Source organism: Reyranella sp., assembly GCF_965279465.1.
Taxonomy (GTDB): domain Bacteria; phylum Pseudomonadota; class Alphaproteobacteria; order Reyranellales; family Reyranellaceae; genus Reyranella.
Genome location: NZ_OZ257242.1, coordinates 4696300 through 4808971, shown reverse-complemented (window position 1 = coordinate 4808971; position 112672 = coordinate 4696300). Strand labels below are relative to the sequence as shown.

The window sequence follows — 112672 nt, the reverse complement described above, 5'->3', positions numbered from 1 at the left end:
CAGCTCTCGGCGAGGCCGGGAATCGGCTCGAGCCTGGACTTGAGGTTGCGGTCGATCAGGGTCTCGAAGATCGACTGCTGCACGCGTTCACCGACATTCGAACGCTCACGCACGACCTCGAGGGAAGCGCTCGTCGCCACCTGCTGGACCGCGATCGTGATGGTCGGCCGATTGTCGGCCTGGGCAATGGCGAAGCGCGGCAAGACAAGCCCGCCGGCGGCGAGGCCAGCTCCCGCGATGAAGCGGCGACGGTCGACGTAACGCATGTGCACTCCTGTCCTGCGCGGTTCCCGCACGACTATGGAGCACGATTGTTACAGCTTCGATCAGGCCATCCACACCCGCCAGGCCTCGCTGGCGAGAACGAGATCAGCCATTCGGCGATAGCCGCCGGCGCCGGGATGCGCGCCGTCGCCTGCTCGCGCCTCGTCGAGCCAAGTCGGCGTTGCCACAAGCCCGTCGAACACCGACAGGAAGGGCACGCCGAGCCCCGCGCAGAGCGGCCGGTACGCCAGGTCGAGCGCCCGGCTGCGGCTGCGGATTGCCTCGTCGGGCATCGGCACGGTGCCGATCATGAAGATCGGCCAGCGCGCCCTCGCCTCGGACAGTATCGCTTCGGCGTGGCCCAGCGTCGCCTCGGGCACGATCTCCTGCGCGGCATCGTTCACGCCGAAGGAAAAGACCACCCTGCCCTCGAACTCCGCCGGCAGGCGACGTTCGACCTCCGCTCGCCACGTCGCTCTGATCTGGTCGGAACGGTCGCGGCGGACGCCGAGATTGTAGCCGGTCAGCTCGCTGCGCCGCTTGCGCTCGTCCTGCAGCACCCTGCCGACCCAGCCGAGGTGCTGCGGGTCTCCCGTCCCGTTGGTCATGCTGTCGCCCACGAAGCAGATTCTCATGGCTATCACTCCGCGCCACGCTCGTTCCTCCCTGCGCGTAGCACGGGGAAGAAGATGAAGTCAGAAAGCCGGGACCGGCGCTTGGGGCACGCCCTTCCAGAAATCCGGATCGTGGCCGAAGAAGAGCGTCGCGCCGCCCTTCTCCAGCGCCTCCAGCCGATCGAGCGAAGCCAGCATCTGCTCGCGGTCGTAGACGAAGCGCGGCAGCCGGCGCTCACGCAGCGTGCGGCAGAAATAGCAGGCGTCGCCGGTCAGCACGACCTCGCCCTTGGCAGTGCGCACCTTGAGCGACTGGTGGCCCGGCGTGTGGCCCCAGGTCGGGATACAGACGACACTGCCGTCGCCGAACAGGTCGTGCTCGCCATCGACCTGCTTGACCGGATGGCCATGGTCGAAGTCGGCCTTGAAGAAGCCGACCTTGGCGGCGGTCTCGGGATCCTGCGCCGCCTCCCACTCGCGCTTCTGCACGACCATCGTGGCGTTGGGCACGAGCTCATTGCCGCCGGCGTGGTCGAAATGCAGGTGCGAGTTGACGATGAAGTCGACCTTGCCAGGGTCGCGGTCGATCGACTCCAGGCGCGACTTCACGTCGTCGTCGGCGCCGTACTGCTCGAAGCCGAAGATGCGCGCGACGCGCTCGCCGAGCCGGCCGGCGGCATCCGTGCGGCATTGCGGATGGATGCCGGTGTCGAACACCGCCCGCCCCTTGGGATGCTCGATCAGGTAAGACGGAATGGGCAACGCCACCCGCCCGTCTTCCCCCTCGATCATGTCCTTGAGCCGGCCGACCAGGCGGCCGCATGTCATGGCGTAGAGCTTCACGGTCATGCGGGAACCGTACAAGGACCGGCGACGTTTGGACAGATCGTGAAAGCAATCACCGTCATTCCGGGAACCCGAGGTTCGATGAGACTCGAGGACCGCCCCGAGCCTGCGCCGGACTCGGGTACCCTGCTCGTGCAAGCGCTCGCCCTGGGCGTCTGCGGCACCGACCGCGAGATCGTGGCGGGCGCCTACGGCTGGGCGCCGCCGGGCGGCAAGCGGCTCATTCTCGGTCACGAATCGCTCGGCCGCGTGCTGGATGCGCCGCCCGGATGCGCTTTGTCTGCCGGCGAGCTGGTTGTCGGCATCGTAAGGCGGCGTGATCCGATCCCCTGCGTGGCGTGTGCAGCCGGCGAGTGGGACATGTGCCGCAACGGCCTCTACACGGAACGCGGCATTAAGGGCCACGATGGTTATGGCGCCGAGCGTTTCCGCCTCGAGCCCGAATACGCGGTGAAGATCGATCCGGCGCTCGAGCTCTGCGGCGTGCTGCTCGAGCCAGCGACCATCGTTGCGAAAGCATGGGACCATATCGACCGCATCGGCCATCGTACGAGAAGCTGGTCGCCGCGCACGGTTCTGGTTACCGGCGCGGGGCCCGTCGGCCTGCTGGCGGCGCTCATGGCAAGGCAGCGCGGCCACGAGATCCATGTGCTCGACCGCGCCGAGACGGGACCGAAGCCGGAGCTGGTGCGCGAACTTGGCGGCACCTATCACGCCCATGACCTGCCGGACAGCCTGCGCCCGGACATCGCACTTGAATGCACCGGTGCCGTGCCGCTGATCGTCGATGTCCTGAAGCGCGCGGCGATCGACGGCATCGTCTGCCTGACCGGCGTGTCCGGCAGCCGCCCGCCCCTGCCCTTCGACTTCGGCCAGTTCAATCGCGACGTCGTGCTGGGCAACATCGTCGTTTTCGGTACAGTCAACGCCAACAGGACGCACTACGAGATGGGCGCCACCGCTCTTGCGCAGGCCAATCGCACCTGGCTGGCGAAGATGATCCGCCGTCGCGTGCCTCTGGCGCGTTGGCAGGAGGCGTTCGAGAATCGCCCCGACGACATCAAGGTAATCCTGCAATTCTCCGAGGAGGCAACGTGATCACGCCGATCGAGGACTACGGGATGATCGGCGACTGCAAGACGGCGGCCCTGGTCGGCAAGGATGGCTCGATCGACTGGCTGTGCTGGCCGCGATTCGATTCCGATGCCTGCTTCGCCAAGTTGCTCGGCGGCCAGAGCAACGGCTTCTGGTTGATCTCGCCGCACGAAGAGATCAGGGCGACACGCCGCCGCTATCGCAAGGACACGCTGATCCTCGAGACGACGTTCGAGACCGAGGGGGGAACGGCGACCGTCATCGACTTCATGCTGCCGCGCGGTGCCTCCTCCGACCTTCTGCGCATCGTGCGCTGCGATGCGGGCGAGGTCGCGATGTGCATGGAGCTGGTGCTGCGCTTCGGCTATGGCACCACGACGCCGTGGGTGACGCGAATGAAGGACGGCACACTGCGCGCGATTGCCGGGCCGGACATGGTCGTGATGCGCACTCCGGCAACCATACGCGGCGAGAACTTCAAGACGGTGGCTCAGTTCACCCTGGCCGAGGGCCGGACCATGCCCTTCGTGCTGAGCTATGGTCCGTCGTATCTCGAGGTTCCCGCGCCAATCGATCCGCAGGACGCACTCGAGCAATGCGAGGCATTCTGGATCGACTGGACGACGCACACCAATACCGACGGCCCCTACTCCGACGCGATCGAGCGTTCGCTGATCACGCTCAAGGGGCTCACCTACCTGCCCAGCGGCGGCATCGTGGCAGCACCGACGACCTCGTTGCCCGAGCAATTCGGCGGCGAGCGCAACTGGGATTACCGCCTGTGCTGGCTGCGCGACGCGACGCTCACCCTGCTCGCGCTGATGGATGCCGGCGTCTACGATGAAGCTGCGGCGTGGCGCGACTGGCTGCAGCGCGCCGTCGCCGGCTCGCCGGACGAGACGCAGATCATGTACGGGCTGTTGGGCGAGCGGCGCCTCACCGAATGGGAGGTCGCCTGGCTGCCCGGCTACGCCGATTCCAAGCCGGTGCGGGTTGGCAACGCCGCACACGAACAGTTCCAGCTCGACGTCTACGGCGAGGTGATGGACGCGTTCGAGCAGTCACGCAAGGGCGGGCTGTCCGCGACCGAACCTGGCTGGGAGATGCAGCGCGCCCTCGTCGAACACGTGGCCCGCGTCTGGGACCAGCCCGACAACGGCATATGGGAGACGCGCGGGCCAAAGCAGCACTTCGTCTATTCTAAGGTAATGGCATGGGTATGCTTCGATCGTGCCATCAAGGCCGTAGAGATCCACGGCCTCGATGGCCCCTGCGATAAATGGCGCAAGATCGGTGACAGGATCCACGCTGAAGTCTGCGACAAGGGCTTCGACCCCAAGGGCAATACATTCCGCGCCGCTTACGGCACCACGCAACTCGACGCCAGCCTGCTGCTGCTGGCGCAGACCGGGTTCGTGAGGCCCGACGATCCGCGCTTCATCGGTACGGTCGAAGCCATCGAGAAGTCGCTGATGTTCGATGGATACGTGATGCGCTACAATACCCACGCCACAAATGACGGATTGCCGCCGGGCGAGGGCGCGTTCCTGGCCTGCAGCTTCTGGCTGGCCGACGCCTATATCTCGATCGGACGGCGCGACGATGCGAGCGCGCTGTTCAATCGCCTGCTTGCGATCCGGAACGACCTCGGTCTCCTCGCCGAGGAATACGACCCGCGCCAGAGGCGCCAGCAGGGCAATTTCCCGCAGGCGTTCAGCCACGTGGCGCTCATCAACACCGCCTTCAACCTGACGCGCATCGACAAGCCTCAGGAGCAGCGAGCCGACGGCGTCGTCGACGCCCACCAAGGCGACGCCAACAAGGTAACCTCGCCCGGCGGGATCAAGCGTCCAGTAGCTTCTTCAAGGTCTCGTTGACGGCCTTTGGGTTGGCCTTGCCGCCGGTCGACTTCATCACCTGGCCGACGAACCAGCCGAACATCGTCGGCTTGGCCTTGTAGGCGGCGACCTTGTCCGGGTTGGCCTCGATCACCGCCTTCGCCGCCGCCTCGATGGCGCCGGTGTCGGTGACCTGCTTCAGGCCGCGCTCCTCGACCAGTACAGCCGGATCCTTGCCGGTCTCCTCCATGGCGACGAACAGGTCCTTGGCCATGCGGCCGGAAAGCGTGCCGTCGGCCTGCAGGTCGAGCAGCTTGCCGAGATGCTCCGCCTTGATCGGCGATTCGGCGATCGTGGCGCCGCGCCGGTTCAGCATGGCGAAGAAATCGCCCGTGACGAGCTTCACCGCTTCCTTCGCGTCACGGCCCTTGGCCACCGTGTCGAAGAACGCCGCCGTCTCCTTCTCCGCCACCAGCACGCCCGCGTCGTACGGCGTGAGGCCATACTCCTTGATGAATCGCGCTTTCCGGGCGTCCGGCAGCTCCGGCAAGGTGGCCTTGATGCCGTCGACGAACGCCTGGGTCAGCACCAGCGGCAGCAGGTCGGGATCGGGGAAGTAGCGGTAATCGTGCGCATCCTCCTTGGACCGCAGCGAGCGCGTCTCGTTGCGGCCCGGATCGTAGAGCCGGGTCTCCTGCGTGATCTTCCCGCCGCCCTCGATCACCTCGATCTGGCGACGCGCCTCGACCTCGATCGCCTGCTTCACGAAGCGGATCGAGTTCACGTTCTTGATCTCGCAGCGCGTGCCCAGATCGCCACCCGGCTTGCGCACCGAGACGTTGACGTCGCAGCGCATCGAGCCCTCGTCCATGTTGCCGTCGCAGGTGCCGAGATAGCGCACGATCGAGCGCAGCTTGGTCAGGTAGGCCGCCGCCTCGTCAGCGTTGCGCATGTCGGGCCGGCTGACGATCTCCATCAGCGCCACGCCCGAGCGGTTCAGGTCGACGTAGGTCTGCGACGGATGCTGGTCGTGCAGGCTCTTGCCCGCGTCCTGCTCGAGATGCAGCCGCTCGATGCCGATCTTCTTGGTCGCGCCGCCTTCGAGGTCGATCTCGACCGCGCCCTCGCCCACGATCGGGTCCTTGTACTGGGAGATCTGGTAGCCCTGCGGCAGATCGGCGTAGAAGTAGTTCTTGCGGTCGAACAGCGAACGCAGGTTGATCTTGGCGTTCAGCCCGAGCCCGGTCCGCACCGCCTGCTCGACGCAGCGCGCGTTGATCACCGGCAGCATGCCGGGCATGGCGGCGTCGACCAGCGACACCTGGGTATTGGGATCGGCGCCGAACGTTGTCGGAGCGCCGGAGAAGAGCTTGGCATCGGAGATCACCTGGGCATGGACTTCCAGCCCGAGGACGACCTCCCAATCGCCGGTTTCGCCTTTGATCAGTGACATGGCCGCTAGATAGCGCCCCTACCGGGGTGGCGTCCACACCGTCAGGAATTGCTGCACGACAGAGGCGGACCTCGGCGGTCGGCCGGCGGCCGCCCAAGACCGGCTCTGGGCCGAGGACATCGAGGCGGCGCGGCAGGAGCTGATCGGACGCGGCGTCGGCCGTGGATTTTGATATGTGTCGTCGCGCCGTTTAGACTGATGCGCATGCAAAAAATCGCGATCTACTTTCCAGCGCGGCAGCTCGCGGCACTGCACGCCGCAGCCGCACGCTCGGACAGAAGTGTCTCGGACATCGTCCGCGAGGCGATCCGCAAGCATGTCCCCGAGTCACGGGCGCAGGGGCCCGTCGCTCTATGGAATGGCAGATCGAAGCGCACTTCCATCGACCACGACAGTGTCCATGATGGGGCTTGATGCCTCGCGCTGACGTTCTTTCTGCCATGATTGCTATGATAATGGCTTCAGCCAACAAAAAGAGTTCTGGGAGGCTTACCGCATGTTCGTACTCAACCGTCGTTCCCTGATCGCCGGGCTCGCCGCCGTGCCCGCCGTCGCCCGCGCACAGGGCGCCGCCGACTGGCCGAAGGGGCAGATCAAGATCATCGTGCCCTTCCCGCCCGGCGGCTCAACCGATCCGGTGGCACGCATCATCCAGGCCAAGCTGATCGAGCTGACCGGCTGGAACATCATCATCGACAACAAGCCCGGTGGCACCGGCGCGGTCGGCTCGGCAATCGCCGCGAAGTCGGCGCCCGACGGCCAGACCTGGATGATCACCTTCGACAGCCACATCCTCAATCCGGCGTTCGCGCCGAACCTGCCGTACAAGGACTCCGATCTCACGAACGTCATGGAGATCGGCCAGACGCCGCAGGCGATCATGGCCCATCCCGACCGGCCCTATAAGACCTTCGCCGATGCCGTTGCCGATGCGAAGAAGCGGCCCGGCAAGGTCAATGTCGGCGTGCTCGGCGCCAGCCAGGCGCTCGTGCTGATGACGCTGATCAAGAAGGAGAACGACGTCGACCTCAACCTGATCCCCTACAAGGGCGGCGGTCCGCTCAACCAGGACATCCTGGCGGGCGTCACCGACGTGGCGATCGGCAGCCTCACCTCGTCCAGCCCGCACATCGTTGCGAAGAAGGTCCGCGCGATCGGCGTGACCGGCACCAAGCGGACCCCTGCCCTGCCCGACACCCCGACCCTGATCGAGCAGGGCGTGAAGGGCTTCCCGTCCTATTCGTGGTGGGGGGTCTACGCGCCCGCCGGCACGCCCCGGCCGATCATCGACAGGATGCACGCCGAGATTGCCAAGGCGGTGCGCTCGCCCGACGTGACGCAGAAGTTCGTCGAGGTGTTCAACATGGAAATCCTGACCACCACGCCCGAGGAGTTCGCCGCCTATCAGAAGAGCGAGCAGGAGCGCTGGTTCAAGGTCATCAAGGATAACGACATCAAGGGAGACTGATCATGCGCCGCCGCACCCTGCTGGCGGGCAGCGCCGCCGCCCTGGCCGCTCCGTCCATGGTTCGCGCGCAAGGCACGTCCGACTGGCCGAAAGGTCCGCTGCGCATCGTGGTGCCCTTCCCGCCCGGCGGCACGACCGATCCGGTCGCCCGCATCCTTGCCGCCAAGATGAGCGAAAACACCGGCTGGCAGGCCGTGATCGACAACAAGCCCGGGGCTGCCGGCGCGCTCGGTGCAGCGATCGTGGCCAAGGCGGCGCCGGACGGCCAGACCTGGATGGTGACCTTCGACAGCCACATCCTCAGCCCGGCCTTCACGCCCAATCTGACCTACAAGGACTCCGACCTCCTGAACGTCATGCTGGTCGGCCGCGCGCCGCTCGCCGTCGCCTGCCATCCCGACCGGCCCTACAAGACCATGGCCGACGTCGTGGCCGACGCGAAGCAGCGGCCGGGCAAGATAAGCGTCGGCCTGCTCTCGGCGAGCGGCGCGCTGCTGCTCACCGTCTACCTGCAGAAGGCCAATGGCTTCGCGCTCAACCAGATCTACTACAAGGGCGGCGGCCCGACCGTGCAGGACGCGCTGGCCGGCGTCACCGATCTCACCGTGACGACACTGGGCGCGCTGAAGCCCCACTTCCGGGCCGGCAAGTTGCGGCCGCTTGGCACAACCGGCGACAAGCGCGTCCCCAGCCTGCCCGACACGCCCACCCTCGCCGAGCAGGGCCTCAAGACCTATCCGACCTATTCCTGGTGGGGTGTCTACGCCCCGGCCGGCACGCCGGCGCCGATCGTCGAGCGCATGACCGTCGAGCTTGCCAGGGCAGTGCGCGCGCCCGACGTCGCCGAGAAGTTCGGCGAGCAGATCGACATGGAGATCCTGGCCAGCACCCCGGCCGAGTTCGCCTCCTTCCAGAAGGCCGAACAGGAGCGCTGGTTCAAGGTCATCCAGGACAACAGCATCAAGGCCGACTAGCCCGGCATCGACGGCTCAATCGAGACCGGCCTTGCCGGTTGCCCAATAGGCCTTGGCGACGATGCGCGTCGCGGGGATGGCCCGGCGTTTCAGTCCCTGCTGGAGCCGTTGAATAGTGGAAGCTTTTCCGGTCAGCACGAAGGTTGAGCCGGCCGTCACGGAGGCCGGGAGCGCCGCTTCCATCCCCTCGAGGTGCGCGTCGCTCTTTGTCCTGCCGAAAAGAATCGCATCATCGAGTCCGAGATGCGTCGCGACGCGGCGGCTGGCCTCGACATCATCGACCTCGAAGCGGCACGCGACTGGCCCCGCCCGAACCTGGTGCAGGAGCGCGTGCGCGAGTCCGATCGAGGTTTCATCGCCGAAGACGGCAAGCCGGCCTGCTGCGTCGCTCACATCCAGCGAGTGGCGCGGTCCGAAGATGTCGCACTCTGCGCCAGGCTCGAGGCCGCGAACCCATGCGCTTCCCGGTCCCTCACCGTGCGCGTAGCCGAGGATGCGGGTGCGGCCGGCAACCGGATCCCATTCGATCGGCGTGTAGGTTCGCGCGACGAACGCCGAGCCCATGGCTATCTGTATCTTCTGTCCGGGCGTCCAGGCGACGCCCGCGAGCGCCGAACCTTCCAGCGTGATCAGTCGGAACCGATCGGCAATCGTCTCGCAGGCGGCAACGCGCACCTGTCGCATGAACAGGCGCACCAGGGCCCTTCCCAGCCGGCCGGGTGTCTTTGTCGCCGGACGTGCCGCCGGTCCCATCGCGAGCATCACGCGGTCCTCACGGTGAATTCGTTGCCACGACCTTCGTCGACGGGAAGCGGCTGCGAGAGGTACCCGTTCGCAGGATTGCGGACATAATCCAGATATCCGGGATCGAAGGCGTTCTCCCCAAGAACCACTGCTCCAGGCTTCAACCGGGGTTCGACCAGCTTGAGCACCGGAAGGTAGAGCGCGAACGCGCCGTCGATCAGCAGCAGCTGCACGTCACCGCCAACATCCTGGAGCGTATCGAGCGCGTCGCCTTCGCGGATATCCACCAGATCGGCAAGGCCTGCCGTATCGAGGTTGGCGCGCGCCCGGGCCACCTTGGTGGGCTCGAGCTCCGTGCCGATGAGGCGGCCGCCACCGTTGTCCCGGAGCGCGGCGGCGAGATATATCGTCGAGATTCCCATCGATGTGCCGAACTCGACGATCCGGGTCGCCTTGCAGGCGCGCGCAATAGAATAGAGGAAGCAGCCATAGGCCCGCGAAACAGCGAGGAAGTTGTCGGCGCGGTCGCGATAGATCGTCCGATAGTCGGCCCGTTCCTCGGCGAGCTTCTCGGCGATCACCTGCTCCAGTGTCGTGCCGGACGCCTCGATGTCCGCCTTGACCTCGCTCATGTAGTCCCGATCGGCCGCCTCGGCGCCCCGGTGGAGGTTGTCCAACACCCGGGCGAGACGCCCGCTGCTCAATGAATTCACGAGGATTCCTTCCTGATGGCGCAAGCCGTAGAGGCTCGACTGGTCCGCATCGATTGGATAAAGGAAGCCTGTTGTGGCGTCATTCCGAAGTCTGGACAGAATATTATTCAATCCGGCCAAGCTCGATACCTTGTCGGAAGGCGGATCATGCCCATCCTGAGCGATCCTTCAGACTGGATTGATCCCGACGAGGTGCCCCGTCCGGTCGTGACTTTCGGCGCGGCGATGGCCGAGGTTGGCAAGATCGAATTGGACCTCCACCGGCACATGAAGGGTCAGGTCCTGTTTGTGCAGCGCGGCGCACTCAGCTGCGAGGTTGCGGGTGGGCTATGGATCGTGCCGCCCGGCAGCGCCGTATGGATACCCGGCGGGGCGCTCCATGCCATCAAGGCGACGGGTGTGCTCGAAGGCTTTGCCGCCTTCATCGACTCCGCTGTCAGCCGGGGCCTTCCGGAGGTCTGCTGCGCCGTTTCGGTGGCACCACTGCTGCGCGAGCTCCTGATCAGGTCCGCGCACCTGCCCGCCCTCTATGACGAAGGCGGCGCGAACTCGCGCCTTGTGGGGGTGCTTCTCGACGAGATCGCGGCGGCGCAGGTCGAGGACCTTCATCTGCCGATGCCGAACGATCCGCGCCTCCGCAGGATCGTCGATCTGATGATGGAATCGCCGGCAGATCGGGGAACGTTGGACGTTTGGGCGAAGCGGGCAGGTTTGAGCGAGCGGACCTTGTCCCGAATGATCAGCCGGGAGACCGGCATGAGTTTCGGCCGCTGGCGCCAGCAGCTCGGCGTCATGCTTGCCGTGAAGTGGCTGGCGGGCGGCGCTTCGATCCAACAGGTCGCTTCCGACCTGGGCTACGAGAGCGTGCCGAGCTTCGTGACGATGTTTCGGAGGGCGCTCGGGACGTCGCCGGGTCGCTACATGGCGGAGCGACACTCCGGGCGGCATTAGATCGAACGTCATCCCTTTGGCCGCTTCGCTGCGACCCGACACGCTGCTGCCAGCCCTTCCCGCGCCCAGGCGGCGAACTCGTCGAGCAGACGCTTCGGCAGGCGCCAGAAGGCGAGATCTATCGTAGCGCCCCTCTTTCGTGGCCGAGCGGCGGCGCGGACGATCCGCGACAACAGCCTCAGGGCGGGCTGATCCCGCCGTCCATTGAATGACCTCGGGTACCGGGCGGCCTGGCCGATCAGGCCGCTCGTGGTCCCCGCACCAGCCTGCCCGGCAGCGCGCCGGTTGCCTCGCCGTCGCGATAGGTCACGGCGCCGGCCACGACCGTCGCGCGGTAACCGGTCGCCTTCTGCAGCAGGCGCTTCCCGCCAGCCGGAAGGTCCCACTTCATCACCGGCGCCTCGACCCGCAGATTGTCGAAGTCGATGATGTTGAGGTCGGCCTTGTAGCCGGCGGCGATCTTGCCGCGATCGTTCAGCCCGACCGCACGGGCATTGTCGAGCGTATGGCGCTTGACCAGCCACGACACGTCGAGGCGGCCTTCCTTGCGGTCGCGGCCCCAATGGGCGAGCAGCGACGTCGGGAACGAGCCGTCCGAAATGATGCCGACATGCGCGCCGCCGTCGCCCAGCCCGATCAGCGTGTGCGGGCTCTGCATCATCTCGCTGCAGCAATCGAGATTGTAGGCGGCGAAGTTGGCGAACGGCGCGAAGATGAAGTTCTTGCCCTCGCCTTCGATCAGGTAGTCGTACACGACCTCGCGCGGGTCGCGGTTCTCGCGCCGCGCCTGGGCGCCGAGCGAGCTGTCCTGCGCCGGCTCGTAGTTCGGCGGATCGCCGAGCGGGAACATGCGGTCGTAGTCGGTGAGGCGCGCGGCCATGTCGGAGCGCAGCGGCTCGTGGCTTTCCGCCAGCAGCCTCGCCCGGAACGACGGATCGCGCATGATCGCCAGGCGCTCGGCGACGCTCTTGCCCGCGATCGCCTTGTAGGAGGCGCACATCGAGAACGGGGTGCGGCTCGCCTGCAGGCCCTGCAGCACGCCGATCGGGCGCGGCGCCACCTGCGCCTTTGCCGAATGGCCCTTGGCCGCCAGCCCTTCGACCAGGCCGAGCAGGCGCCGCCAGCCGTCCGGCCGGCGATGGGCCTGGGCCAGCGACACGGAGAACGGCCGGCCGCTCGCGGTGAGCAGGCGGTCGATCATCTCGAATTCGCTCTCGGGGCTCGGCGTATTGAAGTCGGAGATGAACTCGATCACGCCCGTCCCGGCATCCTTCATGCCGAGCGCGATGCCCAGCAGCTCGGCCTCGGAGGCGCGCAGCGACGGCGTCGGGTCGCCCTTCACGGTGCGATGGTTGAGGGTCCGCGAGGTCGAGAAGCCGATCGCGCCGGCACGCATCGCCTCGGCGGTCAGCACACGCATCCGCGCGACCTCCTCCGGCGTCGCCTCTTCCAGCCTGGCCGCGCGCTCGCCCATCACGAAAACGCGCAGCGCGCCGTGCGGCAGCTGCGCGCCGAGATCCATGTCGCGCGGCCGTGCGTCGAGCGCGTCGAGATATTGGCCAAACGACTCCCACGACCAGTTCAGCCCTTCGTCGAGCGCGGCGCCGGGAATGTCCTCGACGCCTTCCATCAGCTCGATCAGGCGCTGGCGGTCCTCGATCTTCACCGGCGCGAAGCCGACGCCGCAGTTGCCCATCACCGCCGTGGTGACGCCGTGCCAGCTCGAGGGTTGCAGATGCGAATCCCAGGTCGCCTGGCCGTCATAGTGGGTATGGATGTCGACGAAGCCCGGCGTGACCAGCAGGCCCTTCGCCGGGATTTCCTCGGCGCCCTTGCCCGAGACCGTACCAACCGCGACGATCTTGCCGCCCTTGATTGCGACATCCGCCTCGCGCGTGCCGGTTCCGGTGCCGTCGGCCACCGTGCCGCCGCGTACGACCAGATCGTAGTCCGCCATGGGGTCCCTCCTCAGGTTTACACATAGTAGCGCAGTCCGACGCCGCGCGGCACCGTCGGGGCTCGCTGGGCGAACCATTGTTCGCCTTCGCGGGCAACTGATGGGCGATAGCGTCGTGATGCTTCCCGTACGCCCCGCTTCGTCCCTTGGGGGATGCTCAAGCGGCCTGGCCAGGAGCCGATCACCCTCGAGGAGATGGACGACGCGATCGTGGCCGGGGCCAGTGAACGCTATGCCCGCAGCGAGCGGGGCTGATCGGCCTCGATACGAGCATCTCACACGGCGCAACTACAGCGCGGCCCCCGGCTTCTCGCCCATATTACGTTGTCGACCGGCCTTGAAGCGCGCGGTTTCCTTGCCTAACATTTGTTCAAATACGACAGGGAGGAACGTTGTGATCAACGGACACCGAGTCGAGACGCGTAACACCGCCCACTTCCGCCATGACTACGGCAGCGAGCAGCCTGACCTGCGGCGGCTCTACGAGCAGGCCAAGATCGACCAATGGAATGCCGCCCGCGACATCGCCTGGTCCGTGCCGCTCGACGGCGACGGCGGGCTGATCGCCGACGATCTGGTCGACCTCCACGGCACGCGCTTCTGGGACGGCATGTCCGAGCCCGACCGGATCGAGCTCAACCGCAGGGTCACGCGCTGGCGGCTATCGACCCTGGTGCAGGGCGAGCACGGCGCCATGCTGCTGTGCAGCCAGCTGGTGAACTGCGTCGAGGGCCAGGACGCCAAGCTCTTCCAGTCAACGCAGGTCGCCGACGAGGCACGCCACAACGAGGTGCTGCAGCGCTATCTCGACCTCCGGCTCGACGGCGAGACCTATCCGCTCGGCGGCAACGTGAAGGAGATCTTCGACACGCTGCTCGGCACCTCGTCCTGGTACCTCAAGACGATCGGCCTGCAACTCGTCGCCGAGACCTTCGCCGTGTCGCTCTTCCGCATGCTGGCGGAATCCTCCAAGGACGCGGTGCTGCGCGAGGTCTGCCGGCGCATCCTGCAGGACGAGGCACGCCACATGGGCTTCGCCATGCTGTCGCTGCCGGCGATGGTCGCGCAGGCGACCGAGGCCGAGCACCGCGAGATGGAGGACTTCGCCGTCTGGGCGCTCAGCCGCACGCTGGCCGGCACCTTCCCGCTCGCCGTCTACCAGGAGATCGGCATGAGCAAGGCCGAGCTCGACGAGCTGAAGCAGTTCCGCCGCGAGCGCGCCGCGGGCGGCGACGAGACCGCCTTCCGCAAGTACTTCCGCCGCGACCTGCACGACGGTCTGGTCCGCAACCTGCGCAAGGTCGGCCTGATCACCGACCGCATCGCGCCGAGCCTGCAATCGTTCGGGCTCAAGCTCGCGGCCTGAGCGGTTCGCGGCGCGAGCGAGTCGCTCCGGTCCGTCCTCGAGAAGCCTTGGGGCCTGCAACGAAATCGTCGCTGCAGTTCACGATGCCGCCTGTTCGAGGAACATCGTCCCGTTTGCGTTCCAGGCCCTTAGTCCAGGACGATGTTGTTGGCGCGCACGACCTTGCCCCACTTGACGACTTCGTCATGGACATAGCGAGCGAATTGCCCGCTGCTCTCGCCGCCCGTTTCAGCGCCCTGACGTAACCAGGCTTCCTTCATTTCCGGCGCTTCGAAGACGCGGGCCACCTCGGCCTGGATGCGTCCAACGATCTCGCGCGGCGTGCCGGCTGGTGCCCATAGCCCGTACCAGGAGAGCGACTCGAAGTCCGGCAAGCCGGCTTCGGCCATAGTCGGGATGTCGGGGAAGGTCGGCGAGCGTCTGGCGGCGGCCAGAGCGAGCGGACGGAACCTGCCGCTCTGCAGATAGGGCGCAGCGCTGCCAAGGCCCTCGAAGATGACGCTGATCTCACCTGCCATCAGTGCGGCATTGGCCGGACCCGATCCCTTGTAGGGAACATGAACCATCGCGGCACCGGTCATGGCATTGAATATCTCGCCGGCCAGATGGCGGGACGTGCCGATGCCCGACGACCCATAGTTCACCTTGTCGGGATTTGCCCGGCAGTAGGCGATGAAAGCGCGAAGGTCCGCCACCGGGAGGCTGGGGCTCATCACCAGCACGTCCGGGACGTAGGCGATGCCGGTGATCGGCATCAGGTCGCGCTCGATATCGTAGGGCAACGCCCTGTAGACGTTCGCCGCGACCGTATGATGGACGGCCCCGAACAACAGCGTGTAACCGTCCGGCGCCGCCCGGGCGACCATGGCGGCGCCGATCGTGCCGGCAGCGCCCGCCCGATTGTCGATCACGACCTGTTGGCCAAGCTGCGTCGCAAGCTTGGCAGCGAACGGCCGGGCGAAGGTGTCGGAACCACCCCCTGGCGGGAAAGGCACGATCAGCTGGATCGTCCTGGTGGGCCACGATTGGGCTTGGGCCTGGGCTGAGGTGCCGCCGACTGTCGACAGGGCGGCGGCCGCAACCACGAGAGTGCGGCGAGAGAAGGCGCGAACGACTGCCATGATGTCATCTCCGTGGGTGCGACCCCGGCATGCCGAAGCACGGCCGTCCGAGTCGTACGGGCGCGGGATGACCGTTTCGTGAAGAACGCCGGGGCTAGTAACCCAGAGGGCGTTGGGCGAAAGCCGCGGCCTTCTCGAGCGCCGCCGCCGCCTTCAGCATCGTCTCCTCGTCGAAGGCGCGGCCGATCAGCTGCAGGCCGAGCGGCAGGCCGTCCTTGTCGAGGCCGGCCGGCACGGAGATGCCGGGCAGGCCCGCCATCGAGGCGGGAATGGTGAACATGTCGTTGAGATACATGGTCACCGGATCGTCCATCTTCTCGCCGGCGGCGAACGCCGCCGTTGGCGCGGTCGGGGTCAGCAGCACATCGCACTTTTCGAACGCCTGCTTGAAGTCGCGGGCGATCAGCGCGCGGATCTGCTGCGCCTTCTTGTAGTAGGCATCGTAGTAGCCGGCCGACAGCACGTAGGTGCCGATCATCACACGGCGGCGCACTTCCTTGCCGAAGCCCGCGGCGCGCGTGTTCTCGTACATCTCGGTCAGATCCTTGCCCGGCACGCGCAGCCCGTAGCGCACGCCGTCGTAGCGCGCGAGGTTCGACGAGCACTCGGCCGGCGCCACGATGTAATAGGCCGGCAGCGCGTACTTTGTGTGCGGCAGCGAAACCTCGACCGTGGTGGCGCCCGCGGCTTTCAGCATCTCGATGCCCTGCTCCCACAGCGCCACGATCTCGGGCGAGGTGCCGTCGACGCGATACTCCTTGGGAATGCCGACCCGCAGCCCCTTGATGTCGGGATTGCGCGCCGCGGCGGCGAAATCCGGCACGGGCAGCGGCGCCGAGGTCGAGTCCTTCGGATCGTGGCCGGACATCGCCTGCAGCAGGATTGCCGAATCCTCGACGGTGCGCGCGAACGGCCCGGGCTGGTCGAGCGAGCTGGCAAAGGCCACCACGCCCCAGCGCGAGCAGCGGCCGTAGGTCGGCTTCAGCCCGACGATGCCGCAGAACGCGGCGGGCTGGCGGATCGATCCGCCGGTGTCGGTCCCGGTGCTGCCCGGCACCATGAAGGCCGCGACCGCAGCCGCCGAGCCGCCGGACGAGCCGCCCGGCACCAGCTTGCGGTTGTCGCCGTGGCGCTTCCAGGGATTCTCGACGCCGCCGAAGTGGCTGGTCATGTTCGACGAGCCCATGGCGAACTCGTCGAGGTTGGTCTTGCCGACCATCACCGCGCCCGCCTTCCACAGGTTCGTCGTCACCGTGCTCTCATACTGGGGCACGAAGCCCTTCAGGATATTCGACGCAGCGGTGGTCTGCACGCCCTCGGTGCAGAACAGGTCCTTGATCGCGAGCGGCACGCCTTCGAGCAGCCCCGCCTCGCCTTTCGCGCGGCGCGCATCAGAGGCTCGCGCCATGTCGCGCGCCTTGTCCGGCGTCTCGGTGATGAAGGCATTGAGTGCGCGATGCTCGTCGAGCTTCTTCAGGTGCGCGTCGGCGACCTCGACGGCGCTGGCGTCCTTCTTCGCCAGCGCCAGCGACAGCTGGGCGAGCGTGAGATCGGTGAGAGCGGCCATGGCTTACTCCACCACCTTCGGCACGGTGAAGAAGCCGCCGGCATTCCTGTCGGTCGGGTCGATATAGACGGCGCCGCCCGGCGCGTTGGCCAGGACCTTCTCGGCGATGCCGCCGTCGGTCACCTTGTCCTCGCGCATCGGCAGGGTGACGTCTGACACGCTGGCCAGCGGCTCGACGTTGGCGGTATCCACCTCGTTCAGTTGCTCGATCCAGGCAAGAATCCCCGACAGCTCGCCGGCCAGCGGCGCGAGCTCCTCCTCAGGCACCTTCAGACGGGCGAGCCGCGCAATGCGCGCCACCGTGTCCTTGTCGAGCGACATCCCACCTCCGGAAAACAGCGGATTCGCGCGGTTGGTAGCCGGTTTATCCCAAACGGGCAACCGGCTCCGGTGGCCCGCGCAGATCAGTGGGCAAAGCCGAGCCGGTGAAGTCGTGGCCACAGGCGGCGCTTCGGTCGCATCTGTGGGGCGGGGGAACGCATGAAGGCCGCGGCGCGCCCCGTGACTCTCTCTGCTTCCGCCCAATCCAGCACGAGCCTCCATTGGCCAGCCCACGCGTCTCCAGTCTCCACTCTCCTGGCGCCCAGGGCACGAGCGACTTGCTTCGCGTCCGCCTCCAATTCGAACGCGGCCCGGACACACGCATTGCCCCGGCAGAGCGAGAAGTTGCCTTTCAACCCCATGGATCTGATGAAGTTCGGCAACGAATCCAGCCAGCCCTCCGGTGCTCCCGCAACAAGTTGAGTCTCGATCAGAAACGGGCGGCCGTGACACTCACGAAAAGCGTCCCAACCCATCAGTGGCATTGCAGTTCTCCCACAGCATGTGTCGGATCATGCCTGCCGTCCGATTGAGCCAGTTCTTCCGGGTCATTGATTATTTGTCACCATTGCGCAGCGCACTGCCCCGGCGCCGCACGTCACCGAGAGCGAGCATCGTCGACGAGCCACCGCCAGGAAGGTCCCCGCTCAGGTCTGCCGTTGCGTCTTACCGCCCGTTACACGGAGATTGCGCAGTGCCAAGTTGGCCACCTTGCGCACGGCAGGATTTCTTGCCCGTGCGGCTGCCTCCAGGCACGCCACCGCCCCCTGGCGCAAGCGAGGAGTGGAGGAGTGCAAACCGATCATCTCCAGCTCTCTCACCGCCTTCCATGCAGCCCTGCGATCGACGGCATTGCCGAGTGCGCGCACGGCACGGCATGCAGCCCAATATCGCCAAGTCTCGTCGCACAGCATTCTTTGGAACCCTCAATGGATCCAGGATTACCGAGCGTCGTCGTGGTTTATTCCATTTCGGACAGAGAGCTTTTGTCTCTCCATGCCACACGCCGGATGCTGCGCAGGGATTCGCGGAGCGGCATCATGTGTCCTGCCGTAGCAGGTCGCGCAGGGTGCGGCCCTTGTACGCCGTGCGCATCAGGCCGCGGCGCTGGAGTTCGGGCACGACGAGGTCGACGAACTCCTCGATCGCACCGGGACAGTAGATCGGCGACAGCATGAAGCCGTCGCCGCCGGCGATGTGCAGGAAGGCCTCCATCTGATCGGCAACGGAGGTCGGCGTGCCGACGAATTGCGGCAGGCCGACACTCTGGCCGTGACGCTGGGCCACTTCCCGCAGTGTCATCGATTCGCCCGACGGCTTGCGGAAGCGGGTCTTCAGCCGCTGCAGCTCAGGCTCCGTCCGATCGGCCATCGGCGCATCGAGATCGATCTTCGACAAATCGTAGTCGGCGTGAGCCGACAGGATCGCCATGCCGCCCTCGAGCGGCACCAGCCTGTTGTGCTCGTCCTGCTTCTCGCGCGCCTCGGCTTCGCTCGAGCCGATGACCGGCTGGGCACCGAACAGGATCCTGCACTCCTCCGGCGCGCGGCCGAGCCCGGCCATGCGGCCCTTGATGGTGTCGAAGTAGCGTTTGGCGTCCTCCGGGCGCGGCTGGATGGCGAAGATCGCGTCGGCGTACTTCGCCGCGAAGTCGATGCCCTTGGGCGACGTGCCGGCCTGCAGGATCGCGGGCCCGTCCTGCGGCGAGCGCACTACGTTGAGCGGTCCGCGCGACTTGAAGAACGGCCCCGCATGCTCGATGCGATGGACCTTGGCCGCATCGGCGAACACGGCACCGCTGCGGTCCATCACCACGGCGTCCTCGTCCCAGCTCGACCACAGCTTGCGGCAGACCTCGATGAACTCGTGGGCGCGGTCGTAGCGCAGGTCGGCGGGCGGACGGTCGACGCCGAAATTGGCGTCCTGGTTGTGATTGATCGAGGTCACCACGTTCCACCCTGCCCGCCCCTCCGTGAGATGGTCGAGCGTGGCCCACAGCCGCGCGGCATAGAACGGATGATGCTGGCTGACCGAGAAGGTCGAGGCCACGCCGATATGGCTCGTCGCCGCCGCCATATAGGAGAGCAGCGGGATCGGGTCATGCTCCGGCGCCTGGGCGGCGTAGCGCAACGCGGGCTCGAGCGAGTGGCGGTAGGTGTCGGAGATGTAGTTGAGGTCGGCGAAGAAAACCATGTCGAACATCCCGCGCTCGCAGACCCGCGCGATGTGCTGATAGAGCGCCGGGCGGCTCCAGTCGTAACCGGCGTCCGCGGTCTTCGGGTGCCGCCACATGGCGAGGCTGTGATAGGTCGGCCCGTGAACGAGGAACTGCGCGAGATGCATCTTCCGGGGCATGGCTTGGCCTGTCAGTCGGCCGTCGGCGACGGCATCGGAGCGGTCCGGCGCGCGGCGACCGCCTCGATCTCGGTCCGCACCTCGGGCCGGCTGGCGAGCATCCGGTCGAAGTCCCGGCGATGGAGCATCAGCAGATGGCAGTAGCCGTCGGAGATCACGTCGGCATTGCGCGGCCGGTTGTCCAGCAGCCCCTGCTCGCCGAAGAAATCTCCTTCCTTGAGTATGATCCGGCTGCCCTGCCTCACCACCGTCACATCGCCGGCGGCGATGAAGTACATGGCATTGGGCGGCCCACCTGCGGCGATGATCTTCTCCTCCGGCAGGGCCACCACCGGCCGCAGCCTGTTGGCAACCTCGGCAACCGCTTCCCTGTCGAGCGTGGCGAACAGCGGCACGCGCGCGATCATCGCCGCCAGCTCGAGGCCGAGATGGAGCGGCGGCCGGTCGGCGATGGCATCACGGCGCGCGTTGAGCTGCTGGCGAAGGTCGGCGTAGACCTCGCGGCCGATGATCGATTCGCGCAGCCGACGGGCATATTCGGCGGCCTCGAAGCGGATCGCGGCGCGCTCGAGCTGGCGGTCGCGAATCGCCTCGGCATAGCCGGAATACTGCAATGTAAGCGCATGCAGCGAATGGTCGACCAGCTCGCGGCGGTCGTGGATCACCTCGCTCAGCCGCGCCTCGGCATCGCTGCCGAGAAGGTCGGCGATCGAATTCCGGTTGAACGCCTCCAGCTGGGGCAATACATCGAGCTGGACCATGAGCATCTCGAAGCGGTCGGCCAGCCGCTCGGTCAGCACGCGCTCGATGCCGAACCGGCGCTGCAGCCAGAGCCCGAACCGGAAGGCGCGGTCCGGCAAGGCGAAGTCGCGGATCGTTTGCTGATAGCCCTCGGCGCCGCGGTCGCGCACCGCGTCGACCAGCCGGCCGGCACGCGCCATCAGGCGGGCCACCATGCGGCGCGACAGGGTCTGCTGCTCGAACTGATCGAGATAGAGCTCGCGCTCCTTGGTGCAGAGCGTCACGAGCCCGACGGTCAGGCGCTCGTCCAGATCGAGCGCCAGCTCGGGCGGCGGCGCCTCGATCGCGGCATCGCCAGCCGAGATCGGATCGACGTCGATGCCTTCGACCCGGACATTGTGCTCCCGGATGATCTGCTGCATTTGATGCGCCACGTTGATGCGCGACAGCGCCAGCACGCGGTCGCGCAGCGCCAGCTCCAGGCGTGTCAGCTTGTTGAGGCCCAGCACACGCATGACCACGCCGAGCGTGGTGGCGTTCACGAACAGGGTGAACAGCACGAACAGCGTGGCCAGCACGGCGGCAAACTCGCGCACGTTGCCCGGCAGCCGGGGATCGCTCGCCGCGACCATCGCGAGGACGATCGTCACCGCCCCGCGCAGCCCGCCCCAGACCAGGATTACCTTGTACTTGGTACTGACCGGCTGCACGAGGCGGCTGAGCTCGAGCAGCGGCAACATGCCGAACACGACCAGGATGCGGGCCACGAAGGCGCCGAACGCCACCGCCAGCAACGCCGCGACGTAGAGCCAGGTGATCTGCCCCAATACACTCGCGGCCAACATCGACGCCAAGATGAAGATCAGGCAGTTGCTCCAGAAGTCGAGCTGCGTCCAGAGCTGGCGCAACGAGGCCCAGCGCCGAGGGTGGAGATGGGTCGGGCCATAGGCCGCCACGGTGAGCGCCGCCATGACGACGGCGACGACACCGGAAATGTGAAGATAGTGGTCGGCTATCACGTAGGAGGCATAGGCGAGACTGACCGTCACCGAGGCAATCGCGGCGTCCGAATCGCCGAGGCGCGGCAGGATCACCATCGACGCGCGGGCCATCGCGAAGCCGAACACGATGCCGCCAATGAACTCGCGAACGAAGTCGACAAAGGGGTTGGCCAGATCGGAGCCGATGGCGTGCGCAATGTCCGGGTTGCCCTGACGCACCAGGAATCCGATGCAGAAGCCGAAGGCGGCGATCGCAACGGCATCGTTGAACAGCGATTCGCCTTCGGCAAGGATCGACAGGCGCTTGGGTGCGCCGACATCGCGGAAGATGCCGATCACCGCCGCCGGATCGGTGGTCGACACGATGGCGCCTAGCAGCAGGCAGACCATCACGTCGATGCCTGTCGCCAGATGGACCGCTCCCGCCACGCCCGCGATGCAAACCAGAACCGCGACGATCGCCATCAGCAGCACGGCGAAGATCTCGTCGAACAGGCGGCGCACGTCGATCGTCAGGCCGGCAGTGAACAGCAGCGGCGGCAAGAACAGTGGCAGAAAGACATCGGTGCCACGCTCGAGCCTGGTGAGACCGTGGAAGACATCGCCCAGAACACCGAAGGCGTGCTCGCTCGAGGCGATCCAGGTGCCCATGAAGCCCAAAGCCATTCCGGCGATCGCCAGCAGCACGGTATGCGGCAAGCGCAGGCGTTCGGCCAGCGGCACGAGGAGACTGACGATCGTCAGCACCATCGCGATCGCGAGCAGGGCGTAGATGATATCGCTCACCGGGTGAACTTACCTTGCTTGACGGGTATGTCAGCTTATAACCGCAAAATGGCGATCGTCGATTTTCCCACGCTCAAGGCGGCGCTGGTGCGCGACGGGCGCTTGATGGCGCTCGATGTCGGCAGCAAGACCGTCGGCATCGCGACGTCCGACGTGCTGCGCAGCCTCGCCACCCCGCTCACGACGTTGAAGCGCAGCAAGCTCGCGGCCGATCTCGCAGCGCTCGCCGAGCTGGCGAAGAAGTACGAGGTCAAGGCGCTGGCGGTCGGCCTGCCGCTCAACATGGACGGCACCGAGGGCCCGCGCTGCCAGTCGGTGCGTCAGTTCGTCACCAACATCGCCAACCACGGCGCACCGGCGCTCGCCGGGTTGCCCGTGGTGTTCCAGGACGAGCGCATGAGCACGGCCGCCGTCACCCGCGGCATGATCGACGACTACGACATGAGTCGCGCCAAGCGCGCCGAGCGCATCGACGCCGCGGCTGCGGCCTGGATCCTGGAAAGCGCCCTCGCCCGTTTGCGCTGAACGGAGTCATCGCTGGGAGCGCGGCTCTCCAGAGCCGCTCTTCCTTCGGCTCGCCATATCCCATGAGCGGCTCTGGAGAGCCGCGCTCCCAGCAAAGAGCATGAGCGTACTCAAGGGCAGAGCGGCGGCGGAGGCGGCAGCTTCGGCGTTTCGGCATCGAGCGTGCGCAGGAAGGCCACGAGGTCGGCACTCTCCCCCGCGGTGAGGCCGAGCGGACGGACCAGCGGCACGCCGTCGCTGTGCAAGCGGTCGGGACTGACGGTCGAGTAGTGGTTCACCACGTCTTCGAGCGTGGCAAGGCTGCCGTCGTGCATGTAGGGGCCGGTGCGGCCGACCTGGCGCAGGCTGGGCACCCGGAACTCACCGAAATTGCGGTGCTGGGCCTCGACGTGGCGCGTGCGGACGCCTGTGACGCCTGAAACGTCGTCGCTGTGGCGGCCGAGCCGGTTGAACGGGCTGTCCTGGAGGCGCGCGATACCGCCGTGGCGACCGCTGTCGACCTCCCCGGGCCGCATGAAGAACGGGATGCCGGTGTCGCCGAACTCGCCGTTGGTGAAGAGCGGCCCGAAATGGCAGGTCGCGCAATTGCCACGCCCGAGGAAGAGCTTGAGCCCACGCTGCGCCGCTGCCGGGTAGCGTTGCGCGGCAGCCCGGTCGCCCGCGACCAGCGCGTCGCGGAAGTCGTCGAACGGCGTGCGCGGTGTCACCAGCGTCTGCTGGAACGCCGCGAGCGCTTTCGCGCCGTCGACGAGCAGCCTCTCGTCGTCCGCGCCGGGCGGTTCGCCGAAAGCGCGTTCGTATCCGCACGCCAGCCCCTTGTCCTCGCGCAGCAACTTCGCGATTGCGGGCGCGCTGCTCGCCATCTCCCGGGCATCGAGCAGCGGCCGCAGGCTCTGCATCCACAGCGAGTCGGCCGCGCCGTCCCAGCCGAACCAGTGCTGGTAGCCGACATTCCAGAGACTGGGCGTACGGCGGTCGAGCTCGACCATGCCGAAGCCACGCGCCCGCCCGTCGCGCCAGTCGCGGCCGGCCTGATGGCAATCGCCGCAGGCCATCTGCCGGCTCGACGACAGCCGCGGCTCCTCGAACAGGTACCGCCCGAGCGTGATGGCGGCCGGATTGCCGGAAACACGATTGCTGGGATCGCGCACCGGCGCGGGCGGCCACGGGCCGTGCGTGGCGACGGCCCTCACCTCCTCCGGTCTCCACTCGAGCATGGTTTCGGCGTGCGCCAAGCCACCGGCCACGGCCACCGACAAGGCAAGCAGCGCCAGCCGTCTCACTTCAGGATGAAGTCGTGCGTCAGGCGCTGGACCTCGCCGCCGGCGCGTACATCGAAAGCGACTTCCCAGTTGCCCGGCATGTGGAACAGCAGGCCCTCCACCCGATAGCGGCCCTCGCCGTTGTCCTTCACCGTCGGCGCATAGTTCATGCCGTGCCTGTGCTCCGGCATGGTCGCATCGACGAGCACCAGCTCGGCCGGCTCGCCCCCCTTGGTGCAGACATTCATGAGCAGCGCAAACGGTTGGCCGACCTCGATCCGCAACGGATCGGGCCGCAAGGCGAGCATGTAGAGGTCGGAATAGACCACGATGCCGGTGCCGTGCCCGAGATCGAGCGGGCAATCGGCCCAGGCCGGCGTCGAGACGAGGACGGAGAGCAGCGTCAGCCATGACCTCATTGCGGCGGTCCGCCGAACAGCCGTTCGCCGTTCCTGAAGCCGATCTTCTCGGCGACATCGCGCGGCAGATCCGACAGCCACTGGCGCGACCAACGCGCATGCTCGGCGATGTAATGCAGCCGCTCGGGTGTGAAGGAATCGGTTCCGACCAGGAAGCGGTCGGGGAACTCGAGGAAGGCCTCGCGCCAGCCCGGCGTCACCTTGCCATTCGAGGCATGCGCAGTCAGAAACGCGAGATCGCACCACAGCGTGGCATACTTGCGCAGCATTGCGCGCACGCTCTCCGGCCGCTCGAAGCCGGAATGCGCCCACAGCACGCGGGCGTTCGGGTCCTGCTGGAAGTGGCGGTCGACCGCCGCCGAATCCGAGTGCGAATGCAGGAACAGCCCGTGCTGCTTCGCGAGCTCGACGATGCGTCGCATGTTGGGCAGGTCGGCGTCGGCGCCGTAGATATGGAACTCGCCGATCGCCACGTACTTGCGCTTCGACAGCAGCTCCTCGACGAACGGGATGACCGTCGGATCGCGCGCCCAGGTGGCGAGCTCGCCACGCGAGCGATAGGGCCGGAGCTCGGGAACGATGACGCCCGGCGCCAGCTCCTGCAGCATCCGGGTGCCGTCGTTGTTGGAGCTCGACACCATCGCGCGGCGGATGTTGGCCTTGCGCAGGATGTCGATGAAGCCTTGCGGCGGCACGACCTCCCAGGCGTCGTGGCTGTAGTGGAGATGGGCGTCGAAGATCGGCATCTCCTGGTCGGCGCGTGCCGCGGCCGGCCCGAACAGCAGAGTGGGCAGCAGGGCGACCAACAGGGGTCTCATCTTCATTTCCGGCTCCAGGCGTAGTTGAAGCTGATCGAGATGCGCTCGCCGGCATAGCGCGCCGGCGGCACCTCGTGCCGTAGCCAGCTTTCGAACAGGATCACGTCGCCCGCCCGGGCCGGCACGCTGACGAAGGCGTTGCGCGGCGGTGCGGCCATCATCCGTGAGAGTCGGGGATCCTCGAACTTCAACGCACCGGCTCCCCTGGGCACCTGCACATAATAGGTGCCACTGATGAAGGACGTCGGATGCAGATGCAAGGAGTGCACCACGCCCGCCGGCATGACGTTCAACCAGCAGTCGGTGATCGCCAGTGTCCGGCCGCGCAGGTCGTACTCCAGCGAACGAGAGAAAGTCTTCACGTGACGGTCGAGACGACGCGCCAACCCCGCGAAGACCGACGAGACGAGATGCAGCCGGTCGAGCGAGCCGTAGGAAGTGTAACCGCCGAGATAGTGCCTGTCCGACCATTTGGCACCGGCCGCGTCAGAGGCCGCCAGCGCCTCGCATTCGTCAAGCAACGTACGGTCGAAGCGCGTGCTGCCCGCCCTGGTGAGCGGGGCGTGGTAAATCCGTGTCGGAAACAAGGCCCTGATCGCCATGGCGTGATTATCGGCGAAGCCCTCGCTTTGTGCTATGATTTCACATGCTCACCGACCGGCAGATCGAAAATTATCGGCGCGACGGCTATCTGGTCATCCCGCGCCTCATAGAGGGCGAACAGCTCGCCGAATTGCGCGCGCTGACCGACCGCATCGTGTCCGAGGCTCGCGGCGTCACGGCCAACGACGCGCTCTACGACCTCGAGCCCAGCCACAGCGCCACCCTGCCCAGGGTGCGCCGCCTGAAGCCCGTGATCTTCAAGCGCTATGCCTTCTTCCAGGCGCTCGTGCGCGAGCCGAAGATCGTGACGATCCTGCAGCAGCTTCTCGGGCCGTCGATCCGCCTTTACGGCGGCAAGCTCAACATGAAGTCGGCAGGCTACGGCTCGCCGGTCGAATGGCACCAGGACTGGGCCTTCTATCCGCATACCAACGACGACGTGCTGGCGACCGGCATCTATCTCGACGATTGCGACATGGACAACGGCCCGCTGATGGTGCTGCCCGGCACGCATCACGGCCCGACCTGGGATCATCACGCCGACGGCCGCTTCTGCGGCGCGATGGATCCGGCCGCCTGCGACCTCGATTTCTCGAAGGCGGTGCCGCTGATGGGGCCGGCGGGCTCGATGACCATCCATCACGCGCGCCTCGTGCATGGCTCGGCGCTCAACCGCTCCAACCGCCAGCGCCGCCTGCTGCTGCACGAATACACCGCCGCCGACGCCTTCCCGCTGCTTGGCGTCGGGGACTTCGACGACTTCAACAGCCGCATGGTCGTGGGCGAACCGACGATCGAGCCGCGCATCTGTCCGGCGCCGGTGCGTCTGCCGCTTCCACCGGCCGACCATCAGGGGTCGATCTACGAGAACCAGCGCGGCACGGCGCGGCGATTCTTCGACACATTCGAGGACGCGCGTGTCGGGTAGCCTTTCATGGGAGCGAGCCATTAACGGGAAACAAGTGCTCGCGGTCCGGAAGACCACGAAAAGCCCGGTTTCATCCGTGGCGAGCCGGCGCTTCTTCCTGCTGGGCGCCGCCGCCGTCTGCCTCCTGCCCGGCAAGGGCGCCCGTGCCGCCGAGTCGCTCAGGATCGGCGCCGGGCGCGGCACCATCGACTTCGCGATCGGCAATTCCAGCCTCTTCCGCACCACCGGCTCGTTCAAACAGTGGCAGGGCATGTTGCAGGTCGATGATGCCGACGAGACACGCAGCAGCGTCATGGTCAAGGTCAACACGGCCAGCATCGATGTGCTCGACGCCCAGCAGACGGCCATGCTGAAGGACGTCGATTTCTTCGACGTCGCCAAATTTCCCGAGATGACCTACGCCTCGAAGCGCATCGGGCGCCTCAGCGAGAGCGCCTACAAGGTCGACGGGGAGGTCACCTTGCGCGGCATCACGCGGCCAATGGCCCTCGATGTCTCGGTAACCGAGCGCAAGCCCGATGCACCGGCCGGCGCGGTGTACGCCCGCTTCAAGGCGGCGGGCAAGCTCAAGCGCTCCGAATTCGGCATGGTGAAGTACGTCGATATGGTGGGCGATACGGTCGACTTCTCGATCCGAACCGATGCGTGGCGCTGACGGCCAGGGCGGGTACACGGCGGTCGCGAAGCTGCTGCACTGGCTGACGGCGCTTCTCGTGCTCGGCATGCTCGGCGTCGGCCTGTGGATGGTCGGCCTGCCGATCAGCCTGACCAAGCTCTACGTCTATGCCTGGCACAAATGGATCGGCCTCACGGTCCTCGTGCTCACCGTGCTGCGCCTGCTGTGGCGCACCAGGAGCCCGCCGCCGCCGCTTCCCGCAACGGTGACGGCGTGGGAGCGCAGGCTCGCGCCCTGGGGGCACGGCGCGCTGCTGGTCCTGTTGCTCGCCATGCCGGTCAGCGGCTGGCTGATGAGCTCGGCCGGCGGCGTCAGCGTCGTGTGGTTCGGCGTTCTGCCGCTCCCCGACCTCGTGCCACGCGACTCGCTTACCTTCGACATGCTGCGAACGGTGCACCACTGGTTGGCCTGGACGCTGGTCGCCGTGCTTGTCCTGCACGTGGCGGCGGTCGTGCATCACGATCTTTTCCGGCGTGACGGAATCTTCCGCCGCATGTCGCCCTTCACGAGGTAGCCATGCGCGCGCTGCTGCTGGCCGCCGCACTCGCCCTCAGCCCGCCGGCTCTCGCCGGACCGAACGATCCGTGGACGATCGATCCGGCGAAGAGCCGCATCGCCTTCGGCGCCGAGCAGATCGGCAAGCTCATCGCGGGGCGGATCGGCTCCTGGACGGGCACCATCGTGCTCGATCCGGAGAACCTCGCCGCGGCCCGTATCGATATCCGCATGGATATGCGGAGCACGACCACCGGCGCGCGCGACGTCGACGACATGCTGCTCGGCAAGGACTTCCTCGATGTCGCCCGCTCGCCCGAAGCGCGCTTCAGCAGCGAATCGGTGACGCGCGGCAGCGGCGACAGCTACCAGGCGCGCGGCAAGCTCACCATCCGCGACGTGACGCGCGAGGTCACCCTGCCCTTCACGCTGCGCATCGAGAACGGCCAGGCGAGCGCTCGCGGCAACCTCGGCATCAAGCGGCTCGACTACGGTGTCGGCCGTAACGAATGGGCGGCAACGGGCTATGTCGCCAACGAGGTCGCGATCGACATCACGGTAACGGCGTCGCGACCATGAGGCGGCGCAGCCTCCTGGTGGCTGCGATACCCTTCTCCGCATCGGCGCGCGGGCAATCCGGCCTGTGGCCGGAATGGCTCGGCAGCTATGCTGGCGCGGTGCGCTTCCATCGCTCGATCCCGCTCGAGGACATCTATCCGCCGCCCCCCTTGCCCCGGACCGATGGGGACGATCTCACGCCCTTCGCCGTCTATTTCGCCCTCCGCGCCGAGGATGGCGGCGTGACGGTGTGGCTGCGCATCGACGGCGGCCCGATGCAGACGGCGTTCGACGGCGAGACGCTGCGCTTCGGCCCGACGATGGCCGGCGTGGCCAAGCTCGTCTCAGCCAAGGCGCGGCCCGAGCCGAGGGTGGCGACGTTGACATTGCAGCCCGAATCGCTTGGCACCGAAGCGCTGTTCGCCTTCGCCGACGGCAGCTTCTGGCGCCGCCATGTCAACGTACGCTTCACGCCGGCCGGCGCCGACCTGATCGTCTGGGTGTTCGACGCCAACGGGACCCGCGCCCGGACCTGGCGCGGGTCGGCGATCAGGCTTGCGCCCTACGAAGGACGTGCGCCGACGTAGTTGGACTGCGGCCGGATGATGCGGCCGCCCCTTTCCTGCTCGAAGACATGAGCGCACCAGCCCGCCACCCGGCCGACGGCGAACAGCGCGGTGAAGGCCTCGCGCGGGATCTCCAGCGCCTCGAGCAGCAGCGCGGTGTAATACTCGACATTGGTGTCGAGCCGGCGGCCGGGCTTGTGCCTTCGCAGCGCCGCGATCGCACCCTGCTCGACCTCCGACGCATAGGATAGCCGCCCCGCCGTTTCCGGCAGCCTGGCCACAGCTGCCTTCAGCACGTCGGCGCGCGGATCGCGCACCTTGTAGATGCGGTGCCCGAAACCCATCAGCGTCGTATTCTTCGCGAAAGCATCGTCGAACCAGGCTTCGGCGCGCGAGGCCTCGCCGATCTCGTCCAGCATGTCCAGCACCGGCCCCGGTGCGCCGCCATGCAGCGGTCCTTTCAAGGCGCACAGCCCGGCGAGCACCGCCGAGATCAGACCGGCATGCGTCGAGGCGACCACGCGTGCGGTGAAGGTCGAGGCATTGAAGCCGTGGTCGGCGACGGTGGCGAGATAGGTGTCGAGGCCCTTCTCGAACACTTCCCCGGCGCGCTGGCCGCGGATCATGCGCAGCAGGTCCTGTGCTGTGGTCAGCGACGGATCGGGCGCGATCGCCGACAGGCCCTTCCGGGCGTTGAGAAGTGCGGCCAGGAAGACAGGCAGCGCACCGCAGACGAGGTAGTGATGCGGCACCGGATCGGAGTCCGGCAGCATGCCCAGCCCGACCCTCAACCCCTCGACCGGGGTCAGGCCTTCCGCGGCGATCAGCAGCTTCGGCACCAGCGCGAAGGCGCGCACGCGAGCCGCGGCCATCCCGTCGCGCGCGGCGGCCTCGTTGCCGCCACCCTCGCCATAGCCTTCCCACAGCAGGGCCGCGACGCCCTCGAAGCCAGTCACCCCGACGAGATCCTCGATGGAGTGGCCGCGGACGACCAGCCGCCCCTCCTCGCCATCGACCTCGCTCATGACCGTGTCGGCGACGATCACGCCGTCGAGCCCGCTATCCACCCGTGTCTGCAGCATCGAAATCCCCTTGTGCGTTCGCGGGGAAAATCAGCGCACACATATGTATTGTCAATATTGATTGAATTCATCAATAATAAGAGATGAGCCGCGAATGGTTGAGTTCCGCCGAAGCGTCGCGCCGGTTGGGCGTGTCGTCGTCGACCCTGTATGCCTATGTGAGCCGCGGACTGCTGCGCTCCGAAGGCGCGACCGGTCAGCGCGAAAAGCGCTATAGCGCCGACGATGTGGCGCGGCTGAAGCGCCGGCGCGATGTCGGCCGCAAGGCCGAGTCGATCGCCGCCAACGCGCTCGATTTCGGCACGCCGGTGCTGGAATCGTCGCTGACGCTGATCGAGAACGGACGGCTCTATTACCGCGGCTGGGACGCCGCCCAGCTCGCCCAGGGATCGCCGCTCGAGCGGGTCGCACAACTCCTCTGGCAATGCGACGAGCGGCCGTTCGATCCGAAGAACCTGCCGTCGATGTCGACCGCGCTGCGCCAGGCGTGGCTCGCCGCGGCGACACTGGCGCCGGTCGACCGGTGCCTCCTGCTGCTGCCGGCCGCGGCGCGCTGGGACCATCCGAGCTGGGTCGAGGATCGCAATGCGATGATCGAGACGGGCGTGCGCATCCTGCGCCTGCTGACCGCCGCGGTGACGGGCGAACCTGTCTCTCCCCTGCCCGTGCATGAGCAGCTCGCCACCGCATGGCATGTCCCCGCCGAGCGTGCGCCACTGATCCGCGCCGCGCTCGTCCTGTCGGCCGACCACGAGTTCAATGCCTCGGCCTTCGCCGCGAGGGTCGTCGCCTCGACCGGCGCCAACCTGCACGGCTCGACGATCGCCGGCCTCGCCGCCATCAACGGCCCGCGCCACGGCGGACTCACGCGCAGGGTCTCCACCTTGTTCGACGAGCTCCAGGAAGCCGCCGACCTTGATGGCGCGCTGGCCAAGCGGCTGAAGGACGGCCTCGACCTGCCGGGCTTCGGCCATGCCCTCTATCCCGACGGCGACATTCGCGCCGCGACGCTGTTCTCGATGTTGCACGAGATCGTGCCTGACGCCCCGCAGCTTGCCTTCGCAGAGGAGATCGCCCGGGCGGGCGAGCGCGTGTTCGACCGCCGACCCAATGTTGATTTCGCCACGGTGACGATCGAGCGGATACTCGGCCTGCCCCGCGATTCGGCTCTGGCGATGTTCCTGCTCGGCCGCACCGTTGGCTGGATCGCCCACGCTCTCGAGCAATCCGCCCATAGCGGCCTCATCCGACCCCGGGCCCGCTACACCGGTCCTCGGCCTGCCGTCTGAGGCGGACTCGTGCCAGCTCTGGTCACCTTGCTGGGAGCGCGGCTCTCCAGAGCCGCTTTTTCTTCACTTTGCCGCACTCCATGAGCGGCTCTGGAGAGCCGCGCTCCCAGCAGTCAGCCGGACATTGTGTGGCACTTCGGTTATCCACCTCGACGCCGCCTTGCGGCTACGGCACGTGCGTGCTTAACGTCGGCTTTTAGTGACAAAGAAACGCGCGGGCGTGCCGAGGTTGCCCCATCTGCTCGGCATCGAAGGTCTGTCGCCTGAAACGATTTCGGGCCTGCTGGACCTTTCGGAGAATTACATCGATCAGAACCGCTCGATCGACAAGCGGCGCGACCTGCTGTCGGGCCGCACCGTGATCAATCTGTTCTTCGAGAACTCCACCCGCACCCGCACCTCCTTCGAGGTCGCGGCCAAGCGGCTGGGCGCCGACGTCATCAACATGGACGTCGCCACCTCGTCCGTCCGCAAGGGCGAGACGCTCCTCGACACGGCCATGACCCTCAATGCCATGCGGCCCGACGCAATAGTCGTGCGGCACAGCGAGTCGGGCGCGGTCAATCTCCTGTCGCAGAAGGTCAACTGCACCGTCATCAACGCCGGCGACGGCCAGCACGAGCATCCGACCCAGGCGCTGCTCGATGCGCTGACGATCCGACGACGACGAGGCAGCCTCGAAGGGCTGCTGGTCGCGATCTGCGGGGACATCATGCATTCGCGGGTCGCGCGCTCGAACATCCATCTGTTGCAGATCATGGGTGCCCGGGTGCGCGTGGTCGGGCCGCCGACCCTGATGCCGACCGACGTCGACAAGATGGGCGTCGAGGTCCATTACAACATGCGCTCCGGCCTGAAGGACGTCGACATCGTCATGATGCTGCGGCTGCAGACCGAGCGCATGCAGGGCTCGTTCGTGCCGTCGATCAGCGAATATTTCCGTTTCTTCGGCCTCGACCACGAGAAGCTGAAATTCGCCAAGCCCGACGCGCTGATCATGCATCCAGGCCCGATGAACCGCGGCGTCGAGATCGACTCCGAAGTGGCCGACGACCTCGACCGCAGCGTCATCCACGAGCAGGTCGAGATGGGCGTCGCCGTCCGCATGGCCTGCCTCGAGGCGCTGATCGGCGGCCTCCGCAACGCCATGGGAGCGGCGGCATGAGGGTCCTGGGAATGCGTTGCTGGGGGCGCACCCCCAGCGGAAGAGTTCGGCCATGAGCGGCAACATCCTGCGCGGTGTCGCGCCGCACGCCGGCTCCACCGCCTATATCAACGCGCGCATCGTCGATCCCACCGGGGACGCCGAATACACCGGCGCCATTCTGATCAGCGACGGCAAGATCGCCGATTTCGGGCCCAACCTCTTTGCCTCGGGCGCGCCCTACGGGATCGCATCGGTCGACTGCCGCGGCCTCTATCTCGCGCCGGGACTGGTCGATGCCCGTGTTCATACCGGCGAACCGGGCGAGGAGCACAAGGAGACGCTGGAGAGCGCCGGCATCGCCGCCTCGGTCGGCGGCATCACCTCGATGGTGCTGCTGCCCGACAACGAGCCGCCGTTCGACGACGCCTCGCTGATCGAGTTCGTGGCCCGCCGCGCCCGCCAGATCAAGCTCGCCAACATGTACGCCTACGGCGCGCTGACCGTCGGTCTCGAAGGCAGGGAGCTGGCGGAGATCGGCCTGATGGCCGAGGCCGGCGCCGTCGCCTTCACCGATGCCGATCACGCCGTCGGCAATGCCCAGGTGATGCGCCGCGCGCTCTACTATGCCAAGGGCTTCGACGCGCTGATTGTCCATCTGCCGCAAGAGCCGACGCTGTCGGGCGGACACATGACCAGCGGCATCATGGCGACGCGGCTCGGTCTCGCCGGCAATCCGCCGCTCGCCGAGGTGATGATGGTCGAGCGCGATATCCGCCTGGTCGAGATGACCGGCGGCCGCCTGCATCTGTCGAAGATCTCGACCGGCGAATCGGTCAAGGTGATCGCCGCCGCCAAGGCGCGCGGCCTCAGGATCAGCTGCGACACTGCCCCGCCCTACTTCGCGCTGAACGATCTCGCGGTCGGCGACTACCGCACCTTCGGCAAGCTGGTGCCGCCGCTGCGCGCCGAGGCCGATCGCGCGGCGATCGTCGAAGGCCTCAGGACCGGCGTGATCGACGCGATCGTGTCCGACCACCGGCCGCAGGACCAGGACAGCAAGCGCGTGCCCTTCGCCCAGGCCGAGCCGGGCGGCATCGGGCTGGAAACCTTGCTGCCGGTGTCGCTCGAGCTGGTGCACAACGGGCACCTCACCCTGCCGCAGCTCTTCCAGCGCCTGTCGAGCGCACCGGCCCGCCTGTTCAACCTGCCCGGCGGCAAGCTCGCCAAGGGCGCGCCGGCCGATCTCGTGCTGTTCGATGCCGACTATGCCTGGCGGATCGACCGGCCCGACTTCTGGAGCAAGACCAAGAACTCGCCGTTCGACGAGCGGCCCGTGCAGGGCCAGGTCATGGCGACCATCGTCGGAGGCCGCACGATCTACCGTCACGACGATTTCGCCCCGGCCGCGGCCGCCGCCTGAAGGTCATCGCCGACGGTCATTGATTGCCTCGAAACGGCCACCTGGTCTGTTATTCTCCAGGGATGACAGCTCGCCACCCCCTCTATCTTGCCGCCGCCCTCGTCACCGTCGCCGGCGTGGCCGACGCCCAGCAGTCGCGCGACGATCTGCTGGATGCGATGACCCGGCACGTCCAGATCTGCGCCGAGATAAGCGACAGCGCCCAGCGCCTCGCCTGCTACGACAAGGTGCAGAACAAGGTCGGCGACGTGCAGGCGCCTGCGCCCGCACGAACCCCGACTCCACTCGGCACCATGCCGTCACAGCCTTCGCTGCCGCCGCTGCAACCTGCAAATCCACCACCGCCGGCCTATACCGGCGGCAGCCAGGTCGGCAATCCCACCCCGCTCGACCCACCGCCGTCGTCCTATACAGGCGGCAGCCAGCTTGGCAGTCCCACCCCGCTCACCCCGCCACCGCTCGCGGTGCCCGGCGGTGGCACGGCAACGCTCGGCGGTGCTCAGGGTGCCCCGACGCCGCTCGGGCCGCCGTCGAGCGACCCCGACCGCGCCTTCAACCCGCGCGACTCCGCGGGCAGCTACCGGCCGGCGGACGCTTCGATGCCACGACCGCAGCCGCCGCTGCGCCGCACCGGTCCGCGGCCGGTGCCGAACTACAATCAGCAGGTGCCGCTGGTGACGCTCGCGGCGTCCAACCTGACCTACGGCGAATCGCGTTACTGGCAGGTCACCGTCACCGTGACCTCGAACACTGCGCGCAGTCTCGACACCCAGGTCCGGTGCAACTTCCTCAATGCTGGCCGCTCGGTCGGCGAGGCCTATCTCGGCCCCGTGCTGATGGCGGCGGGCGAGCAGGTCTCGACCGAGCTGATTGGCCCGCCGACCACCACTTTCGTCGACAGCACCAACTGCCGCGTCATGAGCCCGTAGGATCGCCGTCCCGATGACGTGGTATCTCTACTTTCTCGCGGTGCCGTTCGTCGTCGGCTATCTGCTGGGCTCGATTCCCTTCGGCCTGGTGCTTACCAGCGCCGCTGGGCTGGGCGACATCCGCAAGCAGGGCTCGGGCAATATCGGCGCCACCAACGTGCTGCGCACCGGCAACAAGACGCTGGCTGCAGCGACCCTGCTGCTCGATGCGCTGAAGGGCTTCGTCGCCGTGATCGCCTGCGGGCTGATCGGCCCGCCGTGCGCGGCAGCCGCCGCGGTCGGCGCCGTCGTTGGCCATAATTTCCCGGTGTGGCTGAAGTTCAAGGGCGGCAAGGGCATGGCCACGGCGATCGGCGTGACTCTCGGCCTGAGCTGGCCGGCCGGCGTGATCATTTGCGCCGCATGGCTGGCGATCGCGGCGGCGTTTCGCTACTCCTCGCTGGCCTCGCTGTTCAGCATCCTGATCGGCGCGCTGGCGTCGTGGTTTTTCCTGCCCTGGAACGGCGCCCTGGCGGTGACGGTGGTGGCGCTCCTCGTCTGGGTGCGCCACCACCAGAACATCGACCGGTTGCTCAAGGGCACGGAAACCAAGATCGGCCAACGGTCGCCTAGCGCAGCCGCGTGAAGCCGTCGGGGCTCCAGTCCTCGCTGCCGACGCCGTGGTGGACGAAGAACAGGCCTTCCGGATCATATTTATCCTTCGCCGCGCGCAGCCGCGCGTAGTTCCTTCCCCAGAACGCCTTCTGCCAGTCGGCCTCGAAGTAGTTCGACTCCGAGACATAGGCGCCGGGGTTCGGCACGATCTTGCGTAACGCCGCCATCGCTGCGGCCACGTTCCCGGCATCGCGCCGGGCGCGGGCGAGATCGGGTTCGTGACCGGCCACACCGGCGAAGGCCGGCAGCCCCTCGGCGGCGCTGATGGCGAGTGCGAAGGCCTCGGTCACCACCGGGTTGGTCGCGGTGTCGCGGGCGGCGGCGAGCGCAGCGGGTGGCGCGCCGGCCAATCCCTTGTTGAAGTGCAAGGTCATGCGTCGCCGCCGCGTGCTGTCGAACAGCGCGTCGGTCAGGCTCCCGCGCTGGTCGTCGGCGAGCAGCGCCTCGGGCAGCCAGGTCGACTCGTAGCCATGCAGGAACCAGCCGGCCTCGTGCAGATTGGTGCTCCAGAAGATGTTGGTGGCAGAGGCGCCGGGACGTTCGTCGGACAGCACCATTTGTGGTGCATTCTGTTTGAGGAATGCGGCATCCCACAGAGAACCCGCGGGAACATGGATGAAAAGTGGGGGCTGCACGATCGCGTAGTCGGCGCCCTGCTCCTGGATCCAGGCAAAGAACGGCTTCCACGTCGCGGCGGCGCGCGCCTGGTCCAAACCCTGAAACACCATGCTGAATTCCAGCACGTTGTCCGGACGGAACGACACCGTCTCGCCCCAGGTCGGGTTGAACAGGCTTTCGCGATAGAAGGTCACGAAGCGCTCGATCAGCCGCTTGAACGCCGCGTCCGAGTTCGCCTTGACCGCGCCGAAGGCCGCTCCGAACAGCGGCGGCAGGTCGTGCGTCTTGAGTGTGACCCGCGTGATCACGCCGAGGCTGCCGCCCCCGCCGCCCTTGAGGCCCCAGAACAGCTCGGGGTTGGAACGGGCATTGGCGATCCTCACGGCGCCGTCGGCGGTCACCACCTCGGCTTCGAGCAAGCTCGCGGCGGCCAGGCCGTAACGCTTGGAGAAGCTGCCGAAGCCGCCGCTCTGGATCAACCCGGCGACGCCGACGGTCAGGCAGCCGCCGCCCTGCACATATCGGCCTGCCTTGCCGACCGCGGCATAGGCATTGCCCCAGACCACGCCGGCGCCGAGCGACACGGCCGGCTGCGGGGCATCGTTCGAGCCCTGGGCCACGAAGGCGTCATGCAGCTCGATGCGATCCATCGGCCGCGTCCAGACCAGCAGCGAGTCAGGCGCGTTCGACGTGCCCTGGTAGCTGTGGCCGCCGCCCTTCACCGCCAACCGCAGGCGGTGGGTCCGGGCGAAATTGACCGCCGCCACGACGTCGGCGGCGTCGCGCGCCGCAACGGCGTAGACGCTGGGCGTCGACGCCCAGGCATCGGCCCAACCGCTGGTCTGGGTCAGCGCGACGGAGTCGCCGATCGCCCACGGGTTCTTCAGCGTGCGGAAGACGGCAGCGCACTCGGCGCTGTCGGGCGCCTCTCGGCAGGCTTCGATCGGCGAGCGGACCTCGACCAGGCGGCCGCCGAGCTTGGCGTCCAGGTCTTTCCATTGGGAGGCCGAAGGCCAGCCGGCATCGCCGGGCCTGACCCTGTGGGACGGCTGGGCATGGGCGGGGATGGACATCAGCGGGAGGCCTCCGGCGAATTTGATCAGGGTGCGTCTCAGCATGGCTTGCTCCGTCGTGGGACGGCCCTGCTTCTAATCGTCAGGCCCTTGATTCTGCTGGAGAATGTGACGACCGGCACGCTTCGTGGGACGACCGGCAGCCGCCGCAGGACGAGCGGCGGCGCCCGAATCAGTTCTTCTTCACCGTCTTGCCTTCGTACCGGCGGGCCCACTCGGCCAGGATGCGCGCGCGGTTGGCCGAGGCCCAGGCGAAGTCGTTCTTGATCATCGATTCGGCTACGCCGGACGGATAATCGGGAATGTTGCTGGCAATGCCCGGCATCGCGACCTGGCTGACGAAGGTGGCGTAGAGCTCGTTGGCCTTGCGCGAGGCGGCGAAGTCCATCAGCCGGCGGGCGGCCTCGGGATTCCGGGTGCCCTTGAGGATCGCGGCCGTGTCCATCTCCCAGCCGCCGCCCTCCTTCATCAACAGCCCTTCGACCGGTGCCCCCTTGTGGCGCACCTCGGCGGCGGAGATCTCGGCGGAGATGCCGACCGGGAATTCGCCGGCCGCCGTCATGCGACAGGGCTGCGCGCCGGAATGGACATACATGGCGATGTTCTCATGCAGCCTGTCCATGAACGCCCAGGCCTTCTCCTCGCCGAAGGTCTGGATCCACGCCGAGACGTGGAAGTAGCCGGTCCCCGACGAGGCCGGATGGGGCATGGTGATCTTGCCCTTGAACCTCGGGTCGTGCAGGTCGAACCAGGATTGCGGCTTGGGCAGGCCGAGCTTTCCGCCTTCGACGGTGTTGAAGCACACCGCGGCGACCCAGCCCTCCATGCCGACGTATGACGGAGGATCGGCCGGATCGCGAAAGCTGGGCTTCAGCGCGGTAAGGTTCCGGGGCGCATAGGGCTCGAGCAGGCCGCGTTCCTTGAGCAGCATGGTCGAGGTGACGGCCAGTCCCCAGATCGCATCGCCGCGCTGCGCGTTCTGCTCGGCGAGGATCTTGGCGGTGAGGACGCCGGTCGAATCGCGCAGCCAGACGATCTCGATGTCGGGGTTCTCCGCCTCGAACGCCTTCTTGAAGTCGCCGATGTTCGCGACCTCGAGCGTCGAATAGACCAGCAGGCGGGTCCGTTGCTGCGCGGAAGCGGAGACGGCGGCAAGCAGGAGCACGGCCGCGACGAGCCAGGATTTCATGGCGCGTCATACCATATATACGCGAGCCGACATTGCTCACCGGGGGAGCCGCCGGTAGGGTCCGCCCCCCTTCGATGACAACGACAACCGCTTCCCGTGCGCTGCCCTGGGCCTTGATCGGCGCTGCCTGCCTCGGCTCCTTCGCCGCCACCTCGAGCGGCACCACGCGTGCGCCCTTCCTTCTCGAGATGGCGCACGATCTCGGCGTCAGCATGCCGCTGGTCGCCAACCTCGTGTCGATGACGGCGACGGCATGGGGATTCACCTCGGCCTTCGGCGGCTGGGCATCGGACCGCGTCGGCCGGCGGGTGCTGCTGGTCGGCGGGCTGCTCGCCCTGGCACTGGCGATGTGCGGCCAGGCGATGGCCGGCAACTTCCTCTGGGTCGCCGTGTGGGCGACGGTCGCCGGCGGCTGCGCCGGTACCTTCACCGGCGTCGTCTTCGCCGAGGTCTCGTCGCGGGTCGAGGATCGCCAGCGCGGTCGGGCGCTCGGCTGGGTGATGACCGGCCAGTCGCTCACCCTGGTGGTCGGCGTGCCGCTGGCCGCCTGGATCGGCTCGCTGATCGGCTGGCGCGGCTGGAACGTCTGCGTCGGGGGCCTGGCACTGGCTGGCGCGGTCGGCCTGTTCATCACCGCGGGGCGCGGCACCGGCACGGCCGGTCTTGCAGCACGCCGGCCGTCGATGCGCTCGGCCCTGTCCCGGCGGGTGCTCGGGCTGCTCGGAATCGGCGTCGCCGAACGGATCTGCTACGGGCTGGCGACCGTCTACTTCGCGACTTTCCTCCAGGCCGTCTACGGCCTGTCGCTGGCCGCGACGGCGCTTCCTCTCTGCATCTTCGCCCTGGGCAACATCGCCGGCACGGTGCTGGGCGGACAGGTCGCTGACCGGTTCCGCGACCGCATGCTCACCTTCGCGATGGCGATGGCGTTGTCGGGCGTCGCGGCTCTCGGGCTGTTCATGTGGCATCCCGCACCGGCGATCAGCGTCGCCCTGGGCTTCGTCTTCACTTTCATGAATGCGCTCGGCCGGCCGTCCTACATGGCCTCGCTGGCCAATGTGCCGGACGATGTGCGCGGCACGGTGCTCGGTCTCAACGGCACGTCGGCCTCCGTCGGCTGGGTCGGTGCCGCGGCGCTCGGCGCACTGCTCATCAGCACCGTCGGTTTCGAGGGATTTGGACCGCTCGCCGCCCTGCTCGGTCTCGCTGGCGCAGCCGGCGCGCTGGCCAATCGGCGCATCAAGATTTCTACTTGAAGTTGTTTTACAGATAGTTCTTGTCGACTTAGGGTCGTCGGCATGTTCGATGGACCATATACATCAGAAGCCGATCCCGCCGAGCGCCGCGCGCGACTTCGGCTGGCCCGCAGCCCGCGCATCGGGCCGGTCAAATTCCATGAAGCGCTGCAGCATTTCGGCTCGGCCCGGCGGGCCTGCCGCGACCTGACGGTCGTTCCCGAAAGCGAGATCGCCCGCGAGGAGCAGGCGCTCGCGAAACTTGGTGGACGCTTCCTGGTCATGGGCGATGCCGAGTACCCGGCCGCGCTGGCAGCGCTGCCCGATGCGCCGCCCGTGCTGTCGGCGATCGGCGACCTTGGGTTGCCGGCCCGCCCAACCCTGGCAATCGTCGGCGCGCGCGAGGCGTCCCTGGCCGGCCGGCATTTCGCTGCAGACCTGGCTGCCAGCCTCGGCCGGGCCGGCTTTGCCATCGCCTCGGGCCTCGCGCGCGGCATCGATGCCGCAGCCCACGAAGCGGCCCTGGATACCGGCACGATCGCCGTCCTCGCCGGCGGTATCGACCAGGTGTACCCGCTGCAGAACGAGGCGCTGCATCGCGCCATCGCCGATCGCGGGCTGCTGCTGGCCGAGACGCCGTTCGGCGCGCCCCCGATCGCCCGCTCCTTCCCGCGCCGCAACCGCATCGTCAGCGGCCTGTCGGCCGGGGTGATCGTGATCGAGGCGGCGGAGCGCTCGGGCTCCCTGATCACCGCCGAACGCGCCCTCGAACAGGGCCGGGAAGTGTTCGTCGTGCCCGGCTCGCCGATGGATCCGCGGTATGGGGGATCCAATTCCCTTATCCGCGATGGGGCTATTCTGATACGCGACGCCAACGATATTATCGGTGTGTTCGGAAAGCCGCAGTCCCGGTCTCAAGCCGTTGAGAAACCAGTGCAAATTTCGCACCACACAGAGGCTGCAACAGTGCTCGCGGCGTTGGGTGCCGTACCCACTGCGGTTGACGAACTGGTACGCCGGTGCCAAGTGTCCGCCGCCACCGTAGCGGAGGTCCTGCTGGCCCTCGAGCTGGAAGGCCGCTTGGAAAGGCACCGGGGTAATCGCGTATCACTAATTTAGATCAGTGATTTAGCTCCGGTTCTTAAAGTAATTACTGGAGCATGTTTCGACGATGGACGTATTGGTCGTCGAGTCGCCTGCCAAGGCCAAGACTATCGGCAAATATCTCGGGCCCGGCTTCACCGTGCTGGCGTCGTACGGTCATGTCCGCGATCTGCCGGCCAAGGACGGTTCGGTCCGTCCCGACGAGGACTTCGCCATGGACTGGGAAGTCGACTCGTCGTCCCAGAAGCGCATCGATGCCATCGCCAAGGCCGTCACCAAGGGCAGCAAGCTTTACCTCGCGACCGATCCGGATCGCGAGGGCGAAGCGATCTCCTGGCACGTGCTCGACATCCTGGCGCGCAAGAAGGCGCTGCAGGACGTCGACGTCAAGCGGGTCACCTTCAACGCCATCACCAAGCAGTCGGTGCTCGACGCGGTCGCCCATCCGCGCAACCTCGACCAGCCGCTGATCGACGCCTATCTCGCCCGCCGCGCCCTCGACTACCTGGTCGGCTTCACCCTTTCCCCCGTGCTGTGGCGCAAGCTGCCGGGCAGCCGCTCGGCCGGCCGCGTGCAATCGGTTGCGCTGCGCCTGATCTGCGAGCGCGAGGCCGAGATCGAGGTCTTCAAGAGCCGCGAGTACTGGACGGTCGACGCCCTCTTCGGCACTGCCAAGCACCAGACGCTCAAGGCCCGCCTCACCCATCTCGACGGCCGCAAGCTCGACAAGTTCGACCTCGACACCCAGGAGCGGGCCGAGCAGGCCAAGCGCGAGATCGAGCGCCGCGCCTTCGCCGTTTCCGCGATCGATCGCCGCCAGGTGCGGCGCAATCCGCCGCCGCCTTTCATCACCTCGACCCTGCAGCAGGAGGCCTCGCGCAAGCTCGGCCTCGGTGCCGCCACCGCCATGCGCATCGCCCAGCGCCTCTACGAGGGCGTCGACATCGGCGGCGAGACGGTCGGCCTGATCACCTACATGCGTACCGACGGCGTGCAGCTCGCCCCCGAGGCGATCGGCCAGACCCGCCGCCTGATCGAGACCCGGTACGGCCCGAGCTACCTGCCGCAGGCGCCGCGGGTCTATACCTCAAAGGCCAAGAACGCCCAGGAGGCGCACGAGGCGATCCGCCCGACCGATCTGTTCCGCGCGCCGCAGGACGTGGCCGCCTATCTGGACAAGGATCAGTTGGGCCTCTACGAGCTGATCTGGAAACGCACCGTGGCGAGCCAGATGGAAAGCGCCGTGCTCGACCAGGTTACGGTCGACATCGCCAGCGCCGACAAGACCGTGCAGCTGCGCGCCACCGGCTCGGTCGTGCGCTTCAACGGCTTCCTGACGCTGTACGACGAAGGGCGCGACGAGAAGAGCGAGGAAGACGAGGCCGCGACCATCCTGCCCGACGTGGCTGAGAACGAGGCTCTCGACCGCCGAGAGGTCGTCGCCGAGCAGCATTTCACAGAACCGCCGCCACGCTATTCCGAGGCGAGCCTGGTCAAGAAGCTCGAGGAACTCGGCATCGGCCGGCCCTCCACCTATGCCAGCATCATTGAAGTCCTGCAGCGCCGTAACTATGTGAGGCTCGACCGCAAGCGCTTCATTCCCGAAGACCGCGGCCGCATCGTGACGGCTTTCCTGCAGACCTACTTCCCGCGCTACGTCGAATACAACTTCACCGCCCATCTCGAGGAAGAGCTGGACGAGATTTCCGACGGCAAGATGGACTGGCGGCAAGTGCTGCGCGATTTCTGGCAGGCATTCTCGGTTGCCGTCGGCGAAACCAAGGACCTGCGCGTCAAGGAAGTGCTCGACAAGCTCGACGAGGAGCTCGGCCCCCATTTCTTCCCGGCCAACGACAACGGAGGCAAGAGCCCGCGCGACTGCCCGTCCTGCGCCAACGGCCGGCTCGGGCTGAAGCTCGGCAAGTTCGGCGCCTTCATCGGATGCTCGAACTATCCCGAGTGCAAGTTCACCCGCAAGCTGGGCATCGTCGATCCGGAGAAGGATGCACAGACCGGCGCCAATCTCGACGGCCCGAAGATCCTCGGCACCGATCCTGCCACCGGCAAGGTCGTCACCCTGCGCAACGGGCCGTACGGCCTGTACGTCCAGCTCGGCGAGCCCGAAGGCAAGGAGAAGCCGAAACGAGCCTCCCTGCTCAAGGGCATGACGCCGGACGAGCTGACCCTCGAGAAGGCGCTTGCCATCCTTTCGCTGCCACGCGAGCTGGGGCCGCATCCCGAGGACAAGGAACCGGTGCTGGCCGGGGTCGGCCGCTTCGGGCCCTATGTGAGGCACGGCGCCAAATACAAGACGATTCCCGCCGACGAGAGCGTGCTCGACATTGGCATGAACCGTGCCGTGGCACTGCTTGCCGAAGCCAAGGCCGTCGGCCGCGGCCGCGCCGCCGCAAAGCCGCTCCGCGTGATCGGCGCTCATCCTGGCGACGAGGCCCCGATCGAGCTCTACGAGGGCCGCTACGGCATGTACGTGAAGCACGGCGGCATCAACGCCACCGTGCCGAACGACCTCAAGCCCGAGGAGCTGACGGTCGAGCAGGCCGTCTCCCTGCTGGCCGAACGGGCAGCCAAGGGTGGCGGCAAAAAGCCCAAGGCCGTCCGCGCCAAGAAGACGCCGCCGACCGCGGCCAACGACGCCGGCGACACGCCCAAGGTCGCAAAGACTGCCAAGAAAAAGAAGGCCGCGCCCAAGCGCAAGGCGAAGGCCGACGCTCCGCCGCGCACCGGGACCGATGGCTAAAGGCCGAGTCCCGACCCGCGACGAACTGCTGGCCTTCATCAAGGAGAGCGCCACGCCGGTGGGCAAGCGCGAGATCGCGCGCGCCTACGGGCTGAAGGGCGACCAGCGTATCGAGCTCAAGCAGCTCCTGCGCGACCTGCGGGACGAGGGCGATATCGCCGCGGACCGCGCCAAGACATTCAAGGATCCGAAAGCACTGACTGACATTAGCGTATTGGAGATCGTGAAGGTTGACGAGGACGGCCACCTGCTGGCCATGCCGCGTCGCCACGATGAAGAGAAAGACGGCCCTGCGCCGCGGATCGAGATCGATCCGCACGGCTCGCGCGGCGCCACCGCCCCCGCCGTGGGCGACCGGGTTCTCGCCTCGCTGAAGCGGCGCGGCAAGGACACCTATCAGGCCCGCATCATCCGGCGCCTCGGCAGCGGCCCGAAGAAGATCCTCGGCCTCTACGAGGAGCCCGACGGCCGCAACGGCCTCGGCACCGTGACGCCGACCGACCGCAAGCTGCGCCGCGAATTCGACGTCCGCCCCGCCGACAAGAACGGCGCACGGCCTGGCGATATCGTCTGGGTCGAGGAGGCCGGCAGCGAGCTGTCGCGCCGCGCCAAGGTGATCGAACGGGTCGGGCCGATGAGCGACCCGCGCACGGTTTCCCTGATCTCGATCGCCGCCAACGACATCCCCGTCGAATTCCCCGAGGCCGCACTGCGGGAAGCCGAGGACGCACGGGCGGCGACGATGGGCGACCGGCTCGACCTGCGCAAGCTGCCGCTGGTCACGATCGACGGCGAGGATGCGCGCGACTTCGACGACGCGGTCTTCGCCGAACCCGACCCCGACCATCCGGGCGGCTGGCGCCTGCTGGTCGCGATCGCCGACGTTGCCTGGTACGTGCGGCACGACAAACCGCTCGATCGAGCCGCTTACCGCCGCGGCACCTCTGTCTATTTCCCCGACCGGGTCGTGCCGATGCTGCCCGAGGCCCTGTCGAACAACTGGTGCTCGCTGCTGCCGCGCCAGGACCGGCCGGTGCTGGTCGCCGAGATGTGGATCGACGCGGACGGCGCGCTGAAGAAGCACCGGTTCCACCGCGCCATGATGCATTCGGCGGCGCGCCTCACCTACAACCGCCTGCAGAAGGCCAGGGACGGCGCGCCGGACGACGAGCTCGCACTGCTGATGGACAGTGTCGTCAAGCCGCTCTACGGCGCCTTCGCCACTCTCCTGGCGGCGCGCGAGAAGCGCGGCGCGCTCGACCTCGACCTGCCCGAGCGCCTGGTCAGGCTGGGCGACGACGGGCGCATCGCCGAGATCGGCGTGCGCGAACGGCTCGACAGTCACAAGCTCATCGAGGAGTTCATGGTGCTGGCCAATGTGGCTGCGGCGCAGGCCCTCGAGCAGCGCCACATGCCCTGCCTCTATCGTGTCCACGACCAGCCCGACGCCGCCAAGCTCGAAGCGCTGCGCGAGTTCCTCGGTACCCTCGGCATCTCCGTCCCGGTCGGCCAACGCCTGCGGCCGGGAGACCTCAACCGCGTGCTGCAGGCGATCGAAGGCAAGCCGACGGCGCGACTGGTCAACGAGACGATCCTGCGCAGCCAGAGCCAGGCCGTGTATAGCCCGAACAATCTCGGCCACTTCGGCCTGGCGCTGGCGCGTTACGCCCACTTCACCTCGCCGATCCGCCGCTTCCCCGACCTGATCGTCCATCGCGCGCTGATCTCGGCCTACGGGCTCGGCGCCGGCGGCCTGTCCCAGGAGGACAAGAGCCGCTTCGAGGAATTTGGCGAGCATCTGTCGATGTGCGAGCGCCGCGCCGTCGCCGCCGAGCGCTCGGCGATGGACCGTTACGTCGCGGCCTACATGGCCGACCATGTCGGCGCGACCTTCGCAGGCCGGGTCACTTCGGTGACCCGCTTCGGCCTGTTCATGGCGCTCGACGGCACGGGCGCCGACGGGTTGCTCCCGATCCGCAGCCTCGGCCAGGAATTCTTCCGCCATGACGAAGGCCGGCAGATGCTGGTCGGCGAGCGCACCGGCGAGACCTACGGGCTGGGCGACCGCCTGAAGGTGAAGCTCGACCAGGCCGACACCGCGACCGGCGGCCTGCTGTTCGACCTGATCGAGGTGATCGAGCGCGTCGAGCGCCAGGTGCCGTCGCGCAGCCATCGCGTGTCAGAACGCCGTGGGCCGCGTCGTCCGGTCGCGCACGGCAAAGCCTCTCGGGACAAACGGTCGCGACGACGAAACTAGCTGCGGCGCGCATCTTGGCGGCATGTCGTCATCGGCCCCTGTCCCCGTGGATTTCTGGACCGCGATGCGTCGCGGCTGGCGCGGGCGTTGCCCGCGCTGTGCCCACGGCCCCCTGTTCGGCGGCTTCCTGAAGATGCGCAGCCATTGCCCGGCGTGCGGGCTGGTGCTCGATCCGTATCGCGCCGATGACGCGCCGGCCTATTTCACGATCTTCGCGGTCGGTCATATTATTGTCCCGCTCGTGCTGGTATTCGAGCGCTACGGCAACCAACCGCCTCTCTGGGTGCACGCCGTGTTGTGGTTGCCGCTGTCGGTCCTGATGGCGCTGATCTTGCTACCGCGCATCAAGGGAGCAGTCATCGCGCTCCTCTGGGCGCATCGAATCGCGGCGCCAAAATCGACGGCTGACAGTCTGGACCTTTCTCCCTGACCCTGGCTGGCCGCCCGATGAAGGCTTGTGCTACTCTGCTCGCGTGGGGTGTCCCTAGGTGCCGGTCATTCGTTTTCTGAACATCGCGCTGTCCCATGCGACGGCGTCTCTCCTCGCCGCTTCCCTGGTCGCCTCCTGCGTCCCGTCGAACGACGGTTCCGGCTTTGCGACGCGCAACCCGGCCGCGGCGGCCGATGTCAGTGTCGAACGGGTCGTCCTCCAGGCCTACCGCTCGATCGGCGACCGCCACCTCAACGAGCCCGACTTCCGCAGGATGTCGCAGGAGACCTACAAGGGCTTCGCGAGCGCCGATCCGGCGCTATCGCTGGAGCCCGGCGACAGGTCCTTCACCCTGCTGCGCGACGGCCACCAGGTGGTCTCGCGGCCGACGCCGTCCGACCCGACCGATGGCCGCGCCTGGGGCGGCATGCTGGCCGAGCTGTTCGCAGCCTCGATCGATGCCTCGCCGGTCCTGCAGCAGACCGAGCGCGGCGCGCTGATCAAGGGCGCGATGGTCGCCACCACCCGGCAGCTCGACAAGAACAGCCGTTATGCCGACCCGGACGAGGCCAAGGACAACCGTTTCCAGCGCGACGGCGGCGGCGGCATCGGCATCACGGTCGAGCGCACCGACGACAGGCGGGTCCTGATCCGGGCGGTGCAGGACGGCTCGCCCTCCGCCAAGGCCGGAGTGACGGTCGGCGACCAGATCGTGGCGGTCGACGGCGAAGTGATGCTCGACAAGACGTTGTCCGACGTCGTGCACAAGCTGCGCGGCAATGTCGGCCAGCCGGTCACGCTGACCGTCCTGCGCGGCGGCAGCCAGGAGCTGGCGATCGAAATGCGGCGCAGCCGCATCATCCCGACCACCGTGACCTACGAGCGCACGGGCAATGTCGCGCTGATCCACCTCACCGGCTTCAACAGCGCCACCACCGACTCGCTGACCCATGCGCTCGACCGGGCGCGGCTCGAGATCGGCCGCGACCTCCAGGGCGTCATCCTCGACATGCGCTCGAACCGCGGCGGCCTGCTCGACCAGGCCCAATCGGTCTCCGAGGTGTTCATTGGCGACGGCGTGATCTTCTCGACGCAGGGGCGCCATCCCGACAGCCAGCGGACCTACAAGAGCGGCAGCCGCAAGGCGACCGAGCTGCCGATGGTGGTACTGGTCAACGGCAACTCCGCCTCGGCCGCCGAGATCGTGGCGGCGGCCCTCCAGGATCGCGGCCGCGCCGCAGTGGTCGGCACCACCAGCTACGGCAAGGGCACCGTGCAGACCGTCATCCGCCTGCCCAATGAGGGCGAGCTGGTGCTGACCTGGTCGAGGCTGCTGGCGCCGTCCGGCTACACCTGGAACGAGCAGGGCGTGATGCCCAACATCTGCACCGCCAAGGTGGGCGACGTGGGCCAGCTCGCGCCGGCTTCGGTCGACGCCAACAAGGCCCTGCTGCAGCGCTGGCATGCCGAACGCAACCCCAGCCATCAGGAAGTGATCAACCTGCGCAAGATCTGCCCGCCGGGCGACGAATCCCCGGAGCGGGACGTCGATATAGCCGCCCGCCTGCTCAGGGATCCGACGCTGTATGCACATGCGGTGCGCACAGGCTCGATCGAACAGGCCGCCGTGCCGCGCTGACCTCGGCGGCCGCGGCGCTTGACAGGGCGCCGCCGGTGACTAAGTTGCCCGCCTTCCAAAGGAATAGACCATGGCCAAGCCGACCTCGATCCTGATCAAGATGATCTCCAGCGCCGACACCGGCTTCTTCTACGTGACCAAGAAGAACCCGCGCACCAAGACCGAGAAGCTCGAACTCAAGAAGTACGACCCGGTCGCGCGCAAGCACGTCGTGTTCAAGGAATCCAAGATCAAGTGACAGCCTCGGCGGCTTGATCCCGACCGTCGCGACGGATCTGCACCGATCGCGCAAGCCGCCTCTTCAGGCGGCTTTTTCGTGCCCGCACATCGCGCCGCTGGGCCAAGGCGCGAAGATCTCAGCCCGTCACGACGATCTCAGACCGGGGCTGGTGCGCTTGCGCTGGCCGTCGTAACGGTCTGCTGCAGATGGTCGACCAGCGCGTCGTCGAGCTTGAGGCGTGCCGCCAGCATCGCGAGGTAGCCGCGCTCGGCAGCGTTGTCGATATCTATCGCCAGCAGCGAGGCGGCGTATATCTCGGCTGCCTCTTCCGGCGAGGATGCGGCGTCGGCAACGGCGTCGATATCGAGCTTCGCCCGAAGCTCGTCCATCACGAAGGCCTTGTCCTCGGACGACAGGCTGAGCTTGTCCATCTCGCCGAAGATGCGCGCCTGCTCCTGTGCGTCCACGTGCCCATCCGATTTCGCGGCGGCGATCATCGCGCGCAACAGGTGGCGGGCCAAGCGCTGTTGCCCCATCTCGTTCACCGGATTGAACGGAGTGCCGGGGGGCGCGGGCAGCAGAGGCGTGCTCGCCCGCGCGGGCTCCGCCGTCTGCGCCGGAGCCTTGCCCGCCTGCCAATCGCGCCACGCCTTGTAGGCGAGTGCCCCTACCGCAGCCATGCCCCCGAGCTTGAGCACATCGCCGCCAAGCCGGCGCCCGGTCTTGCTGCCAAGCAGAATAGCGGCGAGACCGCCGGCCAACGCGCCACCGCCGGCACCTCGCAGGAAGTCGCCGCCCCCGCCTCCGCCACTCGCCTGGCCGCCGCCGAGAAACTGCTCCAACAAACGCTTGGCATCCTGCATCGCGTGCTCCCGATTGGTCCCGAATTCATATGGTATGCAGTTCGAAAATGGCCAAGAGGGAGATCGCAGGACGTCCGAACCGGCCAATGAACACAGCGTTCGGCGCTCAATCCGGCATCCGGCTCGCACATTCATCGCCTGCCATGCGAATTCGGTGCCTTGCGCCGGCCGCCGGATGGTAGTGGACTTCAGCCATAGAAGACGCAGGAGGAAACGATGCAGTTTGGATACTTCACCATGCCATCTCACCCGCCCGAGAGGCCGCTCAAGGACGGCCACGAGTGGGACCTGCAGGTGATCCGCTGGCTGGATGAGCTGGGCTTCAGCGAGTGCTGGATCGGCGAGCATCACACCGCCCCGTGGGAGCCGCATCCCTCGCCCGACCTGCTGGTCGCGCAGGCGCTGATGCAGACCAAGAACATCCGCCTCGGGCCCGGCGGTTTCCTCCTGCCCTACCATCACCCGGCCGAGCTCGCGAACCGCGTCGCCATGCTCGACCATATCTCGGGCGGACGTCTCAACTTCGGCATCGCCGCCTCGGGGCTGCCGAGCGACTGGGCGATGTTCAACGTCGACGGCATGTCGGGCGTAAACCGCGACATGACCCGCGAGGCGCTCGAGATCATCCTGAAGCTGTGGAGCTCGCCCGAGCCGTTCGACTACAAGGGCAAGTTCTGGCACGTGACCAAGCCGGACACGATGTTCGGGTTCCTGAAACCGCACATCAAGCCACTGCAGACCCCGCACCCGCCGATCGGCGTCGCGGGCCTCAGCAAGAACTCCGACACGCTGAAGCTCGCCGGCGAAAAGGGCTTCCTGCCGATGAGCCTCAACCTCAACCCGGCCTATGTCTCCAGCCATTGGGACGCCGTCGAGGTGGGCGCCGCCAAGGCCGGCCGCACGGCCGACCGCAACGACTGGCGCATGGTGCGCGAAGTGTTCGTCGCCGACACCGATGAAGAGGCCATGAGGCTCTCGGCCGGCGCCAACATGGGCCGCATGATGCGGGAGTATTTCTTGCCCCTGCTCGGCAACTTCGGCTTCCTCGAATACCTGAAGCATGATCCGAATGCGGCCGATTCCGACGTAACGCCGGAATACTGCGCGAAGCACAACTGGATCGTCGGCTCGCCCAAGACCGTCATCGAGAAGATCGAGAAGATCTACGACGAGGTTGGCGGCTTCGGCCAGCTCCTGGTGTTCGGCTTCGACTATGTCGACAAGCCGGAAGCCTGGAAGCACTCGCTCGAGCTGCTCTCGAAGGAAGTGATGCCCAAGGTGCAGCACCTCAAGCCGAAGGTGCAGAAGCTGGCAGCGGAATAGCTATACCGGCGGCACTGACTCGCGCTTGGCCAGGAACGCCGCAGCGGCAAAGCCCGCTGCGGCGACCAGCATGATCGCGGCAAGGCCCCACAGCACCGGCGTGTAGTTGCCGAAGGCACTCCACGCCAGCGCGCCCATCAGTGGGCCGGCGGCGCGCATGACGTTGGTCGGCATGGTGAGCGCGCCGGTGACGATGCCGTAGCCCTCGGGGCCGATGAATTCCGGCACCGCCATGCCGCGCAGGATGGTCACCAGCCCGTTGGCGACGCCATAGATGATGGCGAACAGGATCAGGCCGTAGACGTCGTGGATGCCGGCGGCGAGCATCGCCATCGATACCGGAAAGGCGAAATAGATGCCGGCGCCGAGCTGGATCGCCGTGATGTGCTTCTGGCCGGCCATCAGCAACACGCGCCCCACCACCTGCATCGGGCCGATCAGGGCGATGATCGCCATCACCACGCCGGTCGCAACGCCGCGCTCGTCGAGCAGCGGGATCAGGTGGAAGCTCATCGCCGAGAAGGCGAGTCCGTAGCCCGCGAAGGCGACGACCAGCCCCCAGAAGGCCGGCACCCGTATCGCGGCGGCGAGCGGACTCTTCCCGGAGGCGCTCTTCCTGGGCAGGCCGATCGGGATCGCCGCCTCCTTCGGGCCGGGCACGAACAGCGCGTGGATCAGGACGGCGACGCCGAGGTTGATGATCGCAAGCACGACCAGCGTCGGCCGCCAGTCGATGCGTTCGATCAGCAGCTGCGCGAAGGGAATGCCGAAGGTGCTGGCAAGGCCGCCGACGAATGTCATCACCATGATGGCCTGGCGGAAGCGCGGGCCGTAGACGCGGGTGATCACCGCGAAGGCGGGCTCGTAGAGCGTGACCGACTGGCAGGCGCCGAGGCCGAGCCAGATGACATAGAACATCGGCAGCGAGTCGACCTGCGACCAGGCGAACATCAGGATGGCCGCCAGCAGCGAGCCACCGGTCATCAGCACCCGCGCATGACCGCGATCGATCCACGCGCCGACCGGGATCGAGCACAGGCCCGCGACCAGCAGCCCGGCCGACAGCGCGCCGAACATCTCGGTGCGCGACCAGCCGAGCTCCGTCTCCATCGGCACGACGAACAGTGGGAAGGTGTAGTAGACCAGCCCCCAGGTGATCAGCTGACCGAGCGACAGGACCCAGAGGATCGTCGAGGGACGCTTGCGCCACGGGCCGCTGCTGCCGAAGCCGGCGATCGTCGAGGGATCCTTGCCTTGTCCGTCCATGTCATCGAAACGTAACGCAGGGCCGCGCCCGAGGGTAGACTGTCGACACATGCGCATCGGTATCGATCTCGGCGGCACCAAAATCGAAGGTCTCGTGCTCGATGGAGACGGTGCGGAACGTGCGCGGCTGCGCGTCGCCACACCCAATTCGGCATACGAGGATACCGTGGAGGCGATCGCCGACCTGGTGGCCGAGCTGGAGAGCCGTGTCGGCGCGCGCTGCTCGGTCGGCATCGGCCATCCGGGCGCGATCTCGCCGGCGACCGGCCTGATCAAGAATGCCAACTCAACCCGCCTCAACGGCCAGCCGCTGCGTGCCGATCTCGAGCGCCGGCTGGAGCGTGAGGTGCGGATGCAGAACGACGCCAATTGCCTGGCCGTCTCGGAAGCGTCCGACGGCGCCGCGGCCGGCTGCGGTATCGTGTTCGGCGTCATCCTGGGCACGGGAGTCGGCGGTGGAGTCGTGATCGACGGTAGGCCGCTCACCGGCGCGCAGGCGATTGCCGGCGAATGGGGCCACAATCCCCTGCCCCATCCGCGCGACGACGAGCGACCCGGCGCGCGCTGCTATTGCGGCCGCGCGGGCTGCATCGAGACCTGGCTAAGCGGCCCGCGCCTGCAGGCGGAGTTCGAGCGCCGCACGAGCCGCACCCTCCGCGCCACCGACATCGCCGAAGCCGCCCTCGATGGCGACGAGCAAGCGGCCGAGCAGATGGAGATTTATTGCGATCGCCTCGCCCGTGCGCTCTCGGGCGTGATCAACATCCTCGACCCCCACGCGATCGTGCTGGGCGGCGGCCTGTCGCGCATGAGCCTGCTCTACGATCGCGTGCCCGAACTCTGGAAGCGCTACGTCTTCTCCGAGCCCGACCTCATCGTCACGCGACTGCTGCCGCCCCGCTTCGGCGATTCGAGCGGCGTGCGCGGCGCGGCCTGGTTGTGGCCGGCAGATTAAGCTCCGGCGCCCCAATCTTTTGCCTCGCCCGCTTCGCGGGAGAGGTGGCGCCGTCATACGGCGTCGGAGGGCGACGCACCATCTCCGCAGCCCTCGCCCTCCCTCAGCGTAAGGCGCTGGCGCGAGCAGCGGACGCCGATGGTGCGCATGGCTAGAGGTCCACCTTGTCGAGGCCCCAGGTGATGCCGTCGATCTCGGGCAGCTCGCGGCCGTCATCCTTGCCGATCTCGGCCCCGATCACCGCCGCGAGCTTGCCGTTCATCGTTGCCAGCAGCTCGGCATTGGCGGTGCGGTCGATCGCGAGGTTCCGCATCTCGCCCGGATCGGCCTGCAGGTCGAAGAGCTCGACATCGTTCCACTTGAACAGCTCGTCGAGCGTTACGGGGTTGTTGTGGTCGAGAGGCGAGAAGTAGCGCGTGAAGCGGTAGCGGCCGTCGAACGCCGAACGCACATGTCCCCGCTTCTTCAGATCCGGCCGGAAGCCCTGCCGCTTGGCCTCCTCCTTCGGATCCTTGCCGGCCAGGACGGCCTTCGCCGCAAAATCGAAGACGCCGGCGTCGTTGCTGGCCAAGCCGCTATAGGTGAAAAGCGTTGCCGGCCGCGCAGCATCGACAGCCTGCGTGCCCGGATTGGAGAACAGCGGCGAGAGATCCTTGCCGGGCAGCTCGCGTCCTGCCAGCTCGCCGGTTCGGTCCGGCGTCACGCCAGCGAAGGACAGCAGCGTCGGCACGAGGTCGATGTGGCTGCTGAGCGCCCGGCAGCTCTGCCCGCCTTTCACGTCGGGATGCACGACGGTGAAGGGCAAGTGGTTGGACTCGGCGTAGGCGAAAGGCCCTTTGCCCCGCAAGCCATGGCTGCCCGCCATCTCACCATGGTCGGCGGTGAAGACCACGATCGTGCGGTCGGCCAGGCCGAGCGCGTCGAGCTCTGCCAGCACAGCCTCGAGCTGCTGGTCGACGTTCCGGATGCAGTTGATGTAGTAGTCGTTGAAGCGCTTCCAGCGCGCGTCCTCCAGCGGAATGTTGCCCAGGATGTAGTCCCAGATCCGGTCGAACTCGCGATGCGCGCCGGGGCGGCCGGGAGCATCGAAAGGCTGGCGCAGACTGGTGGGGATCGGCATATCCCACGTCGCCTTGTAGAGCGCATGCTCCGGCGCGCGGGCGGCATGCAGGCGCAGCTTGCCGGTGTCCTGCACCTGCTCGCCCGGTGCGTCGGTATTGAAGTACATGATGTCGTGCGGATTCACGAAACTCATGAACATGCACCACGGCTTGCCGTCGTCGCTCAGCGGGCGGCCCTTGGTACGCAGCCAGTTGATTCCGCTGCCGGCGGTGATCTGGTCGAAGCCGTAGCCGCCCAGCGTGTGGCCGATCAGGTCGCCCGGCGAAAAGTTGTCGGCGAAGCCGTACTTCTCCATGTGCGGTGTCATGAACTGCTCGACCGAGCGCGTGTCGAACTCGCGGCTGAGGTGCCATTTGCCCTTGTAGGCGGTGTAATAGCCCGCCTTGCGCAGCATGTGGCCGATCGTCGGATGGTCGGGCGACAGATTGCGCATCCACGGCACGTCGAGGTTCTCGAACATGCCGTTGTCGGGCGTTTGCAGCCCGGTGACGATGACTGAGCGCGACGAGGTGCACATCGTCGCCGGGCACTGGTGGTTGGTGAAGCTGACGCCGCTGCGTTCCAGCCGCTCGTGGCCGGGTAGCGACAGGCCTGAGGGCCAGCGGGGATGGTAACGCTCCTGGTCGGTGAAGATGAAGAGGATGTTGAGGCCGCTGCGCGCGGCTCCCGTCGCCGTTGCCGGAGCTGTCGCGGGCGGGGTCTGCGTCCGTGCGATCCCCGTCGACCCCACGATCGAGCCCGCCAAGGCAGCGCCGGCCGACGCCTTCAGGAACCCACGCCGCGTTGCCCCGTGCCGGAAGTCCTCTCTAGCCATGGCGACGCACCCCCAAGTTGACGATTTGACTTGCAGCCAAAAGACGATAAGGGCGCGCGTGCCGCCCACACCGTGGCTGCGCATCCGGGGGCATTGATCGTCCGTGAGCCGTCGACCGTCTATCCGTTTTGCGCCATGCGAAAGCCGGTCGCATGGATGGTAGCCAGCTCTCCCCGTGGACCAGCCGGTTGGCGCTGCACGGCTTCGATCGCCGGGCGCTCGACTATTCGATGCTGGGCGCCACTGTCGCCAGGCACATGCAGCTCGGGCCCGGCCAGCTGCGCGCCTCGATCGAGCGCCTGCGCTTCAACACGCTGGCGATGCGGGTCACGGATTTCTCGGCGGCCGTGCGGGCGACCGTGGAGCCTCCCAAGGACATCGTGACGCTGGGCTTCGTCCTGCGGGCCGATGAGCCGTTCCTGATTGCCGGTCGGCACTTCGGTGTCGACATGATGAGCGTCTTCGGGCCAGGGCAGGCCACCGAGGTTCGCTATCCCGCCGGCTCGCGTTCCGTCACCTTGGCGATGCCGTCCGCTGTCTTCGCGCGGGAGTTGACCAGTACGCCAGTGTGCGATGCGCTGGATTCGGCGGATGCCAATCCCCAGGTCCAGGCATCGGGCGCAGACGTCGTACGGCTGCGGGACATCATCTCGGCGATGGAAGCGCTGGCCGCGCGCGATCCCGGCCTGTGGCTCGACGGTCGATGGACCGCCAATGCCGAGCGCGCCCTGATCGAGGTCTTCTTCCGCCCGCTCGGCGATCCAGCCTTGGTGACGACAGGATCATCCGACCGCTTGCGGACAGCCCGCACGATCGTGCGCGAGGTGGAGGCCCGGCTCGATGCCGATCCGATGGCGATCCCATCGATGCCCGCACTGTGTGCGGCCCTGCGTATCTCCCGGCGCACCCTCGAGCGGGCATTTCACGATCTGCTCGGCGTCAGCCCCGCGCAACACCTGCGCGTACGATCGCTGAACGCCGTGCGCGAGGCCTTGATGCGGTGCCCGCCGGAGCCCGGCATCGTCACCCGCATCGCCATCGATCACGGCTTCTGGCACCTCGGCCGCTTCTCCCTCTCCTATCGCACCCTGTTCGGCGAGCGGCCGATCGACACGGTTCGCCGAACGGTCTGATCAGATGAGGACACGATGACCACGGCATGCTGGCAGTGCGGCTGCTCGACATGGACAAAGGATCTACACGCAATTCAGCGGAACGGCGGCTCGTCAAAGCCCCTGAGCTTGCGCGAGTGCAGGGAACCGAGCTCGCCGCGCAGCAGGTCGATCGCCTCGATCCCGATCTTGAGATGCTCCCCCACGGCGCGCTGGTAGAAGCGCGTGGCCGCGCCGGGCAGCTTGATCTCGCCGTGCAGCGGCTTGTCGGACACGCAGAGCAGCGTTCCGTAAGGAACGCGCAGGCGATAGCCCTGGGTCGCCAACGCCGCACTTTCCATGTCGATGGCGATGCAGCGCCCGAGCCCGATGCGGCGGCGTTCCTGCGACCAGCGCAGCTCCCAGTTGCGGTCGTCGTAGCTCACCACCGTGCCGGTGCGCAGCCGTCGCTTCAGCGCGTCGCCGCGCTCGCCCGTGACCCGCGCAGCAGCCTCCTGCAGCGCGAGTTGGACCTCGGCCAGCGCCGGAACCGGGATTTCCGTCGGCATGAGGTCGTCGAGGATCCGGTCGCGCCGCAGATAGCCATGCGCCAGCACATAGTCGCCGATCGTCTGCGACTGACGCAGGCCGCCGCAATGGCCGATCATCAGCCAGCAGTGCGGGCGCAGCACCGCGAGGTGGTCGGTCGCCGTCTTGGCGTTCGAGGGGCCAACACCGATATTGACGATCGAGATGCCACCCTTGTCGTCGCCGCGCATCAGGTTGTAGGCCGGCATCTGGAAGCGATGCCAGGGCGCCCCGGCGATCGTCGCCGCCATGGCGTCGACGCTGTCGCCACGCCTCACCACCGCGCCGCCCGGCAATGCCAGACGGGTATAGACGCCGTCGGGGCGGACCAGCTCCTCCACCGCCCAGGCGAGGAACTGGTCGAGGTAGCGCTGGTAGTTGGTGAACAGGATCCAGGGCTGGATCGTCCGCCAGTCGGTACCTGTGTAATGCACCAGCCGGCGCAGCGAGAAATCGATGCGCATGGCGTCGAATAATGCAAGCGGCCGCGGCTTCCCCTCCTCGAACCGCCAGGCGCCGTCGGCGATCTCGTCTCCGACATTGGCCAGCACCGGTGTCGGGAAATAGCGCGCGAGCTCGCTGACCGAGAGCTCGGCATCGAGGAATTCGTCACCGGCCTCGGTGACGAACGGGTACGGGATCTCCTGCCCGCTGATCCCGACCTCGAGGCGTGCGCCGAACTCCTCGACCAACGGCCGCAGCTGGTCGAGCAGATAGCGACGAAAGAAGCCCGGCTGCGTGACGGTGGTGGCATAGCGGCCCGGCTCCTGGAACTTCGCCCAGGCGCGCCGCGTGTAGGGCACCGGTCCCTGTGGCTGCCAATCGACGCACAGTTCTGGATAGCGGAAGGCCGCTCGCTCCTGCGCGGTCGGCGGCACGCCCGAAGTCGCGAACCGGGTCAACGCCGACCTCAAGCCATCGCAGGCCGACGCGTGAAGCGCCTCCAGGCGGTCAACCGCCTGCTCGGGCGTCAGCCCCGCCATCGGTTATCAGTTGCAGGTTGGCTTGGGCAGCGATTCGAGCCGGGTGAGGCGGTACTCGATGCCGCCGTCGCCTTCCTCGTGGGTGCCGTACAGCTCGATGCCGTTGTCGAGCATCAGGCTGCTCATCTCGTATGCCGCCTCGCCGGTCTGGCCCTTGGGCTCGGCCTCGAAGAAGGCGCCGCGATAATAGATGCGCGCGCGATTCTCCCCCAGCGACTCGGCGCCCTCGGGGAGCTTGAAATCGGCGAGGCGCTTGGGCACGCGGCCGATCACCAGGTTCACCGACTGCGGCGGCTTCACTTTCTCGCCATAGAAGAACAGGGTATCGAAACCGCCATCCTCGGCCTTGGCGTGCTGGATGGTGGCGCGGGTCAGGGCGTTGGGGAAGAGCGTGCCCGTGGGCAGCGCGACCGACTGGCCTTCCGGCTCGCTGAACAGCGACTGGCCGCGGCCCTCGTCGTCGAGGGTCGCGTCACCGCGCAGCAGGCTGGTCTGCTTCCCGTTGGCCGCACTGTGATGCTCGAAGCGCAGCTTCCGGCCGTCGCGGCTCTCGGTCATCGTCGACGTTTGCTCGCTCACGACCGAACCCTTGTTGCCCTCGACCTCGAGCCGCATGCGCTGGTTGATGACGTAGCCCTCGCAGGTCTGCTTGAGTTCGAAGGCATAGGTGCCGGGCGGGCCCATGCCGGGCTTGCCCTTCTCGAGCATCGAGACGGAATAGACGGCACGATGGGGCTGCAGGTCCTGGGCTGCGGCCGGAAGGGCGAGGCTCGCCGCCAGGATGGCGACCGTCAAAAGGCGTGTTATCAGCATTTCGGCCTCGGCAATGCTTGGATCTGGAGCAGGCGCGCGTCCACGGCAAAGTCACCGTAGTCGAGCAACATCGAGCGGGCGATACCATTGGCGAGCAAATCGAGCGCCAACTCATACTCCGGCTGCGCACCCTGATCGCCATTGGCGAAGAAGGCAAACCGCACGCCCCACGCAGGTTGGCGCAGCAGCGCGGTATCGCCGCGAACCGCCGGTGTGCCCGCCGGCGGCCGCGGCGGCTTGCCGATCACCGCATTGACCTGGAACGCGCCGTCGAGCCGGGCGCCGTCGAACACCTTGTACGACACCGACTTATCACGAGCCCGCGCGTGCTTGATGACCAGCGCGAGATGCGTGGTCGGAAACAGCGTGCCGGCCGGAAGCTCGAAGCTTCGGGGTTCGGGCAGGGTGAAGCTCGCGCGGCCCTTGCCGCCGATGCCTTCGAGGTCGGCCTGGCCGCGCAATTCCTCGTCGACCTCGTCGTTCTGCGCATTGCGGACGCTGAAGCGCAGCTCCAACCCGTCCTTCGATTCGTAGCTGGTAAAATTCGAGTCGGTTTCGAATTCCTCACCGTCATTGCGCAGGAAGGTGAGCTTGATGCGCTGCTTGACCGCCCAGCCCTCGCACGATTCGACAGTCTCCAGCACCATGTTGCCGTTGACCTCGACGATACCGCTGTTGGGTCGCGCGACCGAGAGCTTCATCTCGTAGGTTGCACGGTGCGGCGCCAGCACGACCTCGGCCGCCAGCGCCTGGGCGGTCTGCTGCTGGGCGCCGGCGTGGTCACTTATCCACAGCACCAGCACGAGAACGGCGCAGACGGCGGCGAGGAAGGCCGTTGGTTGGGTGCGAGACCGGCGAAAACTATAGCTGGGCAAAGGACAAATGGCTGGGGGCTAGGCCTTGTAGCCGAATGCCTTAGAGTAATATCCATACCTGCCGATTTCCAGAAACATCCGCTGCGTCAGTGCTGCACAGGGGGATACCGACCATGACCGACCGCAAACCGCGAGTGCTCGCAACCCGGCTCTTCCCGGAGGATGTCGAGACGCGGCTGACCGCCAACTTCGATGCCAGGCTCAACCCCCAGGACAAGCTCTATGACGGCCCGGCACTGGCCAAGGCGGCCGAAGGCTTCGACGCCATCATGTGCGCGGCCGGCGATGCGCTGAGCGCCGCGACGATCGCCGCCCTTCCCGACTCGGTGCGCATGATCGCCACCTTCTCGGTCGGCTACGAGCACGTCGACGTGGCGGCTGCAGCCAAACGGGACATCATCGTCAGCAACACGCCCGACGTGCTGACCGACGCGACGGCCGACATCGCCATGCTCTGCCTTCTCGGCGCCGCCCGCCGCGCGCACGAGGGCACCACCATGCTGCGCACCCACAGCTGGATCGGCTGGGAGCCGCGCCAGCTGATGGGTGTGCATGTCACCGGCCGGCGACTCGGCATCCTCGGCATGGGCCGGATCGGCCAGGCGATGGCCGACCGCGCCCGCGCGTTTCGCATGACCATCCACTACAGCAACCGCTCGCGCCTTCCGCCCGATATCGAGAAAGGCGCGGTGTTCCACGCCAATCCCGACGACATGCTGCCTCATTGCGACTTCCTGTCGATCAATGCGCCGATGACGCCGGCGACGCGCAAATGGGTGAATGCCGAGCGTATCGCCCGGCTGCCCAGGGGTGCCGTGGTGGTCAACACGGCGCGCGGCGGCGTGGTCGACGACGAGGCGCTGATTACGGCGCTCAAGAGCGGCCACCTGTTCGCCGCCGGCCTCGACGTGTTCGACGGCGAGCCGAAGATCCACCCGGGATACTACGAGTTGGAGAACGCGTTCCTGCTGCCCCACATGGGCTCGGCGACGGTCGACACACGCAACGCAATGGGCTTCAAGGCGCTCGACAATCTCGAGGCCTTCCTGCTCAGGGGACAGACGCCGCCTGACCTGGTGAAGCCTTTCTGACCGGCTTGGCGCGGGCGTGAGCCTTCGCCTTCCTGGTCTTGGCCGGCTTTTCGGGAGAGGCCTTGGGCGTCACGGCTGGTGACGGAGGCGCCACATCGGCGACGACCGCGGGCGCGGCCCCGACCGGAGCAGTCGCTGCCGCTTCGGTTGGCGCAGCCTTGTAGGTCTCTTCGGTCCAGCTTGCGGCCGGGGCACTGTCCGGTGCGCGCAACGGCGGGGCGTAGCTGACGCCGTCCTCGCTCGGCTGCCGAGTAGACTGGTCGTAATCGACCTTGTAGGGGTCGTGATCGTCCTCGCGCTCCCGGCAAACCTTCTCGCTGCGGAACACGCGCCAGAAAGCGCAATCCTTCTTGGACACCATGGAAGCCAAGTGATCGGTCGTGCTCTTGCCGGTCTCCGCGTAAGACACACCGTCGGCACCATAGCTCACCACGGTCACCGCTGCCGGGGCGCAAGCTCCGGTCAGGAGTGGCAGCCCGAACGCCAAGGACAAAGCAATCCGAGGGAAGCTCATTTTCTTCCTCAGGAAATTCCCATAACTCCTTGAACTATAAGAGTGATCGGCCAGTCAGTCCAGAGCGCACAGCGCGCATTCGACAATCAATGGACCGCGAATCCTTACGCGCCTTTGGTCATCACCGCGTAGGGATGCACGCGGTCCAATGAAATAAGAGCCTGCCCCGACTACTCTTTCTTGCCGGGCGGAAGCCGCACACCGATATGCAGCTCGCGCAGCTTCTCGGCCGGCACCTCGGCCGGGGCGTCCATCATCAGGTCGACCGCCTGCTGGTTCATCGGAAAGGTGATGACCTCGCGGATGTTCGGCTCGTCGGCCAGCAGCATGACGATGCGGTCCACGCCAGGTGCCGCGCCACCGTGCGGTGGGGCGCCGAACTTGAACGCATTCAGCATGCCGCCGAAACGCAGCTCGACCTCTTGCTTGCTGTACCCGGCGATGCCGAAGGCCTTGTACATGATCTCCGGCTTATGGTTTCGGATCGCGCCCGAGCAGAGTTCGATGCCGTTGCAGACGATATCGTACTGCCACGCCTTGATGGTCAGAGGATCCTGGGTCTCCAGCGCTTCCAGCCCACCCTGCGGCATCGAGAACGGGTTGTGGCTGAAGTCGATCTTCTTGGCCTTGTCGTCATACTCGAACATCGGGAAGTCGACGATCCAGCAGAAGGCAAACTCGCCCTCCGCGATCACCCCCAGCTCCTGGCCGATCTTCGTGCGCGCGAAGCCTGCAAATTTCCAGGCTGCCTCGGGCTGGTCGGCGATGAAGAACACCGAGTCGCCGTCCTCGGCGCCGGTCAGCGCCTTGAGCCTGGCCAGGCGGTCGTCGGCCACGAACTTGGCGATCGGCCCCTTCCCTGCCCCGCCTTCCAGCGAGATGTAGCCCAGTCCCGGCTTGCCCTCGCCTTGCGCCCACGAGTTCAGCTTGTCGAAGAAGCTGCGCGGCTGGCCGGCCGCCTTGGGCGCCCGGATTGCGCGCACAACGCCGCCCTTGGCGACGATCCCGGCGAAGACCTTGAAGTCGGAGCCCGCGAAAACCTCGCCAACATCGTGGATGCGAAGCGGGTTGCGCAGGTCGGGCTTGTCTGTGCCGTAGGTCAGCAACGCCTCGGCGTAAGGAATGCGGGGAAACGGGAACCCGGTCACCTTGCGGGGCGTCTCGCGGTTGAAGCCCGCGAATTCCTGGAACACGCCGCCCAGCACCGGCTCGATTGCTGCGAACACGTCCTCCTGGGTGACGAAGCTCATCTCGAAATCGAGCTGGTAGAATTCGCCCGGCGCTCTATCGGCTCGCGCGTCTTCATCGCGAAAGCAAGGCGCGATCTGGAAATAGCGGTCGAAGCCCGACACCATCAGCAGCTGCTTGAACATCTGCGGCGCCTGCGGCAGGGCGTAGAACTTGCCCGGATGCAGCCGGCTCGGGACCAGGTAGGAGCGCGCGCCCTCGGGCGAGTCGGCCGTCAGGATCGGCGTCTGGAACTCGGTGAAGCCCTGCTCGATCATCCGCCGCCGCAGCGAGGCGATCACCTGGCTGCGCAGGATGATGTTGCGGTGCAGCTTGTCCTTGCGCAGGTCGAGGAAGCGGTACTTCAGCCGCAGCTCCTCCGGCGTGGTGTCGTTCTCCTGGTAGACCGGGATCGGCAGCGGCTCGGCCATCGACTGCACGACCATCTCGGCCGCATCGAGCTCGATCTCGCCGGTCGCCAGGCGCGGGTTCACCGTCGCCTTGTCGCGCGCCACGACCTTGCCGGTCACCGTGATCACGCTCTCGTTCCGAACCGCTTCCGCCGATGTGAAAACCGGGCTGGAGGAGTCGACGACCACTTGCGTCACGCCATAGTGATCGCGCAGGTCGATGAACAGCAGGTTGCCGTGGTCGCGCTTGCGCTGGACCCAGCCCGACAGACGGGCCTCCTGGCCGACATGCTCCGGCCGGAGCTGGCCGCACGTATGGGTTCGGTAAACGGAAGACATCACGGATTTTCCGGGTTGGACGGGGCGGCAAAAGGCACGGATTGTTCCGGCAAGTCAAGGGATTGGGGCCTTTCCGCTTGCGGCGACTTTGCGTGGGGCGACTTGCCCGCTATAGAGCAGTCCAATGAATCTGATCACCACGACCGATGACCTGGCAGCATTCTGCAAGCCTTTGGCGAATGCCGAGTTCATCGCGGTCGACACCGAATTCATGCGCGAGCGCACCTACTGGCCCAGGCTCTGCCTCGCCCAGGTGGCGGGCCCGGAGGAAGCTGCGGCGATCGACGCGCTGGCGGAAGGCATCGACCTGTCCCCTCTCGACGAGCTGATGGCCAACCCCAACGTCCTCAAGGTCTTCCACGCCGCCCGGCAGGACCTGGAGATCTTCTATCTCCGCATGAACAGGGTGCCGGCGCCGCTGTTCGACACCCAGGTGGCGGCGATGGTGTGCGGCCACGGTGAGGCCGCCTCCTACGAATCGCTGGCGACCAAGCTCGCCAAGGCGCGCATCGACAAGTCGAGCCGCTTCACCGACTGGAGCCGCAGGCCGCTCAGCGAGCGCCAGATCACCTACGCCCTCAGCGACGTCACCCACCTGCGCGTGGTCTACGAGAAGCTCAGGCACCAACTCGAAAAGAGCGGCCGGCTGAGCTGGATCGCCGAGGAGATGTCGGTCCTGAACGACCCGGCGACCTATCGCGCCGACCCCGAGCTGGCCTGGCGGCGGCTGAAACCGCGCGGCGCCTCGCCCCGCCTGCTCGGCGTCCTCAAGGAGGTCGCCGCCTGGCGCGAGCGCACGGCCCAGCGCATCGACATCCCCCGCCAGCGCCTGCTGCGCGACGAGCAGCTGCTGGAGATCGCGAGCCATTCGCCCAAGACGATCGAGGAGCTGGCGCTGACCCGCGGGCTGGGCCGCGGCTTCGCCGAAGGCTGGCAGGGCCGCGAGATCATGGAGGCGATCGAAAGGGCGCGAAACATCCCCGAGTCGGAGCTGCCGACGCGCGACCGGCATCCCGAGCAGCTCCGTGCCCCCGGCGCCGTGGTCGATCTGCTACGCACCCTGCTCCGGCTCAAGGCCGACGAGGCCGGCGTTGCCGCGCGCCTGGTGGCGAACGCCGACGAGCTCGACCGGCTGGCCGCCGGCAAGCGCGATGCGCCCGTGCTCCGCGGCTGGCGTAACGAGGTCTTCGGCAGGGATGCGGTGGATCTGATCGAGGGCCGGCTGGCGTTGGCACTCGACGGCGAGCACGCCAAGCTGCTCCCGGTGACGCCGGGGGCTTGAGCGCCAGGACCGCGACCAATTTGACCCGACCTGGGGCGACACATATGTTTACACAGCATGTCCGACTCGCCCGACAACCTGGTGCTCGCCCTGCTGCGCGACATGCGTGCCAGCCAGCAACGGATGGAAGACAAACTCGATGAGCTTGTCCGTCGGGTCGGCTCGCTCGAATCGAACGTCGCGCAGATCCATGTCGATTTGGCAGCCCATTCAGTTCGCATGGACCGAATGGACCAGCGGCTCGACCGCATAGAGAAGCGGCTCAACCTGATCGACGCCTGACAGGGCGCTGCTAAGCCGTCACGATCACGGCCTTCAGGTCAAACGCCTCGGCCGCGCTCTCCAGGCGGCGGGCGGTGACCTCTCCCAGGCTGCGCTTGAGGTCGGGCGGCACGACCAGCGAGAGTTCGCGCTCGCGGCGGCGGAGCTGGACCCGCGGCAGCAGGCCGGGCGCCCCGCCGGACAGGTTGTAGGCGAGCCGCAGGCAGGCGCCGAGCCGGCGCGCGAAGGTCCGGCTCTTGTTGTCGGACAGGCGCATCGCGGTGTCGAGCATCGCCGCCTTGAGGTCGCTCTTGTAGCGGTAGGCCATCGTCATCGCGAGGACGGCGCGGTCGCGATGGCTCATCCCCGGCGCAGGCAGATGAAGCACGCGAACATAGGCCTGCTCGGCGCGATAGTCGGGATGGTCGTTCCACGAGATGTCGCTCAGGTGACAGGCGGCGGTACGCAGGAGGCGCTCGGCCTCGGTCTCGCCGGCGAAGATCGGCGTCAGCCAGTCGAATATCTCCGACGGCGAGAGGTCGAAGCGGCGCCAGTCCGCGCCCTGCTCCTCGGCGAAGGCAATCAGCGGATGGCGCGCGCGCTCGGTCTCGCTGAGACGCTGGTAGTAGAAGCCTTCGCGCAGGCCGAAAGCGGAGAACACCACGTTGCGCGGCTTCAGCGCCGCCAGCAGCCGGTCGAGCGCCAGGCAGGCGAGCGGCAGGGTATCGACACGACGACGCGAGACGCCCGGCATCTTCTCCAGCGACTTGGCGCTCTGCACCGCGATCAGCCGCGCCACGGCACGCGCCTCTTCGGCGGGAATGTCGTAGTGGTGGATTATGTGCAGCGGATAGCCTGCCTGCTCCATGTGCAGGCGGGCGAAGGAACGCCAGGCGCCGCCCACGGCGTAGAAAATCATTGGTCGACTGCCGGCAAGCGCGATGCGCCCGCGCTCCTGGGCTGGCGCAACGAGGTCGCCGGCAAGGACGCGGTGGACCTGATCGAGGGGCCGGCTGGCTCTCGCGCTCGAGGGCGAGCACGCCAAGCTGCTGCCGGTGACGGAGGGGGGCATAGCCTCCCCAACTCGCTACCTGCGGATCATCTCGCGAATCTTGAGCGCGAGCCCATCGAGTGCAAACGGCTTGGTCACCATCTCCATGCCGGGCTCGAGGAACGGCGCGTGGCCCGTCGCATGCTCGGCATAGCCGGTGACGAACAGGATCTTGAGGTCCGGCCGGTGCCGGCGGGCGATCTCGGCGATCTGCCGACCGTTCAAGCCTGGAAGACCGACGTCCGTGATCAATAGATCCAGGGGCGTGTTGGAGGTCAGCATGGGCAGCGCCGCCTGGCCGTCGCTCGCCTCGATGCAGGCATAGCCCAGCTCGCGCAGCACGTCGGAGATGATGAGGCGCACGGCTGAATCGTCTTCGATAACCAGTACGGTCTCGCCGGCGCCGATTGCCACTTCGCGCGCCGGCCCAACGGTCCGCGCCTCAACGCCGCCCTGGTACAGCGGCAGGTACAACCTGAACGTCGTGCCCCTGCCCTCGGCGCTTTCGATCCGCACATGGCCGCGCGACTGCTTGGCGAAGCCGTAGATCATCGACAGGCCGAGCCCGGTGCCCTGCCCGATCGGCTTGGTAGTGAAAAACGGCTCGAAGACCTTCTTGAGGGTCTCGTCGGACATGCCCGTGCCGGTGTCGCCGACGCAGACCACGACGTAGTCGCCGGCTTCGATCTCCTCCTGTCCGAAGCGCTTGTTGTCCGTCAGGATCTCGCGCGTCGTGACGATCGACAGAGTGCCGCCCTTGGGCATCGCGTCGCGGGCGTTGATCGCCAGATTGAGGATCGCATTCTCGAGCTGATGGGCGTCCGTGAGGGCCGTCCAGCCTTCGGGATCGAGGTGGACCGAAAGCCTGATCGCCTCGCCCAGGGTCCGCCTCAGCAACTCCTCCATGCCGCGGATCAGCTGATTGACATCGACCGCCTTGGGGTCGAGCGGCTGGCGCCGGGCGAAGGCCAGCAGCCGATGGGTCAGCGAGGCGGCGCGATTGGCGGCACCGATGGCGCCGTCCATGAAGCTCTGCACGTCGTCGTAGCGGCCGGCCCGGATGCGGCGCTTCAGGACCTCCATCGAGCCGATGATGGCGGTCAGCATGTTGTTGAAGTCGTGCGCGATGCCGCCGGTGAGCTGGCCTATCGCCTCCATCTTCTGCGAATGGCGCAGGGCGTCCTCGGCCTTGCGCAGCGCCTCCTCCGCTTCGCGCTCGGCCGTGACGTCGCGGCCCACCGCCTGCAGCAGGTCGTCCGCGGCAACGGCGCTCCATTCGATGCGGCGGCTTTCGCCGCTCGCCGTCCGCATGCCGAGCTCGACGAGCTTGGGCGCGGTGCCGCGCGACAGGGCGTGCAGTTCCGACTGCAGCCGGGCGCGCTCGTTGGGAACGACGAAGTCCAGGACGTTGGCGCCCAGCAGTTCCGCCTCCTTCCAGCCCAGGAGCTGCGTCCAGGCCGGATTGATCGAGCTGATCGTTCCGTCGAGGCCGGCGACCATCATCACGTCGGTCGACAGCGTCCACATGCGCGTGCGGTCGGCGGTGCTCTGGGCGACCCGGCGTTCGAGGGTCTGGTTCAACCGGCGCAGCGCTTCGACCGCCATGCGCCGCTCGTTGACGTCGCGCAGGATGGCGGTGACGAAGATTCGTCCCTCGCTCTGCCAACTCGAGGCCGACGCCTCGAGGTAGCTCGACGAGCCGTTCTTGCGTTGCGCCGTGAGCTCGATCGGGCGGCTGAGGTTCTTGCCGCCCAGAATGCGCCCGAAGGCCTTGTCCCATTCGGCCGTATCCTGGAGCAGGAGGCCCATCGACTGCCCGATCAGCCCTTCCGGCGAGTAGCCGAATTCCCGCGCGGCAGCGGGATTGGCGGACTGGATCTTGCCGTCGGCGTCGAGCGTCAGGATCGCGTCGGGCGCGCTGCCCACCACGGCGTCGTAGCGGGCATTCTGGCGCTCGCGCAGCACGCGTTCCCGACCCGCCATGACGGTGACATCGACGACCTGAAGCAGGCATTGCAGCGTGGGACGGCGTCCAACGGCGCGGACGGAAATGTCATGGATGAGCGGCTGGCCCGCTCGTGTGCGCAGCGGAAACGCCGCTGGATGAAGCGAATGGGTGATCAGGCTCGAGGCACCCAGTTCCAGCGCATGAGCGATCGCCGATCGCAGGCGCGGCGGTGCGCCGGGAAAGATTTCCTCGATGCGACGCCCCCTCGCGTCAGCGTCGGCGGTGCCGCTGGCGTTCTCCATCCACACATTCCAGCCCACGACCCGCCGTTCGCCGTCGAGCAGGATGAGCCCGACATCGATCACGTCGTACAAGGGGCCGCGGAGTTCGCGCTCAGGAGCGGTCATGCGAGGGTATCGTCCCTCAGGCCGTCCGCTCGATGAATTCGTCGAGCAGGACCTGAAGGGCGGCGATCGACGGCATATCCATCAGCAAGGCGATATAGCCCCGGATGTCACGCTGCCGCATGGCGAAGTTGATGTAGAGAAACATCACGACCTCGCCTGCCTCGGGCGGCGGGGCGAGATTGAAGAATATGGACGGCTCGCCGCGCAGAATCTCGGGCAGCGACATCTTGAGATTGCGCTGGAGCATGTTGGCCATGGTGGCCAAGCAGCCGTTGAGGATGATGTTGCCGATCTCGGCCAGCGCCTCATGCTCGAGCTCGATGATTTCCTCGAGCGGCAGCTCGCCACCGGTGACGGCGCGCACCAGCTCGAGGCTCTTGGTGTCGGGAAAGATCAGCAGCGCTCGGCCGGTGACATCGCCCTCGAAGATCTGGTGGATGCCGACCAGATTGGCCGGCTCGCTCGCGCCAAGGGTGGCGATGGCGCTTTCGCGATTCACCAACGTCACCTTCGGCACCGACAGATGGACCTGCTCGCCCACCATCTCGCGCAATCCGGCCGCGGCCCGGTTGACGCCGATATTGACCATCTCGGTCAAGGCGTCGAGCTGCAACTCGTTCAGGATCGTGGCCACCTAGGGGCTCTTGGACAGGCGATTGGTTGCGTCCGTGGCAAAATCGACAAGCGCCTTCGCCGTCAGCGGCTTCTGCAGGAAGGTCGCGCCGACTTCGCGTGCCCGCGTCACGACTTCGACCTGATGGTTGGCCGAGATGACGGCGAGCGGCATGGCGGGCAAGAGCGCCAGCATCTCCGCCGCGAGCTGGAGTCCGTCCCGGCCAGGCATGTTATAGTCGATGATTGCCATGTCGCAGGCACCCGCCTTCGCATGAGCCAGGGCTTCGTCGGCGTTGGCCGCCTCGACCCGCGTCCAGTCCGGATGCAGGGCGGACAGGGCCTTGGCCACCGCCATGCGCGCGAGCTTGCTGTCATCGACGACGAGAACCCGATAACCCATTGGTATTGCTTTCTCCTCCGCCGTGGGTCGGCACGGCCTCAAAGTACCATCATAATGCCGCGAGCAAGCAGCGGGAATGCAACGCTCGAGCCTCCCGCAGGTTTCGAAATTTCCGCAACCTTTTCTAGCTGCCCGCGTAGCGGAAAATTTCGCTGAGATCGAGCACGATCAGGACCCGGCCATCGCCCAGCAGGGTCGTGCCGTCGATCCCCGGAATCCCAGCCAGAAGACCCACCGGTGCCTTGAGCATGATGTCCAGCCGGTCCCCCAGCCGATCGACCTCCAAGCCACCGAGCTGCCCGGCGACCGACACGATCAACACGTTGGCCTCGGCGCCGGAAGCGCGCGCCTCGTGCCCCAGGGCGTGACCGAGATCGATGACCGGAACCGTTCGGTTGCGCAGCACCAGCGCCTGTGCGGCACCGATCGACGCGATGGCGGCGCGCGCGACCCTCACCGTCTCGACCACCGCCTCCATCGGCACGCCGAAGACCTGACCGGCTGCCTCTACCGTAAGCACCTGGGTCATCATGACCGTAAACGGCAGGCTGAGGCGCACGACAGTGCCTAGCGCTGGACGGCTCGACACCGAGACCCGTCCGCCCAGGCGTTCGATCGCCGTCCGCACGGCATCCATCCCGACGCCGCGTCCCGACAGGTCGGTGACCTGAGAGGCCGTCGAGAAGCCGGGGGCAAAAATGAGCTCGACGACCTCGTCATCGGACAGGGCGTCGAGGCGCGCTGCCGGCGCGACATTCCGCGCCTGCGCGACCTCCCGGACCCGGGCGACGTCGATGCCGCGGCCATCGTCCTCGACGTCGACCACGATCCTGTCGCCCTGCCGTGCAGCGCGGAGCCGGACCGTCGCTGTCGGAGGCTTGCCCGCGGCCCGGCGTTCGTCGGGCCCTTCGATGCCGTGGTCGAGCGCGTTGCGCAGGACATGAATCAGCGGCTCGACGATTGCCTCGACGATGCTCTTGTCGGCCTCCGTCGCCGCGCCCTCGATCAAGAGGTGGACGGGCTTGCCGACCGACGCGGCCATCTCGCGGACGAGGCGCGGGAAGCGCTGGAAGGCGCGCTGCAGCGGCAGGACGCGGAGACTGAACACCGACTGCTGCAGCTCGGCGACCAGGCGCCCGAGCATCAGGTGCTGGTTCTTCAGCGCGACAGCGAGCTGGCGCGCATCGCCCCCTTCCTGAGCCAGTTGCGCGGAATGGCCGATGGCGTTCTTGGCAATCAGCAGCTCGCCGGTCAGCCTGACCAGCCTCTCGATCCGTTCGACATCGATCCTCAGGGTCGTGTCGGATGCCTGGGCCGGGAGCGTGCCCGGCGCCTCGGGCTCCTGCTCCGCCAGGCCGCTCAGGATCCGGTCGATCGCAGCCGCCATCGACGGCGCGTCACCGGCCAGCAGGCTGGTCTGCAGCAGGCTTTCGAGGTCGGTCGTGTCGAGGCCCTGATGCCGCAGCACATTCGCCGCCACCCGGCCGGCCGAGCCCAGCCGGCCCGCGGCGCCCTCCGCCGAGGGCTCGGCGAGAAGGAGCTTTTGCGCCTCGAGAAGCTCTCGGCTGATGCTCGACAAGGCCGCCGCACCCCCTGCCGGGCGCGCATCCGGTCGAATCGGCTTTGCGCCGGAGGCGCCAAGCGCGGTGAAGCGCCGGACGAGATCGTCCGCTGCCCCTTCGGCGCCCTCGGGAATTTCTCCGCTCGCCTGCATCCGGTCGATCCAGGTCCCGACCTGATCCAGACAGCCGAGACAGAGATCGATGAGGGGCGCCGTTACCGGCGCGACACCCGACCGGACGGCAGAAAGAGCGTCCTCGGCAGCGTGCAGCGCCCGGCCCATCGCGACGAAATCGACGATGCCGGCAGCGCCCTTCAGCGTGTGAAAGGCGCGGAACGCACTGTCGAGACGTTCCTTGTCGTCGGGCCGCTCCTCGAGCGCAAGGAGGTCGTCGTTGCCCTGGGCGACGAGCTCGCGCCCTTCGATCACGAATTGTTCGACGAACTCATTCATGCCGGCAGCCCGCACATGATCGAGACATGCTCGACCAGCCGCTCCTGGCTGACCGGCTTGACGAGATAGAAGTTGGCACCCGCTTTGCGCGCCGCAGCGGCGTCCTGAGCGGCCGCCTCGGTGCTGATAACCAGGGCCGGCAGCGAGGAGACCGCCGCCGCTTGCCGGCGCAGCACCTTCAGGAACGTGAGTCCATCCATCTGCGGCATGTTCACGTCGACGACGATCAGGTCGTAGGCTCCGCCCAGAACTTTCTCCAGTGCCTCGACGCCGTTCAGCGCCTCGTCGACCTCGAAGCCGGCACGCTCCAGCGCGTCGCGGTAGAAGCGGCGGATCAGGTTGGCGTCGTCGACCACAAGGATTCGCTTGCCCGCCGGTTCAGCCATGCATGCCTCCCTGGGGCCGTTGGTAGACGATAGCATCCGCGAACCGGCGCACCTCGAAAATCGGGGATATGCGGCTCATGGATTCGGTATGGCCGAGGCAAATGAAGCCGCCTGGCGCCAGGCACTCGAACAGATTCTCCGCCGCCAGCCGCCGGGACGCGTCATCGAAGTAGATCAGCACGTTGCGGCAGAAGATGACATCGAAGATGCCGTGCCGGCGGGTTTCCGCCGTATCCACGAGATTGGCCGTGGTGAACTGCACGGATTGACGAATCTCCTCGACGATGCGCCAGCGATCCTTGCCGCTGGACACGAAGTACTTTCCGATCAGCGCCGGCGTCAGGCGCATCAAGGCGCGCTGGCCGAAGTCGCCCTGGCGCGCCGCCGTCACGCATTCGGTGTCGATATCCGAACCGATGATCTCGATGTCCTGGACATCGACCTCCGGCCAGTTCTCGAGCAGCCACAGGGCGATCGAATAGGGTTCTTCTCCCGTCGAGCACGGCACCGACCAGATGCGCAGCGCCTCCCCCGGCCGTTTCACCCGAACCCGCTCGTTCAGCAGGTCGGACGACAGGCAGCGGAGCTGATGCTCCTCGCGATAGAAATAGGTTTCGTTGACCGTGAAGGCGTTGATGAACTTCTCGATCTCGCCATCGGCGTCGCTGCGCAAATAGGCAAAGTACGTCGTGAAGGAGGAAATCTCGAGAGCGGTCATGCGCTCCGTGATGCGGCGCTGCACATAATAGCGCTTGGCCTCGGTGAAGAGCATTCCGCTGCGCCGGTAGAGGAAGTCGCAGATCTTGCGGAACTCCTCTTCTGAAGCGCCGGGCAACTCGGTCACGGGCTTCCGATGCGGTCGGTCGCCACCTTGATGCTGAAGGCCAAGAAGGAATCGTCGGCGAACCGCTCGGCGCAACGTGTTAGGGCCGGCAGGGCCTCGGGCCGGCCGATCTCCGCCAACACTTCGACCGCCGCCGCCGCCACGTTCTTCTCGGTCTCCCGGACGAGCAGGTCGCTCAGCAGCCGGTTGGCTTCACTCTCGGGCATGCCCCTCGCGAGCTCGCAGCTCAACAGACGCACATCGGCATCGGGGTCGGCCAGCAGGCGGGCGACATGGGGGCGGCTCGCCTCGGGCATGGCACGCAGGGCGTCCAAGGCAGCAGCGCGCAAGCTGGCATCTTCGGACCGGATGAAAGGCACCACGGCGGTTGCGCTTTCCGCCGTGCCGGCGCGGGCGAGACCGGTGAAGATCGCCTCGAGGACACGCGGATCGCGTTCCTGCGTAAGCGCTGCGGCCAGCAGGGCGATACTGCCGGGCTGCGCGGCCGCCGCACGCACCGCCGCCCAACGCTGATCGCTCGTGCCTTCCGTGAGCGAGGCCGGCGTGGCTGCGGATGGTTCGGAGGGCGGCGAAGGCCGGCGGATCAGCGGCATGTCACGGCACCAGCTTGCGCAGCCAGCCGGCGATTTCCGGCAAGGGCAGCACCCAGTCCGCCCCGTTGGCGGCGACCAGCTCGCCCGGCATGCCCCAGACCACTGCAGTCTCTGGAGCTTCGGCGATCGTTCGGCCACCGAGGGCGTGGAGAGACGCCATTGCCACCGCGCCGTCGTTCCCCATACCGGTCATCAGGATGCCAATAAGCTGCGTGGACGAGACATGCTCCATGGCGGACTTAACGAGCCGGTGGGTGCTTGGATGCCACGGATAGTCGCGATCCGACGGTATCGGCAGAGCGACGAGGCCGGAGGCGCGCCGAGACACGACGATGTCGGCGTCGCCCTTGCCGATATAGACGGTGCCGGGCTCGAGCTGGACCGTGCGTGCGACCTCGACGACGGTGAGCGCTGACAGGCTATCCAGCCGGCGGGCCAGGGCGCCGGTGAAGCTCGCGGGCATGTGCTGCGCCACCACGATCGGCCACGGAAAGTGAGCCGGCAGCGGCGTCAGCAACGCCTCCAGCGCCGGCGGTCCTCCGGTCGAGGTCCCGACCAGCACCAGCCCTTCGCCTCGGCCGCGCGACGGCGCTCCTTGCGGGCCTCGGGCGAAACGGGCCGGCGAAGGCGGCAGGACGCCGCCGCCAATGCGGTGGCGGACTCGTTCCTTGAGCCGCGCGCTGGACCTCATCCTGGCCCCGGCTGCGGCACGGACCTTCGAAACCAGCGCCTCGGTCAGTTCTTCGATATGAAGCGAGATCGCGCCCGCGGGCTTGGCGACAAAGTCGATGGCGCCAAGCCGCAGTGCCTGCAGGGTCGTCTCCGCGCCGTCGGCCGTCAACGACGAGACCATCACCACCGGGCAGGGACGCTCGACCATGATGCGGTCGAGACAAGCCAGCCCGTCCATCTGCGGCATATGGATATCGAGCGTGACGACGTCTGGCTTGAAGACCTCGAGCAGCGCCAGCGCTTCGAGCCCGTTGCGTGCGAACTGGACCTCGAAGTCAGCTTCAGTCGAGAAGATTTTGCCCAGCAGCTTGCGCATCAGCGCCGAGTCGTCGACGACGAGGACCCTGGTCACTGCCCCACACGCGACGTCTTCGCCTGGAACGCGTCCAGCAGGCCGCGCTCGGCGCGGGTCAGCAGTTCGGCGGGATCAAGCAGCAGCACGATCCGCCCCGCCTTCTCGAGATTGACCACGCCGTGGACGAGGCGCACCGATTCGTTGGCCAGATCAGGCGCCGGCTCGATATCGCCCGCCGGGCACCGCAGCACCTCCGACACCGAATCGACGATCAGGCCGGCGCGGTGACGCTCGGTCCTGACCACGACCAGGCGGCGGCCGTCCTGCTCCTCGAGCGGCGGCATGTCGAAACGGCGGCGCTGATCGACAACCGGCAGCACGTCGCCGCGCAGATTCACCACCCCTTCGAGGAACTTCGGCGCTTTTGGCAACCGCGTGATCTGGTCCGGCACGCGGGCGACCTCGTGGACGGCCTCGATCGGCAGGCCGAACTCGTCCTCGCCCAGTCGGAACACCACGAACTGCCGCTCCTCGGCCGACCCGCGACCGGTGTCCTTCCCGCCTTCCGGCGTGGAAACCCCGCCGGCCTTCAACCGCTGCATGACGTCCTCCCGGAACAGCTGCTCCGGCGACAAAAGGGAAACCAGCCGGCGCCCGCCGTCGCCGCGGTAGATCGCGGCGATCTTTGACTCCCCACCGGCGCGGGCCGCGAGGACCGGCGGGATCTTTTCGATCAGCCTGGCATCGGCTGGGAAGATCGTGCGCATGCGGTCGGCCAGCAGTCCGACGAGAGCACCACCGACCCGTGCCACGACCACCTTTTCGCGCCCGTTGCGCGTGCCCTGGGCAAAACCCAGCAGACCACGCAGCGACAAGAGCGGTAGCAGCGTGTTGCGGTACGGCGTCACCCCCAACACCAGTTCCTCGCTCGAGGGCAGGGCCGCAAGCGTCTCGGGTGCGTCGACCACTTCGAGCACCGATTCGAGGGGAAATGCATACTCCTGGCCGGCGACATCGAAGCTCACCAGCCGCTGGCGATCGTCGGCCGCCTCTTCTCTCTTCCCCCGGCCGGCCGATTCAGCGAGGGACTGGCGCGGGCGGGCGCGGTCCTGCTGCACGAACGCTCCGGCGATCAACGCGCCGATGTCGAGGATCTTGGCGACGGCACCCTTGTCGCCGGCAGCTGTCGTCGTCGCAAAAGCGCCCTTCAGCCGCTCCCCCGGCTTGGCGGCGAGGTCGGCCTGGCGCGTCTCGATCTGGTCGTGCTCGACGCTCACCAGGGCGCCGATGGCATCGACCACCAGCGCGACGGGAGCGGCGCCGTCGAGCACGATCGCCCGGGAAGCAGCAGCCGACTCGGTCTCGGCGGCTTCAGACACACCCAGCAGGCCGCGTAGGCCGGCGACCGGCAGGACGGTACCTCGCAGGTTCGCCAACCCCAGCAACCCCTTGGGCGCCTGTGGTACGCGGGCCACGGACGGCAGGCGGATCACCTCGGCAATCTCGGCAGCGCCCAGCGCATAGAGCTCCCCGTTGGTGCGGAGCGTCAGGAAGCGCTCAGCCATTCTGCTGCTTGAGCGTGTCGGCCAGCAAGGCGATCTCCTCGATGGCTGCCGCGAGATCCTCGGCGCCGGTCGCCTGTTCGGTCGAGGCCGTTGACGCCTGCCGAGTCGCAGCACTCGCCTCCTCCGCCGCGCTGGCGATCTGGCGCGCGCCGATCGCGGCTTCGGTAGTGGCCGCCAGAATTTGCTCCGCGCCCTGCAGAATCGCTGCGTTGGCGCTCTCCAGCGCTTCCGTCTCGCGGCTCACCTTCTCGAAGGCGTTGAGCACCGTTCGGTTGCTCTGGACTTCGAGCTCCACGGAATCGACGATCTGCTCGAGGTCGCGCCGCAGCGAGGCAATCTGCTCGAGGATGCCGCCGACGGTTTCCTTGATCTTGTCGGCGCTCCCCGAGGCCTCGCGTGCGAGGCCGCGAATGTCGTTCGACACCACCGCGAAGCCGCGCCCGGCCTCGCCGGCACGTGCCGCCTCGACAGCGCCGCTCACTGCCAGCATGCTGGTCTGCACCACCACGAGAGAGATCGCGTTCACGATCTTCTCGATGTTGCGACCAACCACTTCGAGCCGGCCGATCGTAGCGAGGCTGCCGCGCGTGGTCTCCAGGCTCGTCGAGACGCCGCTCACCAGTTTCTGCGCCGCGGCGGCGCTGTTCTTCACATCGGCAGCCATTCTGGTGATGCGGTCATTGCCCTGCGTCGCATTCTGCTGTGCTTGCCGGGCGCTCCTTTCGATCTGGACCAGTGCGGCCGAGGTTTGCTGCGTGGCCGCAGCCTGCTGCTGAGTACCGCGATTGATCTGGCCGAGCGCCGCCATGATCTGGCGGGAGGCGCTCGAGAGTTCCTGGATGGTCGCCGACAGTTCCTCGGCTGTGGCACTGATCTGTTCGGCCGCCGAGGCGTCCACCTTGCCGGCCCGCGCCGCTTCCGCCGCGCGCGCCAACTCCTGCGCCGCGCTCTGCCCCTGGTCGAGCGACTTGGCCTGCTCGCCAACCGCCGACTGCGCTTCATTTGCCGCGCTCGACTGTTCCTCCGCGGCGCCGGCGACGAGGACTGCGCCTTTTTCGGCTTCGCTGGCGGCGCGGTCGGCTTCCAGCGCAGCAGTCAGCGTCTCCTGGCTGCCCTCGGCGATCTTCTGCATGCCGTTACGCAGCCCATTGAGCGAGGCAATCACAGCTGTGCCCGCCTTCGATTCGCTGACCGCCGTTTCAGCCGCCCTCTGCAAGGCCGAGGCGACCTCCCGCACGTCGGCCTGGATCGCGGTCGCGAGCTTCTGGACATCCTGCGCACTCTTCTCCGACGTCTCGGCCAGCGCACGCACTTCGTCGGCGACCACCGCGAAGCCGCGGCCGTGATCGCCGGCCCGCGCCGCCTCGATCGCGGCATTGAGCGCGAGCAGATTGGTCTGATCGGAGATGCGGCTCACCGCGCGGGTGATCTCGCCGATGTCCTGCGCACGGCGCTCGAGTTCGCTCACGAGTTGCACCGAAGCGCCCTGCCGCGTGCCGTTGCGCTCGATGGCGCGCACCGACGTGCCGATCTGCGCCGCCGTTTCGGCGAGCACGACCTCGACGGCCTCGGTGCGGCGGCGAGACACTTCGGCCTGGGTCCGTGCAACGCCGAGACTGGCTACGACCTGCTTGATAGCCGCGAGCTGCTCCTGCGCCGCGCCAGCCGCCTCGCTGGCACCACTGGCAATCTGTTCCATAGACCGGCGCAGTTCCTCGGCGGCAGCCGAAGCCTCGGTCAGGCCGCTGGCCAGTTGCTCGGTCGCAGCAGCTAGCCGCTCCGAGACGCGGTCCTGCGGGCGGCTGGAGGTCCGCTTCGCAGCACCGTTTGAAAGCTGCGCGGCGCGCGCGGGCGGCCGGACCGCCGGGGCTTGGGGGCTCGGCGCGGTGCCGCCGGTCGTCAGCTTCGACTTCTTGATGAGGGCCATGGACTTCCTTGGAGAATACAAATCGCCAGCGGCAGGGCATTGGCAGCAAGTCGGTCGGCGCTCGCGACCCTAGTGCAATTCAGAACATTCTCCAATAACGCCACGCGATCCTGCTCGACTTACCTTCTTGGCAGGGACCGTCAACCGGTTCAGCTCGGGACGATGACGGCCTTCAAATCGAACGCTTCCGCCGCGCTCTCCAGGCGGCGGGCGGTGACCTCTCCCAGGCTGCGCTTGAGGTCGGGCGGCACGACCAGCGAGAGTTCGCGCTCGCGGCGGCGGAGCTGGACCCGCGGCAGCAGGCCGGGCGCCCCGCCGGACAGGTTGTAGGCGAGCCGCAGGCAGGCGCCGAGCCGGCGCGCGAAGGTCCGGCTCTTGTTGTCGGACAGGCGCATCGCGGTGTCGAGCATCGCCGCCTTGAGGTCGCTCTTGTAGCGGTAGGCCATCGTCATCGCGAGGACGGCGCGGTCGCGATGGCTCATCCCCGGCGCAGGCAGATGAAGCACGCGAACATAGGCCTGCTCGGCGCGATAGTCGGGATGGTCGTTCCACGAGATGTCGCTCAGGTGACAGGCGGCGGTACGCAGGATGCGCTCGGCCTCGGTCTCGCCGGCGAAGATCGGCGTCAGCCAGTCGAATATCTCCGACGGCGAGAGGTCGAAGCGGCGCCAGTCCGCGCCCTGCTCCTCGGCGAAGGCAATCAGCGGATGGCGCGCGCGCTCGGTCTCGCTGAGACGCTGGTAGTAGAAGCCTTCGCGCAGGCCGAAAGCGGAGAACACCACGTTGCGCGGCTTCAGCGCCGCCAGCAGCCGGTCGAGCGCCAGGCAGGCGAGCGGCAGGGTATCGACACGACGACGCGAGACGCCCGGCATCTTCTCCAGCGACTTGGCGCTCTGCACCGCGATCAGCCGCGCCACGGCACGCGCCTCTTCGGCGGGAATGTCGTAGTGGTGGATTATGTGCAGCGGATAGCCTGCCTGCTCCATGTGCAGGCGGGCGAAGGAACGCCAGGCGCCGCCCACGGCGTAGAAGGTCTTTCCGGTCTCCTCGCGCAGCCAGCCGACGTTCTCGATCGCCTCGACAACCGCGCGCCTGGGGTCACCCTTGCCCGACGACATCAGGCGCAGCGGACCGACCGGCAATGTCGTCGAGGCACCGAGCTGACCGCGGCCCAAGGCCACCAGCTCCAGGCTGCCGCCACCCAGGTCGCCCATCACGCCGGACGCCTCGGGCATGCCGCACATCACGCCGTAGCCGGAGAAGCGCGCTTCGTCCTGGCCGCTCACGATATGCGCGTCGATGCCCCGGCTTGCGAGTTCGCGCACAAAATCTTGTCCGTCGGACGCATCGCGTACTGCCGCCGTCGCCAGAAGGTCGAGCGATACCACCTTCATATTGTGGGCAAGCGTCGTGAAGCGGTCGATATTGGCAAGCGCCAGCTCGACGCCTTGCGGGTTGAGTCGACCGGTCGCGTCGAGGCCCCGCGCCAGCCCGCACAGCACCTTCTCGTTGAACACCGGCAGTGGCGCCCGGCTGGCACGCTCGTAGACCACGAGGCGAATCGAATTGGAGCCCACGTCGATGATGCCGACCCGGCCGGTGCCGAGAGAGCCGTGATCGATCGCTCGCCGGGCGGGCTCACGGTCTATGGTCGGTTTGCCGTCCATTCGCGCTCCCTCTAGCCCAATCCCGGCGGGATTGCAGCGCCGAAACAGCCTAGGAGCCTAGAACCAGTCGCGGCACTGCGCCGCTGAGCCGAAGAGCGCTGCCCCGGCCCGAAAGTGACGGGTTCGTCATGAAATAGTGATGGGCAATGAATGGTTCCTTGCCCGTCGGGCGGCGGGTGAAGATGCCGTCCGGCCCCATGGTCCAGCTTTGGGCGTCGTCTTTCAGGTTGGCGACCATGATCTGGTCGAGCACCTGTTCGTGCACCGTCGGATTCTCGACCGGGCAGAACAGCTCGACCCGGCGGTCGAGATTGCGCGGCATCCAGTCGGCCGAGGAAATGAACACCTTGGCATCGGGCGACGGCAGCGCCTTGCCGTTGCCGAAGCACACGATGCGTGCATGTTCCAGGAAGCGGCCGATGATACTCTTGACCCGGATGTTCTCGCTCAGCCCCGGCACGCCCGGCCGCAGGCAGCAGATGCCGCGGATCACGAGGTCGATATGCACGCCCGCCTTCGAGGCGGCGTACAGCCGGTCGATCATGTCGGGATCGACCAGGGAATTGAGCTTGCACCAGATCGCCGCCGGCTTGCCGGCCGTCGCATTGGCGATCTCGGCGTCGATCAGGCCAAAGATCGTCGAGCGCAGCGTCACCGGCGCGAAAGCGATCTTCTCCATCTTCTCGGGACGGGCATAGCCGGTCATGTAGTTGAACAGGCGCGCGGCATCGCGGCCCATCGCCGGATCGCAGGTGAAGAACGACAGGTCGGTATAGATGCGCGCCGTGATCGGATGGTAGTTGCCGGTGCCGAAATGGACGTAGGTGCGGATCGCCTGCGCCTCGCGGCGCACCACCATCGACACCTTGGCGTGGGTCTTGAGGTCGATGAAGCCGTAGACCACCTGCACGCCGGCGCGCTCGAGATCGCGCGCCCAGCGGATGTTCGCCTCCTCGTCGAACCGCGCCTTGAGTTCGACCAGCGCCGTCACGGTCTTGCCTGCCTCGGCGGCCGCGATCAGCTCCTTGACGATCGGCGAGTCGGCGGAAGTGCGGTAGAGCGTCTGCTTGATCGCCACCACGGCAGGGTCGCGCGCGGCCTGGCGCAGGAACTGCACCACAACGTCGAAGCTCTCGTAGGGATGATGGACGACGATGTCCTTGGCGCGGATGGCGGCGAAGCAGTCGCCGGCGAAATCGCGAATGCGCTCGGGAAAACGTGCGTTGTAGGGCGCGAACTTGAGGTCCGGCCGATCGTCGACGATCACGGCCTTGACATCGCCGATGTTGAGCATGCGGTCGAGGTGGAAGACGTGGACGATCTGGCCAGCGATCTCGAGCTGGTCGAACAGGAAGTCGCGCAGCTCGCCCGGCATGTCGACGTCGAGCGAGATCGAGATCAGGTCGCCGCGGCGGCGGCGCTTCAGCGCGCTCTCGTAGAGCAGCACGAGATCTTCCGACTCTTCGTTGATCTCGACGTCGCTGTCGCGGATCAGCCGGAAGAAGCCGCGCTCGCTCACTCCGTAACCGGGGAACAGGCGCGGCAGGAAAATCGCGATCAGCTCTTCCAGCGGCAGGAAACGGATGGCCGGGCCTGGCAGGCGCACGAACCGGTCGACCTGCGGCGGCAACGGCAACAGCGCCATCAGCGGGCGCTTGTCGTCCTTGCGCTTGAGCTTGAAAATTGCCGAGAAGCCGCCGTTGGGGAGGAAGGGGAATGGATGGGCCGGATCGACTGCCAGGGGAGTCAGGATCGGGAAGACCTGGTCGATGAAGTAGGTTTCGAGCCAGGTCCTCTCGCCATCGCTGAGCTCGCTGCCGGCCAGAACAGCGATGCCGGCCTCGCGCAATTCACCCTGCAGAAGCCCCCAGACGCGCTGCTGTTCATCCATAAGGGCGGACGCGCGTTCGCGGATCGCCGCCAGTTGCTCCCCCGGTGTCAGGCCGTCGTCGCTGAGCATGGTCGAGCGATTCGGCAGCATGTCGACGAGACCGGCGACGCGGACCATGTAGAACTCGTCGAGGTTGCCCGCCGAGATCGACAGGAATCTCACCCGCTCGAGCAGCGGATGGCGCGGGTTGCTGGCTTCCTCGAGCACACGCGTGTTGAAAGCCAGCCACGACAGTTCACGGTTGATGAAGCGGTGCGGATTGTCGGCCGTGATCGCGTCGGCCATATCGGGATTGAGAGCGTCCATGTCGGTCCCGAGTTATTCACAGCAAGCGTAACGAGTCACCATGACGGTGTCATGCCAATTCACTAAACAACTGTTTCCAAAGGATTATTTGGAGTCACGTCGTGAAAGTGGTTCTCCTCCTGCGCCATGCGAAATCGGCCTGGAGCCAGCCCGGCCTGGATGACCATGACCGACCGCTGAACCGCCGTGGCGAGCGGGCCGCGGAGGCAATGGCCGACCACATCGTGCGTAACGCGCCGCGGCCGGATTTGATCCTGTGCTCGACGGCGGCGCGAACCCGCCAGACGCTGGCGCCGCTGGTCCATCGGCTGACCGCCCCTGCCCCGCCGATCGCGCTGGAGCGGGGCCTCTACCTCGCCTCCGAAGACGCCCTGCTGGGGCGCCTGCGCGCCCTTGCGGAAGAGGTCGGCACGGTCCTGCTGATCGGGCACAACGAGGGCATCGGCGCGCTGGCGGAGAGCCTGGCCGGCAGCGGCAGAGCGACCGACCTCGCAGCCCTGCGCGAGAAATATCCGACCGGCACCCTGGCGACCTTGCGGGCGCCGGCCACCTTGTGGACCGAGCTCGCACCGGGCTCCGCCGAACTCGTGTCCTTCGTCCGCCCGCGTGATCTGTTGCCGGAGTAACGAGCTCACGCTCTCCCGGACCGCGAACCGGAGGCTCGCGATCCGGGAGATCATGACATGAGTTGCGTCAGTACGTGCCGGGGTACTGGCCGCCGTCCATCAGGATGTTCTGGCCGGTCATGTAGCCGGCATGCACACTGCACAGGAAGGCGCACATCATCCCGAACTCCTCGGCGGTGCCGAAGCGGCCGGCGGGATGGGCCTTGGCGCCCGCTGCATACTCTTCGTCGAAGCTCTTGCCGGCGTTCGCCGCCCGCACCTTCATGGTGCCACGCAGGCGATCGGTGTCGAACGGGCCGGGCAGCAGGCCGTTGATCGTGACGCCGTGGCGGATCGTCGTGCGCGCCACGCCCGCGACGAAGCCGGTGAGGCCCGAACGCGCGCCGTTGCTGAGGCCCAGGATGTCGATCGGCGCCTTCACCGAGCTCGAGGTAATGTTCACGATGCGCCCGAAGCCGCGCTTCATCATGCCATCGACCGACGCCTTGATGAACTCGATCGGCGTCAGCATGTTGGCGTCGAGCGCCTTGATCCAGTCGTCGCGGTTCCAGTTGCGGAAGTTGCCCGGCGGCGGGCCGCCGGCATTGTTGACGATGATGTCGGGCTCGGGGCACGCCGCCAGCACCTGCTTGCGCCCGTCTTCCGTCGTGACGTCGACCGCGACCGCGGTGACCTTCACGCCGTATTTCTTGCGGATCTCCTCCGCCGTCGCCTCGAGCTCCGACTTGGTGCGCGCGTTGATGACGAGGTCGACTCCCTCGCCGGCGAGCGCCATCGCGCAGCCCTTGCCCAAGCCCTTGCTCGCCGCGCAGACGATCGCCTTGCGGCCTTTGATGCCCATATCCATCTTTCGCTCCCTACTGGCTGACTCTGGTCCAAAGCTGGGTTTCGCCGAGCATCGGCGAACCGACATAGCCGCGCAGGCGGAGCTTTCCGTCCGGCTGCAGGCTGATGTTCGCGCTGTATGTCTTGCCGTTCTCGGGGTTGTAGATCCGGCCTCCTTCGAACTCATTCGGATCCGACGTCGCCTTGAATCCCCAGATCAACAGCATGCCGAGCACCTTGCGGCTGCGCAGCGCCGCGTTTTCGTTGCGATGATCGGTCGCCGTTTGCGGCGTCACGACCTTGCCGTCCGGCCCCTTGGGATCGAACAACGCAACGACCACGCCGCACAACGCCCCAGTTGCCTCGCCGATGCATGGCGAGAGCCTCACCTGCGCCGCACCGGACGCCGTGAGCCATGTGCCCATCACGCCCGACTTCTGCGCGAAGGCCGGCGCGGCGAACAGCGCGATCGCCGCTGCCAGAAGCCATCGTGTCATGACCTTTCCCCCGCAAGCTCTGCCAGCACATCGGCCGCAAGACGGCGGTCGATCTCGCGTCGTTCGGCAAGGGCGCGCTGGTCGAGCGCGGCGACCAGCCGTCGCGCCACTTGCGCCGAGCGCTCCATGCGCGAGACGAGATACTGCACGACACCGGGGCCGGCATGCAATTGCCGGTCGGCGAGCTGCTTCAGGATGATCGAACCCAGCAGCTCATCGTCGGGCGGCACCACGGCCACCGACGGCGCGGCCCGCAGCCGTGAGGCCAGGTCGGGCAGCGCGATGCGCCAGCGGGCCGGCGGCAATTCGGACAGCAGCAGAAGGTGGCCACGCCGCTCGCGCACGAGATTGTAAAGATGCAGCAGCGCGCGTTCGGGTGCCCGCTCCGCACGATCGATCAGCAATGTTGCATTCGCCTCGCTCAGCGCCGTGAGGTCGGCGATAGTCTTGCCGCCAAGATCGGTCCCGTCGAGCACGGCCGCCTCCGCATGCGCCGCCCAGATCCGGCCGAGATGGGTCTTGCCACTGCCAGGAGGGCCACTCAGCGCCAGCGCCGGCGCCGGCCAGTCCGGCCAGCGGTCGATCCAGGCCAACGCCTCGCGATTGCCTTCCGACAGCACGAAATCGGCGCGCCCATAGGTCGGCGGCGGCAGCGCCAGGTCGAGCGTGAGTTGCCTGACCATTCGCTATCCGCCCGTAACGCTGCCGCGATAGAAGCTGCTCGCGCGGTATCGCCTCATCAGGTGACGCACCACGACGCCGACGACTGCCGCGACCGGCACCGCGATCAGCACCCCGACGAACCCGAACAGCGAGCCGCCGGCCAGCAGGGCGAACATGATCCATACCGGATGCAGGCCGACCCGGTCGCCGACCAGCTTGGGTGACAGCACATTGCCTTCCAGCAGGTAGCCACCGAGGAATACCGCAGCCACTTTGGCGACACCCAGCCAGTCGGGTGGAAACTGTGCCAGCGCCGTGCCGATCGACAGGATGGCGCCGACCAACGTGCCGACAAACGGAATGAAGGAGATCAGCCCCGCGATCAGGCCGATCACGAAGCCAAACTCCAGACCGACGAGCGAGAGGCCGACAGCGTAGAGCGTTGCAAGAACAAGGCAGACCAGCGCTTGGCCGCGGAGGTATCCGGCGACCGCCACGTCGCTCTCGTGGGCCAGCTTGCGGATGGTGTCGGCATGATCCAGAGGCAGTGCGTTGTCGATCGCTGCCAGCAACTTCTCCCAGTCGCGGAGCAAGTAAAAGGTCACGACCGGCGTCAAGAACAACAGGCTGAGCAGATTGATGACGGCCACGCTGCGCTGCGCGAGCCGACCGACGATGCTGCCCGCGACGCCGACCACTTCACCGGCCCATTGAGTGGCCTCGGCTTGCAAGTCTTCCAGGCTCAGCGACGAGAATCCGAGCTTGCCCAGCAGCGGCTCGATCACCGGCTGTATGCTTTTGACTGCCTGGACGGCGAACTGGGGAGCCTTGGTGATGAGGGTCTGCAGCTCGCCGAGCAGAGGAGGAACGATAGCCGTTGCCGTGCCTACAGAAATCAACGCTGCTGCTACGGTGACCATGGTCGTCGCCAACGTGCGCGACAGGCCGGCACGCTGCAGTCGCACCACGACCGGATCGAGGAAATAGGCGAGCACGGCGCCGACCACGAAGGGCAGCAGGATGTCGTTCAGCAGCCACAGCAGCAGGAGGAAGCCGGCGGCAACGCCGAGCCAGAAGCGCCAACGAGTGGCCGGCGCGGTCACCGCACCTGCAATCGCCACGTATCGGCATCCTTGTCGAGCTGCAGCCCGGCTTGCCCCAGCGTCTTCTGGAGCTGCTCGGGGGTGCCGAAGTAATCGAGGTGGAGCTCGGCGCGGTCGGCTTCGAGGGACCGGACCGAGATTGTCTTGATCGAGGGGATGGCGCCCAGCCGCTGGCGCACCTGCACCCACTCCGCGAGCGCCCTGATCGGCACCACGACGTCGAGTGCGGCCTGGGTGTCGCGCCGCACGCCAGCGAGGCCGCGCCACTCCTCGTCGATCCTGGCGTGCATCTTCCTGGCCGCATCGCCGAGCTGGCTGGCGTCCGGTACGGTGATCCGGGGCAGATCCGCCTTGGCACCGGTCTGCATGTCATAGCGCACGCCGCTGATCGTGAGCGGTCCCATCTTGTCGCCTTCGACGATGGCGACGATGATCGTCGGGACACGATAGCGCTCGTTCAGCCGCGCCAGCGCCGAGACGTCACCGACATAGGCTTCCTCGACCGACAGAGCGTTCTGGTCGAGCTGGTCGCCGCGCACGACAGTGACCGGCACCGCCGTCGCCGAGCTGTCGAGCCCGCTCCAGGCGACCCGCCAGCCGTTACGGTCATCGAGCGGTTCCAGTCCGTTTCCGTCCTTCCACAGCGGAATGACGAGGGCCGGGCGCCGGACCGTCTCCGTAGGCGAGACGTTGGCCTCGTTGAGCCAGGCCCGCACCGCCGCAGCGTTGTACACCACGGTCAAGGTGGCGATGTAGCGGTTGCCGGCGGTGCGTTCGCGCTGGAACTCGGTGCCGCGCACGAGCCCGTCGAGCCGTGCATCGTCTATCGGCCGAACGCGCGCACGATCCTCGGCCGGAACCATGCGCTCGACCAGCCGCTTGATGCCCTGCTGCTGCGCCTCCCGGATGCCCTTCTGACGCGCCTGGACGGCGTCGGCGCCGGTCACGTCCACGTCGATGTCGCCAATCGAGTAGGTATTGCCGCTGGAGGCGGTCTGCGCCTGCGCGGTGCAGGCAAATAGCGCCAGCACAATGCCGAGGATCGTGGAAAACTTGCAGGCTGACGGCATTGCGGGAGTCCGGTACTTGGCTATGGTCGCGTCCCCTTCTCTAGCACGAATGAGCCTGGCTTGAAGCCTGACGCCCCCCCTGACGGCACCTCCGGCCACAACCGGCCGCCCCTGACCTACAAGGAGGCGGGCGTCGACATCGATGCCGGCGATGCCCTCGTCGAGCACATCAAGCCACTCGCCAGAAGCACCGACCGCCGCGGCGTGATGGGCGGCCTGGGCGGTTTCGGCGGCCTGTTCGACCTCAAGGCCGCCGGCTTCAGGGACCCGATCCTGGTTTCCGGCACCGATGGCGTCGGCACCAAGCTCAAGGTGGCGATCGAGGCAGGCATTCCCGACACCGTCGGCATCGACCTGGTCGCGATGTGCGTCAACGACATCGTCGTGCAGGGTGCCGAGCCGCTGTTCTTCCTCGACTATTACGCGACCGGCAAGCTCGAGGTCGAGACCGGCCGGCGGATCGTCGCGGGCATCGCCGAGGGTTGCCGTCGCGCCGGCTGCGCGCTGATCGGCGGCGAGACGGCCGAAATGCCCGGCATGTATGCCGACGGCGACTACGATCTCGCAGGCTTCTCGGTCGGCGCCGCCGAGCGGGACGAGTTGCTGCCGCGGACCGACATCGCGCCGGGCGACGTCGTGCTCGGCCTGGCCTCGAGCGGCCTGCATTCGAACGGTTACTCGCTGGTGCGCCGGATCGTGGCGCGCGGCAGCGGCTACGACATGAAGGCGCTGCTCGAGCCGACCCGCATCTACGTGAAGCCGCTGCTGGCGGTGATCCGGGGCACCAAGGCGATCAAGGGCCTGGCTCACATCACCGGCGGCGGACTGCCAGGCAACGTGCCGCGCTGCCTGCCGGACGGGCTGCGCGCCCGGCTCGATGCGCGGCAGTGGAAGCCACCGGCCGTGTTCGGCTGGCTGCGGACAGAGGGCAACGTGCCGACGGACGACATGCTGCGCACCTTCAACTGCGGGCTCGGCATGATCGCGGTGGTGGCGCGGGTCGACGTAGAGCGGGTCACTCACGCCCTGGCCAAAGCCGGCGAGACGGCGCGCGAGATCGGCGTCATTGAGCCTGCGCCCACATCGGAGGCAGACTGCATCGTCGAACACGAGGACAGCCTATGGCGAAGCTGAAAGTCGGCGTCCTGATCTCCGGCCGCGGCAGCAACATGGCGTCGCTGGTCCGGGCCGCCTGGGAGGAAGACTACCCTGCCGAGATTGCCTGCGTGGTGTGCAACGACCCCCAAGCGCCCGGCGTGAAGATCGCCCGGGATGCCGGCATTGCCACGGCGGTGATCTCTCACGGCGACTATCCCGACCGCGAGACCTTCGAGCGCGCCGTCACCGCGGAGCTGGAAAAGCACGGCGTCAGGCTGGTCGCGCTGGCTGGCTTCATGCGGGTGCTGAGCCCGTGGTTTCCCCAGTATTGGCAGGGCCGCATTCTCAATATCCACCCCTCGCTGCTGCCCGCCTTCAAGGGCCTGAATGCACAGCAGAAGGCGATCGACGCCGGCGCCCGGGTGAGCGGCTGCACGGTGCATTTCGTGGTCCCCGAGATCGACGGCGGCCCGATCATCGCCCAGGCGGCTGTGCGGGTGCTGGCCAGAGACACCGCCGATACGCTGGCGACCCGCATCCTGCAGCAGGAGCACCGACTCTATCCACTGGTCGTGCGCTGGTTCGCCGAGGGCCGCCTGCGCCAGACGGACGGCCGGGTCGAAGTGACCGGCGTGCCACCCGGCGCCACCCTGCTCTTTTCCGAAGAACCCTAGTCCTTTATAAAAAGAGCAGCGATTTCAACGGGGAGACCTATGGCTGAAGCGAACGACGCCGAGTACCGCGCCCATCTCGATACTTACACCAGCTTCAACAAGCTCGTGATGTTCATGCTCCTCTGGATCGTGCTGCTGCTGTCCTCAATGGCGCTCGGCCTCGTCGCCCACGTTGGCTTCCTGGCGGTGGTTCTGGGCGTCGGCGGCACGGTCGTCCTGCTGGCCGCATTCGCCATGATGAATTGACAAGCAGCGCGCCGGGTCCGCAATGACGGACGCAATCGCCACGTCATGATCTTGCGCCGGGGGCGCGCCACTCCAGTGGCGCGTCAAGTCTTCAAACGGGCACTGCCGTAAGGCCAAAGTCGAGGTTCTGCTACGAGTCCTGCTTTGACCGGATTCTGGTCGATATCCTCTTCTGAAGCGCCGAAATGAGCGTCGTTTCGAATGAAGCGATCCAAGTACTCCGTCTGCCAGAACGAACCGCTGCGCCTGAGATGCGCGTTGGCTTTACGAGCGGTGAACCGCTTCCACGAGCCGACGATCTCTCCGAGCGGATGAGCCGGCATCACGCTGAACAGGACATGCACGTGGTTGGGCATGATTGTCCAAGCATGCATTCGATAACGGACCCCGTCGAACGTGAGAAATGCGTCCTCGACGAGCCGCGCAATAGGCTCTGCTCGCAGCCAACAGGCGCCCCACCGCTTATCGAGCATTTCGTGACGCGCTGTTTATGGCCGGTCCACGTCCTTGAGCCGAGCCAATGCCTCGGAAGGAAGGCTATCCACCAGCCTCGAGTTTAGCCGACGATCTCGGTGCCCGAGAAGAAGTAGGCGATCTCGATCGCCGCATTCTCGGGCGAGTCAGAGCCATGCACCGAGTTGGCTTCGATCGACTCGGCGAAATCCTTGCGGATGGTGCCCGCCGCCGCATTGGCCGGGTTCGTGGCGCCCATGATCTCGCGGTTGGCGGCGATCGCATTCTCGCCTTCCAGCACCTGGACGACCACCGGGCCGGACGTCATGAAAGTGCAAAGATCGTTGAAGAACGGCCGCGCCTTGTGCACGCCGTAGAACGCCTCGGCCTGCTGGCGGCTCATCCAGATGCGCTTCTGGGCGACGATGCGCAGGCCCTTCTCCTCGAAGCGGGCGTTGACCTTGCCGGTGAGATTCCGGCGCGTCGCGTCCGGCTTGATGATCGAGAAAGTACGTTCGACGGCCATTTAACCCTCTGTCTCAATGCAACTTGCGAGTGGGCGGGGCTTATAGACGCGGGGTTTGACGGGAGCAAGACGGCCATTCGCCTTGGTTTTTGTCCATTCCGCATGGTACACGCCGCCGCCCCATGCTTCACATCACCGACCTCTCCTTTCGCCACGGCGAGCGCGTCCTGTTCGACCGCGCCGGCACGGCCTTCTCCGATGGCTGGAAGGTCGGGCTCGTCGGCCGCAACGGCGCGGGCAAATCCACGCTCCTGAAGCTGATCCAGGGCCAGCTCGAGGCCGATTCCGGCACCATCAACCTGATGGGCCGCACCAAGATCGGCTCGGTGCCGCAGGACCCGCCGGGCGGCGATATCAGCGTGCTCGACGCCGTGCTGGCCGCCGACGTCGAGCGCACCGCGTTGCTGGCCGAGGCCGAGACCTCGCAGGACGGCTTGCGGCTGGCCGAGATCCACATGCGGCTCGACGAGATCAACGCTGCCTCCGCCCCGTCCCGCGCCGCCTCGATCCTGAACGGCCTGGGCTTCGACAACGACAAGCAGGCCCGGCCGTGCGGCGAATTCTCCGGCGGCTGGCGCATGCGCGTGGCGCTGGCCGGCACGCTGTTCAGCGATCCCGACCTTTTGATCCTCGACGAGCCGTCGAACCATCTCGACCTCGAGGCGATGCTCTGGCTGACCGACCATCTGCAGAAGTTCCGCAACACGCTGCTGATGGTCAGCCACGATCGCGACCTGCTGAACGACGTGTGCGACCACATCGTCCACATCGAGAACGAGAAGCTGGTCGCCTATACCGGCAACTACGACTTCTTCGAGCGGACCCGAGCCGAGCGGATGGCCAATGACGCTGCCCAGCAAGCGCGGATCGCCGCGCAGCGCAAGCACATGCAGGCCTTCGTCGACCGCTTCAAGGCGAAGGCGAGCAAGGCGCGACAGGCCCAGTCGCGCATGAAGATGATCGAGAAGCTCGGGCCGGTGGCTTCGGTGCCGATCGACGAGAAGATCAACTTCAACTTCCCCTCGCCCGACCTGCTGGCCTCGCCGATCGAGACGCTCGACCAGGTTTCGGTCGGTTATCCGAACGGCCCGCTGGTGCTGCGCGGCCTCGACCTGCGCATCGACATGGAAGACCGCATCGCGCTGCTCGGCCAGAACGGCAACGGCAAGTCGACCTTCATCCGCCTGATCTCGCAGCGGCTCGAGCCGCGTGAGGGCAAGGTGAAGAAGACGCCGAAGCTCAGGGTCGGCTACTTCTCGCAGGACCAGGAAGAGAGCCTCGATTTCGAGGCGACGCCGTTCGACCACATGGCCCTCGCGCTCGGGGCAGGCACGCCCGAGCCCAAGGTGCGCGCCCAGCTCGGCCGCTTCGGCTTCTCGCGCGACCGCGCCAACCTCAAGGTCGGCGTGATGTCGGGCGGCGAGAAGACGCGCCTGCTGCTCGCGCTCGCCACCCGCACCGCACCGCACATGCTGCTGCTCGACGAGCCGACCAACCATCTCGACATGGATGCGCGCGAGTCGCTGATCGAGGCGATCAACGACTTCGAGGGTGCCGTCGTGCTGGTGAGCCACGACACGCATCTGGTGAAGATGGTTGCCGACCAGCTCTGGCTGGTCGCCGGCGGCACGGTGAAGCCGTTCGAGGGCGACATCGACGAATACCAGGCCAAGCTCCTGCGCGAGCGCAGCAACCGCCCGGCCAAGGAAGGCAAGGGCAAGAAGGACAAGAAGCAGAAGGCGGCAGCGCAGGCCCCTGCTCCCGTTGCCCTCGAAAAGCCCAAGCGCGGCCCGCTGAAACGCGCGCTGGAAGAGGCCGAGAAGGCGATTGCCAAATTGACGAAGGAGCGTGCCGTCCTCGAAGCCAGGCTCGCCGATCCGGCAACCTGGTCAGGCCCGCCGGGGGTCGCCGCCGACCTCCAGAAGGAAAAGGTTCGCCTCGAACGTGAGCTCGCCCACGCCGAGCACCAATGGCTCACCGCGCAGGAGGCCCTCGAGGCGGCTTAGCGCGCAGGAATGCGCGCCGTCCAAAGACGATGGGGCCGGCACGCGTGGCCGGGCGGTCAGATCACAAGACTTCCGGCGGCGAACGCCAGCACAAGGAAGACAACGAAGATCGTTATCGCGATGAAGAACAGGATCTTGGCGATCGTTCGCGTACCGGCGGCCACGTTCGTGAAGCCGAAGAACCCCGCAACGAGCGAGATCAGGAAGAAGATGAGCGCCCATTTCAGCATGTCGTCAGCCTCCTTTCGCGCGCTCGGCGAGGGTCCGGGCGCGCGCTAACGCCTCCTGGCATCCCTTCTCGTCTCCGCGCTCGGCCTGCGCCCGCGCCGCAACCAAAGCCGCCTGCAGGCCTGAGAGCTCGGCTTGCGGCCCGTCCTGCTGCTTCCGGGAGGTTACGTCGGGAACCGTCGGCATCGGATAGTGCTTGTCCGGTGCGGGGGTAATGATCGATTTGTCCTGCACCGGGGGAGGTGCGATGACACCGCCGGACCTGGCGAGATCCTGTGTCCTGACATCCCCCTTGCCGCCCGGAGCGGCGGTCGGCGGGTTGGTTTTCATACTGTGCTGACTAGCGAGAGCACGAACCTGCTCCATGCAACTTTCTGCCGCCGCGGCAGGTTGTCCGCTCGAGAGCAGCGCGACGAGCCCGATCGCCGCGGCGCCGAGAGGCAAGGTTCTTTGTTCGGCCATCGCAGGACGCCCTTCCCTTTCGAAGTCAACGTCCCGACGAGAAATGCGTTGCAAAGGCTGCACACGAGGTACTTTGATCGTCGTCCCGAGAGCTTGTGAAAAATTCGACGTCGCGACTCAATGACGATCTCGCCACCCACTTACCTCACCCTGAGGAGCGCAGCGCAGCGGAGCGTCTCGAAGGGTGGCAACGCGTAAAACCTCGATAAAATGCCGAGATCGCAGCACTTTCCGCGCGTCCTTCGCGTCGCCATCCTTCGAGACGCTGCGCTCCTCTCCATGAACTCATGGGTTTCGGTGTTAAAAACCGGCTGGGGATTGGGGTCAGGGGGGACTGGCCTGGATAGGGACGAGTTTCTGGCCGAACTGTTTGGCGAGCTTGCGGAGGAGGCTTTGCCTGGTGTCGAGGACCTGTGCCTCATAGTGTGCGAGCCCCTTTTCGACGTAGTCCATGCCGTGGACCATGACGCGCCAGAAGAGGCGGGCGAGCTTGTTCGCCAGGGCCTTGTTGGCGACCAGGCCGCCGCGACGCGCCGCCATGCGTCGGTAGAAGCCGCCGAGGGCGATATCCTTGCTGCGTGCCAGGGCGCGGGCCATTACGCAGAAGATCTGCCCGGCGCGGTTGCGGCGGCGCTTGACCGTGCTTCTGCGCTTGCCGCTCTGGGCGCTGCCCGGCGCCAGCCCGGTCCATGACGAGAAGTGCCTGTCGGTCGGCCACTTGGTCAGATCCGTGCCGACCTCCCCGATAAGCTGCAGGACCGTATATTCGGTGTGGGCAGGCAGCGTGGTCGGGTCCTTGCCGGCGCACATGTGCCGGAGCAGGTCGCGCAGGTTGGGAATGTCCGGCGCATTCACCCCGGGCCGGGTCCGCTTCGCCGGCTTTTCCACCGCGTCCGGCGGCCCCTCGCCCCCCGGCATCTGCGCCAGGACGGCCTCGATCCTGCGGTCGCAGTCGGCGATTTGCGCCTGGTAATGGTCCCAGCTCGCAACCGCCTGCCCGAGCGCAAACAGATGCTCGTCGGCCCACTTGCCGCGCAACGATTGCACGACCCGCTCGGCCTTGGCCTTGCGGATCCGCACGTTGCACAGCCCCAGCAGCGCCTCGGCATCGCGCTCGCCGGCAAGGATGGCGCGCACCACCGCAAGACCGCTCACACCCGTCAGCGAGCTGATCACGTCGTGCAGCTTGATATTCATCCGCTCCAGCGCCTTCTGCATGTGCTGCACATGCCCGCCCGCTGCCGCGATATGCTCCCCACGCAGACGCAGATAGTCCTGCAGACGACGAACATGCGCCGGCGGAACGAACCCCGCCCGCAGCAAGCCATGGGCGTGCAGGGTCGAGCCCCACTGGCTGTCGTGCATGTCGCTCTTGCGGCCCGGAAGATGGCGCGTCTGACGACCATCGACCATCCGGACATCGAGCCCGGCGGCCTCCAGGACGCTGTAGAGCGGCAACCAGTACACGCCGGTCGCTTCCATCGCCACCGAGCGGACCTGGTGCTCGACCAGATAGTCGCGCAGCGCCTCCAGCTGCGAGGTCACCGTGCCGAACACCCGAGGCGGACCCCCGCCGATCGAAACATGCATCTTCTCGCTGCCGACATCGACAAACGCCGCGCGAGGATCAAGCACAGGCAACGCGATCATTCCCTCCTCCACGTCCGTTACAGGTGCGGAGCCTCGTCGAAAGCCCGATCGCGTCTAAAGTTACAAACCTCTCCAACGGGAAGCTCAAGGCTCGCCAAAATGCGCAACAGTCCGCGATCGGTGCCAACCTCAGGATCGGGTACAGCACACCAAAGGATTGTCGGCTATTCTGCTCCCAACAAGACTCCGCACCACACGATAGCCAGTTCATGGTCCGTGCGCAGCGCCAACTGGCGCTGACGGCTCAGGATGAGGCGGGAGGGTTGCCAGACCGGTCATTTCACCGCTGGCCAATAAATTCACAAACTCTGAGCGCAGCGAAGGACCTCGCGCCGGCAACAGACGCGGTGGTCGTTCGGCTAGGTCTTCGCTGCGCTCAGGACGACAGCGAGAGCTACTCCGCCGCAGCCGGCACTGAGCGCGTGCCGGAGGCCTGGCGGATCACGGTGACCAGCGTCGCGTTCGCCAAATAGAGCCCGATCGCGATCCAGAACATCGTCGCCGGATGGCCGAGGTTCATCGCCTGGCCGAACACCAGCGGTGCCAGGAACGAGCCGATATCGAGGCCCGAATAGACGAAGCCATAGACCTTGCCCGAAGCGCCCGGCGGCGTCGCCTGGCGCACGATCATGTCGCGCGACGGATTGGTCGTGCCGCCCGCGAAGCCGGCACCGAACAGCAGGAACGGCAGGAGCGCCGGTGTCACCGAGAGCATCGCGATCGGAACCGTGAAGGCCGCCGCCCCGACCAGACCGATCGCCGCCACCCTCTCATGATGGCTCATGCGATCGGCGAAATAGCCGCCGAGCAGCATGCCGCTCGCCGAGCCGACCACGAACACGATCAGGCAGAACGCCGCGTAGCCCTGGGTCACGCCGAACATCGACTGGAAGGCCGGCACGGCGAACTGCTGGATGCCGACGGTGTTCGCCGCGACCAATGCAAAGAAGACGAGACAGAGCAGGATCGTCGGCTGCATGAACAGCGACCATGGCGAGGGGCCGCCCGCCGCTGCCGCGCGCGCCTTGACGCGATGGTCGATCAGCGAGTCGCGATGTCCCCAAACCAGCACCGACAGCACGAGGCCGGGAATGGCGCCGAGCAGCGCGGTATTCACCGGGCCGACAGCGCCGTCGAGAAAGTACATCGCCGGCCCCGCCGCCCAGCCCAGCGAGCCGCCGAGACCATGGATGCTGAAGGCGCGTCCCAGGCGCTTCTGGTCGATCGAGGCATTGAGCAGCGCGAAATCGGCGGGATGAAACACGGAATTGCCGAGACCACCCAACACCGCGATGGCCGCAAAGCCTGCGAAGGAATGCACGACTGAGAACAACCCCAGCGAGACGCCCAGCGCCAGCAGGCCGCCGGCCAGGATAGGCCGCGCGCCGAAGCGATCGACGGCAAAGCCCGCCGCGGTCTGGCCAAAGCCCGATACGGCGTAGAACAGGGCGCCGAGAAAGCCGACCTGCTCGAAGCTCAGGCCGATGCGATCGCGGACGATCAGCAGCATGGTGACGAAGGCGAGCTGGTAATAATGGCTGGAGCCGTGGGCCACGCCGATCAGGGCCATCACCCGGGCATCGCGCCCGACCCGAACACTTGCTGTTGCTGGCATTAATTCCTCTCCGACGCATGGCATCCTAGACCAACCGCAGGTCGAACGGCGTGCAAATGCGCCACAAGAGCCATGCACGCCCGGTGTATGCTTACGCCATGAGCGGATTCACACCTGAGCAGATCGCCCTGCGGGACATGACACGCGCATTTGTGCAGCGCGAAGTGATCCCGTTTGCGCCTGCATGGGACCGCGAGGAAACAGTGCCGCTGGACACCGTTCTGAAGCTCGGCGCACTCGGCCTGTTCGGTGTCTGTGCGCCTACCGACTTCGATGGCGCCGGCGCCGATTTCCTCGCCTACATGCTGATGACCGAGGAACTCGCGTACGGCGATGCCGGCATCTGCAACATGGTCAATGCCGCCAACTCGTTCGGCGCCAAGGTCCGGGATTCAGGGACGCCTGACCAGAAGGAGCGCTTCCTGCGTCCGGTCGCGGGCGGCAAGGCATTGGGCTGTCTGTTGATGACCGAGCCGCATGCCGGCTCCGACGCGGCGGCGATGCGAACCCGCGCCGTGCGCCATGGCGACACATACGTGTTGAACGGTGCCAAGTGCTTCATCACCTCCGGGCGCTCGGCGGAGTATGCGGTGATCTTCGCGGTCACCGAACCCGACGCGGGCAAGCGCGGCCTCTCCGCCTTCCTGACCCGCACCGACCGGCCGGGCTATCGCGTCGTGCGGCTCGAGACCAAGCTGGGGCATCGCAGCAACGATACCTGCCAGATCGCGCTCGAAGACCTCGAGGTGCCGGCGGCGGACCGGCTCGGCCAGCCCGGCGACGGGCTGCGCATCGCGCTCGCCGCAATGGACAGCACACGGGTCGCGGCGGCGGCGCAGGCGATCGGTGTGGCACGGGCGGCACACGACGCGGCACTCGCCTACGCGCGCGAGCGCGAGGCTTTCGGCAAGCCGATCATCGAGCACCAGGCGATCGCCTTCCGTCTTGCCGAGATGGCGACCGAGATCGAGGTCGCGCGCCAGATGTGCCATCACGTGGCGCGGCTCAAGATGGCGGGCGTACGCTGTGTGAAGGAAGCGTCGATGGCCAAGCTGTTCGCCTCGCAGATGAGCGAGCGTGTCTGCTCGGCCGCGATCCAGATCCACGGCGGCTACGGCTATGTCGCCGACTTCCCGGTCGAAAAATTTTACCGCGACGCGCGGGTCTTCCAGATCTATGACGGCACCAACGAAGTGCAGAAGATCCTGATCTCGCGCGAGCTGGCGGCAGGACGGTAAGAGGAGGAAACATATGAAGGCGCTGACGCGTGAGCAGGTGGAATCCTATCGTCACGACGGATTCCTGTCGCCCTTCACTGCCCTAACCGCCGACGAAACGGCCTCGTGCCTGGCCGGGCTCGGGCGCTACGAGCAATGGCTCGGCAGTCCGGTGCCGAAGGCCGACATGCATTGGCGGTCGCTCACCCATGCGTGCCTGCCCTTCTATGCCGATCTCGCCCGCAATCCGCGCATCCTCGACGTGGTCGAGGACCTGATCGGTCCGGACATCCTGGTGTGGACCAGCACCTTCTTCATCAAGGAAGCTGCGTCGCCGACCTTCGCCGCCTGGCATCAGGACTCGACCTACTTCGGCCTCGACCCCTACGAGCAGGTGACGGCCTGGGTCGCGCTGACCGACGCCAGCCAGGATGCCGGCTGCATCGAAGTGCTGTCGGCGCACGGCAGGCCGCGCCAGATGCGGCACGTCCCGAAGAAGCTCGCCAACAGCATCAACCGCACCGGTCAGACGATCACCGAACCGCTCGACGAATCGGACGTGCGCGCGATGCCGCTGAAGGCCGGCCAGTTCTCGCTGCATCACACGCTTTGCGTCCACCGCTCGGCACCGAACAACACGCCGCAGCGCCGGGTCGGGCTCGGCATCAACTACATCCCGGCGCACGTGAAGACGACCGGCACACGCCGGATGCCGGCGCTGTTGGTGCGCGGCACCGATCGGTACGGACATTTCGAACTCTACGAGCCGCCGGTGAACGAACTGGGCGAGACGGAGCTCGCGACGCACGACCGTGTCTACAGCGCCTACGCTGAAAACTATCGCGAGCAGGTTCGCCGACACGAGGAAGCGTTCGCTGTAGCGTAGAGATTCATGTTCCTCTCCCCGCTGGGAGGAGAGGAGAAAGATGGGGAGGGGAAACAGATGACATCGATCCGCAGACGCACCGCCTTGCTCGCCGCGCTGGCTGCACCGTTTGCCGCCCGCAACGCCCGCGCCGCCGACTACCCTACCCGCCCGATCCGCCTGATCGTCCCCTACGCGCCCGGCGGCGGCGCCGACGCGGTCGCGCGCATCATCGCCAAGCTCGCGGGCGACAGCATGGGCCAGTCGATCGTGGTCGAGAACAAGGGCGGCGCCGGCTCGATCGTCGGGACCGACCTGGTCGCGAAGTCCAGCCCTGACGGCTACACGCTGCTGCTCGGCCAGTCCGGTCCGATCTCGATCAATCCGGTCGTCTACAAGAGCCTGCCGTACGATCCGGCGAAGGAGCTGACGCCGGTCACCATGACCAACTCCTATCCGTACGTGCTGGTGATCAATCCCAAGCTCGGCGTCACGACGCTCAAGGACTTCGTGGCGCTCGCCAAGGCGCAGGCCGGTGCCTTCAACTACGGCACCACGGGCGTCGGCGCCGCCAATCACCTGATGAGCGAGCTGTTCTGCGCCAAGGCTGGCGTGAGGATGACCCACATCCCCTATCGCGGCACCGCGCTCGCGGTCGCCGATTGCGTCTCCGGACAGGTGACGATGGTGTTCGGCGATCCGGTCAGCGTGCTGCCGCACATCAATGCGGGCACCTTGCGCGCGATCGCTGTCTCGAGCCCGAAGCGCTCGCCGGTGACGCCGACCGTCCCCACCATGGCCGAGAGCGGCTATCCCGATGTCGAGGCGGTGGCATGGCACGGTATCTTCGTGCCGGCGCGCACCCCGCAGGACATCGTCGACAAGCTCAACGTCGAGATCGTGAAGGCGCTGGCCAATCCCGAGATCAAGGACCTGCTCAGCAAGCAGGCCATGTCGCCCGTCGGCAGCACGCAGGCGGAGTTCGCGGCCTTCCTCAAGAAGGATATCGCGACCTGGAAGGACGTCGCCGCGCTCGCCAAGGTCAGCGTGGAATAAGAAGGGCCGTGAGGCGGAAAGCATCCGCCGCACGGCCTTGCTCATTCATGCTTTTGGGGACCGCTCGGTGCTAGCGGTAAGGATTCCTGTCGTTCCGGTCGACGGCGCGGGGAACGCCGTCATGATCCCTGTCCTGCAGCTGGCGATTGTCGAAGCGGTCGTAACGATTCGGCACGCCGTCGCGGTCCTTGTCCCATGCTTGCTGGCGGTTGTCGTGCGGTCGTACGGATTCGGCACGCCGTCGTGGTCTTTGTCGCCCCAGGCTCGCGGGCGATTGTTGTTCTGCGGGTCGACTACGTTGGGAACGCCGTCGCGGTCCCGATCGCCCCACGCACCACCGCGCGGCGGAACCTGCGCCTCGGCAGAAGTGATGATGACCGGCGTAACGGCAACTCCAGCCGCGATGGCTAGGATGGCAAGGGCAATCGGGTGCTTCATGAGGGGCTCCATGGTTGGTGACCGAAAGAACATTCCTTCGCCTCCAACGTCGGTTCGGGCCTAAAGGTGGCGGCGCATTTCCTCGCAACCGACAGCAGCTCCCACCCGTTGCAGCGAGACGATCATCCAAATGGCGGAGGGACCCAGATGCCCGCGAACAAGCATGCACGTGCCAAGTTGAACGATCTGAACGAGAAACTGCTCGGCGCCAAGAAAGCAGCCAATTCGGACGGAGCGGGCTCTTTGGCCGAGGCCGACCTCAAGTTGCTCGAGCAGGAAGTCGTGGCCGAGAAACTCAAGGCCAAACGACCGGAACCGGCGGCCAAAGCTCCAACGTCCGTCGACGGCAAGCTCGACAAGGCGCTCAACGACAGCTTCCCCGGCAGCGATCCGGTGTCCTTCGTCCAGGCTGCACCGATCAAGGATGGCGACCGTGCGCTGCCCACCGTCCCGGACAAGGATCCGAACGAAAAGACTTGAAATGAAAGGTCGCTCGCTGCGCAGGAACGACACCATCGTTGCCCTCACGCGCAGCGAGGGACCTTTTTTCTGTTTCTTCAATCAATCGCCACGGGCAAGACCACTCCTAGGCCCACGATTTGCCGAGCGGGCTATGCGTTCGGATCACCGGCGTTGGGGAAGAACAGCTGCTGGCCGTTGATCCTGTAGGCAGCGATATCGCCCTGCCCTTCGGCCGACACCAGCCAGTCGATGAACTGCTGACCGAGATCCTTCTTCACATGCGGGTGCCTGGCTGGATTGACAAGCATTACGCCGTACTGGTTGAACAGACGCTTGTCGCCCTGCATGACGATATCGAGCACGCCCTTGTTCTTGAATGAGAGCCAGGTGCCGCGGTCTGCGAGCACGTAAGCGTAGGACGCGGAGGCCGTGTTGAGCGCGGCGCCCATGCCCTGCCCGATCGATTTGTACCAGCTGCTCCGGGCGTCGGCGATATCGATGCCGGCCTCTTTCCAGAGCTTGACCTCGGCGACATGCGTGCCCGAGCGGTCGCCGCGGGAGATGAACGGCAGCTCCCTGTCCTTGATCATCCGCAACGCCGCGAGGATGTCCTTTGACTGGCCGACGCCCGCCGGATCGGTGCGCGGGCCGACCAGGACGAAGTCGTTGTACATCACGGGATAGCGCTTCACGCCGAAGCCCTCGGCGAGGAACTTGTCCTCCTCCGACCTGGCATGCACGAAGACAACGTCGGCATCGCCGCGCCGCGCCGTGTCGAGCGCCTGGCCGGTGCCGAGCGCTACCACCTTCACGTCGATGCCGGTGCGCGCCTTGAACAGCGGCAGCAGATGGCCGAACAGGCCGGAGTCCTGGGTCGAGGTCGTCGAGGCGACGATGATGGATTTTTCCTGGGCCAGCGCCGGCACGCCGAGCGCGAGCGTAGCGAGCAGGCCGATCAGCGACCGTCGGATCATCATACGAGCAGCTCCCCTGCCAAGAACTTGCGCGCCTCAGTAGTGCGCGGTGCATCGAAGAAGGTTGGCGCCGCGGCGGCTTCGACGACCCGGCCACGATGCAGCAGAACGACCTCGCCCGCCAGCCGCCGCGCCTCGCCGAGATCGTGGGTCGACATCACCACCTTGATGCCGCGCGCGCTGACGGCGCGGATCACGTCCTCGATCGCCTTGGTCGAGGCCGGATCGAGGCTGGCGGTCGGCTCGTCGAGGAACAGGACCTTCGGATCGCGCGCCAGGGCGCGGGCCAGCGCCAGCCGCTGCTGCTCGCCGGACGACAGCCGCCGCGCCGGACGATCGGCGGCATGCGCCAGGCCCACGACCTCGAGCAGCTCGCGCGCGCGGTCGGCGCCGACCGACGCGTAGCGGACGTTCGCCGCGGCGCTGCGGCGCAACATCGTCGGGCGCTGGAACACGATCGCCCGCCGCGGTTCGCCCTGCCACACGATCCGGCCCGAGGTCGGCTGCAGCAGGCCCATGGCGGCGCGCAGCACCGTCGTCTTGCCCGCACCGTTGGGCCCGATCAGCACAGTCGGCGCGCCTGGCAGGATGGCGAGCGTCAGGCGATCCAGCACGTTCACGGGGCCGATCGAGACTGTGACCTCCTCGAAACGGATCATCCCGCCAGCCGTTCGGCGGCACGGCGAAAGGCCCAGGCGAGCGCGTTGACGATCACCACGATCGCGATCAGCACCAGGCCGAGCCCGATCGCCAACGGCAGGTTGCCCTTGGAGGTCTCGAGCGCGATTGCGGTGGTCATGGTGCGGGTGAAGCCCTCGATATTGCCGCCGACGATGATCACCGCGCCGACTTCCGCCGCTGCGCGCCCGAAGCCTGCCAGCAACGCGGTGATCAGGCTGAAACGCGCGTCCCACACCAGCGTCGCAACGCGGCGCAGCGGGCCGACCTCCAGGGCGGTGAGCTCGTCGCGGTACTCGAGCCACAGGTCCTCGATCGTCTGGCGCGACAGGGCGGCGACGATCGGCGTCACCAGGATGGTCTGTGCGATCACCATCGCCTGCGGCGTGAACAGGATGCCCCACGAGCCGAGCGGCCCGGAGCGCGACAGCGCGAGATAGACGACAAGCCCGACCACCACCGGCGGCAAACCCATCATCGCATTCAGCAGCACGATGACCGCATCGCGGCCGCGAAAGCTCGACAACGCGATCCAGGCTCCCAGCGGAATGCCGATCGCGGCGGCAGCGAAGGCCGCCGACAAGCTGACGATCAGGGCAAGCTGCACGATCGCGAACAGCGCCGAATCGCCCGTCAGGACAAGGTCGAGGGCGGAGACATTGTCGGGCATCGGCGCGACTTCTTGCAGATGGTGCGCTGAGGGTCAATTTGGCTGGCCCGAACTCGTCATGCTCTTCCGGATCGCGAGCGTCTCGCTCGCTCATGCGCATGAGCGAGCGAGACGCTCGCGATCCGGAAGAGCATGACCACGGCAAGGCAAGAATTGACTACGTCCTCGCCGAATTTGTTCTAGTCTCCCCCCGCCACGAAAGGGGAAACGTCATGAAGCGCTGGAAGCATCGTCCCGAGGGTTCGACGTGGGGCGATTGGGGCGACGACGATCAGCTCGGCCGCTTGAATCTCATCACGCCGAAGAAGGTGCTGGAAGGCATCGCCGAGGTGAAGGAAGGACTCTCGTTCTGCCTCAGCCTGCCGCTCGACCTGCCCGGCGGCAACGTGCTGAATTCGCGCCGCCTGCCGCCCGTGCTGTCACCGACCGGCGACGAGAACGGTTGGCGCTTCAACTTCCTGACCAACACGCTCAACCCGTTGTTCCAGGACGTGGCAAGCGACGACCGCGTGATCCTGACGCTGCAATACTCGACCCAATGGGACACGCTCGCCCATGTCGGCGGCCTGTTCGACGCCGACGGCGACGGTGTCCCCGAGGCGCTGTACTACAACGGATTCAAGGCCGGCTCCGACGTGGTCGGCCCGCAGACCGATGCCGGCCGCGACGGCTGCGGCCATCTCTCCTACGCCCACAAGCTCGGCGTCGAGAACATGGCAGCCAAGGCGATCCAGGGCCGCGCCGTGATGGTCGACCTCGAGAAGCACTACGGCCGCGACCACAAGTATGTGAGCTACGACGACTTCAAGCGCGTGCTCGATGCCGACAAGGTGGTGGTCGAGCCGGGCGACATGCTGTTGCTCTACACCGGCTTCACCGACGAGATCGTGAAGATGGACAAGAAGGTCGACCCGGCACGCGCGCATGCGATGTGCTGCGTGCTCGACGGGCGCGACAAGCGGCTGCTGCAGTGGATCACCGACAGCCAGATCTCGGCGCTGATCGCGGACAACTACGGCGTCGAGGCCGTGCCGGCGAAGCCCGGGCCGGACGATGCCGGGCATCCGTCGCTGCCGATCCACAATCACTGCCTGTTCAAGCTCGGCCTCAATCTCGGCGAGATCTGGTGGCTCAAGGACCTGGCATTGTGGCTGCGCGACAGGAAGCGCTCGCGCTTCCTGCTGACCGCGCCGCCGCTGCGCCTGCCCGGCGCCGTCGGCTCGCCCGCGACGCCGGTCGCGACGGTCTAGCAGCCGAATGGACAGCGCTTTCACGGCCCTGGTCGCGGACGCGCTCGGCACAACGCCGTTCCGGTTGCTCGATGTCGGCTGCTCGGGCGGGCTCGATCCGCGCTGGCGGGCGTTCGGGCAACGGCTGCAGGCGATCGGCATCGATGCCAGCCGCGCCGAATGCGCGCGGCTCGCCAAGGCGGAGACCCTGCCCGGCGTCGAATACGTGCCGGTTTTCGTGGCCGGCGTTGCCGGCCGGCCGGTCGACCTCGTGCGCGGCCAGGCCTCGCCGCTGATCATGGCGATCCGCGAGCGGCTGAGCTTCATGCGCACGCGCGAGATCCGCGCCGCGCGGCTGGCCAGGGCCGAGATTGAGGAGCAACTGCGCCACAATGCGTGGGAAATGACCGAACTCGCCGACAGCACGAAGCCGGTCGCGGTGGCCGAGCTGCTGGCGTCACGCGGCTGGACGGAGTTCGACTATCTCAAAATCGACATCGACGGCTCGGACTTCGAGGTGCTGCAGACGCTCGACGGCCGCCTGAAGCACGCCGGCGTGCTGGGCGTGCAGCTCGAGGTGAATTTCGTCGGCTCCGACGCTCCGAGCGAGCACGCCTTCCACAACACCGACCGCTTCATGCGCAAGCAGGGCTACGAGCTGTTCCGGCTCGACGTGCGCAACTACTCCTCGCGCGCCCTGCCCGCCCGCTATGTCTGGCCGACCCCGGCCGAGACGCTGACCGGCCGGCCGTTCCAGGGCGAGGCCTACTACGGCCGCGACATCGACGCCGCCGGCTTCGACGTGCCGAAGCTGCTCAAGCTCGCGGCGATCCATGAGGCGTGGGGCGTGCCCGACTTGGCCGCCGAGCTGCTGCTCGCGCGCCGCGCGGACGTGGCGGACAGCATCGACATAGACAAGGCCCTCGACCTGCTCGCCGCCGCGGCCCAGCCTGATCGCACGCGCAAGCTTGACTATCGCAGCTACATGCGGAGCTTCGAGGCCGATTCACCTTCCTTCTACCGCCGCGAGGGCGATTACACGCTGGGCGAACGGCTGGCCGCCGCGTGGGCCGCGTTCAGGTTCCCGCGCCGCTGAGTCCCCCGGAAACTCCGCGAAGTACTTCCCGGGGTTTCCGGGGCACGCTCCGGCCTACGACGCTTTCCTGCTCCTCTCGGGAGACGCCTCGCGGGGGGACGCCTGTCGCGCACGCCTACCCGCAGGCGATCGCAAATCGTCGCTATTTGACCTGTCCGCGCTTGTACATCCATTGGTTGTATATCAAAGTACATGTCTCTCCGGGACAACCCACGGGGAATTTCCGGGGTCAGGGACAGGAATGTCGTGAACAGATCGAAGCCGATCGCACGATCGGCAAGCGCGATGACCAGGGAGGGCGATATGGCAAGCAAAAAGACGAAATCTGCCAAATCAACTCGAGCGAAAGCGGCTGGACCGGATCGCACGCCGGGAGCCTCTTTCAAAGGACCGAAGAGAGACGAGCCGGCGTTCGCCAAGCCTTCGATGTTGAGGTTGATGGACATTGGCGCAAAGGCGGCGGCTCCCAAGGCGATCGGCGCGAAAGCCGCCAACACAGTGATCTACATCCACGGCATCGGGAACAAGCCGATCGCCTCCATCCTCAAGTGCCAGTGGGACACGGCGCTCTTCGGCACCGAGCTCGGCGACAGGAGCCGCATGGCCTACTGGGTCAACCGCCAGTTCTATCCCGAGCCCCTGAAGGCAAGCTGCGCGTCGGGTGACAAGGTGGCGCTGGAGGACGAAGAAGCAACCACAAGGGCGATTCTGGGCATCACCGGCGAGCAGGGCGGCGACGAGCAGGTACTGTCGAGGGAGATTGGCGTCCTCGCGAAAGGCGACCAGCAGCGCGCGGCCTTCCTGCGTTCCATCGCAAACACGATGACGCAGAAAGCCGAAACGGCTCAGGCCGCCTTCGCCGCGCAGGACGTCGCCGCCAAGATCCTGCCCCTGCCGGCATTCCTGCGGAGATTGATCACGCGCAGCCTGACGCGCGTGCTGCTCCGCGACGTGAACGACTTTCTGTTCGACGGCGAGCGCCGGGATTCGATGGAGAAATCGCTGCTCGACCGTCTGATGGCCGGCGGCGGTCCCTTCGTCATCATCGCTCATAGCCAAGGCTCGATGATCGCCTATGACGTGTTGCGGCGGCTTCAGAAGGAGCAAATCGAGGTCCCGCTCTTCCTGACGATCGGCTCGCCGCTCGGCATCGCCGAGGTCCAGGATGTCATCCGGCAGTGGACCGGAGGCGGCCTTCCGTTTCCGCCGTGCGTGGAGCGTTGGGTCAATATCGCCGACCGTCTTGATCCGGTCGCTATCGACAGCACCCTTGCCAACGATTTCGGCGCCGATATCGAAGACAGGCAGGTAGTGAACCTCGACTCCCCGCGCCATCCACATTCGGGGACGGGATACCTGCAAACCAAGCTCCTCCGCGATGTGGTCAGGGAAACGGTCGGCACAGGCTTCCAGCAAGCCATCGCCCCCTTTGCGATCGCAAAGGATCTGGTGGCAGACCTCGAGGATGGCTTGCGCGACAAGCGTCACGAAGTGCTCATCCAGCTCTCCGACGCGCCGGGCACGGCCCCGGCCGACCGGCTCACGCATGCGAAGGCGGTCGAGCAGGTCAGCGAGCGGATCAAGGATATCGTGACTGCGAGCGGCGCCAAACCGGATGACGCAAGGATCGAGCCTCTCCGCCATTTCGTGGCGGCCGAGCTGACCCGGCTCGAGGTGGAGGCGCTGCGCTCCCACTACGCCGATCTCCAGATGAAGGGAGTCTGGAGGAATGCGGTCAAGCGCACGCTCATCAACCAGTCGACCCATACCGTGCAGGCGCGGCCAGCCAATATCGGTTACGGTGCGGACGGCAAGGGGATCGCATGGGCCATCCTGGATACCGGCATACGCGCCGACCATCCGCATTTCGCCGAATACCAGAACGTGATCGAGCAGTGGGATTGCACCCGGACTGGCGCGCCCAGCCGCCTGACGCCCGGCATGCCCGGGTTCGATGTGCTCGATGGTAACGGGCACGGAACGCACGTTGCGGCCACCGTCGCCGGGATGATGAAGATCGGAAATGCGAAGGACAGCGTCGTGCTCGCCGGCATGGCGCCCCGCACCTCTCTTTATGGATTCAAGGTCCTCGCGGACGATGGCACCGGCAGGGATAGCTGGATCATAAAGGCGCTCGACAAGATCGCGGAGATCAACGAGGCCTCGAGCCGACTCCAGATCCAGGGTGTCAATCTGAGCCTGGGGGGAGGATTCGATCCCAGCGTGTTCGGTTGCGGGCATACTCCGCTATGCGAAGAGCTGCGACGTCTCTGGAGGCAGGGCGTGATCGTTTGTCTCGCCGCCGGCAACGAAGGCTATGCGGTGCTGTCTTCCGCCAACGGCGACATCCAGGCGAACCTCGACCTGTCGATCGGCGATCCGGCAAATCTCGATGAAGCGATCGCCGTCGGTTCCGTCCACAAGACGAATCCCCACACCTACGGCATCTCGTACTTCTCCTCACGCGGGCCGACCGCGGATGGCCGGCAGAAGCCGGACGTCGTTGCGCCGGGAGAAAACATCGTCTCGGCGCGTCACGACTGGAAGGAGGCTCTGGCGGCAGGAGCGGGAGCGATCACGATCGACAACCATTATGTGGAAATGAGCGGGACAAGCATGGCCACGCCTCACGTGTCCGGCCTGCTCGCGGCATTTCTTTCGCTCAGGCGGGAGTTCATCGGCTATCCCGACCGCGTGAAGAAGATGCTGCTGGATGGCTGCGTCGACCTCAAGCGAGACCCCAACATGCAGGGATCTGGTCTTCCCAATCTCATCAAGATGCTGGCATTGAACTGACGCCGCAAAGCCGAGCATGCAAGGGGCGACTGCCCTTCGTGTCCCGGAAACCCCGCGAAGTACTTCCCGGGGTTCCGGGGCACCCGTGCAGACGCTTAAGCCTTCTTCTCCCAACCCCCAGTAGCGGTCTGCTGCCAGTAGGCGAGCGTGTGGCCGGCCGCCTTGTAGGCCTTCCAGCGTTCGCGGCTGTCGGCCACTGCCGTGTCGTCGCGGCCGTCGAACAGCTCGAAGCAGCGCCTGTAGTCGGCGATCCGGTCCGATCGTGCGCGGTCGGCGACGAATAGGAAGGCGGCGCCGTTGGGGTTCTCGTCGAGATGCGTCAGCCACACGGGTTGGCGGTCGGCCTCGCCGTCGCGTGCCGAGCCGTGCGGCAGGAAGCTGTCCTGGTCGTAGGTCCAGAGATGCGTGGCGAGCACATCGACCCTCTCGGGCGAGCCCAGCATCACCACCGCGCGCTCGCCCGCCTGCAGGGTCTTGACCAGCAGGCGGGGCAGCGCCTCCTCGAGCGACGACCTGGTCAGGTGATAGAAATTGACCTCGGTCGCCACGCGGTCACTTCTCGTAGTTGTCGGCGATCAGCCGGTCGAGCAGGCGCACGCCGTAGGCCGTCGCGCCCTTGGGCGTGGTCTCGTTGCCCTTGCTCGACCATGCCATGCCGGCGATGTCGAGATGGGCCCATGCGACACCGTCCTTGACGAAGCGCTGCAGGAACTGGGCCGCCGTGATCGAGCCGCCGTCGCGGCCGCCGCCGACGTTCTTCATGTCGGCAATTTCCGAATCGATCAGCTTGTCGTACTTGGGGCCAAGCGGCATGCGCCACAGCTTCTCGCCGATCTCCGAGCCGGCCTTGCGCAGCTTGTCCGAGAGCGGCGTGTCGTTGCTGAACAGGCCGGCCCGCTCATGCCCCAGCGCGACGATGATCGCGCCGGTCAGCGTCGAGAGCTCGACCATCGCCTGCGGCTTGTACTTCTCCTGCACGTACCACATGGCGTCGCACAGGATCAGCCGGCCCTCGGCATCGGTGTTGATGATCTCGACGGTCTGCCCCGACAGGCTCTTCACCACGTCGCCCGGCCGCGTCGCGTTGCCGTCTGGCATGTTCTCGACGAGCGCACAGATGCCGATCACGTTGGCCTTCGCCTTGCGCGCCGCGAGGAGCCGCATCGCGCCTGTCACCGCGCCCGCGCCGCCCATGTCCCACTTCATGTCTTCCATGCCGCCGGCGGGCTTGATCGAGATGCCGCCGGTATCGAAGGTCACGCCCTTGCCGATCAGGGCGACGGGGGCCTGGCTCTTGGGGCCGTTCATCCAGCTCATGATCAGGAGCTGCGACTCGCGCACGCTGCCCTGGCCGACGGCGAGCAGCACATTGAGGCCGAGCTTCTTCATCGCCGCCTCGCCCAGCACCTCGACCTTGAGGCCGACCTTGGTGAGTGCCTTGGCACGGCGCGCGAACTCGGCGGGATAGAGCACGTTGGCCGGCTCGCTCACCAGGTCGCGCGTGAAGAACACCGAATCGACCACCGGTGCGAGAGCGGCGTAGGCTTTTTTCGCGTCGGCGGTGCCGGCGACCACGATCGTGAGCCGCTCGAGCGAATTCTTCTGCTCGGGCTTGTCCTTGGTCTTGTACTTGTCGAAACGGTAGCCGCGCAGCTGGGCGCCCAGGGCGATATGCGCCGCGACCTCGGCCGGCGAGACCTTGCTGCCCTTGACGGCATCGACCACGACCGTGGCGGCCTTCTGCCCCGCCGCGTTGGCGTCGGCGGCGACCAGCCCGCCCAGCGCCTCGGCGGCGCGCGCATCGAGCTCGGACTCCTTGCCGACACCGAGCAGCAACAGCCGCGAGAAATCCGCCTGGCCGAGCACCGGAAGTGTCTGGTTCTTGGCGCCGGTGAAGCGGCCCGCCTCGATCGCGCGCACGACGGCGCCGCGCAGCGTCCTGTCGATCGCCTTGGCGCTTGCCTGAAGCTGCTTGTCGGCGCCCACGAACACCGCAACATTGCCGGAGAACGCCTTCGGAAAGGCGGAAAATTCCACTTTCATTCAAGTCCCTCGCTTTTGCCGGAGTTTTCGCCCCTGCGGCGGTAGGGCGCAAGGCGCGAATTGCATCGCGGCGGCCCGGACAGTATCAGTACCGGCCCTCAAAACGGGAATGGAAATGACTTCTGCGAACCTCCCTCGCGTCAATGTCGTCGGCCTCGGCAAGCTTGGGGCGCCGCTTGCCGCGGTGCTCGCCAGCCGCGGCTTCAGCGTGATCGGCCTCGACGTCAACAAGACGCTGGTCGATGCGCTCAACGCCGGCAAGATGCCGATCGTCGAGCCGCAGTTGAACGAGCTGATCGCTGCCAACCGAGAGCGCCTCAGGGCGACGATGGATGCGAACGAGGCGGTGCGGAACAGCGAGGCGAGCTTCGTCATCGTGCCGACGCCGTCGGACGCGACCGGCTTCTTCTCCAACCGCTTCGTGCTGCAGGCGATGGAGACGCTCGGCAAGGCACTGCGCAACAAGACCGGCTACCACATGGTGGTCATCACCTCGACCGTGATGCCGGGCTCGACCGGCAGCGACATCAAGGCCGCCCTCGAGGCCGCCTCGGGCCGCAAGGTCGGGCCCGATCTCGGCCTCTGCTACAATCCGGAATTCATCGCGCTCGGCTCCGTGGTGCGCGACATGCTGTTCCCCGATTCGATCCTGGTCGGCGAGAGCGACCCGAAGGCCGGCGACATGCTGGCGGGCATCTACCTGCAGATGTGCGAGAAGAAGCCGCCGGTGCAGCGCATGAACTGGATCAGCGCGGAGCTGACCAAGATCTCGGTCAACACCTACGTCACGACCAAGATCTCCTACGCCAACATGCTGGCCGACATCTGCGACCGCCTGCCCGGCGCCGACGTCGACGTGGTGACCAAGGCGCTCGGCGCCGATACCCGCATCGGCGGCAAGTACCTCAAGGGCGCGATGGGCTACGGCGGTCCCTGCTTTCCGCGCGACAACGTCGCCTTCGCCGCGCTGGCCCGCAAGCTCGGCGCCCGCGCCGACGTGGCCGAGGCGACCGACCGCATCAACAACTACCAGGTCGACCGCCTCACCGGCCTCGTCTCCAAGTTCGCCAGGTCGGGCACGCGGATCGCGCTGCTCGGCCTTTCCTACAAGCCCCTGACACCAGTGGTGGAGGAGAGCCACAGCGTGAAGCTCGCCGAGCGGCTGGCAGATGCGGGCTACATCGTCACCGTGCACGATCCGCTGGCGCAGGACGCCGCCCTCGCCGTGCTTGGCGACAAGGTCGTCGGCGCCTCCTCGCTCGAGTCGGCGGTGCGCGACGCCGACCTGCTGATCGTCGGGACCGGCTGGCCGGAGTACAGGGAAATCGATCCGGCGTGGGCGAAGCGCGACGGCCAGAAGCTCACCATCCTCGACCTGTGGCGCACCCTTCCCGCCGACACGTTCGAGCCGGTCGCCGACATCCTGTACCTCGGCTCGGGGCGCTGATCGCGCGAGCGCCTGCCGGCTAGAGGGTGTTCTTGTAGATGCGGCCACCCTTCATGATCAGCTTGAGGTTCTTGTGCGGGTCGGCGACCAGCGTCAGGTCGGCGATGGGATCGCCATCGACCAGCAGAAGATCGGCAAGTGCGCCCACCTCGACGACGCCGAGCTTCCCGGGATAGGGCGAGCGGGCTCCGGAAAGCGCCAGCAATTCGGCATTGTCGCGCGTCGCCATGCGCAGCGCCTCGATCGGTGAATACCATTTCGCCATCTTGGCCAGCATCGCGCCCTGCTCGGTGGCGGCAGCGGGACTGAACAGGATGTCGGTTCCCCAGGCCGTCCTTATCCCGTGCTCGGGTGCCGCCGGCAGGTCGGTGGGCAAGCGGAAATCGCCATGGCCGCCGGTCTGGGAGATCATCGCGCCCGATGGCCAGATGCGCGGGCCCACCGCGAGGCCGGCGTCGATTGCTCGCTTGAGGCCGAAGGACGGCCCGCCCAGATCGCGAATGCTGGTGAAACCGCGCATCAGCATGTCGTTGGCGGCCTTGGCAGCGGCAAGATTGACGAAGCCCACATCCGCCGTCAGCAGCACGACCTGAGGCAGCGAGATGAACATGATGTGCGTGTGGGCATCGATCAGGCCGGGCATCAAGGTGCGCCCGGCGCCGTCGATCACCGTCGCGCCGCTCGCCGTCGCCGTCCCTACGGCGGCGATCTTGTCACCTGTGACGAGGACGTTGGTCGGTGGAGTGAGCGAAGCATTCGTGCCGTCGAAAATGCGGACGTTCCGGATCAGCGTGTCCGGCGGGGACGACGCCGCTTCCGGAGCCGTTGCGCTTCCCGCTATCGCGATCAGGCCGATCAGCGCCAGTGCTTACGTCAACATCGCAGGTCTCCTTCCCCTTGGCGGGAAGGATGCCCCCTGGCTCAAACGAGCGCGAGCCGGCAACACCAAGGTGTCATCTTCTCTTCTTCAGGCCGCCTTCTTCGCACGCAGCGCCGGCAACAGCTTGCGCTCCGCGAGCTCGAAGAACGACTCCTGGTCGGGCCCGATCTGGTTGAGGATGATATGGTCGCAACCGACGGCGACATACTTCTCTATCGCCTCGAGGTGCCGGTCGACGGACGGACCGCAGCTCACCTCCTTGCCGACGGATTCGACCGACACATGTTCCGAGGCGGCGGCGAACGCTTCTTCATGCGGCAGCTCGGCCAGCACCGGCCAGCCCGCGAGCGACCAGCGGAAATAACGATGCGCCGTGTTGCGGCCCTCCTCTTCGGTCGGCGCGCAGCACATCGCGATCTCGGCGTAACGCGGCCCCTTCCCGCCGACGGAGACGTAGGCCTGGACCAGCTCCTTCCGGGCCTCCGTCACGATCAAGCCGTCAGTCTTCCGCGCGGCCAGCTTTGCCGCATCGGGGCCGCCCGCAGCCAGGATGACAACCGGCTTCCGCTTCGGCCTGTCGAAGAGCTTGGCGTGGTCGACGCGGAAATGCTCTCCATGGAAGTTGAGGATCCCCCCGGAGAGTAGGCCTTGGATGATGTCGACGGCTTCGTCGAGCCGTTCGTGACGCTCTGCAACGCCCGGCCAGCCCTCGCCCACCACGTGCTCGTTGAGCCGTTCTCCGGCGCCGAGGCCCAACGTGAATCGATCGTTCGACAGGACGCCCATGGTCGCCGCCGCCTGCGCGATGATCGCAGGGTGATAGCGCATGATCGGACAGGTGACCGCGGTCATCAGGCCGATGTGTGTCGTTGCCTGCGCGATCGCGCCGAGAACCGGCCACGCAAACGGCGCGTGCCCCTGCTCCTCGAGCCAGGGAAAATAATGATCGGAAATCGCCGCGAAATCGAAGCCGGCCTCTTCGGCACGCCGCGCGTTGCGGACCAGATCAGCCGGTCCGTGCTCTTCCGACATCAGCTTGCAGCCGAGCTTCACCATCTTGCCCTCACCGATTGGAGTTGGGGAACTCCAACGAGAACAAGAGGAGCCACGCGAAGGTTGCGTGCCCGGGTTTCGGGCACTGCGACATGATTCGTTCGCGCCGTTCATTCGTTGTACAAGGAAGGTGTCCGTAGCGACCCTCGCAGGACGCATCACCGACGCCCGCCCTACGCGATGCGGTTCGCGTCAACAAAGGCAGAGCCCCTTGGAATCGTTACTGCGACGCGCCCTCGGGCGCGCCCGACCTGCTTTGGCGCAGGAAGAAGAGCCCATTCGCAGCGAACTGTTCAGCGTCGAACGGCTCGAGCAGCACGCAGAGAGCCTGGCCTCCAACCAACCGACCCACTCGAATGCAATATCGGGCAAGTCCCTCGTGGTCCGCCTTCGCGACAACGAGCGCGTGCTTCTGGAAGCCTACGGCAGCATCGCCAAGGAAGCCGGCGAAGGCCGTTCCATCACCCCCTCTGCGGAATGGCTGCTCGACAACTATCATCTGGTCGAAAAGCAGGTGCGCGAAGTCCGCACCGATCTGCCGGCAGGCTACTATCGACAGCTGCCGAAGCTGAGCGACGGCCCGCTGGCCGGTTATCCCCGGGTGTTCGGCATCGCCTGGGCCTTCGTCGCCCATACCGACAGCCGCTTCGATCCCGAAGTGCTGACCCGCTTCGTCCGGGCGTACCAGACCGTTCAGCCGCTCAGCATCGGCGAGCTGTGGGCCGTGGCGATCACGCTGCGCATCGTCCTGGTCGAGAACCTTAGGCGATCGGCCAAGCATATCTTGAACTGGCGTGCGGCCCGCCAGGACGCCGACCGCGTCGCCGACCGGTTGCTCGGCGTCAACGACATCGCGGCCGATCCGAAGGCACTAGCGCCCTATGAGCGCGCGCTGCTCTCGGACGGCTTCATCGTCCAACTCGTCCAGCGCCTGCGCGATCAGGACCCCGAGGTGACGCCCGCGGTCGGCTGGCTGGAAGCGCGACTGATCCGGGAAGGGAAGAATGCCGACGAACTGGTGCGGAAGGAGCACCAGATCCAGGGCGCAACGAACGTCACCGTCCGCAACATCATCACCAGCATGCGCCTGGTCTCCGATGTCGATTGGACGAAGTTCTTCGAAGCGGTAAGCCCAGTCGACGAGATCCTGCGCACCGGCGGCACATTCGATGAGATGGATTTCGTCACCCGCAACCTCTATCGCACCGCCATCGAGCAGATGGCGCGCGGCACGGGGCTCGCGGAGCCGGAGATCGCACGACGCGCGCTGGCCAGCGCGGCGGCAGCGCCCGAAACCGCCGATGGTGATCGACGGAATCGCGATCCCGGGCATTACCTCCTGGGAGGCGGGCGTGCGGCCTTCGAGCAGTCGATCGGATTCCGGACGATCGGGCTGGCGCTGCGCCGCCGATTCGCGGGGACCGGCATTGCGGGCTATGTCGGCAGCGTCGCGGCAATGGCCAGCGTGGTCCTGCTCCTGCCCGTGCTCGGCATTGCAG

At 66.8% G+C, this 112672-nt stretch carries 104 protein-coding genes (2 of these 104 running past the window's edge); 45 read left to right on the top strand and 59 right to left on the bottom strand.

Features of this window, described 5'->3' with window-relative positions; translation table 11 throughout:
• The 3 genes in view from ACQY8M_RS23290 to ACQY8M_RS23280 are tightly spaced (at most 60 nt apart) and all read right to left on the bottom strand, a layout consistent with a single transcriptional unit that may run on beyond the window.
• On the bottom strand, positions 1–266 hold the beginning of the coding sequence (locus tag ACQY8M_RS23290; RefSeq protein WP_428660345.1) for an ABC transporter substrate-binding protein. Its footprint begins 1384 nt before the window's first position; the window shows 266 of its 1650 coding nt (coding positions 1–266); the start codon lies at positions 264–266; its stop codon lies beyond the left edge, outside the window.
• A 60-nt stretch (positions 267–326) separates the two neighbouring features.
• Entirely contained in the window at positions 327–899 is a 573-nt protein-coding gene (locus ACQY8M_RS23285; protein WP_428660343.1) for a GDSL-type esterase/lipase family protein, read from the bottom strand.
• A 60-nt stretch (positions 900–959) separates the two neighbouring features.
• The gene (locus tag ACQY8M_RS23280) at positions 960–1727 is read right to left on the bottom strand and encodes an N-acyl homoserine lactonase family protein (protein WP_428660340.1); all 768 of its coding nucleotides are present in this window, start codon (positions 1725–1727) and stop codon (positions 960–962) included.
• Positions 1728–1805: 78 nt separating this feature from the next.
• Between ACQY8M_RS23280 and ACQY8M_RS23275 the strand changes: the two genes are divergently transcribed.
• Entirely contained in the window at positions 1806–2822 is a 1017-nt protein-coding gene (locus ACQY8M_RS23275; protein ID WP_428660337.1) for a glucose 1-dehydrogenase, read from the top strand.
• A gap of 23 nt (positions 2823–2845) precedes the next feature.
• On the top strand, positions 2846–4696 hold the full coding sequence (locus tag ACQY8M_RS23270; RefSeq protein ID WP_428675461.1) for a glycoside hydrolase family 15 protein: 1851 nt from the start codon (positions 2846–2848) through the stop codon (positions 4694–4696).
• Here the strand turns inward: ACQY8M_RS23270 and gatB are convergent.
• On the bottom strand, positions 4662–6110 hold the full coding sequence (gatB, locus tag ACQY8M_RS23265; protein WP_428660334.1) for an Asp-tRNA(Asn)/Glu-tRNA(Gln) amidotransferase subunit GatB: 1449 nt from the start codon (positions 6108–6110) through the stop codon (positions 4662–4664). The two genes, ACQY8M_RS23270 and gatB, sit on opposite strands and share 35 nt — an antisense overlap.
• Positions 6111–6308: 198 nt before the next feature.
• On the opposite strand from gatB, the gene ACQY8M_RS23260 reads away from it, so the two are divergent.
• From ACQY8M_RS23260 to ACQY8M_RS23250, 3 genes are all read left to right on the top strand, one after another.
• Positions 6309–6524: a ribbon-helix-helix protein, CopG family gene (locus ACQY8M_RS23260; RefSeq protein WP_428660331.1), complete on the top strand. Its 216-nt coding sequence runs from the start codon at positions 6309–6311 to the stop codon at positions 6522–6524.
• A gap of 82 nt (positions 6525–6606) precedes the next feature.
• Positions 6607–7578 carry a Bug family tripartite tricarboxylate transporter substrate binding protein gene (locus ACQY8M_RS23255; RefSeq protein WP_428660329.1) on the top strand — a complete coding sequence of 324 codons (972 nt, stop codon included), beginning with the start codon at positions 6607–6609 and terminating at the stop codon, positions 7576–7578.
• Between the two features lie 2 nt (positions 7579–7580).
• Positions 7581–8552, top strand: coding sequence for a tripartite tricarboxylate transporter substrate-binding protein (locus ACQY8M_RS23250; protein ID WP_428660327.1), 972 nt, complete (start codon positions 7581–7583; stop codon positions 8550–8552).
• Between the two features lie 15 nt (positions 8553–8567).
• Here ACQY8M_RS23250 and ACQY8M_RS23245 read toward each other — a convergent pair whose 3' ends face one another.
• On the bottom strand, positions 8568–9314 hold the full coding sequence (locus ACQY8M_RS23245) for a siderophore-interacting protein (RefSeq protein ID WP_428675459.1): 747 nt from the start codon (positions 9312–9314) through the stop codon (positions 8568–8570).
• Complete coding sequence (locus ACQY8M_RS23240; RefSeq protein ID WP_428675457.1) at positions 9314–10009, bottom strand: O-methyltransferase; 696 nt, start codon at positions 10007–10009, stop codon at positions 9314–9316. The genes ACQY8M_RS23245 and ACQY8M_RS23240 overlap by 1 nt, the downstream gene beginning before the upstream one ends.
• A 147-nt stretch (positions 10010–10156) precedes the next feature.
• Here ACQY8M_RS23240 and ACQY8M_RS23235 point away from each other — a divergent pair, with 147 nt between their 5' ends.
• Entirely contained in the window at positions 10157–10960 is an 804-nt protein-coding gene (locus ACQY8M_RS23235) for an AraC family transcriptional regulator (protein ID WP_428675455.1), read from the top strand.
• A gap of 238 nt (positions 10961–11198) precedes the next feature.
• On the opposite strand, the gene ACQY8M_RS23230 is transcribed toward ACQY8M_RS23235, so the two are convergent.
• The gene (locus tag ACQY8M_RS23230; RefSeq protein WP_428660324.1) at positions 11199–12917 is read right to left on the bottom strand and encodes an N-acyl-D-amino-acid deacylase family protein; all 1719 of its coding nucleotides are present in this window, start codon (positions 12915–12917) and stop codon (positions 11199–11201) included.
• A 394-nt stretch (positions 12918–13311) separates the two neighbouring features.
• Here ACQY8M_RS23230 and ACQY8M_RS23225 point away from each other — a divergent pair, with 394 nt between their 5' ends.
• A complete protein-coding gene (locus ACQY8M_RS23225) occupies positions 13312–14283 on the top strand; it encodes a ferritin-like domain-containing protein (protein ID WP_428660321.1) in 972 nt (323 codons plus the stop codon).
• Between the two features lie 128 nt (positions 14284–14411).
• Here the strand turns inward: ACQY8M_RS23225 and ACQY8M_RS23220 are convergent, their stop codons facing one another.
• The 5 genes from ACQY8M_RS23220 to ACQY8M_RS23200 all read right to left on the bottom strand — a co-directional run bounded on the left by ACQY8M_RS23220 (position 14412) and on the right by ACQY8M_RS23200 (position 22175).
• Positions 14412–15404: a Bug family tripartite tricarboxylate transporter substrate binding protein gene (locus ACQY8M_RS23220; protein WP_428660318.1), complete on the bottom strand. Its 993-nt coding sequence runs from the start codon at positions 15402–15404 to the stop codon at positions 14412–14414.
• Positions 15405–15498: 94 nt separating this feature from the next.
• Entirely contained in the window at positions 15499–16971 is a 1473-nt protein-coding gene (gatA, locus tag ACQY8M_RS23215; protein ID WP_428660316.1) for an Asp-tRNA(Asn)/Glu-tRNA(Gln) amidotransferase subunit GatA, read from the bottom strand.
• A gap of 3 nt (positions 16972–16974) precedes the next feature.
• Positions 16975–17292, bottom strand: a complete 318-nt coding sequence (gene gatC, locus ACQY8M_RS23210) for an Asp-tRNA(Asn)/Glu-tRNA(Gln) amidotransferase subunit GatC (protein ID WP_428660313.1) — start codon at positions 17290–17292, stop codon at positions 16975–16977.
• Between the two features lie 1038 nt (positions 17293–18330).
• Positions 18331–19647, bottom strand: a complete 1317-nt coding sequence (locus ACQY8M_RS23205) for an LLM class flavin-dependent oxidoreductase (RefSeq protein WP_428660311.1) — start codon at positions 19645–19647, stop codon at positions 18331–18333.
• Positions 19648–19658: 11 nt separating this feature from the next.
• Complete coding sequence (locus ACQY8M_RS23200) at positions 19659–22175, bottom strand: cation:proton antiporter (RefSeq protein WP_428660309.1); 2517 nt, start codon at positions 22173–22175, stop codon at positions 19659–19661.
• Positions 22176–22223: 48 nt separating this feature from the next.
• Between ACQY8M_RS23200 and ruvX the strand changes: the two genes are divergently transcribed.
• The gene (gene ruvX, locus ACQY8M_RS23195; RefSeq protein WP_428660306.1) at positions 22224–22700 is read left to right on the top strand and encodes a Holliday junction resolvase RuvX; all 477 of its coding nucleotides are present in this window, start codon (positions 22224–22226) and stop codon (positions 22698–22700) included.
• Positions 22701–22810: 110 nt separating this feature from the next.
• Here the strand turns inward: ruvX and ACQY8M_RS23190 are convergent, their stop codons facing one another.
• The 4 genes from ACQY8M_RS23190 to ACQY8M_RS23175 form a co-directional block, all read right to left on the bottom strand.
• Positions 22811–23893, bottom strand: a complete 1083-nt coding sequence (locus tag ACQY8M_RS23190) for a cytochrome-c peroxidase (protein ID WP_428660303.1) — start codon at positions 23891–23893, stop codon at positions 22811–22813.
• Between the two features lie 86 nt (positions 23894–23979).
• Complete coding sequence (locus tag ACQY8M_RS23185) at positions 23980–24381, bottom strand: FixH family protein (protein ID WP_428660301.1); 402 nt, start codon at positions 24379–24381, stop codon at positions 23980–23982.
• On the bottom strand, positions 24378–25199 hold the full coding sequence (locus tag ACQY8M_RS23180; protein WP_428660299.1) for an amidohydrolase family protein: 822 nt from the start codon (positions 25197–25199) through the stop codon (positions 24378–24380). Before ACQY8M_RS23180 ends, ACQY8M_RS23185 begins: the two co-directional genes overlap by 4 nt.
• Before the next feature lie 2 nt (positions 25200–25201).
• Positions 25202–25801: a TIGR02466 family protein gene (locus ACQY8M_RS23175; protein WP_428660296.1), complete on the bottom strand. Its 600-nt coding sequence runs from the start codon at positions 25799–25801 to the stop codon at positions 25202–25204.
• Between the two features lie 44 nt (positions 25802–25845).
• On the opposite strand from ACQY8M_RS23175, the gene ACQY8M_RS23170 reads away from it, so the two are divergent.
• From ACQY8M_RS23170 to ACQY8M_RS23150, 5 genes are read left to right on the top strand one after another with little or no spacing between them, the layout of a single operon-like run.
• Positions 25846–26730 (top strand): phytanoyl-CoA dioxygenase family protein, encoded by an 885-nt coding sequence (locus ACQY8M_RS23170; RefSeq protein WP_428660293.1) that lies wholly within the window; start codon positions 25846–25848, stop codon positions 26728–26730.
• 34 nt (positions 26731–26764) lie between these two features.
• Complete coding sequence (locus ACQY8M_RS23165; RefSeq protein WP_428660291.1) at positions 26765–27385, top strand: YceI family protein; 621 nt, start codon at positions 26765–26767, stop codon at positions 27383–27385.
• Complete coding sequence (locus ACQY8M_RS23160) at positions 27372–27920, top strand: cytochrome b (RefSeq protein ID WP_428660288.1); 549 nt, start codon at positions 27372–27374, stop codon at positions 27918–27920. Before ACQY8M_RS23165 ends, ACQY8M_RS23160 begins: the two co-directional genes overlap by 14 nt.
• A gap of 2 nt (positions 27921–27922) precedes the next feature.
• Positions 27923–28480, top strand: a complete 558-nt coding sequence (locus tag ACQY8M_RS23155; protein WP_428660285.1) for a YceI family protein — start codon at positions 27923–27925, stop codon at positions 28478–28480.
• Positions 28481–28497: 17 nt separating this feature from the next.
• Positions 28498–29046, top strand: coding sequence for a hypothetical protein (locus ACQY8M_RS23150; RefSeq protein WP_428660282.1), 549 nt, complete (start codon positions 28498–28500; stop codon positions 29044–29046).
• Here the strand turns inward: ACQY8M_RS23150 and ACQY8M_RS23145 are convergent.
• Positions 29022–30107, bottom strand: coding sequence for a citrate synthase/methylcitrate synthase (locus ACQY8M_RS23145; RefSeq protein ID WP_428660280.1), 1086 nt, complete (start codon positions 30105–30107; stop codon positions 29022–29024). The two genes, ACQY8M_RS23150 and ACQY8M_RS23145, sit on opposite strands and share 25 nt — an antisense overlap.
• 83 nt (positions 30108–30190) lie before the next feature.
• Between ACQY8M_RS23145 and ACQY8M_RS23140 the strand changes: the two genes are divergently transcribed.
• The 5 genes from ACQY8M_RS23140 to plsY all read left to right on the top strand — a co-directional run bounded on the left by ACQY8M_RS23140 (position 30191) and on the right by plsY (position 35517).
• The gene (locus ACQY8M_RS23140; RefSeq protein ID WP_428660277.1) at positions 30191–31396 is read left to right on the top strand and encodes a citrate/2-methylcitrate synthase; all 1206 of its coding nucleotides are present in this window, start codon (positions 30191–30193) and stop codon (positions 31394–31396) included.
• A gap of 199 nt (positions 31397–31595) precedes the next feature.
• Complete coding sequence (locus ACQY8M_RS23135) at positions 31596–32561, top strand: aspartate carbamoyltransferase catalytic subunit (RefSeq protein WP_428660275.1); 966 nt, start codon at positions 31596–31598, stop codon at positions 32559–32561.
• Positions 32562–32613: 52 nt separating this feature from the next.
• Entirely contained in the window at positions 32614–33963 is a 1350-nt protein-coding gene (pyrC, locus tag ACQY8M_RS23130) for a dihydroorotase (protein ID WP_428660272.1), read from the top strand.
• A 62-nt stretch (positions 33964–34025) separates the two neighbouring features.
• Complete coding sequence (locus ACQY8M_RS23125; protein ID WP_428660269.1) at positions 34026–34892, top strand: hypothetical protein; 867 nt, start codon at positions 34026–34028, stop codon at positions 34890–34892.
• A gap of 13 nt (positions 34893–34905) precedes the next feature.
• Positions 34906–35517: a glycerol-3-phosphate 1-O-acyltransferase PlsY gene (gene plsY / locus ACQY8M_RS23120; RefSeq protein WP_428660267.1), complete on the top strand. Its 612-nt coding sequence runs from the start codon at positions 34906–34908 to the stop codon at positions 35515–35517.
• Here plsY and ACQY8M_RS23115 read toward each other — a convergent pair.
• Positions 35501–37282, bottom strand: coding sequence for an FAD-dependent oxidoreductase (locus ACQY8M_RS23115; protein ID WP_428660264.1), 1782 nt, complete (start codon positions 37280–37282; stop codon positions 35501–35503). The genes plsY and ACQY8M_RS23115 overlap by 17 nt on opposite strands.
• Before the next feature lie 127 nt (positions 37283–37409).
• Positions 37410–38426 carry a putative 2-aminoethylphosphonate ABC transporter substrate-binding protein gene (locus ACQY8M_RS23110; RefSeq protein ID WP_428660262.1) on the bottom strand — a complete coding sequence of 339 codons (1017 nt, stop codon included), beginning with the start codon at positions 38424–38426 and terminating at the stop codon, positions 37410–37412.
• Between the two features lie 74 nt (positions 38427–38500).
• Here ACQY8M_RS23110 and ACQY8M_RS23105 point away from each other — a divergent pair, with 74 nt between their 5' ends.
• The 7 genes from ACQY8M_RS23105 to rpmG all read left to right on the top strand — a co-directional run bounded on the left by ACQY8M_RS23105 (position 38501) and on the right by rpmG (position 48087).
• On the top strand, positions 38501–39682 hold the full coding sequence (locus ACQY8M_RS23105) for an MFS transporter (RefSeq protein WP_428660259.1): 1182 nt from the start codon (positions 38501–38503) through the stop codon (positions 39680–39682).
• A 42-nt stretch (positions 39683–39724) separates the two neighbouring features.
• Positions 39725–40780 carry a DNA-processing protein DprA gene (gene dprA, locus ACQY8M_RS23100; RefSeq protein WP_428660256.1) on the top strand — a complete coding sequence of 352 codons (1056 nt, stop codon included), beginning with the start codon at positions 39725–39727 and terminating at the stop codon, positions 40778–40780.
• A 52-nt stretch (positions 40781–40832) separates the two neighbouring features.
• Positions 40833–43523 carry a type I DNA topoisomerase gene (gene topA, locus ACQY8M_RS23095; protein WP_428660253.1) on the top strand — a complete coding sequence of 897 codons (2691 nt, stop codon included), beginning with the start codon at positions 40833–40835 and terminating at the stop codon, positions 43521–43523.
• The gene (rnr, locus tag ACQY8M_RS23090; RefSeq protein WP_428660251.1) at positions 43516–45780 is read left to right on the top strand and encodes a ribonuclease R; all 2265 of its coding nucleotides are present in this window, start codon (positions 43516–43518) and stop codon (positions 45778–45780) included. Before topA ends, rnr begins: the two co-directional genes overlap by 8 nt.
• A gap of 46 nt (positions 45781–45826) precedes the next feature.
• Positions 45827–46210, top strand: a complete 384-nt coding sequence (locus ACQY8M_RS23085; protein ID WP_428660249.1) for a DUF983 domain-containing protein — start codon at positions 45827–45829, stop codon at positions 46208–46210.
• A 58-nt stretch (positions 46211–46268) separates the two neighbouring features.
• Entirely contained in the window at positions 46269–47849 is a 1581-nt protein-coding gene (locus ACQY8M_RS23080; protein ID WP_428660247.1) for a S41 family peptidase, read from the top strand.
• A gap of 70 nt (positions 47850–47919) precedes the next feature.
• A complete protein-coding gene (gene rpmG / locus ACQY8M_RS23075; RefSeq protein WP_020696277.1) occupies positions 47920–48087 on the top strand; it encodes a 50S ribosomal protein L33 in 168 nt (55 codons plus the stop codon).
• A gap of 137 nt (positions 48088–48224) precedes the next feature.
• On the opposite strand, the gene ACQY8M_RS23070 is transcribed toward rpmG, so the two are convergent.
• Positions 48225–48932, bottom strand: a complete 708-nt coding sequence (locus tag ACQY8M_RS23070) for a tellurite resistance TerB family protein (protein WP_428660244.1) — start codon at positions 48930–48932, stop codon at positions 48225–48227.
• Between the two features lie 216 nt (positions 48933–49148).
• Between ACQY8M_RS23070 and ACQY8M_RS23065 the strand changes: the two genes are divergently transcribed.
• Positions 49149–50255: an LLM class flavin-dependent oxidoreductase gene (locus tag ACQY8M_RS23065; RefSeq protein WP_428660241.1), complete on the top strand. Its 1107-nt coding sequence runs from the start codon at positions 49149–49151 to the stop codon at positions 50253–50255.
• Here ACQY8M_RS23065 and ACQY8M_RS23060 read toward each other — a convergent pair whose 3' ends face one another.
• Entirely contained in the window at positions 50256–51521 is a 1266-nt protein-coding gene (locus ACQY8M_RS23060; protein ID WP_428660238.1) for an MFS transporter, read from the bottom strand.
• Between the two features lie 49 nt (positions 51522–51570).
• On the opposite strand from ACQY8M_RS23060, the gene ACQY8M_RS23055 reads away from it, so the two are divergent.
• A complete protein-coding gene (locus tag ACQY8M_RS23055; protein WP_428660236.1) occupies positions 51571–52476 on the top strand; it encodes an ROK family protein in 906 nt (301 codons plus the stop codon).
• Positions 52477–52627: 151 nt separating this feature from the next.
• Here ACQY8M_RS23055 and ACQY8M_RS23050 read toward each other — a convergent pair whose 3' ends face one another.
• Entirely contained in the window at positions 52628–54412 is a 1785-nt protein-coding gene (locus ACQY8M_RS23050) for a sulfatase-like hydrolase/transferase (protein WP_428660233.1), read from the bottom strand.
• Positions 54413–54564: 152 nt separating this feature from the next.
• On the opposite strand from ACQY8M_RS23050, the gene ACQY8M_RS23045 reads away from it, so the two are divergent.
• Complete coding sequence (locus tag ACQY8M_RS23045; RefSeq protein WP_428660230.1) at positions 54565–55545, top strand: helix-turn-helix domain-containing protein; 981 nt, start codon at positions 54565–54567, stop codon at positions 55543–55545.
• Positions 55546–55619: 74 nt separating this feature from the next.
• On the opposite strand, the gene ACQY8M_RS23040 is transcribed toward ACQY8M_RS23045, so the two are convergent.
• Genes ACQY8M_RS23040 through ACQY8M_RS23030 form a run of 3 tightly spaced genes read right to left on the bottom strand, consistent with a single transcriptional unit; the run spans position 55620 to position 58684 of the window.
• Positions 55620–57074 (bottom strand): AMP nucleosidase, encoded by a 1455-nt coding sequence (locus ACQY8M_RS23040; RefSeq protein ID WP_428660227.1) that lies wholly within the window; start codon positions 57072–57074, stop codon positions 55620–55622.
• 6 nt (positions 57075–57080) lie between these two features.
• On the bottom strand, positions 57081–57887 hold the full coding sequence (locus tag ACQY8M_RS23035; RefSeq protein WP_428660225.1) for an EipB family protein: 807 nt from the start codon (positions 57885–57887) through the stop codon (positions 57081–57083).
• Complete coding sequence (locus tag ACQY8M_RS23030) at positions 57881–58684, bottom strand: EipB family protein (RefSeq protein WP_428660223.1); 804 nt, start codon at positions 58682–58684, stop codon at positions 57881–57883. The genes ACQY8M_RS23035 and ACQY8M_RS23030 overlap by 7 nt, the downstream gene beginning before the upstream one ends.
• 191 nt (positions 58685–58875) lie before the next feature.
• Here ACQY8M_RS23030 and ACQY8M_RS23025 point away from each other — a divergent pair, with 191 nt between their 5' ends.
• Positions 58876–59853: a 2-hydroxyacid dehydrogenase gene (locus tag ACQY8M_RS23025; protein ID WP_428660220.1), complete on the top strand. Its 978-nt coding sequence runs from the start codon at positions 58876–58878 to the stop codon at positions 59851–59853.
• Here the strand turns inward: ACQY8M_RS23025 and ACQY8M_RS23020 are convergent.
• Both ACQY8M_RS23020 and aspS read right to left on the bottom strand, forming a co-directional pair.
• Positions 59813–60367, bottom strand: coding sequence for a hypothetical protein (locus tag ACQY8M_RS23020; RefSeq protein WP_428660217.1), 555 nt, complete (start codon positions 60365–60367; stop codon positions 59813–59815). The two genes, ACQY8M_RS23025 and ACQY8M_RS23020, sit on opposite strands and share 41 nt — an antisense overlap.
• 170 nt (positions 60368–60537) lie before the next feature.
• Complete coding sequence (gene aspS / locus ACQY8M_RS23015; RefSeq protein ID WP_428675453.1) at positions 60538–62343, bottom strand: aspartate--tRNA ligase; 1806 nt, start codon at positions 62341–62343, stop codon at positions 60538–60540.
• Between the two features lie 124 nt (positions 62344–62467).
• Here aspS and rnd point away from each other — a divergent pair, with 124 nt between their 5' ends.
• Both rnd and ACQY8M_RS23005 read left to right on the top strand, forming a co-directional pair.
• A complete protein-coding gene (rnd, locus tag ACQY8M_RS23010) occupies positions 62468–63625 on the top strand; it encodes a ribonuclease D (RefSeq protein WP_428660215.1) in 1158 nt (385 codons plus the stop codon).
• A 57-nt stretch (positions 63626–63682) separates the two neighbouring features.
• A complete protein-coding gene (locus ACQY8M_RS23005; RefSeq protein WP_428660212.1) occupies positions 63683–63907 on the top strand; it encodes a hypothetical protein in 225 nt (74 codons plus the stop codon).
• A 10-nt stretch (positions 63908–63917) separates the two neighbouring features.
• Here ACQY8M_RS23005 and ACQY8M_RS23000 read toward each other — a convergent pair whose 3' ends face one another.
• From ACQY8M_RS23000 to ACQY8M_RS22940, 13 genes are all read right to left on the bottom strand, one after another.
• Positions 63918–64805 carry a hypothetical protein gene (locus ACQY8M_RS23000; RefSeq protein WP_428660210.1) on the bottom strand — a complete coding sequence of 296 codons (888 nt, stop codon included), beginning with the start codon at positions 64803–64805 and terminating at the stop codon, positions 63918–63920.
• Positions 64806–64973: 168 nt separating this feature from the next.
• Positions 64974–67292 (bottom strand): PAS domain S-box protein, encoded by a 2319-nt coding sequence (locus ACQY8M_RS22995; protein WP_428660207.1) that lies wholly within the window; start codon positions 67290–67292, stop codon positions 64974–64976.
• A 16-nt stretch (positions 67293–67308) separates the two neighbouring features.
• A complete protein-coding gene (locus tag ACQY8M_RS22990) occupies positions 67309–67881 on the bottom strand; it encodes a chemotaxis protein CheX (RefSeq protein WP_428675451.1) in 573 nt (190 codons plus the stop codon).
• A 45-nt stretch (positions 67882–67926) separates the two neighbouring features.
• On the bottom strand, positions 67927–68307 hold the full coding sequence (locus ACQY8M_RS22985) for a response regulator transcription factor (RefSeq protein ID WP_428660204.1): 381 nt from the start codon (positions 68305–68307) through the stop codon (positions 67927–67929).
• Between the two features lie 124 nt (positions 68308–68431).
• Entirely contained in the window at positions 68432–70321 is a 1890-nt protein-coding gene (locus tag ACQY8M_RS22980) for a chemotaxis protein CheA (RefSeq protein ID WP_428660202.1), read from the bottom strand.
• Positions 70318–70707 carry a response regulator gene (locus ACQY8M_RS22975; protein ID WP_428660199.1) on the bottom strand — a complete coding sequence of 130 codons (390 nt, stop codon included), beginning with the start codon at positions 70705–70707 and terminating at the stop codon, positions 70318–70320. The genes ACQY8M_RS22980 and ACQY8M_RS22975 overlap by 4 nt, the downstream gene beginning before the upstream one ends.
• A complete protein-coding gene (locus ACQY8M_RS22970) occupies positions 70700–71551 on the bottom strand; it encodes a CheR family methyltransferase (protein ID WP_428660197.1) in 852 nt (283 codons plus the stop codon). Before ACQY8M_RS22970 ends, ACQY8M_RS22975 begins: the two co-directional genes overlap by 8 nt.
• The gene (locus tag ACQY8M_RS22965) at positions 71548–72144 is read right to left on the bottom strand and encodes a HEAT repeat domain-containing protein (RefSeq protein WP_428660194.1); all 597 of its coding nucleotides are present in this window, start codon (positions 72142–72144) and stop codon (positions 71548–71550) included. Before ACQY8M_RS22965 ends, ACQY8M_RS22970 begins: the two co-directional genes overlap by 4 nt.
• Before the next feature lies 1 nt (position 72145).
• A complete protein-coding gene (cheB, locus tag ACQY8M_RS22960; protein ID WP_428660191.1) occupies positions 72146–73228 on the bottom strand; it encodes a chemotaxis-specific protein-glutamate methyltransferase CheB in 1083 nt (360 codons plus the stop codon).
• Positions 73225–74736, bottom strand: a complete 1512-nt coding sequence (locus tag ACQY8M_RS22955; RefSeq protein ID WP_428660188.1) for a chemotaxis protein CheW — start codon at positions 74734–74736, stop codon at positions 73225–73227. The genes cheB and ACQY8M_RS22955 overlap by 4 nt, the downstream gene beginning before the upstream one ends.
• Positions 74729–76663 carry a methyl-accepting chemotaxis protein gene (locus ACQY8M_RS22950; protein ID WP_428660185.1) on the bottom strand — a complete coding sequence of 645 codons (1935 nt, stop codon included), beginning with the start codon at positions 76661–76663 and terminating at the stop codon, positions 74729–74731. Before ACQY8M_RS22950 ends, ACQY8M_RS22955 begins: the two co-directional genes overlap by 8 nt.
• Positions 76664–76812: 149 nt before the next feature.
• Complete coding sequence (locus tag ACQY8M_RS22945; RefSeq protein ID WP_428660182.1) at positions 76813–78330, bottom strand: exopolyphosphatase; 1518 nt, start codon at positions 78328–78330, stop codon at positions 76813–76815.
• Positions 78331–78379: 49 nt separating this feature from the next.
• Positions 78380–80527 (bottom strand): RNA degradosome polyphosphate kinase, encoded by a 2148-nt coding sequence (locus ACQY8M_RS22940; RefSeq protein WP_428660179.1) that lies wholly within the window; start codon positions 80525–80527, stop codon positions 78380–78382.
• 101 nt (positions 80528–80628) lie between these two features.
• Between ACQY8M_RS22940 and ACQY8M_RS22935 the strand changes: the two genes are divergently transcribed.
• Positions 80629–81153, top strand: a complete 525-nt coding sequence (locus ACQY8M_RS22935) for a SixA phosphatase family protein (protein ID WP_428660176.1) — start codon at positions 80629–80631, stop codon at positions 81151–81153.
• Between the two features lie 67 nt (positions 81154–81220).
• On the opposite strand, the gene ACQY8M_RS22930 is transcribed toward ACQY8M_RS22935, so the two are convergent.
• From ACQY8M_RS22930 to ACQY8M_RS22910, 5 genes are read right to left on the bottom strand one after another with little or no spacing between them, the layout of a single operon-like run.
• Positions 81221–82000, bottom strand: coding sequence for an SDR family oxidoreductase (locus ACQY8M_RS22930; protein ID WP_428660173.1), 780 nt, complete (start codon positions 81998–82000; stop codon positions 81221–81223).
• 10 nt (positions 82001–82010) lie between these two features.
• Positions 82011–82475: a DUF2147 domain-containing protein gene (locus tag ACQY8M_RS22925; RefSeq protein ID WP_428660170.1), complete on the bottom strand. Its 465-nt coding sequence runs from the start codon at positions 82473–82475 to the stop codon at positions 82011–82013.
• Positions 82472–83158: a chromosomal replication initiator DnaA gene (locus tag ACQY8M_RS22920; RefSeq protein WP_428660167.1), complete on the bottom strand. Its 687-nt coding sequence runs from the start codon at positions 83156–83158 to the stop codon at positions 82472–82474. Before ACQY8M_RS22920 ends, ACQY8M_RS22925 begins: the two co-directional genes overlap by 4 nt.
• 3 nt (positions 83159–83161) lie before the next feature.
• On the bottom strand, positions 83162–84259 hold the full coding sequence (locus ACQY8M_RS22915) for an AI-2E family transporter (RefSeq protein ID WP_428660164.1): 1098 nt from the start codon (positions 84257–84259) through the stop codon (positions 83162–83164).
• Entirely contained in the window at positions 84238–85311 is a 1074-nt protein-coding gene (locus ACQY8M_RS22910; RefSeq protein WP_428660161.1) for a DUF2066 domain-containing protein, read from the bottom strand. The genes ACQY8M_RS22915 and ACQY8M_RS22910 overlap by 22 nt, the downstream gene beginning before the upstream one ends.
• Before the next feature lie 60 nt (positions 85312–85371).
• On the opposite strand from ACQY8M_RS22910, the gene purM reads away from it, so the two are divergent.
• The 3 genes from purM to ACQY8M_RS22895 are packed head-to-tail and all read left to right on the top strand — an operon-like array spanning position 85372 to position 87329.
• Positions 85372–86445, top strand: a complete 1074-nt coding sequence (gene purM, locus ACQY8M_RS22905; RefSeq protein WP_428660158.1) for a phosphoribosylformylglycinamidine cyclo-ligase — start codon at positions 85372–85374, stop codon at positions 86443–86445.
• On the top strand, positions 86433–87083 hold the full coding sequence (purN, locus tag ACQY8M_RS22900; protein ID WP_428660156.1) for a phosphoribosylglycinamide formyltransferase: 651 nt from the start codon (positions 86433–86435) through the stop codon (positions 87081–87083). Before purM ends, purN begins: the two co-directional genes overlap by 13 nt.
• A 39-nt stretch (positions 87084–87122) precedes the next feature.
• Positions 87123–87329 (top strand): aa3-type cytochrome c oxidase subunit IV, encoded by a 207-nt coding sequence (locus ACQY8M_RS22895; protein ID WP_428660153.1) that lies wholly within the window; start codon positions 87123–87125, stop codon positions 87327–87329.
• 83 nt (positions 87330–87412) lie between these two features.
• Here ACQY8M_RS22895 and ACQY8M_RS22890 read toward each other — a convergent pair whose 3' ends face one another.
• Positions 87413–87685: a transposase gene (locus ACQY8M_RS22890; protein ID WP_428660150.1), complete on the bottom strand. Its 273-nt coding sequence runs from the start codon at positions 87683–87685 to the stop codon at positions 87413–87415.
• 200 nt (positions 87686–87885) lie between these two features.
• Positions 87886–88308 (bottom strand): nucleoside-diphosphate kinase, encoded by a 423-nt coding sequence (gene ndk / locus ACQY8M_RS22885; RefSeq protein ID WP_428660148.1) that lies wholly within the window; start codon positions 88306–88308, stop codon positions 87886–87888.
• Between the two features lie 122 nt (positions 88309–88430).
• Between ndk and ACQY8M_RS22880 the strand changes: the two genes are divergently transcribed.
• Entirely contained in the window at positions 88431–90314 is a 1884-nt protein-coding gene (locus ACQY8M_RS22880; protein WP_428660146.1) for an ABC-F family ATP-binding cassette domain-containing protein, read from the top strand.
• Positions 90315–90370: 56 nt separating this feature from the next.
• Here ACQY8M_RS22880 and ACQY8M_RS22875 read toward each other — a convergent pair whose 3' ends face one another.
• The 4 genes from ACQY8M_RS22875 to ACQY8M_RS22860 form a co-directional block, all read right to left on the bottom strand.
• The gene (locus ACQY8M_RS22875; RefSeq protein ID WP_428660143.1) at positions 90371–90544 is read right to left on the bottom strand and encodes a DUF1328 domain-containing protein; all 174 of its coding nucleotides are present in this window, start codon (positions 90542–90544) and stop codon (positions 90371–90373) included.
• A 4-nt stretch (positions 90545–90548) separates the two neighbouring features.
• On the bottom strand, positions 90549–91004 hold the full coding sequence (locus tag ACQY8M_RS22870) for a hypothetical protein (RefSeq protein WP_428660140.1): 456 nt from the start codon (positions 91002–91004) through the stop codon (positions 90549–90551).
• A 324-nt stretch (positions 91005–91328) separates the two neighbouring features.
• Positions 91329–92654 (bottom strand): IS110 family transposase, encoded by a 1326-nt coding sequence (locus ACQY8M_RS22865; RefSeq protein ID WP_428660137.1) that lies wholly within the window; start codon positions 92652–92654, stop codon positions 91329–91331.
• Positions 92655–93048: 394 nt separating this feature from the next.
• Positions 93049–94269, bottom strand: coding sequence for an MFS transporter (locus ACQY8M_RS22860; protein ID WP_428660135.1), 1221 nt, complete (start codon positions 94267–94269; stop codon positions 93049–93051).
• A 98-nt stretch (positions 94270–94367) separates the two neighbouring features.
• Here ACQY8M_RS22860 and ACQY8M_RS22855 point away from each other — a divergent pair, with 98 nt between their 5' ends.
• The 3 genes from ACQY8M_RS22855 to ACQY8M_RS22845 are packed head-to-tail and all read left to right on the top strand — an operon-like array spanning position 94368 to position 97407.
• Positions 94368–95507 carry an acyl-CoA dehydrogenase family protein gene (locus ACQY8M_RS22855; RefSeq protein ID WP_428660133.1) on the top strand — a complete coding sequence of 380 codons (1140 nt, stop codon included), beginning with the start codon at positions 94368–94370 and terminating at the stop codon, positions 95505–95507.
• A 13-nt stretch (positions 95508–95520) separates the two neighbouring features.
• Positions 95521–96372 carry a phytanoyl-CoA dioxygenase family protein gene (locus ACQY8M_RS22850; protein ID WP_428660130.1) on the top strand — a complete coding sequence of 284 codons (852 nt, stop codon included), beginning with the start codon at positions 95521–95523 and terminating at the stop codon, positions 96370–96372.
• Positions 96373–96429: 57 nt separating this feature from the next.
• Positions 96430–97407, top strand: a complete 978-nt coding sequence (locus ACQY8M_RS22845; RefSeq protein WP_428660128.1) for a Bug family tripartite tricarboxylate transporter substrate binding protein — start codon at positions 96430–96432, stop codon at positions 97405–97407.
• 45 nt (positions 97408–97452) lie between these two features.
• Here ACQY8M_RS22845 and ACQY8M_RS22840 read toward each other — a convergent pair whose 3' ends face one another.
• Positions 97453–97845 (bottom strand): hypothetical protein, encoded by a 393-nt coding sequence (locus tag ACQY8M_RS22840; RefSeq protein ID WP_428660125.1) that lies wholly within the window; start codon positions 97843–97845, stop codon positions 97453–97455.
• A 66-nt stretch (positions 97846–97911) separates the two neighbouring features.
• On the opposite strand from ACQY8M_RS22840, the gene ACQY8M_RS22835 reads away from it, so the two are divergent.
• Positions 97912–98325 carry a hypothetical protein gene (locus tag ACQY8M_RS22835; protein WP_428660122.1) on the top strand — a complete coding sequence of 138 codons (414 nt, stop codon included), beginning with the start codon at positions 97912–97914 and terminating at the stop codon, positions 98323–98325.
• 131 nt (positions 98326–98456) lie between these two features.
• Here ACQY8M_RS22835 and ACQY8M_RS22830 read toward each other — a convergent pair whose 3' ends face one another.
• From ACQY8M_RS22830 to ACQY8M_RS22820, 3 genes are read right to left on the bottom strand one after another with little or no spacing between them, the layout of a single operon-like run.
• Positions 98457–99284, bottom strand: a complete 828-nt coding sequence (locus ACQY8M_RS22830; protein ID WP_428660119.1) for a substrate-binding domain-containing protein — start codon at positions 99282–99284, stop codon at positions 98457–98459.
• Positions 99281–99940, bottom strand: coding sequence for an ATP-binding cassette domain-containing protein (locus tag ACQY8M_RS22825; protein WP_428660116.1), 660 nt, complete (start codon positions 99938–99940; stop codon positions 99281–99283). The genes ACQY8M_RS22830 and ACQY8M_RS22825 overlap by 4 nt, the downstream gene beginning before the upstream one ends.
• Positions 99937–100629 (bottom strand): ABC transporter permease, encoded by a 693-nt coding sequence (locus tag ACQY8M_RS22820; RefSeq protein WP_428660113.1) that lies wholly within the window; start codon positions 100627–100629, stop codon positions 99937–99939. Before ACQY8M_RS22820 ends, ACQY8M_RS22825 begins: the two co-directional genes overlap by 4 nt.
• A 212-nt stretch (positions 100630–100841) precedes the next feature.
• Between ACQY8M_RS22820 and ACQY8M_RS22815 the strand changes: the two genes are divergently transcribed.
• The 3 genes from ACQY8M_RS22815 to ACQY8M_RS22805 all read left to right on the top strand — a co-directional run bounded on the left by ACQY8M_RS22815 (position 100842) and on the right by ACQY8M_RS22805 (position 105750).
• Positions 100842–101879 carry a cyclase family protein gene (locus tag ACQY8M_RS22815; protein ID WP_428660110.1) on the top strand — a complete coding sequence of 346 codons (1038 nt, stop codon included), beginning with the start codon at positions 100842–100844 and terminating at the stop codon, positions 101877–101879.
• 7 nt (positions 101880–101886) lie between these two features.
• Complete coding sequence (locus tag ACQY8M_RS22810) at positions 101887–102954, top strand: FkbM family methyltransferase (RefSeq protein WP_428660107.1); 1068 nt, start codon at positions 101887–101889, stop codon at positions 102952–102954.
• Between the two features lie 303 nt (positions 102955–103257).
• The gene (locus tag ACQY8M_RS22805) at positions 103258–105750 is read left to right on the top strand and encodes a S8 family serine peptidase (RefSeq protein WP_428660104.1); all 2493 of its coding nucleotides are present in this window, start codon (positions 103258–103260) and stop codon (positions 105748–105750) included.
• A 95-nt stretch (positions 105751–105845) separates the two neighbouring features.
• Here the strand turns inward: ACQY8M_RS22805 and ACQY8M_RS22800 are convergent, their stop codons facing one another.
• The gene (locus ACQY8M_RS22800) at positions 105846–106298 is read right to left on the bottom strand and encodes a DNA polymerase III subunit chi (RefSeq protein ID WP_428660101.1); all 453 of its coding nucleotides are present in this window, start codon (positions 106296–106298) and stop codon (positions 105846–105848) included.
• Between the two features lie 4 nt (positions 106299–106302).
• Positions 106303–107793, bottom strand: coding sequence for a leucyl aminopeptidase (locus ACQY8M_RS22795; protein WP_428660098.1), 1491 nt, complete (start codon positions 107791–107793; stop codon positions 106303–106305).
• A 115-nt stretch (positions 107794–107908) separates the two neighbouring features.
• On the opposite strand from ACQY8M_RS22795, the gene ACQY8M_RS22790 reads away from it, so the two are divergent.
• On the top strand, positions 107909–109240 hold the full coding sequence (locus tag ACQY8M_RS22790) for a UDP-glucose dehydrogenase family protein (RefSeq protein WP_428660095.1): 1332 nt from the start codon (positions 107909–107911) through the stop codon (positions 109238–109240).
• Positions 109241–109259: 19 nt separating this feature from the next.
• Here ACQY8M_RS22790 and ACQY8M_RS22785 read toward each other — a convergent pair whose 3' ends face one another.
• Both ACQY8M_RS22785 and ACQY8M_RS22780 read right to left on the bottom strand, forming a co-directional pair.
• The gene (locus ACQY8M_RS22785) at positions 109260–110087 is read right to left on the bottom strand and encodes an amidohydrolase family protein (RefSeq protein ID WP_428675450.1); all 828 of its coding nucleotides are present in this window, start codon (positions 110085–110087) and stop codon (positions 109260–109262) included.
• Between the two features lie 120 nt (positions 110088–110207).
• Positions 110208–111287 carry a TIGR03557 family F420-dependent LLM class oxidoreductase gene (locus ACQY8M_RS22780; RefSeq protein ID WP_428660092.1) on the bottom strand — a complete coding sequence of 360 codons (1080 nt, stop codon included), beginning with the start codon at positions 111285–111287 and terminating at the stop codon, positions 110208–110210.
• Between ACQY8M_RS22780 and ACQY8M_RS22775 the strand changes: the two genes are divergently transcribed.
• Positions 111241–112672, top strand: the 5' portion of a protein-coding gene (locus tag ACQY8M_RS22775) for a GH36-type glycosyl hydrolase domain-containing protein (RefSeq protein WP_428660090.1). 7292 nt of this gene lie beyond the right edge of the window; the window shows 1432 of its 8724 coding nt (coding positions 1–1432); it begins with the start codon at positions 111241–111243; its stop codon lies off the right edge, out of view. The two genes, ACQY8M_RS22780 and ACQY8M_RS22775, sit on opposite strands and share 47 nt — an antisense overlap.

Excerpts from the sequence above, each read along its gene's own strand:
- ACQY8M_RS23285 (WP_428660343.1), bottom strand. The coding sequence starts at position 899 with ATGAGAATCTGCTTCGTGGGCGACAGCATGACCAACGGGACGGGAGAC.
- ACQY8M_RS23280 (WP_428660340.1), bottom strand. The coding sequence starts at position 1,727 with ATGACCGTGAAGCTCTACGCCATGACATGCGGCCGCCTGGTCGGCCGG.
- ACQY8M_RS23275 (WP_428660337.1), top strand. The coding sequence starts at position 1,806 with ATGAGACTCGAGGACCGCCCCGAGCCTGCGCCGGACTCGGGTACCCTG.
- ACQY8M_RS23270 (WP_428675461.1), top strand. The coding sequence starts at position 2,846 with ATGATCGGCGACTGCAAGACGGCGGCCCTGGTCGGCAAGGATGGCTCG.
- gatB (WP_428660334.1), bottom strand. The coding sequence starts at position 6,110 with ATGTCACTGATCAAAGGCGAAACCGGCGATTGGGAGGTCGTCCTCGGG.
- ACQY8M_RS23260 (WP_428660331.1), top strand. The coding sequence starts at position 6,309 with ATGCGCATGCAAAAAATCGCGATCTACTTTCCAGCGCGGCAGCTCGCG.
- ACQY8M_RS23255 (WP_428660329.1), top strand. The coding sequence starts at position 6,607 with ATGTTCGTACTCAACCGTCGTTCCCTGATCGCCGGGCTCGCCGCCGTG.
- ACQY8M_RS23250 (WP_428660327.1), top strand. The coding sequence starts at position 7,581 with ATGCGCCGCCGCACCCTGCTGGCGGGCAGCGCCGCCGCCCTGGCCGCT.
- ACQY8M_RS23245 (WP_428675459.1), bottom strand. The coding sequence starts at position 9,314 with ATGCTCGCGATGGGACCGGCGGCACGTCCGGCGACAAAGACACCCGGC.
- ACQY8M_RS23235 (WP_428675455.1), top strand. The coding sequence starts at position 10,157 with ATGCCCATCCTGAGCGATCCTTCAGACTGGATTGATCCCGACGAGGTG.
- ACQY8M_RS23230 (WP_428660324.1), bottom strand. The coding sequence starts at position 12,917 with ATGGCGGACTACGATCTGGTCGTACGCGGCGGCACGGTGGCCGACGGC.
- ACQY8M_RS23220 (WP_428660318.1), bottom strand. The coding sequence starts at position 15,404 with ATGGCAGTCGTTCGCGCCTTCTCTCGCCGCACTCTCGTGGTTGCGGCC.
- gatA (WP_428660316.1), bottom strand. The coding sequence starts at position 16,971 with ATGGCCGCTCTCACCGATCTCACGCTCGCCCAGCTGTCGCTGGCGCTG.
- gatC (WP_428660313.1), bottom strand. The coding sequence starts at position 17,292 with ATGTCGCTCGACAAGGACACGGTGGCGCGCATTGCGCGGCTCGCCCGT.
- ACQY8M_RS23205 (WP_428660311.1), bottom strand. The coding sequence starts at position 19,647 with ATGCCCCGGAAGATGCATCTCGCGCAGTTCCTCGTTCACGGGCCGACC.
- ruvX (WP_428660306.1), top strand. The coding sequence starts at position 22,224 with ATGGCGATCGTCGATTTTCCCACGCTCAAGGCGGCGCTGGTGCGCGAC.
- ACQY8M_RS23185 (WP_428660301.1), bottom strand. The coding sequence starts at position 24,381 with ATGAGGTCATGGCTGACGCTGCTCTCCGTCCTCGTCTCGACGCCGGCC.
- ACQY8M_RS23180 (WP_428660299.1), bottom strand. The coding sequence starts at position 25,199 with ATGAGACCCCTGTTGGTCGCCCTGCTGCCCACTCTGCTGTTCGGGCCG.
- ACQY8M_RS23175 (WP_428660296.1), bottom strand. The coding sequence starts at position 25,801 with ATGGCGATCAGGGCCTTGTTTCCGACACGGATTTACCACGCCCCGCTC.
- ACQY8M_RS23170 (WP_428660293.1), top strand. The coding sequence starts at position 25,846 with ATGCTCACCGACCGGCAGATCGAAAATTATCGGCGCGACGGCTATCTG.
- ACQY8M_RS23160 (WP_428660288.1), top strand. The coding sequence starts at position 27,372 with ATGCGTGGCGCTGACGGCCAGGGCGGGTACACGGCGGTCGCGAAGCTG.
- ACQY8M_RS23155 (WP_428660285.1), top strand. The coding sequence starts at position 27,923 with ATGCGCGCGCTGCTGCTGGCCGCCGCACTCGCCCTCAGCCCGCCGGCT.
- ACQY8M_RS23145 (WP_428660280.1), bottom strand. The coding sequence starts at position 30,107 with ATGCTGCAGACACGGGTGGATAGCGGGCTCGACGGCGTGATCGTCGCC.
- ACQY8M_RS23140 (WP_428660277.1), top strand. The coding sequence starts at position 30,191 with ATGAGCCGCGAATGGTTGAGTTCCGCCGAAGCGTCGCGCCGGTTGGGC.
- pyrC (WP_428660272.1), top strand. The coding sequence starts at position 32,614 with ATGAGCGGCAACATCCTGCGCGGTGTCGCGCCGCACGCCGGCTCCACC.
- ACQY8M_RS23125 (WP_428660269.1), top strand. The coding sequence starts at position 34,026 with ATGACAGCTCGCCACCCCCTCTATCTTGCCGCCGCCCTCGTCACCGTC.
- plsY (WP_428660267.1), top strand. The coding sequence starts at position 34,906 with ATGACGTGGTATCTCTACTTTCTCGCGGTGCCGTTCGTCGTCGGCTAT.
- ACQY8M_RS23115 (WP_428660264.1), bottom strand. The coding sequence starts at position 37,282 with ATGCTGAGACGCACCCTGATCAAATTCGCCGGAGGCCTCCCGCTGATG.
- ACQY8M_RS23110 (WP_428660262.1), bottom strand. The coding sequence starts at position 38,426 with ATGAAATCCTGGCTCGTCGCGGCCGTGCTCCTGCTTGCCGCCGTCTCC.
- ACQY8M_RS23105 (WP_428660259.1), top strand. The coding sequence starts at position 38,501 with ATGACAACGACAACCGCTTCCCGTGCGCTGCCCTGGGCCTTGATCGGC.
- dprA (WP_428660256.1), top strand. The coding sequence starts at position 39,725 with ATGTTCGATGGACCATATACATCAGAAGCCGATCCCGCCGAGCGCCGC.
- topA (WP_428660253.1), top strand. The coding sequence starts at position 40,833 with ATGGACGTATTGGTCGTCGAGTCGCCTGCCAAGGCCAAGACTATCGGC.
- rnr (WP_428660251.1), top strand. The coding sequence starts at position 43,516 with ATGGCTAAAGGCCGAGTCCCGACCCGCGACGAACTGCTGGCCTTCATC.
- rpmG (WP_020696277.1), top strand. The coding sequence starts at position 47,920 with ATGGCCAAGCCGACCTCGATCCTGATCAAGATGATCTCCAGCGCCGAC.
- ACQY8M_RS23070 (WP_428660244.1), bottom strand. The coding sequence starts at position 48,932 with ATGCAGGATGCCAAGCGTTTGTTGGAGCAGTTTCTCGGCGGCGGCCAG.
- ACQY8M_RS23065 (WP_428660241.1), top strand. The coding sequence starts at position 49,149 with ATGCAGTTTGGATACTTCACCATGCCATCTCACCCGCCCGAGAGGCCG.
- ACQY8M_RS23060 (WP_428660238.1), bottom strand. The coding sequence starts at position 51,521 with ATGGACGGACAAGGCAAGGATCCCTCGACGATCGCCGGCTTCGGCAGC.
- ACQY8M_RS23055 (WP_428660236.1), top strand. The coding sequence starts at position 51,571 with ATGCGCATCGGTATCGATCTCGGCGGCACCAAAATCGAAGGTCTCGTG.
- ACQY8M_RS23050 (WP_428660233.1), bottom strand. The coding sequence starts at position 54,412 with ATGGCTAGAGAGGACTTCCGGCACGGGGCAACGCGGCGTGGGTTCCTG.
- ACQY8M_RS23045 (WP_428660230.1), top strand. The coding sequence starts at position 54,565 with ATGGATGGTAGCCAGCTCTCCCCGTGGACCAGCCGGTTGGCGCTGCAC.
- ACQY8M_RS23040 (WP_428660227.1), bottom strand. The coding sequence starts at position 57,074 with ATGGCGGGGCTGACGCCCGAGCAGGCGGTTGACCGCCTGGAGGCGCTT.
- ACQY8M_RS23035 (WP_428660225.1), bottom strand. The coding sequence starts at position 57,887 with ATGCTGATAACACGCCTTTTGACGGTCGCCATCCTGGCGGCGAGCCTC.
- ACQY8M_RS23025 (WP_428660220.1), top strand. The coding sequence starts at position 58,876 with ATGACCGACCGCAAACCGCGAGTGCTCGCAACCCGGCTCTTCCCGGAG.
- ACQY8M_RS23020 (WP_428660217.1), bottom strand. The coding sequence starts at position 60,367 with ATGAGCTTCCCTCGGATTGCTTTGTCCTTGGCGTTCGGGCTGCCACTC.
- aspS (WP_428675453.1), bottom strand. The coding sequence starts at position 62,343 with ATGTCTTCCGTTTACCGAACCCATACGTGCGGCCAGCTCCGGCCGGAG.
- rnd (WP_428660215.1), top strand. The coding sequence starts at position 62,468 with ATGAATCTGATCACCACGACCGATGACCTGGCAGCATTCTGCAAGCCT.
- ACQY8M_RS23005 (WP_428660212.1), top strand. The coding sequence starts at position 63,683 with ATGTCCGACTCGCCCGACAACCTGGTGCTCGCCCTGCTGCGCGACATG.
- ACQY8M_RS23000 (WP_428660210.1), bottom strand. The coding sequence starts at position 64,805 with ATGATTTTCTACGCCGTGGGCGGCGCCTGGCGTTCCTTCGCCCGCCTG.
- ACQY8M_RS22995 (WP_428660207.1), bottom strand. The coding sequence starts at position 67,292 with ATGACCGCTCCTGAGCGCGAACTCCGCGGCCCCTTGTACGACGTGATC.
- ACQY8M_RS22990 (WP_428675451.1), bottom strand. The coding sequence starts at position 67,881 with ATGGTCAATATCGGCGTCAACCGGGCCGCGGCCGGATTGCGCGAGATG.
- ACQY8M_RS22985 (WP_428660204.1), bottom strand. The coding sequence starts at position 68,307 with ATGGGTTATCGGGTTCTCGTCGTCGATGACAGCAAGCTCGCGCGCATG.
- ACQY8M_RS22980 (WP_428660202.1), bottom strand. The coding sequence starts at position 70,321 with ATGAATGAGTTCGTCGAACAATTCGTGATCGAAGGGCGCGAGCTCGTC.
- ACQY8M_RS22975 (WP_428660199.1), bottom strand. The coding sequence starts at position 70,707 with ATGGCTGAACCGGCGGGCAAGCGAATCCTTGTGGTCGACGACGCCAAC.
- ACQY8M_RS22965 (WP_428660194.1), bottom strand. The coding sequence starts at position 72,144 with ATGCCGCTGATCCGCCGGCCTTCGCCGCCCTCCGAACCATCCGCAGCC.
- ACQY8M_RS22955 (WP_428660188.1), bottom strand. The coding sequence starts at position 74,736 with ATGGCTGAGCGCTTCCTGACGCTCCGCACCAACGGGGAGCTCTATGCG.
- ACQY8M_RS22950 (WP_428660185.1), bottom strand. The coding sequence starts at position 76,663 with ATGGCCCTCATCAAGAAGTCGAAGCTGACGACCGGCGGCACCGCGCCG.
- ACQY8M_RS22945 (WP_428660182.1), bottom strand. The coding sequence starts at position 78,330 with ATGGACGGCAAACCGACCATAGACCGTGAGCCCGCCCGGCGAGCGATC.
- ACQY8M_RS22940 (WP_428660179.1), bottom strand. The coding sequence starts at position 80,527 with ATGGACGCTCTCAATCCCGATATGGCCGACGCGATCACGGCCGACAAT.
- ACQY8M_RS22930 (WP_428660173.1), bottom strand. The coding sequence starts at position 82,000 with ATGGATATGGGCATCAAAGGCCGCAAGGCGATCGTCTGCGCGGCGAGC.
- ACQY8M_RS22925 (WP_428660170.1), bottom strand. The coding sequence starts at position 82,475 with ATGACACGATGGCTTCTGGCAGCGGCGATCGCGCTGTTCGCCGCGCCG.
- ACQY8M_RS22920 (WP_428660167.1), bottom strand. The coding sequence starts at position 83,158 with ATGGTCAGGCAACTCACGCTCGACCTGGCGCTGCCGCCGCCGACCTAT.
- ACQY8M_RS22910 (WP_428660161.1), bottom strand. The coding sequence starts at position 85,311 with ATGCCGTCAGCCTGCAAGTTTTCCACGATCCTCGGCATTGTGCTGGCG.
- purN (WP_428660156.1), top strand. The coding sequence starts at position 86,433 with ATGGCGAAGCTGAAAGTCGGCGTCCTGATCTCCGGCCGCGGCAGCAAC.
- ACQY8M_RS22895 (WP_428660153.1), top strand. The coding sequence starts at position 87,123 with ATGGCTGAAGCGAACGACGCCGAGTACCGCGCCCATCTCGATACTTAC.
- ACQY8M_RS22890 (WP_428660150.1), bottom strand. The coding sequence starts at position 87,685 with ATGCCCAACCACGTGCATGTCCTGTTCAGCGTGATGCCGGCTCATCCG.
- ndk (WP_428660148.1), bottom strand. The coding sequence starts at position 88,308 with ATGGCCGTCGAACGTACTTTCTCGATCATCAAGCCGGACGCGACGCGC.
- ACQY8M_RS22880 (WP_428660146.1), top strand. The coding sequence starts at position 88,431 with ATGCTTCACATCACCGACCTCTCCTTTCGCCACGGCGAGCGCGTCCTG.
- ACQY8M_RS22875 (WP_428660143.1), bottom strand. The coding sequence starts at position 90,544 with ATGCTGAAATGGGCGCTCATCTTCTTCCTGATCTCGCTCGTTGCGGGG.
- ACQY8M_RS22870 (WP_428660140.1), bottom strand. The coding sequence starts at position 91,004 with ATGGCCGAACAAAGAACCTTGCCTCTCGGCGCCGCGGCGATCGGGCTC.
- ACQY8M_RS22865 (WP_428660137.1), bottom strand. The coding sequence starts at position 92,654 with ATGATCGCGTTGCCTGTGCTTGATCCTCGCGCGGCGTTTGTCGATGTC.
- ACQY8M_RS22860 (WP_428660135.1), bottom strand. The coding sequence starts at position 94,269 with ATGCCAGCAACAGCAAGTGTTCGGGTCGGGCGCGATGCCCGGGTGATG.
- ACQY8M_RS22855 (WP_428660133.1), top strand. The coding sequence starts at position 94,368 with ATGAGCGGATTCACACCTGAGCAGATCGCCCTGCGGGACATGACACGC.
- ACQY8M_RS22850 (WP_428660130.1), top strand. The coding sequence starts at position 95,521 with ATGAAGGCGCTGACGCGTGAGCAGGTGGAATCCTATCGTCACGACGGA.
- ACQY8M_RS22845 (WP_428660128.1), top strand. The coding sequence starts at position 96,430 with ATGACATCGATCCGCAGACGCACCGCCTTGCTCGCCGCGCTGGCTGCA.
- ACQY8M_RS22840 (WP_428660125.1), bottom strand. The coding sequence starts at position 97,845 with ATGAAGCACCCGATTGCCCTTGCCATCCTAGCCATCGCGGCTGGAGTT.
- ACQY8M_RS22830 (WP_428660119.1), bottom strand. The coding sequence starts at position 99,284 with ATGATGATCCGACGGTCGCTGATCGGCCTGCTCGCTACGCTCGCGCTC.
- ACQY8M_RS22825 (WP_428660116.1), bottom strand. The coding sequence starts at position 99,940 with ATGATCCGTTTCGAGGAGGTCACAGTCTCGATCGGCCCCGTGAACGTG.
- ACQY8M_RS22820 (WP_428660113.1), bottom strand. The coding sequence starts at position 100,629 with ATGCCCGACAATGTCTCCGCCCTCGACCTTGTCCTGACGGGCGATTCG.
- ACQY8M_RS22815 (WP_428660110.1), top strand. The coding sequence starts at position 100,842 with ATGAAGCGCTGGAAGCATCGTCCCGAGGGTTCGACGTGGGGCGATTGG.
- ACQY8M_RS22810 (WP_428660107.1), top strand. The coding sequence starts at position 101,887 with ATGGACAGCGCTTTCACGGCCCTGGTCGCGGACGCGCTCGGCACAACG.
- ACQY8M_RS22805 (WP_428660104.1), top strand. The coding sequence starts at position 103,258 with ATGGCAAGCAAAAAGACGAAATCTGCCAAATCAACTCGAGCGAAAGCG.
- ACQY8M_RS22795 (WP_428660098.1), bottom strand. The coding sequence starts at position 107,793 with ATGAAAGTGGAATTTTCCGCCTTTCCGAAGGCGTTCTCCGGCAATGTT.
- ACQY8M_RS22790 (WP_428660095.1), top strand. The coding sequence starts at position 107,909 with ATGACTTCTGCGAACCTCCCTCGCGTCAATGTCGTCGGCCTCGGCAAG.
- ACQY8M_RS22780 (WP_428660092.1), bottom strand. The coding sequence starts at position 111,287 with ATGAACGGCGCGAACGAATCATGTCGCAGTGCCCGAAACCCGGGCACG.